This is a genomic window from Halanaeroarchaeum sp. HSR-CO (assembly GCF_024972755.1).
Taxonomy (GTDB): domain Archaea; phylum Halobacteriota; class Halobacteria; order Halobacteriales; family Halobacteriaceae; genus Halanaeroarchaeum.
This window is the reverse complement of sequence record NZ_CP087724.1, coordinates 1-113713: the sequence shown is the minus strand read 5'-3', so window position 1 is coordinate 113713 and position 113713 is coordinate 1. Positions and strand designations below refer to the sequence as shown.

The following is a 113713-nucleotide window of genomic DNA, read 5'->3' as shown; positions in this document are numbered from 1 at the left end:
GGACGGTAACTGGAGCGACCCGAAACTCGGCGAGGAGAACGGCCCCGCATCACGAATCGCCATGGGACCACCTCCCGACGCGGAATCGCTCCCAGAGCCGTTCGTACAGGTAGTAGGTTCCGGTCTTGAGGCCGTTCGTGACGATGCCGATCTGCAGGGAGGCTACGGTGTCGGTCGTGACGGCGAAGGCGACGGCAACGGTCAGCACCACCATGAAGAGGCGATAGACGAGCGCCTTGACCAGCGATTCCCACCAGCAACGGTCCGTCGTCGCGCTACCGACCGCCGACTCCCACGATCGAACGGTCATCGTCGACACCCCTCACGTGTAGTCATCGTCGACACCCCTCACGTGTAGTCATCGTCGACACGCCCCGCGTTTGGTCATCGCGGCCCACTCCAGTCCGTTCACCGTCGCCCCGCCCTGGACCGATCATCGATTCTCAGTCCACCACCCGGTCGTAGTAGCGCGTCTCGAAGATCCGATCGGTATCGATGACGGTGTCCGTCTTCCCGAGTTGCCCGGCGTACCGCGCGAGGACCGCCGTTCCGTCGACGACCGCCCGGGGGTCGCTCACGTACTCCGTTGCGGGCCGTTCGATCGCCTTGCGGGCGATCTGCTCGTCGAGGGCGCTCTCGCCGCCGTAGGCCGACGTCATGTACTCGGCGGCCCGCCCGGCGTTCCCGTGGATGAACTCGGTCGCGGCCACGTGTTCCTCGACGAACGCCTCGACCACGTCGGGGTGGTCCCGGGCGAACTCCTCACGCACGACAGTGACGCCAGCCGGTTCGCCGGGCAGGAACTCCCCCACCCAGTCGATACGCCGGTACGGCGCGTCGGACGCCTCGATCACGGTCGGCGTCGGTTCGGGGATGAGCGCCCCGTCGACTTCGTCCGCGAGCAGCGCCTGCTGGGCCGCATTCGGGCCGCCGAGGTGGACCAGGTCCACGTCCTCGGCGGTGATCCCGTCGGTTTCCTGGATCCAGTACCGGGCCGTGATGTCGGAGACGCTGCCCTTGGGGTACGTTCCGAGTTCGAAGGGGCGACCGGACTCCTCGGCGAACGCGGCGATCGCAGCGCCGCCCCGCTCGTCGTATCGGTCGGCGACCGTCTCGGTGGCCATCACCACGAAGGCGTCCTTCGAACTCGCGGTGATCGCCTGCATCGACTCGTCGGAGTCGATGGCCACGAGCGCCGGGATCATCCCGATCATGCCGAGGTCGGCCTTCCCCGAGACGAGCAACTGGACGATGCTCTTGCAACTGGCCTCGTTCGCTTCCACGCGTGCGGGAATCGATGCCAGTTGCTCCCGTTGCTGCATGACGACGGCCTGGAAGTGTGGTGGTGCCGCGTCGTAGGCCAGATTCAGCCTCGTAGTGCGAGATTCGGTTTCGCCGACGGTCGTACAGCCCGCGGTGGCGGTCAGCGCGGCGGCCGTGACCCCGGCGAGGAATTCGCGGCGGCGTTGCATACCTCGCCATTCCCCGCCGGCCGTAATGAAAGTAACGAGTATCGGCCGCAAAGAACTATGATAGTAACCGATATCGGTATCTGGCACCGCCGTGCCAGCCAGTTGTCCATTCCCAAAAGGCTATTGGTCCGAGCCACCAATCGTCGAATGGACGGGTCCCCGGAACGCGGACCCGACGACGAGCAGATACCCGCCGAGACCAATGACAGCCACCGAGACGCGCTCGACCAGCACGCTCCCGAATCGCAACGCGGGCAACTACCTGCGAACGATCCTGACCGAGTCGCCCGACGAGTCGGCGGAGATCCGACCGGGTCGGCTCAGCGACGCCCTCGACGTGACCCCGCCGAGTGTCTCCCAGATGCTCGAGAACCTGGAGGAGGCGGGGTACGCCAATCACCGCCCCTACGGCGGCATCTCGCTCACCGATGAGGGCGAGGCCATCGCTCGCCACCTCCAGTGGCGTACCTGCGTCTTCGAGACGTACGTCGCCACGGAGTTCGGGGTCGATCTCACGGACACTCAGAGCTATCGCGCGAGTTTCGAACTCCCGAAGGCGGTGCTCGTCGCGATGAGCGATCGAGTGGACATCCCCTGTCGAGACCGGTGTGACGATCGGGTCTGGCCCGGCGACTGCCCGGACTGCGATCCGGCGACCGCCTGACCTACAGTTCTTTGATCGTCGGGATGATCGTGTCCCGAGTCTCCTCGGCGACGGACTTGATCCGGCGGATGTCCTCGGGGGTGAACGGCACGGTGACCTCGTCTTCGAGCAGTTCGACGGAGTCCGACCGCTCGCCACGAAGGTGCAACGTCATGTCGTCCATGCGGGTCAACAGGACCGTGTCGGCGGCCGCCTCTACCGCGGCGATTTCCGACTCGAACGCCGACGTGCTCACCGAGAAGAGCGTGGTGTGTCCGCCGCTGGTGCCCGCGAGATCGACGAATTCGTCGACCATCGCCTCGCCGTACGTGGGCGAGAACAGGAAGAGGTTGAGCGCCGATCCGAAGACCAGCGTCCCGAGGTCGGTCTCCGGGGCGCGCTCGAGTGCCACGTCGAGGGCGCTATTCCAGACGTCGGGAGCCACGAGATTTCCGCGGATGGTCGCCGAGGAGCGGTCCATGGCCTCGACCGTCGGTGCCATCTCCGGGTCGAAATCGACCCAGACCACGCGGTCGCCGTGGGCCTCGAGGTCGGTGTCGTAGAGCGCCCGCACCGTCTCGACGACGAACTCCTTGCCCGAATTGGTCAACAGGACGACGACCGACCCGCCGGCCGCGAGCCACGAGTCGACCACCGAGAACCCGATGAGCGGTTTGCCCGACCCACCGGGCCCGGAGATGAGCGTGGTCTCGCCGACGGCAATCCCCTCCGGGAGCACGGATCGCATCCAGTCCTGTTCGGGACGGAACGTTCGAGGTGCCATATCGAAACGTGGAGTCGTGACGCCAATGAACCTTGCTATTCGTTGGACCAAAAATCACCTGCCTGAGCCGTGCGAGGCGGCCGAATCCGTAGGCTTTAGGTGGGCCTGAAACTAATCTCGATGTGGCGATGACTGATTCGATAGCGACGGCGGACGTCGAGGCGGCGATCGGTGACGTAACACACCCGGAGATCGACGCGACCCTCGTCGATCTCGGGATGATCGATGCGATCACCGTCGAGGGGAGCGAGGTGAGAATCGACGTCGCGATACCGATGCTAGGGATCCCTCAGGCGGTCAAAGAGATCCTCCGAGATCGACTCGCATCGGCCGTCGCGGAGACCGGCGGTGACCTCACCGTGGAGTTCGTCGAGATGACCGACGAACAACGGACGGCTTTCTTCGAGATGGAAGAACAACACTGGTCCGGCGGCCTCGACGAAAGCGGGGACACCGACGCGACGCCCCCGTTCTGAGTGGCCGTCACCGATCCAGGCCCGGTCCACCCCGACTGATCCAGTACCGGTCTATTCCGACCGAGATTTGTACAGTCGTGTCACGGCGATGGGAACGGCGTGAACGTATTTACCGATTCCCGAAAGACGTTCATGTGCCCCGTGTGGGGCCGAGAAGACGGCCGGTGAGTGCTACGTCGGCGCGACGTGGCAGCTACCGTCGGGGCTGGAACGTCACCACTTCTTGCCCCGGTCTCGCTGGTCCAACGACCGGATGCAGTCGGACGGAAACCGATCTCGAGGTGATGGGTCTCCTCGATCGGCCGGTCTATCACGAACAGTCCAGACATATTTTTATTAGTTGTTAACACGCAATATCGAAATAATAACCACGAAAAGGCCCCGGTACGTACACCCGCGTATGGAGCCATCGATCCGGACCTTCGGACACCCGCCGATGTCCCCTCAGCACCTCCTCGAGACGGTCTTCGACCTCTCCGGCGAGGAGGCCGACCTCTACGAGTGGATGGTCACCCTCGACGACCCCATCATCCCGGACGACGTCGTCGAGCAGCTTGGGTGTTCGTCCTCGTCCGCGTACCGGTACCTCGACACTCTCCAGAGCCGCGGACTGATCGTCGAACGGGCCATCTACCGGAAGAAACAGTTGCGGTCGGGATACGTGGCCGCCGACCCGGAGGCGGTCGCCGACGCGCTCGAGGAGTGGGTCGAGCGCCGGTACGAACTCTGTGAGATGGCCATCGAGCAACGAGCGTTCGTAAAGGCCCCGGAGGACGCCGAGGCCACCGCACGACGCCTACAGGAAGTCGAATAGCTGGTCCGCGATCGCCTCCTCAGCGTTGCGCAGTCTCGTCGCGAACGCCGAGCTCGAGACGTCCGTGTCGGCCGCCATCTCCTCGATCGTCGTCTCGCTCGGCGTCTGGTAGTAGCCGTGTTCGACGGCGGTCGCGAGCGCGCCAAGTTGTTTCGATGTGAGTGCCTGGAAGTCGATTCGCGCGCTCGGGACCCCGACCTCATCGACGAGGTCCGCCGAGACGAGTTCGACAGAGGGGGCGACCTCGCGCAGTCGGTCAGCGATCAGATCACCGGTGTCGAAATCCGCGACGTAGGCCGTGATCGACAGCGCCGAGTCCGCCGGGGACACGTGCGGGATCGCGTCCGCCTCGAAGACGACCGAACAGGGACAGCGCCGATCGGCCGAGTGGTCGACGCGTTCGACAGCCGTCCCCTCGCCGTCGCTGTAGACGACGTCGCAGCTGATCGAGGTATCGTTCCGAACGACTGAGACGTCCGTTACGGCCGACCCGAGCCGCCTGACGGGACAGCGCTCCGGCGGCGTCACCCGGTAGGTGACCATGACCGTCGACGGGGACTCGCGTTCCGGCACGCGATCACCCACCCCACGACCGACACCAGCTGGCCATCGATTCGACCGTTGAGTGGTTGTCGATGGCAGTCCCGCCGGAGGACTTACCCGTTCCGCGAGCGGCGGGCTGTGGGAATTCGTCGCCAAAGGCCCCCTCGATCGTGGCGTCGGGATGGCGATGGGAGTGTGTGGTGACGACGATCCCCGAAGCCCGGTTCGTCGTCCGTGCGGGTGGTCGGGAAACGCCCCGGTCGTGTGCCTGGGATGTAGACATGGTGACGTTCCGTTAGAGTCCGGGGACGACCAGGGGGCTCTTGACGGCTGCCATCAACACCACGTAGCGCAACAGGAACCCGCCGACCAGCACCAGCGCGTACTTCGCCGCGTACCCGCCCGTCAGCAGCTCCTCGCCCCACGGCCGCTCCTCGAAGCTCGTGAACTGATGTAACACCGTCACCGTCAGCGACAGGATCACCGGCACGACCGTTCCGAACACCAACACCCCGCCCACGAACAGCAGCTGGTAGCTGTCGAACAGCGCCGTCAGACTCGCCTGCGAACCCATGTTCGGCGTGTTCGCCAGGAACGACAACAGCAGCCCGATCGCCACCAGCTCCGCGACGATGATCGCGTCGTCGGTCAGACAGAACCGGTGGTTCACACGCGAGAGCGCCCCGCCGCTCAGGACCGTTCCCAGCAGCGCCGCCGAGATCCCCGTCGAGACGCCGCTCAACAGGAAGATCACCGGCAGGTACGGCCGCGTCCAGAACTGCACGACCGTGACGTCGCTCAACAGCATCGCCGTGTATCCGATCAACGTCAGCGACAGCACGCCGCCGACGATTCGCAACGCGCCCCACAGCTTTCCTGGCGGTCGGGTCACGTCCGCGATCCTGTCTAACAGCCACGTGATGCCCCGCTCCGTACGCCACGGCATTACCCCGTCGATCCACTGCAGGATCTTCCGTGGGAACAGGCTCAGGCCGGACTGCTCGTCCAGGTCCGCCCCGAAGTGCAACCACAGGGTCTCGAAGACCGCCCAGATCGCGAACAGCACGATTACCCACGTCCCGATCACCAGCCACGAACCGAAGTTCGTGAACAACACCGGGAAAGTCAACGCTCGTAGCGGCGCGCCCAGGTGGGAGAGCAAGGCGATGCCACCCACCGCGATGCCCAGCACGCCGATCAGCGATCCCCACCGCGAGGTCTCCGTACACGCGAACCGGTGTGCCGGGTCGTCGGTACGCGCCAGCAGGATCCGGCCCAGCCAGTTGTCCGCGTCCATCAGGCTCTTCATGAAACTCGCCCACGCCGAGGTGACGTAGGCGCCGCCGCTCACCCCGCCCAGGAACAGGTACATCGCGATGAACTCCGCCCAGTGAGGCGACTCCAACCACAGCCACTCCGTGCCGCCTGGTATCGCACTCATGGCTCAGTCCCCTGCGTTGAACGGCGTGATAACGCTGTTGGCCGCCTGCTCGGCGCTCGCGTCGTCCCGCGGCGGTTCGACGATCACGGAGGTCCGATCGTTGCCGTATCGGTCGGCGGCGGCCTGCGAGGCCAGTTCCATCAGTTCGCTGATCGGGCCGGCGTGGAGGGCGTCGCCCACACACTCGTCGGCACAGGCCGGCTCAAGGGGGTCGCTCTGTTCGTTCTTGGAGGTCGCATCCGCGCCGCTGCCGGGGCCCTTGTCCAGACAGAGGTTGCACTTCTGCATCAGGCCGTCGTCGCCGTACTGGGGAGCGCCGTACGGGCAGGCCCACCCGCAGTACTTGCAACCGATACATTTCTCGCGGTCGATGGTCACGATGCCGTCGGACTCGCGTTTCTGGATGGCGTTGGTCGGACAGACCTTCTCGCAGGGTGCGTCCGCACAGTGCATACACGAGAGCGAGACGTTCTCCTCGTTGTAATCGGGAAACTCGCCCGAGGACACCGTCTCGACGCGGCGCCAGTCGACGCCACCGGCCTCCGTCCCGTGACGGTTCTTGCAGGCGATCGCACAGGCCGAACAGCCCATGCACTTGTTGGTATCGAAGTAAAAGCCCCACTGCTCGCCCATCAGTGCTCACCCCCGGCGGGAGTCACCGAGATAGCGATGTGCCTGTCGATTTCGCCGGAGATCGGATCGATCTGATCTGGCCTGTTCAGTATCATGTTGTTCGCGCCCTCCTCGTCGGGCTGTATCGAGCCGCGGCCGAACCCGTAGGGTTCGACGCTGACGGCGCCGGGACGGATCCCTTCCGTCACGAAGGCCATCAGCTCCGCCTCACCGTGCGAGGAACTGATCGTGACCATATCGCCGTTCTCGATGTCACGCTCGGCGGCGTCGTCGGTGTGCATCACGAGGTAGTTGCCGCGGTAATCCTCGTGTTCGAGATCGAAGGTTTCGGCGAGCTGTTCGAGGGGCTTCGACAGGGCCTGATCGCCGCCGTGAGAGAACTCGACGGTTCGCGCGTCGAGCATCTCGAGGGGGTACTCCTCGGTGAGTTCGTCGCTGATCGTTCCAGGGGGCACCCACTGGGGACCGGTCCCGATCTCGGCGCCAACCTGTTCGCTCAGTTTCTCGTAGGCACCGGTGAGCTTCTTGTCGAGGTCGAACCAGAACGTGTCGGCGCCCTGGGCGAAGCCGCCGTCTTTCCACTTCTCGTAACCGAAGTCTCCGGTGAGAACGTAAGTGTCCTCGGCTTCGAGCTCCTCCAGTGTGAGGTCGATCTCGGAGAGCTGGTCGTTGATGTACTGCTCCTTGTCGTCCCAGACGAAGAACTCGTCGTACCCCATCGCTCGGCCGAGGCCCTGGATGATGTCGAAGCCGGGTTTGGTGTTCCACTGTGGATCGATCGCGGCTCCGGAGCCGGTCACCCAGGTCTTGGTGTTATAGGCACCGTACCCGCCAGAGCCGAGCATCGGTTTCTCCAGCTGTGACGACTCCGGGAAGACCACGTCGGCGTTCCGAGTCGTCTCACTCCAGAAGGCGTCGATGCCAATAACGAGGTCCATCTCCTCGAGCGCACCCGTCTTCTCTTCGGTGCCGAGCCACTCCTGGGTAGCCCCGTCGGTGACCGGATTCCGATAGTAGTAGACCATCCCGTTGATAACGCCATCCTCGACCATCCGCGGGACGTTGTTCTGGACCGGCTTTTTGGTCAGCGAGGCGTACCCGGCGTCGGGATCGGTCAGGTAACACCGGTTCTCCGCAGCGTTGTCCGGCAGTTCGGCCTCACAGCCGACCTTGAAGGGGTTCGAGAGACTAGCGCTCGCGAACCAGCGCTGCCCGCCCGGCCGGTCGATGTTGCCGACGAGACCCGTCAGTGCCACGAGGTTCTGGGCACCCTTCTGGTGGTCGGCGCTCTGTCCGAGGCCGGTCCAGGAGGTGATCCCCGCGTTCGGCGCCGCGCGGCCGAAGCCGAGCGCGATGTCGCGAATGTCCTCGGCGTCGAGGCCCGTCTTCTCCGCGGCCCACTCGGGCGTCTTGCCTTCGACGGCGTCCCGGTAGGCGTCGAAGCCGTGGGTGTAATTCTCGACGAATTCCTCGTCGTAAAGCTCCTCTTCGATGATCACGTTCGCGATTGCCAGCGCCAGTGCGCCGTCGGTCCGGGGCTTGATCGGGAGCCACTTATCGGATTTCTTCGCGGTCTCCGTGTACACCGGATCGATCGTCACGATCGTCGCACCGCGTTCTTTGGCCTGGAGAAGCTGTTTGGCTTCCCACTGGCCGGCGAAGGTGTCTAGCGGGTCCCGACCCCAGACGAGAACGTATTTGGTGTTGGGGTAATCGACCCACCGGATGTTGCCACCGCCGAGCCCCATGAGCGTGCCAGTAACCGCCATCGAGCCGAAACAGGTCGGAGTGGGGTGGGGGACAGAGTTCGGACATCCATAGAGGTTCCCGAAGAGAGTAGAGAAGGTCCCGGTCGTTCCCCAGCCGTGGAATTCGATCAGACTCTCCGCACCGTGTTCGGCCTTGAATTCCGCAAGTCGGTCGGCGGCGTACTGGAAGGCCTCCTCCCACTCGACGGCCTCGAGCTCGCCGTCCTTGCGCACGTATGGCTGTTTGATGCGCTTCGGAGAGTAGGCCTTCTCGAGCTGTGAGAGTCCTTTTGGACACAGTGTCCCTTTCGTCCCCTCACCAGCACTCCCCCTGGGATGGCCGTCGATCCCGTGGATTTCGGTGGCGACCTGTTCGTCGCCATCGTTCTCCAGGGTGACCTCCATGCCACAGAGTTTGTGACACTGCCAGCAGTTCCCGTAGGCTTTCGCCGTGCCCCCAGCCGAGCTATCGGTCTGGCCGGGAGAGGACAGACAGCCACCGAGAGCTGCCGCCCCGGCACTCGCCCCACCAGCTTTCAGCAGCGTCCGACGAGTCAGTCCGAAGTCGTCGGCGGATTCGGAGGCGTCACTCATCGGCGACCTCCTGGCCGGCGAGATGTGCGTCTTCGCCGAACTCCTCGCGCACCGCCTCTTTGTACTTCTCGAAAAACGCCGCTTCCGTCATCTCGCCGTCCGCCACCTTCTGGGCGTCTTCGCCCATCTGTCTCCCGAGCTCCTGGTCGAATTCACGATCCGGTTCCGCCGTCTCGGAGAGGGGGAACCCGTCGGCCTCGTTCGTCACTTCATCAGGCATAGCTGTCACCGTTCATATAAAGAATTGCACCAGAGCAATAAGAGGATTCGACGTGGTCCCAGTAATCGCACAATACTCGACAAGTATTGTGGTGCGTTACCATTGACCTGTGAAGGCGTTTGGAGCCCGAATTCGACGGATAACAGCCGCCTACCGCAGCTGGCGACGTCGATTCCCGAGAAGTGGGCACGACCAGGGAAAGTAAAGTATCTGCACAACCGATCTGTACACTGCATGCCCAACCCACACGTGGTGACGAACGACGATGGCGAACTCGAGTACGTCGAACATCACATCGACTGCAACAACACGGTCGTGCGCCTGTTTCCCGACGAGGACGCCGAGGGTGGCTGGCGCGTCGAAGAAGACGTCGCCGACGAAGACGGTCCCTGGTCGAAGCCCTGACCACGGCCGCGCCGCCTCGCGTCGGGTCACCTGCAGTGCACACTGCCGGCCCGCCCGGTCTTCTCATCCTGCGCCCACCGTTTTCCGGCTCGAGTTCGACCGCGAACCGCTCGCGACAACAATCTGGACGGAGAATACCGCGCCCTGCGGACGCGACGTCTACATGAAGTCCGCTATCCCCGACTGTTTGTTCTTGTCGTTCTGGAAGATGCTCTCGATAGAGCGCTCGAGGATGCGCAACCGCTGTTTCGTGTACTCGCGCGCGCCGTACTCCTCGGCCACCTCCAGGGCCGTGTCCATGTACTTCGTGACCGAGCCCTGGTGGACTGTCAGGTTGACGTCCCCGCCGCACTCACGGCACTCCCCCGTGAGCGGGACCCGGCGGAATTTCTTCCCACAGGACAGACAGCGAGTCTCCTGCCGGGAGAACGCCCGCAAATTCCCGATGAGATCCGGGAGGAAGTGGTACTCGATGACCCGTTCTGCGACGTCCGTCTCGTCGACGGCCCGGAGTTTGCGGGCGAGTTCGAGTTGTGCGTCCATCTTGTCCATCATCGACCCGAGGGTCTTGTACGCCGAGAGGTCCGGCCCGAGCGCGATGTCGGTGGTATCGTGGGTGAACCGGAAGCCCTGGTACTCGTCGTCGGTTCCGACGTACTCCTCCGCGATGGTGATGTCCACCGACTCCGGCGGCGCCATCTCGCGGGTCGCCTCGTAGAACTCGCGGGGGTACTGGTCGACGATGTCCATGTTGTGCGCCTCGTCGTCGATCTCCGCGGGATCGATGCGCGAGGACATGACCAGCGGCGCGTCCATCCGGCCGCCGCGCTTGTCTGGCAGGAAGGACTTCGAGAAGTTCAGCAGGCCGTCCATCAATAACATGACACAATCTTCATCCCCATCGCAGTTACGCCGCTTACTCGCGTGAAAATACGGATGTGCGTATCCGACTGCAGCACTCGTAAATCCGATAACTCTGCCGACCACTGCCGCGCTCGTGTGCGGGGCCATCCCGAACACGAGTTCGCCGACGAGGTCGTCGCGATCCTCGAGTTCGTAGAAAGGCTCGAGGTCGTAGTAGTCGTCGAGCAACTCGTCGACGAAGGCCGCGGTCTTGAGCATGTGTTCGGCGGCACCGTCGGAGAGCACGACGTCCTGGACGCGGAGTTCGACCAGCTGGTCGGGATGTTCGAGCGGATCGCCGTGGATATCGGTCTCGTAGCCGAGTTCGCGGAACTGGCCGACGGTGACGTCGAGTTCTTCGGGGCGAACGGCGGTCACGGGGAGGTCGGTCATGTCGTAGCGGACCGTGCCGTCTTTGAACGTCGTGACGCCGTGTTTCGCCCGGAGCACGCCCTTCTCGATGGGTTCGGGAACCTTCTCCGAGGATGTCAACCCCTTGACTCCCTTCAGGATGTCGAAGGCGTTCTCGCGCTCGCCGACCGCCTTCAGGGCTTCGTGGTACTCGCTGTTGAGGTCGACCGTCTGCGGTTCCAGGTTGTCCACCTCCCGCTCGCAGCGTGGGCACTCGACCCGACCGGATTCGTCCGGCGTGGCCTCGATGCCGCAGTCACGGCACTCGTAGAAGGGGTCGGTGCGAGCGTCACAGTCCGGACAGCGGGCCTTGTACGTGTGTTCGCCGCAGTCGCGGCACTCCCGAACGCCGAGCTGGACCGTAATCCGGCCGGGGCGGTCGTTCATCTCCTCGGTGTGGGTCGCCGCGTCGCTCACGTTGCGCTGGTTACCGCCGGCCTCGCCGATGGGGAAGAGGGTGTGGACCGCCGGGCTGAGGTCTCTCGACTCGGATTTCTCGGGTCGTCCCATCCGGTTCCCAATGCGAGTGGGAGCGCGTTCGCGGACGGTAAAGGGGGCGACCTCGTTCACCGCCTTCATGGCGTTGTCCCAGCCCAGAGCCTCTGCGGATAGGTCCGCCGCCGACCAATCGCGCTCCAGGTCTTCGTCGATGCCGAGCGTAGTGACCAGGGGCACCCAGTCCCCCACAACCAGTACCGCATCCTCCTGGCTGTGCTCCACGAGGAGCACCTCCAGGGCCTCACGGACGGGTTCCTCGCGGGGAATGTGCAGGTCCCCATCTTCGATAGCGCCATCCGCGACGGCCGTGGCGAGGGTCTCGAACCGGTCGACGTCGAGGTCGTGCCAGAGGTAGGTGTAGGCGGGATGCAGCGGGACGTCGTGGTCCAGCGCCCAGTTCAGCGCCTGGTCGGCGTCGGGGTTCGCGAGGTCGACGTAAGGCGAATCGCGGAGGGCTTGTACATTGGCGCCGGCGGCCTCGAGCTCCTGGACCCACCACTCGACCGAGTACGAGGCGGGCGCGAGCGGGTGGTTGTTCTCGACGAACTCCCCGTAGTTCACCAGGTACTCGCCGAGGTCGAGGATGGCCTCGACGCCGTTGCGGATCTCCAGGGCTTCTTCCGGGTCGTCGATCCGCCGGACGTCGCCGTTCGCGAGTTTGACGGTCGGCCCCTCGATGGAGTCCACCGGCACGACGCCGGCTGCCTTGCCTGGTCGTTCGGTCTTGATCTGCGTGCCGGTCGCGAGGAAGTCGTCGACCAGGTGCATCGTGGCCGGATGGACGCCGGCGGTCGCGAAACCGTGGTTTCTGGCACGGCCGTATCGCAGTCGGAATCCGCCCTCGGCACTCGGATGGCCGAAGACCGGACGGCCGGCGATGAGATCGCGGAGGTACTTCCAGGACTCGTCCACGCGCGGAGGGCCACTGGCGGGCGTCTGGGAATCCGCCGGCTCCGTCGCGTCGGCGTTCAGCTCTTCGTCATCGCCGTCGCCGTTCGTCTCCTCGGTGATCGTCCCGTCGATGAGGTCCTGGAGCCACGGCCAGTCGACCTCGTCGAGATTGCGGGTGTACCGCTGGATCTTCGGCGCCTTGAGCGCGATACCCTCGGCGAGCACCAGGCACATCCCGCCACGGGGGCTGTTGGTATCGACGCGCTCGAGGTCGCGGTACCCCGACACCTCCTCCTGGCCCGTGGCCTCTCCGTCCAGGCAGATCGGGGTATTGCTGGCGATGAACTCCGTCTCCGCGTCCTTCGGCGAGTACTGGAGCCCGGTTTCCTGGTCGTAGAGGGCCACCTCCTCGGCGTAGCGTTTGATCTCCGAGTCCCGTGGTTTGTACTCGTCGATGCCCAGCAGCGCTCGGGCGTAGTCGGCAGCGAGGACCGAGAGTGCCTGGGCCGTCCCGCCGGCGGAGCGGATGGGGCCGGCGTAGTAGACCGAGATGTACTCGGTGCCGTCGTCGTTCTGGTTGAGTTCGACGCGGTCGATGCCCTCGATGGGGGCCGCGACGACCCCCTCGGTCAGCAGCGCGACGGCGGTCCGGACGGCACCTTCGACCTTCCCGGCACTCGTATCGTAATCGCCGACGGTTCCCTCGACGAAGTCGTCGACGAGGGCGAGTGCCGCCTCCTCGCGGGACATCTGGCCCTCCAGTTCGCGGACGCGTTCGGCGACCCCATCGATGCCGAGGATGTTCTCGACGCGGTCGGCCATGTCCTTCGCGACCGGGATCTCGACCTCGGGTTTCGGGTCGTCGCCGCGACGTTTGGCCTCGCTGGCCACCTCGAAGGCCTCGTCGAGGCGGGATTCGATGGTCTCGAAGTATGCCTCGTCGTCCGGTCGCATCTACACCGCCCAGCCGTCCCGCCCCGTCGTCTCGCTCCGCTCTCGTTCGAGTGGTTCCTCGAAGGTTCGCAGGTAGCATTCGCCGGCGAATACGGTACCGCGGTCCAGACGGCCGGCGATGGCCTGTCCGGATGGTCGCGAGAGGGTCACGTGTGCGTCCGCGACGGGGTCGCCGTCCTCGAGGGCGACGCTCCCGACGCACGCCGCCACCTCGAGCGGTTCTTCGAACGAGACTGTCTCGTACGCGAACGCGTCCTGGTCGAAGTACTGCAGGTCGGCGTCCTCGAGCGCCCCCGTGCCGACGAACCATGCCGCCTCGACGCTTTTCTCGGCCGCGAAGGCTTCGATCTCCTCGCGCCAGTCCGCACCGTAGGACAGGGTGAGGAGGAACTCGCGCCCCCCGGATACTTCGCGGTAGTCCATGCACGTCCCCACGCTACCGGGGCGGAAAAAGGTGACCGAATCGCGGGTGGTCACGCTATCGGCTGACGAATGTGCGAGCAGGCAGTCGAACGGCAGATCCGGAGCGGGCGACCGCACTCCCGCCGTGTTCGCTCCGGGCGGGGCGTTACAGCATGGCCAGGGTTGGTTCCGTTTCGGTATTTGAACGTTCGCGTGAGAAGGGGTGCTAACAAACTACCATCGAAGCATTCGGCGACCGAGTGGTCCGTCAGGACCCGGTAGGTCGCCGATTCACCGCGAGCTTCGCTCGCGGCCCGACGCCCCGACTACCGTCGCGCGCCAGCGCGACGGCTGGAGGGGCGAAGGTTTTCATGAACGTTTTGCCAGGGCGAGCCTTTGGCTCGCCCGCAGCAAAAGGTTCAGCGCCAAGCTGTGAGCGCCGTGGCGGCGTCGACCGATGCAGATACCCACGCTTCGTCTCGGGAGATGTCCGCGATGACGAACCGGGATTCGCGTCCCTCGTCGTCCACCGAGGCCATGACCTCGGGAGCAGCACTGGCATGTCCCGTCGCGGGCGTGGCATCTGCCGTCATGCTATGTGATAGAAGGACACACCCCATACATAAGTGCACCGAAGCGACACGTCCCGGCAAATGTCGCTCATTAATTTTGGTGAAAACGTCGGTTTTAGGGTCGATAGGTATCGATTTGGTTGCAAGAAACCACCCAATTGCGTTAGGTTTATCACAACACCTCTGAAAAAGTTCTTCGGATGTCATCCGATAACAAATTGTCCCGTCGACGATTCCTCGGCGCCACCGGCGGTGCCGCGGGGGCCGTCGCGCTTGCTGGCTGTTCCGGTAACGGTGACGGTACCGACGATACGACCACCGAAGCAGGGACCACGACCGAAGAAACGACGACCGTCGAACAGGAGGTCTACAAACCAGGTAGTATCGCCGTCGAAGCCGTCGGCGAATACGAACTCGAGATCCAGATCGACGCGCCGTTCCACGCGTCGCTCCAGATGCTGGCGTACTCCTCGTTCTCCGCGGTGCCCGAGGGCGTCGTCGGCGACGTCGAGGGCTACGACGGCGAGATGAGCTACGAGGAGTTCGCGACCTCCTCGCCCATCGGGTCCGGTCCGTTCGAGTTCGATAACTGGACCCAGGGGACCGAAGCCTCGGTCTCTGCCTACGACGACTACTACGGCGAAGCGGCTGCACTCGACAGCATTCACTGGCAGGTCCTCGAGCGGGACTCCGCCCGGTTCAACTACGCGATGAACCGGAACGCGGACCTGTTCACCATCCCGACCAGCCAGTACGACCCGGACCTCGTCTCCGTCGACGAGACGGACGCCGAGGGTCGATCGCTCGGCACGTACGGACCGGTGCGGAACGGGGACACGCTGAACTACGTTGGCGTGCCGACGATCAACACCTTCTACATCGGCTTCAACATGAACGAGGTGCCCAAACCCGTCCGCCAGGCGTTCGCCTACGCGGCGAACCAGGAACTCCTGGTCAACGAGGTCTTCAAGGGCCGTGGCGTGCCGGCGTATCACCTCACGCCGCCGTCGATCTACCCGGGCGGTGCCGGGGAGTACAACAGCCACGCCGAAGAGAACTACCCCTACGGGTACAACGAATCGAGAGTCGCCGAAGCCCGCCAGGTCATGGAGGAGGCGGGATACAGCGCCGACGACCCGTACGAGGTCCAGTGGACCCAGTACCAGTCCGACACCTGGCTCGAGATGGCCCAGATCCTGCGTGACCAGCTCGCCAGCGCCCACATCGACATGCAGATCGAGCAGGCGGATTTCTCGACGCTACTCCAGCGCGGCCGGAACGGCAACCTGGAGGCGTACACGCTCGGGTGGATCGCGGACTACCCGGCACCCGACAACTTCCTGGGGCTCCTCGATCCGCCACAGACCCAGACGAGTATGGATGCCCCGGTGTCGTACATCAACTGGAATTCGGAGAACGGCGACGCTGCCCAGGATGCCGAGGACGCGTACGACGTCATCGACGACAACAAAGCACCGACGGACGACGCCAAAGCCCAGCGTAGCGAGGCAGCCGTCCTCATGGAGGAGGCGAACTGGGAGGACGTCGGCTTCATCAACCTCTACCACCGACTCGACGAGTACTTCTGGTACGATACGATCGAGTACAATCCCTTCGGTGGGATGGGTATTAGTCGCCAGAAGTACAACAAGGTCACGACGACCGACCAGAAAGACGACAACACCCTCAACCGTATCCTGACGGGGACCATCACCACCATCGACCCCATCGCGTCGACGTCGACCGCTGGCGGCGAGATTATCTCGCAGGTCTTCGACGCGCTGACGAATTACCAGGACGGGACGACCACCGTCACCAACCTCGGTGCGGTGGACTACTCCGTCTCCGACGACTTCCTGACCTACACCTTCCAACTGGAGGAGGACGCCACGTTCCACGACGGCAGCGACGTCACCGCCCAGGACTACGTCTACTCCCTGGAGCGGCTCGCGGGCTCGGAGAACTCCCGTCGGTCGTACTTCCTGCTCGACACGCTCGGCGTCAGTCACGAGACCGAAACTGTCACGGTCGAACAGTAACAATACGGCGTCGGAGCCGATACTGTAATTTTCTATTTCGGGCGTATCGGGGTTCTACCTCAAAGATACGGCAGATTCGAACGACCATCATCCATCGGAAGATATAATCCCGTGATTGTGCTAGTTGCCGGTACGTTCCCTGTGTCATCCCCGCACGGAGCCAAACCATGAGTAGGTGGAGTTACTTCGGACGCCGGCTCGCGCTCTCGGTCCCCGTCATCGTCTTCGGGACGACGCTCACGTTCCTGATGATCTATATGGGGCCCATCGACCCGGTGTCAGCGATCCTCGGCCAGCAATACACGCCCGACGCCGCTCGGCGGATCGAGCAGAACCTCGGGTTGAACCAACCGTTCTGGGGCCAGTATATCGACTTCATGATCAACATGTTTACCTTCGACCTCGGCCGCTCCTGGGTCATTTCCCCTGGCACTACCGCGGTCGACATGCTGACCATCTACGCGCCCCGGACCATCTGGCTCGGCTTCTGGGCCGTCCTGATCCCGCTGTTCATCGGAATCCCGCTGGGGTTTTACGCCGGACTCAACCCCAATACCTGGAACGATTACATCGCGTCGTTCGGCGGTATCGTCTGGCGCGCGATGCCCAACTTCTGGCTCGCCGTCATCCTGGTGAGCGTTCTCTCGCAGTCGAAACAACTGTTCGGGTGGGAGTGGGCCTCCTTTATCGTCCAGACGAACATCGTCACCCCGCCGACCCTGGATTTCCTGGCACAGCCACTCGACGCCATTCGGGACCCACACGCCTTCTGGATCGACAACACGGACGGCAACGGGTCGTTCCTCGCGGCGCTCAAACAGACCCTTCCGGCCTCCATCGTCCTCGGGTCGGCGTCGATGGGTAACGAGATGCGGATCGGCAGAACAGCCGTCCTCGAGACCATCAACTCGAACTACGTGGAGACCGCCCGGGCCAAAGGGCTGAAAAACAGCGTCATCGTCTGGAAGCACGTCTTCCGGAACGCGTTGATCCCCCTCGTCCCCATCATCACCGGGGAGGCCTTCTTATTGCTCGGCGGGTCCGTCCTGGTCGAGTACGTCTTCGCGATCAACGGCCTGGGTTACCTGTTCTTCCAGGCCATCATGCAAGGCGACCTCCCACTGGTCGGGACGCTGATGTACATCTTCATCCTCCTGCTGGTCGCGATCAACATCACACAGGACCTGCTCTACACGCTGATCGATCCGAGAGTGGGGTACGAATCGGAGTGAGTATCCATGAGTGAGCTCTCCCCCCGCGACACGGAAGACGAGGAACCGCTCCGAGACAGGATCGCCGCCAACCCCCGCCCTGCCGCAATCTGGGCCGGCGTGATGGGTGCGTTATTGGTCGTCGAAGCCGGTGCCCTCGTCCACATGTTCTTCGAGGGGCTGTCCATCGTGCTCGGTGGCCTCCCCGGCGAACCCGCCGTCGCGCTCGCCGAATCCGCCATGGCGGCGGCGAGCGAGATTCCGACCCTCCTGTCCCGGGAACTGATCCCCAACCAGGGCTATCACAATGGGTCCCAGTGGGTCGGGACGTTCATGGGCCTCTCGCCCGGCGTCTCGTGGGCCATCCGTGCCAGCCTGACAACGGCGTACGGCTTCGTCTTCATCTGGTGGCTCTGGCGTGGCTATCGGGTCTACCGAACCCACTACCGGTACGCCGACTGGACGCCCCGCGACGACCAGTTCGACCGGTTCAGTCGCCACTCCTGGGGCAAGTTCGGCCTCATCGTCGTTATCCTGTTCGTGATCATGGCGGTGTTCGCCCCCACGCTGGGCCCGACGACGCTCGAACAGAACATCACGGACCCGTACAGCAATACCATCGAGACCTGGGACGCCGAGAACCAGGAGGTGGTGGAGATCACCGCCGGGGAGGCCAACATCGGCTCCGGTTCGAAAGGCGGCAGTAGCAACGTCGGGCCACTGACCTACGACGACTTCGAGCGCTTCCATCCGTTCGGAACCTTGCCGTCAGGGAAGGATCTCTTTACGTTCATGATGTACGGCTCGCGGCTCTCGATGTTCATCGCCCTGAGTTCGATCGTGATCTCGGGCTTCATCGCGGCGGGACTGGCACTCGCGACGGCGTACTACAAGGGACTGGCCGATCTCGTGACCGTGGTCGTGAGCGATTCGGTCCAGGCCATCCCGGTCCTGATGCTCGCCATCCTGATCGCCGTGCTGTTCAGCGATCACTGGATCGCCGGGCTCTACAACGGGGGTGTCCTCCTCGTCCTGTTGTTCTCCGTGGTCTACTGGCCGTTTCTCTGGCGGGCGGTCCGTGGGCCGTCCTTCCAGGTCTCCGAGGAGGACTGGGTCGACGCGGCCAAGAGCTTCGGGCAGCGCCCGCGGACGATCATGCAAAAGCACATGCTCCCGTACATCGTCGGCTACCTGCTCATCTACGGGTCGATGAGCCTCGGTGGTATCATCGTCAGTGTCGCGGGACTGTCCTACCTGGGCATCGGCATCACGCCACCCACCCCGGAGTGGGGGCGGGCTATCAATCTCGGACAGCCCTACGTCGCCAGCGCCTCCTGGCACATCGCGCTTATCCCGGGGCTCATGATCACGCTCGTCGTGACCGGGCTCAACGCCCTCGGTGACGGGATCAGAGACGCCATCGATCCGCAGAGCGAGGGTGGAACGGCCGACGAGGCCGCCGTCGGGGGTGGTGCCTGATGGGCGAGGACGTCCTCCTCGAGCTCGCCGACCTCCGGACCACCTTCTACACCGACAAGGAGACCATCCACGCGGTCGACGGCGTGAGTTTCGACATCGACCGTGGCGAGACGGTCGGCATCGTCGGCGAGTCGGGATCCGGGAAGAGCGTCACCGCCCGGTCCATCATGGGCCTCATCAAGTCGCCCGGACGGATCCACCCCTCGAGTAGCATCCGCTACCGCGACGTCGAGACGGTCCGGACGTACGCCGACCAGTTCTCGAGCTATACGGTCGACGTGACGGACGCAGACGAAGTCGTCGGCCGAGAGGACGACATCGAGACCCGCCGAGAGGCGATCCAGTATCTGGCGAATGATGACGACTTCGTCTTCGTCGAGGAACGGGAACCGAGCCGAAACGGATCGGAGGCCATCACGGCGGGCTACATCGACCTCGCGAGGGCGAGCGACGAGGCGCTCCGCCGGATCCGGGGTGGCGGCATCGCGATGATCTTCCAGGACCCGCTCACCAGTCTCAACCCAGTCTACACGGTCGGCAACCAGATCAAGGAGGCGCTCGAACTCCACCAGGGACTTACGGGCAATCCGGCCACCGAAGAGGCCATCTCGCTCCTCGAGGCCGTCGGCATCCCGGACGCCCCCCGACGACTCGAGGAGTATCCCCACCAGTTCTCCGGGGGGATGCGCCAGCGGGCGGTCATCGCGATGGCGCTCGCCTGCGATCCGGAACTCATCATCGCCGACGAACCGACGACGGCCCTCGACGTGACCATCCAGGCCCAGATACTCGACCTCCTCCGCGACCTCCAGGCCGAACGCGACCTGGGAATCATGTTCATTACCCACGACATGGGCGTCATCGCCCAGATCTCCGACCGGGTGAACGTCATGTACGCCGGCGAGATCGTCGAGAGCGGCCCCGTCGTCGAACTCTTCGAGAACCCACGCCACCCGTACACGCGAGGGCTTCTCGACAGCATACCTGGGCGGCAGGTCGGGGCCGAACGGCTCTCGACCATCGAGGGCGACGTGCCGACGCCGACCGAAGAGCCGACGGACTGCCGGTTCGAACCGCGCTGTCCGAAGGCCTTCGACGCGTGCGAATCGGTCCACCCGATGCCGGTCGACGTCTCCGAGAGCGAGGCCGACCACACCGCGGCCTGTTTGCTCTACCCGAGCGACCGGGACCGGTCGGGTGCACTCGAGATGCATCGGGCACGGACCGAGCAGCGACAGCGAGCGCGCCAGTCGCTCGCCGAGAACGGAGGTGATGGTGCGTGAGCTTACAGGACCGGACGGACCAACACAGCGACGCCATCGTCGAGGTCAACGACCTGAAGAAGTACTACGAATCCGGTGGCGTCGGCCCGTTCGCGAAACAGCCCGTCAAGGCCGTCGACGGGGTGAACTTCGACATTCGGCGCGGGGAGACGCTCGGTCTCGTGGGCGAATCCGGCTGTGGGAAGACGACGCTCGGGCGGACCCTCATCCAGCTCGAGACGGCGACCGAGGGCGAGGTGCTTTTCGAGGGGACGGACGTGACCAGGCTCTCGGGCGACGAACTCGTCGACTGGAAGCGCAACGCCCAGATGGTCTTCCAGGACCCACAATCCAGTCTGAACGACCGGATGACGGTCGGCGAGATCGTCCGCGAACCGCTCGACGTCCACGACTGGAAGACACCCTCGGAACGACGAGAACGGGTTCGCGAGTTGCTCTCGACCGTCGGCCTACAGGAAGAGCACTACTACCGCTATCCCCACCAGTTCTCCGGCGGCCAGCGCCAGCGCATCGGCATCGCCCGGGCACTGGCCCTCGAGCCGGAGTTCGTCGTGCTCGACGAACCGGTGAGTGCCCTGGACGTGAGCGTCCAGGCACAGGTTCTCAACCTCCTCGAGGACCTCCAGGACGAGTTCGACCTGACGTACCTGTTCATCGCACACGACCTCTCGGTCGTTCGGCACATCTGCGACCGCGTGGCGGTGATGTACCTGGGCCACATCATGGAGATCGGGCCGACCGAGGAGCTCTTCCGGAACCCGAAGAACCCCTATACGATCTCGTTGCTGTCGGCCATCCCCGAACCCGACCCGACGGTCGACACGCGCGGCATCACGCTCCGAGGAACGCCACCGAGTCCCCGGGACCCACCCGCCGGTTGTCCGTTCACGACCCGGTGTCCGATGAAACTCCGACCGGACCGATACGAGGACGTGGACGACGACGTCTGGGACGCCATCGAGGCCTACCGAGAGATCGTTCGCGAACGGGCGCAAGCGGACCGGTCGCTGCGCGAGATCGCGAAAGAGTACCTCGGCCTCGAGACGAAGCGGACCGGTATCGAGGAGATCCTCGAGGACGTCTTCGGCGCCCTCGAGGTGCCACGGCCGGTCCAGGAGCACGTCGACGAGGCGGCGAGGTACATGGCAGACGACGACGCGGCGGCCGCCAGAGAACTCCTCCGCGAAGAGTTCGGGAGCGTCTGTGACATGGAACGACCGGAGTACCACCGCGTCAGCGAGACGGGGCGCGAGAGCTTCTGTCACCGCCACCGACGCGACGAGGAAGAGCCGGACCAGTTCGTCGGCGACGATATGCTGCCGTCGTTCCGAAGCGGCGAATGAGCGACGCCTCCCCGACCCGGGGCGCCCGCGTCGTCGACGCCATCCAGTACGCCGTGGGACTCACCATCCTCGCCGCTGCGGTGACCCTGCCGATCAGCGTGCTCTTCGGGCTGGGATTCTGGGGCGTGAAATTCGGCCTGTTTCTCGTGGGCATCGTCGCGCTGGGGTACGCGACGCTGTTGGCGTGGCCGAAGTCGCCCGAGGACCTGGAGCGCGAGGGACTCGACCGGGAGGAGACCAGCGTCCAGGCGGTCGTCCGGCGCGTGCCTCCGGCTGCCTGGTATCCGCTCCGGCCCCGGGAGCGATACGCGAACTGGGCACGGCTCTATCTGGCGAGCCTGACGATGTTCGTCGTGTCGTACGCGATGGAGGCCCTCTTCGGCGTGTGAACGGTTCCGAACGGGACACTTTACTGGACACGGACCGTCCATCCAGCGTATGACGAAGATCGGTGACGGAGTCGACCCCGCCGAGCGAGAGGCTGCACACGCCGAGACGTTCAAGGACGCCTGGTCGCGGACGCTCGGCGACGTGGACCGGATGGCCGAGGGCCGGGCGGAAGCCGGCTGGGAGACCCTGGTCCTGCCGGCAGGCGATACCGCACCGGAACCACCTGATGACGGGCCAAGCGGGAGGTACGGGCTCGTGTACGTCGTCCCGGGCGACCGGGCCGATCGCCTGGGCGAGCTACTCACCGAGGCGACGTTCCCCGAATACGACGTCTACCGGACCACCGTGGAGGGTCGCGTGTTCATCGTGACCGAACTCCGCGACCCCGACCACGAGGCCGTGGTGTACGTCGCCGGCAACTACGAGTTACGCACGGCCGATCGCCTCATCGAGACGGTCGCGGACTCGGGGACGATGTACACCCACCTCCAGAAACTGGACGGGACCGAGGTCGCCACGTTCGAACACGAGGACTGGCAGAAGTTCTTCCCGAACGCGGAGACCTTCGTGTAGGATTGCAAGCGGCGCGTCAGCGTCGTAGCCTACAAATGTGAGGGGGTAGTAACCGGATGCAATGAAAGTCGCTGACGTGATGACACCCCGGGAGGACCTGGTTACCGTCTCGATCCCGGGGACTCGCGACGACGTGCTCGAATATCTACAGGAACGGACGTTCTCCTCCGTCCCGGTCGTCAAGGAGACCGAGGAGGGAGAACTGTATCGCGGTCTCGTCTCCCGAGAGGACCTGATCAACAACCCCGACGAGGACCAGCTGGCCATCCTGATGGAGGAGGTCCCGACGACGAATTCCGACGCGGACATCGCCGAGGTCGCCCAGCTCATCGCGGAGACCGGTGCCCGCCGGGTCCCCGTCGTGAACGGTGGGTCGCTGCAGGGTATCATCACCATCACCGACGTGATCCGTGCCATCGCCGACGGGGCCGTCGACGGCGATACGCCCGTCGGCGAACTGGCGCGCCGGGACATCAACACCACCTACCAGAACGCCCCGCTCCAGGTCGTCGAACGCGAACTCGCCTACGGCCGGGTACCGTACGCCGTCGTGCTCGACGACGATGGCGACATGGCGGGCATCATCACCGAGGTCGACATCATCGACGTCGCCGAGGTGGTCGAGGGCGAGGAAGGCACCGGCGACTCCATCGCGAACCAGGACGACGACTGGATGTGGGAGGGAATCAAGGCCGTCGGCAACCGGTACCTCCCGACCCGAAACGTCGAGATCCCCGACGAACCGGTCAAAGGGTACATGTCGGCCAACGTCGTCACCGTCTCCGGCAAGCGGACGGCCCGGGACGCCGCCCAGATGATGCTCAACAACGACATCGAGCAGATCCCCCTGGTGCGGGGTGACGAACTCGCGGGCATGGTCAGGGACATCGACCTGGTGGCCGCTCTATGAGGGCGCTGACGGAACTCGCCAAGCGGCGCGGCTACTTCTTCCAGTCGAGTCGGGTCTACGGCGGGGTCGCCGGTTTCTACACGTACGGTCCGCAGGGCGCCGCGCTCAAGGCGAACATCGAAGAGCAGTGGCGAGAGCGGTTCACGGTCCGCGAGGGCCACACCGAGATCGACGCCCCGACCATCATGCCCGAGGCGGTCTTCGAGGCCTCGGGGCACCTGGACGGCTTCGACGACATGCTCGTGGAGTGTTCCGCCTGCGGGGAGAGCCACCGGGCCGACCACCTCATCGAGGACGAGACGGCCATCGAGGAGGCCGAGAGTCTCCCCATCGACGAGGTCGAATCGCTCATCCGCGAGCACGACCTCGTCTGTCCGAGTTGTGGCGAACCGCTGGCCGGCCAACCGGTCGAGGACTTCAATCTCATGTTCGAGACGAACATCGGCCCGGGATCGACGAACGCCGGCTACCTCCGACCCGAGACGGCCCAGGGCATCTTCGTGGACTTCCCCCGACTGAAGGAGTACGCCCGTGGCGACCTGCCCTTCGGCGTCACCCAGATCGGTCGTGCCTACCGCAACGAGATCAGCCCTCGCAACGCGGTCGTCCGCTCGCGGGAGTTCACACAGGCCGAGCTCGAACTATTCGTCGACCCCGAGGAGGACGAACCGGACCTCGCGTCGGTCGCCGACGTCGAAGCCCCGCTGTACAGCGCCGAGATGCAGGCTGACGACGACGCGAGTCCGGTCACCACGACCATCGGGGATGCGGTCGCCGACGACGTCATCGCCGACCCCTGGATCGCCTACTACCTCGGCGTCGCCAGGGAGTGGTACGACCGCATCGGTGTGGACATGGACCGGTTCCGGTTCCGCCAGCACCTCCCCGGCGAACTGGCCCACTACTCCTCGGACTGCTGGGACGCCGAGGCCGACGTGAGCGCACCCGGCGAGGACCCGGAGTGGATCGAACTGGCCGGGTTCTCCTACCGGAGCGACTACGACCTCTCGAAGCACGCCGAACACTCCGGCGAGCGCTTCACGGTGTTCAAGGAGTACGACGAACCGCAGACGGTCGAACGCGCCACCGTCGACCCGGACATGGCCTACCTCGGACCCGAATTCGGTGGCCAGGCCGGCGACATCGCCGACGCACTCGAGGCACTCGTCGAGCGCGACCGATCGGCCTTCGAGGGCGACGAGGTCGTCGTCGCGGTCGACGGGGAGTCCATCGCGGTACCCACCGAGAAGACCGGATTCAGCGTCGACGAAGTGACCGAGTCAGGCCGACACATCACTCCACACGTGGTCGAACCGTCGTTCGGCGTCGACCGGGCCGTCTACACCGTGCTGGTCCACGCCTACGAGGAAGATACGGTCGACGAGGAGGAACGAACGGTTCTGCGACTGCCGGCGACCGTCGCTCCGACGTCTGTCGGGGTCTTCCCGCTGATGGACAAGGACGGTCTCGGCGAACGGGCCCGAGAGATCGCCGATCGCCTCCGGGTCGCGGGGTTCTCGGTGACCTACGACGACTCCGGGGGTATCGGTCGTCGGTACCGCCGCCAGGACGAGATCGGGACGCCCTTCGGCGTGACGGTGGATTACGACTCGCTGGAGGACGACACGGTCACCCTCCGCGACCGGGACACCACTGCTCAGGTTCGCGTTCCCGCTGATTCGCTCGCGGACGAACTCACGGCGATCCGCGACGGAGACCGGCAGTTCGCCGACCTCCAGGACCACTATCCACCGGCCGAATGACCGAACTCGGTCGTCGACTCGTTCACGTCAGCGGGTCCGCCATCCCGTTGAGCCACCTGCTGGGCATCGACTGGCTGGTGATCCAGTGGGTGGTGCTGGTGGGCGCGGCGACCGCCCTGGTTCTGGAGGTGCTCCGCCTCACCCACACCGTCGAGTGGTGGCTCTTCGACCGTCTCACCCGTGACTACGAGTGGCGATCTATTGCTGGGTATGCCTTCTACGCCTTCGGCTTCGCCATCGTCGCGTGGACTGTCGATCCGCCCATCGCCGTGGCCGCGATGTTGATGCTCGCCATCGGCGATCCGGTCTCGGGCTATCTGGGCAGCGGTGAGCAGACCGTCAAACGAACGCCGGTCCTGCTCGTCACCTTCGCCATCACGCTGTCCATCGCCGTCCTCCTCGGGATCCCGATCCTGGCAGCCGCGGCCGGCGCCCTCGTCGCGACGGTCGCCGACGGCGTGACCCTCAAGATCGGGACCCGGTACATCGACGACAACATCGCCATCCCGGTCGGTGCCGCGACCGCGATGTGGCTGGTGGGCGCGTTCCTCTGAGCGAATCCTTAAACGGGAACGCGACCAATCTGGGCACGAATGCCGAGCAGCGAGACGACCTACGTGACCCACCCGCTCCTCGAAGACGGCGTCATCGAGGAGCGCCGCTACCAGACGCGACTGGTCGACGGCGCCCGGGAGGAACACACGCTCGTATCGCTGCCGACCGGTCTCGGGAAGACGACCGTGAGCCTCCGCATCACCGCGGATCGACTCGTCGACGACGTCGGCGGGAAGTCCCTGTTGCTCGCCCCGACGAAGCCACTGGTCGAACAGCACGCGGGCTTCTACCGGGAGGCACTCGCCATCCCGGACGACGACATCGTCGTCTTCACCGGCGAGACCCGCCCGGACGACCGGGCAGCCCTGTGGACTGACGCCCGGGTCGTCATCGCGACCCCCCAGGTCGTGGAGAACGACCTCGTCGGCGGGCGCATCGATCTCCGCGACGTGGTCCACTGCACCTTCGACGAGTGCCACCGGGCCACCGGCGATTACGCGTACACCTACATCGCCGAGCGGTACCACCAGGACGCGGCCGACCCGCTGGTCACCGGGATGTCGGCCTCCCCGGGAGACGACGAGGAGGCCATTCTGCAGGTGGCGAAGAACCTCGGCCTGACGAACGTCGAGGTGCTCACGGACGAGGACCCCGATGTCGCCGAGTACACCTACGACACTGACGTCGAGTGGAAGCGCATCGAACTCCCCGACGCCGTCATCGAGATCCGCGACGATCTCAACGAGGTCATCGAGGACCGCCTCTCGACGCTCGCCGACCTCGGCGTCACGACCCGGACGAGCCCAGACCTCTCCCAGAAGGACCTCAACGCCATCCGCTCGAAACTCCAGCGACTCATCGACCAGGACGACTCGGCCGGCTACGAAGGGATGTCCATCCACGCGGAGGTGATGAAGCTCAAACGAGCCGTCGAACTGGTCGAGACCCAGAGCGTCGCCGCTCTCGAACGGTACTTCGAGCGCCAGCGCAACGCCGCACGCTCCTCGGGCGCATCGAAGGCCAGCCAGCGATTCGTCTCCGACCCGCGCGTGAAGTCGGCGATGCGCAAGGCCGAGGACTTCGACGACCTCCATCCCAAGTTCCGGCGGGCCCGGATGCTCCTCGCGGAGACGCTGGGCATCGCCGACGGCGAACGCGTCATCGTGTTCACCGAGTCGCGAGACACCGCCGAGGCGCTCACCGACTTCCTCGGCGAGCACTTCGCCACTCGTCGGTTCGTCGGGCAGGGCGACAAGGAGGGCTCCGACGGGATGAGCCAGAAACAGCAGCGCGAGACGCTGGCCGACTTCCGGGCCGGCGAGTTCGAGGTCCTCGTCTCCACCTCGGTGGCCGAGGAGGGCCTCGACGTGCCCGAGGTCGACCTCGTGCTGTTCTTCGAGCCGGTGCCGACCGCCATCCGCTCGGTCCAGCGGAAGGGCCGGACCGGCCGCCAGACCGAGGGCCGCGTCGTCGTCCTCATGGCCGAGGACACCCGTGACGAGGCGTACTACTGGATCTCCCGCCGGCGCGAGAAGGAGATGCAGGCGGAACTCGAGGCCCTCAAAGACGTCGCGAACGAGGTCGAGGGAGCACTGACGAGCGAGCAGGCGTCGATGGAGACCGTCGACGGGAACGGGGAGAACGGCGACGGCGGAGCGGAGACAGAATCCGGACCGCAGGAATCGGATGACCCCGAGGTGGAGGAATCCACTGAGAAGGTAGAATCGCGTCACTCGGCCGCGGATGGCGCGGGGCAGTCGGGCCTCGCGGATTTCGCGGAGCAGGCCGGCGGGAGCGGAGCCGACGAGTCCGATGACGGCGACGCGGGAGCGGGGGCAGAACACGATGGGGCGGGCGAGGACGCGACGATCGAACGGGCCGGTAGCGACGAGGCGGAGACGGTCGAGATCGTCGTCGACCAGCGGGAACTCGACGCCGACATCGCCCGCGACCTCTCGAAGCGCTCCGACGTCGAGACCCGACTCGAGACGCTCGCCGTCGGCGATTACGTCCTGAGCGACCGGGTCGCCGTCGAGCGAAAGACCTTCGAGGACTTCCTCGATACGCTACTCGGGGCCGATCGGTCGCTCTTCGAACAGGTCGGCGACATGACGAGTCACTACGCCCGCCCGGTACTCGTCCTCGAGGGGGACGGCGACCTCTACGCCGAACGCGACGTCCACCCGAACGCCATCAGGGGTGCCCTCGCCAGCCTGGCCGTCGACTTCGGCGTGAGCGTGCTGCGGACCCGCGACGAGGACGACACCGGGGAACTCCTGTTGACCATCGCCCAGCGCGAACAGGAGGTCTCGGATCGCGAGGTGAGCGTCCACGGCGAGAAGACGACGAAGACCCTCGCCGAACAGCAGGAGTACGTCGTCTCGTCAATCGCCGACATCGGGCCGGTGACCGCGCGGACGCTGCTCGCCGCCCTGGGGAGCGTGGAGGGGGTGCTGACCGCCGACAGGGAAACGCTGCTCAACGTCGACGGCGTCGGCCCAGTGACCGCCGACCGGATCCGGGAGGTCGTCGGCATCGACTACGAACCGGACCGACCGGGAAACTGACCGCCGCGACGGGTGGGAACCGCCGTTTCAGGGGACGATAGTCACGGGCACGCGATCCGCTTCGACGACCGTCTCGGCCGCGCTCCCGATGATCGCTCGTTCGAAGGCGCCGGAGCCGTGATGGCCCATGACCACGTGATCGTAGCCCCGATCGGTAACCAGGTGCAGGACCGTCTCCCCGACCTGGTCGGCGGGCCGGAACTCGAGGTCCAGGTCGACGACGACCTCCACGTCGGCGTCCAGTTCGGTCGCGTCGAGGAGGGTCCGGGTCCGGTCCAGAAGGTCGTCGGTGGCCGGCGCGTGCTCGTCGGTCACGTGGAGGGCATCGAGCGTCGCGTCGTACTGGGCCGCCATGCCAGTGGCGAACTCGAGCGCCCGGAAGCTACAGTCCGAGCCGTCGATGGGTGCCAGGATGGCGTCGATGTCGTGTGTCGTCGACGGCATCTCAGCGTGGCAGCGCCCGGAGCGTCTCGGCCGCGCTTCTGGCCGTCTCCAGGTACTCGCGGGCGCGGTGTGGATCCTCGGTCTCGGCCGCCCGCTGGGCGAACCGAGCGAGCGTCCGGGTGAGGGATGCCTGGATCGCTTCGAACGAATCGGCGTCGACCGACGGCCCCGCCTCCGGGCCCTGCTGGGGATCCGCAGAATCCGTCGGTGGCGTCTGTGCTGCGGTGTCTTCCGGCCGTCCGTCGCCCGGTTGGTCCGATGGGGCCTGCTCGGGAGCGCCGGTCTGCACGTCCGCCCCGGAAGCGTCATCGACCTGGCCAGGGGCCTGGTTTTCCTGCCCGGTCCCCGCACTCCCCGGCTCCGAAGCCTGGCCGGCCGCACTCGTCGCCTCGCCGTTCGCCTCGGCCGCCATCTGACAGTTCGGGCAGAACTCCTGGCCCTGATACCGGAAGATGGGGCTCCCACAGGTGTCACAATGCCGATTGGTCATCGTCGCACCCTGCAGGAGGAGTTCGCTCATCCGCTCGGTCGACTCCCGGTCCTCACGGTCCCGTTCGTACTTCTCCCGGAGGCGGCGCCGTTCGGCCTCCTTGTCGAAGTCGTCGCTCATACCGGGTCAAAAGTGTTCGACGGCCTTAACGGTGGCCGACGCCGGGCGAACTGTCGGTTCGACGACCGTGGAATGGTAGCACAATCCGAAGCGTTTAACGCATTTCGCGGGGGTATTTCAAGTGATATGTCGAAGGTCAGCGTCATCGGCGCGGCAGGAACCGTCGGCGCGGCCGCGGGGTACAACCTCGCGTTCCGCGACGTGGTCGACGAACTCGTCTTCGTGGACATCCCCGATAAGGAGGACGAGACCGTCGGGCAGGCAGCCGACGCGAATCACGGCATCGCCTACGATTCGAACACCACCATCGTCCAGGGTGGCTACGAGGCGACCCAGGGCTCCGACGTGGTCATCATCACGGCGGGCCTCCCGCGAAAGCCGGGGCAGACCCGCCTCGACCTCGCCGGCGACAACGCCCCGATCATGGAGGACATCGGCTCGTCGCTGGCCGAGTACAACGACGACTTCGTCTCCATCACGACGTCCAACCCGGTCGACGTCCTCAACCGCCACCTCTACGAAACCGGCGACCGCGAGCGCGGCAAGGTCATCGGCTTCGGGAACCGCCTCGACAGCGCCCGGTTCCGCTACGTGCTCTCCGAGCGCTTCGAGGTCCCCATCAAGAACGTCGACGCGACCATCCTCGGCGAACACGGCGACGCGCAGGTTCCCGTGTTCTCGAAGGTCCGCGTGGACGGTGCAGACCCCGCCTTCTCCGACGACGAGAAGGAGGAGATTCTCGGCGACCTCCAGGAGAGCGCGATGAACGTCATCGAGCGCAAGGGCGCCACCGAATGGGGCCCCGCCACGGGCGTCGCCCACATGGCCGAGGCCGTCCTGCGGGACACCGGCGAGGTCCTCCCGGGCTCCATCGTCCTCGACGGCGAATACGGGCTCGAGGACTCCGCCGTGGGCGTCCCCCTCAAACTCGGTTCGAACGGCGTCGAGGAGGTCATCGAGTGGGACCTCAGCGAGTTCGAGCGCAACCAGCTCGACGAGGCCGCCGAGAAGCTCGCCGATCAGTACGACCAGATCTCCTGAGAACGGACCGCAATCACCCCGGATTGCCGTTTTTTGGATGGTGGTTTCCCGGCGTCAGCAGCGCCGCTGGGCCGCGGTTTGGACCTACGGCCGGTCAGGTGTCGGTGTCCTCGCGACCGCCGTCGGTCTCGACGCCGGACTGCGAGGTCGTCTCGGTCGGGATGGCTCTCGCTTCGCTATCGACGCTGACGCCCTCCCAGTCGTGATCGGCGTGAAACCCCTCCCGTTCCTGGGCGCTCGCGGCGACGCGGATGAACTCCGCGCGCTCCCGGGCGTCGTCGATCGTGTGTCCACCGCAGTACGAGAGCCCGGACCGGATGCCGGCCTGGAACTCCTCGACAACCGTTCCGACCGGTCCCTTGTACGGCGTGAGAGCCTCGACGCCCTCGTCGGCGGTGACGTTGTTTGCTTTGTCGTCGCGGTCCTCTGCTGCAGCCGTGGTCGCCATCCCGCGAGAGCGTTTATAGCGTGTTCCCTGCACCTCCACGATTCTCCCGGGCGCTTCCTCGGTGCCCGCGAAGAGGCTCCCGAGCATCACCGTATCGGCACCCGCCATCAGCGCCTTCACCGCGTCCCCGGAGGTCCGGATACCGCCGTCCGCGCAGATGGTAACGTCGAGGTCCGCGGCGGCCGCCGCACAGTCGTCGATGGCCGTCAACTGGGGGACTCCGGCGCCGGCCACCTTTCGCGTGGTGCAGTGAGAGCCGGGACCGATCCCGACCTTCACGCCGTCGGCCCCGGCAGCCGCCAGGTCCTCGACGCCCGCAGCGGTCGCCACGTTGCCCGCCAGGATGTCCGTGTCCGGGAATTCGTCGGCGAGCGTTTCGACCGCGGCGATCGTTCGCTCCATATGCCCGTGGGCGACGTCGACGACGAGTACGTCGACGCCAGCCTCGATTACCGCCCGACACCGTTCGACGTAATCCTCGTTGATGCCCACTGCCGCCCCGACCTGCTCGCCGGCCTCGATCACCTGCTCGACCTGCTCGGCCTGCTCCTCGACGGTGAGAAAGCGATGGAGCACGCCGATCCCGCCGGCCCGGGACAGTTCGATGGCCAGTTCGGCCTCGGTGACGGTGTCCATCGCCGCGGAGACGAGTGGCGAGTCCAGTTCGACGTTCGGGGTGAGTTGCGTGGAGAGGTCGATATCGCTTCGCGTGTCGACCGGCGACCGTTTCGGAACGAGAAGAACGTCGCCGTAACTCAACCCCGTGCGTAAATCGTTCATGCCCCTTCCTTCTCAGGGCGTCCGACGGTATAAGGTACCCGAACCCATCGTGAGGCCGTAGCGGGCCGTTCAGACGGTCTGTTCGCCGTCCTCGTAGATTTCGATGGCGTCGACGGGGCAGGCGCGGGCGGCGAACTTCGCGTCGAGTTCGGCGTCCTCGGGGACCTCGCGTTCGAAGATCCCGTCCTCGATCTCTTCTGAGTCGAGCAGGTCGACCTTGCCCTCGTCCTGGTCCGCCTCGAATCCCTCGTCCCACTCCGCGACGCACTGAAACATCCCGATACAGGTGTCCCGATCGAGTCGAATCTGCATGGATGGAAAGTCGCACGGGAGGGTGAAAGCGGTGTCGGGGTAGCCCGGCTACATCGATCCAACGCAGATTCTCCAGAGCCAGTCAACCGCCCCGAGCATTCGCCGAGCGAGGGGTTCGAAGAACCCGAGCGAGGCGATTCACCGCGAGCGCTGAGCGCTCGCGGGACGTTTTTGGTCCAGATTTTTGCGAGGAGGGTTCCCGCAGCGAGCGGACGCGAGCGAGGAAACCCGACGAGGAAAAAGGTGGGGCGAAGGGTTAAACCGAAGCACACGCCTACCCTGGTTCGATGAAGGTCACGGACCTGTCGGGACTGCCCGACGGGGTGCCCGCGTTCCTGCAGTCGCAGGGCATCGAGGAGCTCTACCCGCCCCAGGCCGAGGCCGTCGAGGCGGGCGTCACGGACGGGCGAAACCTCGTCGCGAGCGTACCGACCGCCAGCGGCAAGACGCTCGTCGCGAAACTCGCCATGCTCTCCTCGATCGAACGGGGGCGCCAGAACGGAACCGGTGGGACCGCCCTCTACATCGTCCCGCTCCGGGCGCTCGCGAGCGAGAAGGCCGAGGAGTTCGCCGAACTCGAGCAGTTCGGCCTCTCCATCGGCGTCTCGACGGGCAACTATCAGAGCGACGGCGAGTGGCTCGGCGACAACGACGTCGTCGTGGCCACCTCCGAGAAGGTCGACTCGCTCATCCGGAACGGCGCGACGTGGATGCAGAACCTCTCGTGTATCGTGGCCGACGAGGTCCACCTCGTCGACGATGCCAGCCGGGGGCCAACCCTCGAGGTCACACTCGCGAAACTCCGCCAGCGCATCCCCGACCTCCAGGTCGTCGCGCTCTCGGCGACCATCGGGAACGCGGGCGAGATCGCTGACTGGCTCGACGCCGAACTCGTGGACTCGACCTGGCGGCCCATCGACCTCAAGACCGGCGTACACTACGGCAACGCGCTGCACTTCGACGACGGCAGTCAGCGCGAACTCGCGGTCGGATCGAAGAGCCAGACCGCGGCCATCGTCGACGACACCCTGGCGGATGACGGGTCGACGCTCGTGTTCGTCAACTCGCGGCGGAACGCCGAGGCGGCCGCGCGGCGACTCGCGGGGGTCACCGGGAACGGCCTCGACACCGAGGAACGAGCAGCGCTCCGGGAGGTCGCCACCCAGATCCGCGAGGTGAGTGATACGGAGACGAGCGAGAACCTGGCCGACGCCGTCGAGAAGGGCGCCGCCTTTCACCACGCGGGGCTCGCTCGCGAACATCGCAGTCTGGTCGAGGACGCCTTCCGCGACAGGCTGATCCGCGTGGTCAGCGCTACGCCGACGCTGGCCGCGGGGGTCAACACGCCCAGCCGCCGGGTGATCGTCCGCGACTGGCAGCGCTACGACGGCACCGCGGGCGGCATGCAACCGCTGTCCGCACTGGAGGTCCACCAGATGTTCGGCCGCGCGGGGCGACCGGGCCTCGATCCCTACGGCGAGGCCGTCCTGCTGGCGTCCTCGCACGGGGAACTCGAGGAGCTGTTCGACCGGTACATCTACGCCGACCCGGAGCCGGTCCGATCGAAACTGGCCGCCGAACCGGCCCTCCGGACGCACGTCCTCGCAACGGTGGCGACGGGCTTCGCGACGACCCGGACCGCGCTTCTGGAGTTCCTCCAAGAGACGCTGTACGCCTCCCAGACGAGCGAGGTGGGTCGACTCGAAACCGTCACGGAGAGCGTCCTGGCGTACCTCGAGCGAAACGGCTTCCTGGAACGGGAGGGTGACGGGCTGACGGCCACCCCGACCGGCCACCTGGTCTCGCAACTCTACGTCGATCCGATGAGTGCGGCCGAGATCATCCACGGGCTGGAGGACGGCGGACCGGACCCCACGGCGCTCGGGCTGTACCACCTCGTCTCCCGGACGCCGGACATGTACCAGCTGTACCTGCGGTCGGGCGACGACGAAACCTACACCGAAATCGCCTACGAACGCGAAGCGGAGCTGCTCGGTCACGCCCCGACGGAGTTCGAGGAGGCCGAGTGGGAAGACTGGCTTTCCGCGCTCAAGACCGCGAAGCTCCTGGAGGACTGGGCCGAGGAACTGGACGAGGACCGCATCGCCGAGCGGTACGAGGTCGGGCCGGGCGATATCCGCGGGAAGGTCGACACCGCCGAGTGGTTGCTCAACGCCGCCGAACGCCTCGCCGCCGAACTGGACGTCGAGTCGACGACGGCCGTCAGAGAGGCTCGAATCCGCGTGAAACACGGCGTGAGCGAGGAGCTCCTCGACCTGGTCCGGGTGGACAACGTTGGTCGCAAGCGGGCCCGACGCCTATACGACGCCGGTATCGAGTCGCGACCGGAGCTCCGCGAGGCGTCGAAGCCGAGAGTCCTCGGTGCGCTCCGTGGCCGAACGAAGACCGCCGAGACGGTCCTCGAGAGCGTCGGCCACCCCGACCCGTCGATGGACGACGTCGAAGGGGACGAGGACGCCGCCCCCGAGGAACCGGACCGCGACGGCGCCGAAGCCCAGGCCAACCTGGGTGATTTCTGATGCGGGTCGTCGAGGGACGAGTCCACATCGGCGAGGACGCCCCGGCCGAGACGCCAGCCTACGCGTCCGTCGACGCGTTCGTGGCCGAACTCGACGGCGCGAGCCGCCCTGGAACGGCGGTCCAGGCGTTCGACGCCCGGTACGTCGCGGGGCGCCGACACCTCGAGACGGCGGTCGAGCACGCCAATCGGTCCATGGAGCGCGGCGAGAACGTCGCCGACGACCGGGCCGTCGAGATACTCTGTTATGCGGCCGGCCGGCGACAGATCGAACAGGCCCTGGAGATGGGGCTCGAGCCGGGTACGAGTTCGGTCCTCGTCGTCGTCGATGGCCCCGACGAGAAGCGCGTCGCCGAGGAGGTCGAGACCGTCGTCGCCCCCGACGATGCGTTCGGCCAGACCGACCCCAACCTGATTGCAAACTACTTCGACGTCACCGACCCCGAACGAGCCGCGTCGGACGCGTCGCTCCAATCGCTGGTCTGCGAGCGGGTCGCCCTCCTGGACGTCGAGAAGTGAGTTCCAGTGGAAACCAAGGGGTGGAAAGTCGCCGCAGTACTGCGATTATCTCACTTCGACTGCAACCGGGACCCGGGGAGGGGAACCGACGGGTGGCAGTCTCCAGTCGAAACGGCGCCCGCGGATGGCTGACGGGTGTATGACGATCGTCATACGGTACTGGCGCGGTAGCCCCGGACGGATCGCCGATAGGGGTCGCTCGGTGGCGATGGATCGAAGAAACCGATTGCCGTTTCGTCGTTAGTTGAGCGAGCGCTGGATCTGCTCGAGGAACTGTGCCTCGGGCTGGGCGCCGGTGAACTGTCCGTCGTGATCGTTGATGTTCACCTGCGGGACGCCCTGGACGCCGAACTCCTGGGAGAGCTCCATGAACTCCTGGGCCTCCACCATCTCGGAGGTGATGTTCTCGTTCTCGATGGCGAACTTGTGGGCCGTCTCGACCGCCCGCGGGCAGTGCGGGCAGGTCAGCGTGACGAAGACCTTCAGGTTGACTTCCTCGTCGATCTCGGCCAGTTCGGCCTTGATGTCGTCGTCGAGACCCGTCTCGCCGGTGGAGACCGCGACGATGTCACGGACGTAGGCGCCGAACTCCTGGCCCGACGGAATGCCGAAGTACTGGACGCCCTTCAGTTCGCCGTCGGTCAGGACGGTGACCGGACCGCTGCCGTGGCGTGCGGCGTCGTACTCCTCGGCGAGGGCGCTGTCGAGGTCGTGGACCTCGACGGTGAAGTTGTCTGTCAGTTCTTCCAGTTCCTCGTTGAGTTCGACAGTGTCGTCGCAGTATTCGCAGTCGTCGGTGAAGATGTACGCCGTAACTTCCTCGGACATTTCGGCGAAGACCTCCTCGACGTCGCTGCGGTTCTGATCGGAGAGTATTGCCATCTGTATCCAACACTATACCACCCACAGCATAAATGTGTTGGGCTTCTCGATCGATCGAATCGGACGGGAAGTCGCATTTTCGGACGGTTACCTCGATGTAACCCCGATATTGTGGATGGTATTCCACCAATTCGTGCGAGATAGTACCATAGCAACGGCAGACAATATTGTGCGTCCCGTTACGAACCGAATCAGGACGTCAACTCGTCGATGAGCTCCTCGGCACGGTCCTGGCGGACGGCGTCCTCCTCGACCATGCGTTCGGCGACCTCGTCGACGATCTCGCCGGGAGCGCCAGCCTGGATGGCGATGTTCTTCGCGTGGAGGCTCATGTGGCCTTGCTGGATGCCCTCGCTGGTGAGCGCGCGGAGGGCGGCGAGGTTCTGTGCCAGACCCACCGCCGCGAAGACGCCGGCGAGTTCGTCGGCGGAGTCGACGTCGAGGATCTCCATGGCCGCCCCCGCGACCGGCTGGAGCTGGGTCGCACCGCCGACCGTGCCGACCTGGATCGGCAGTTCGATGGCACAGGAGAGGTAGCCGTCCGCGTCCACCTCGTAGGTCGTCAGGGAGTCGTAACCACCCATCGCGGCGTAGGTGTGTGCGCCGGCCTCGATGGCCCGCCAGTCGTTGAACGTCGCGGTCGTCACCGCGTCGATACCGTTCATGATGCCCTTGTTGTGGGTGGCCGCACGATACGGGTCGCCCTCGGCGAACGCCCAGGCGTCGACGATGCGGTCGCGAACCTCTTCGCCCGTGAGGTCGCTGTCGTCGTCGGCCAGCATCTCCGGCGGGACACGACAGGTTGCCCGCGCGAGACGACGGTCGGCGAGGTTCGAGAGGATACGCAGTTCGACGTCACCACCAGTCAGGTCCTCTATCTCGGGGGCGAGCGCCTCGGCCATCGAGTTGACCGCGTTCCCGCCCATCGCATCCTGGACGTTCACGATGAGATGGGAGACGACCATCTCGCCCCGGGGCGTGTCGATGACGCGGACCTCGACTGACTCACAGCCACCGCCGAACTTCACGAGGACCGGGTCCTGTTCGTTGGCGAGTTCGATGAGGTCGTCTTCGGCCTGGAGGATGCGCATCTTCGCCGCGTGGGGGTCGTCGACGTCCACCGCCTGGATCTGCGCGATCATGATGGGGCCGCTGACGTCGGTCCGGAACCCACCCTCCTCGCGAGCCATCCGTGCGGCGTACGACGCCGCTGCCACGACGCTGGTCTCCTCGACGGCCATCGGCACCAGTGTGTCCTCGCCGTCGATGCGGAAGTTGGTCGCGACCGACAACGGGTACTCGAGGGTGCCGATGACGTTCTCGCTCACCGTATCCGCCCGGACGTCGTCCAGTCCGACGCCTCCGAGCGCTTCGACGGCCTCCTCGGAGAGGTCGGCCAGTTCGGCGATTGTCTCGCGTCGGTCCTCGACGGATAGCTTGTAGAACCCGGAGATTCGGGAGTCCATGCTACTCGGCTACAGTGTGCCGGGAAAAAAGCGTTTACACACCGCGGCGTCGGAGCGCCGGTTTACCGTCGACTCGGTCGGCGTCGTCGATCAGCGGGACGAGTTCGCGAACCTGGTACCGAGCCCCCGTGGTGTCTGGGGCTCCTCGCATCGCCGAGATCGGTCACGGTGGCGTTCGCCCTCGTCGAGTCACGACGCGGTGTTCGGACCGAAATCGATCGGGAAGGCGTGGACGGCGTGGGTCCAACCGATCATCGGCATCTCCGCGTGTCGATCCGTGCGTCGTCCGCGCGCCTCGGCCACCGCGGACACATCGCGTTCGGTCACGTCCAGTCTGGAGGTATGCGGTTTATGAAGAGGGGGTCCCAATCGATCGATGATGAAAGACGTTTCCGACCTGCGACAGCGGGAAGTCGAGACGTATTTCGAAGTGATCGCCGAGAAGGGGCAAAACGACCGGTTACGAACAGCCCGGGCCTTCCACAATCTCGGCGAGTGGACCCACGACGATTACGTCCGCCTCGCCGATCGATTAGCCGCCGAGGGTGCCACGAGCAGTTTCTCCTTCCTCGGGCGGGAGGCCGAGCGGTTCGCCGACACCATCGCGTATCTCGACGATGCCGGACACGAGATCGTCCTCCACGGGCACCGACATCTGGCCTGTGAGACCATCGAGTACGACCTCGTCAGAGAGAACCTCACCAGAGGCTACGAGGCGATCGAAGCGGCCGCCGGCGTCACACCCGAGGGGTTTATCGCCCCCCGACAGACGGTGAACGAGGCCACGCTGCGAGTCGTCGACGAACTGGGTCTGAGTTGGGTCCTCGGTCGCACCGATGCCGAAGTTCCCGCGGACCTCGCGTTCCGGGAGCCGGCCCATCCATACGATCTGATCCTGCTGAACGAAGGCGCCGACCCGAAAACGGCGTTCGAACGACTCAGCGAACAGGCCGAAAACGGGGCGATGATGCTCTTCCATCCGAACATGCTCGAATACTACGACGCCCTCGAGGAGTACTGGGCGTGGCTCGCGGAGACGGGTCCATCGACGGTGGGAACGGCGTTCGAATCGGGGGGCGTGGGACTGATTACCGACGCGATGCGGCCGATGCGGATCGAGTGATTCGCGTCCGGACGGGTTAGAAGTCCGCGTCTGGATGGTTCTCGAACCGTTCCGGGGACAGGTCGCCGGGGTCCGATTCGCCGGTCACGATCTCCGCCACCCGACGACCGGCCGCGGTGGCGAGCTGGAGTCCTTCCGAGTGGAAGGCGACGAAATACAACCCGTCCGGACCGGCGGGCCCCACCATCGGGCGTTCGTCCGGGATACGGGATCGGACGCCGGCCCACTCCTCGACGATGTCGGAATCGATGAGCGACGGAACGAGCAACTCGATAACGTCGATCGCGTTCTTCCGGATCTCCGCGGGAACCGAGTTGCTGACCGTCGCCGGGTCGTATTCGGTACCGGCCTCGTAATCGCCCGGAGAGTGGCCGACGAGAACCTCGCCGTTGGCCGATCCGCGGAGGTAATACCCCGTGTCCTCGTGGACGATATTCGGAATCGTGGTGACACGATCGGCGAGCGGTTCCAGCCGGAGGATCGGCGCAAGCGTGTGTCGAATCGGTAGTTCGACACCCGCACTCCGACCCACCTGGAGGTTCCAGGGGCCGGCCGCGCTCACGACGGCACGGGCCTCGATGGTCTCCGAATCGGTCTCGACGCCAGTCACCCGCCCGCCCTCGGTCGAAACGCCCCGGACGGTCGTACCCTCGACGAATGTCGCGCCCCGTTTTTCGGCGCGTTCGACGAATTCGAAGGTCAGCTCAGTGGGTCGGAAGTAGCCAGCATTGGGGAGGAACACGGCGGCTTCGAGTACGTCTGTCGCGAGTTGCGGGAACAGAAGTGTCTCGTCGAGATCGGCTGGATCCACGTGGGCTGCTATGGGTGCGTCGACGGCTCGTACGTCCTCGGCGGCCGCCTCGCTCGTGGCGACCTCCAGGCGCCCGCCCAGTGGTTCGTACTCGGTCATGGCGGCGGCGTCGGCCAGAAACTCGTTGAACGTCTCCAGCGCGTATCGCTTCATCCGGTCGAGGGTCGGTTCCCCGTGGAACCGAAACACGGCGGTCGATTTACCAGTCGTCTCCGCGGCGATCGCCCCCCGCTCGATGACGCGGACCGGTCGATCAGTTCGTCCGGTGAGGTGATACGCAGTACTCGCACCCGCGATCCCTGCACCGATGACGACGATCGGGTCCACCATATGCCACGATTATCCGTGAATTTAGATAAACACTATCCATCCGGGAGGCCCAGCCCGAGGACCTTACGACGTCGACACCGAGGCGACCACGTCGTACAGATCGTCGACGAACCGATCGAAATCGGGATTGTCGCCGTCACGAACCCACCGATACGCGACCGTCCCCCTCTCGTCGAGTACGAAGACGCTCCGTTCAGCAACTTCTATCATGTCGTACATGGCGGGATCGACCACGTCGTACTCGTGGATGACCTCGTGGGTCCAGTCCGAGAGCATGGGGAAGTTGAGGTCGTGCTCCTGAATCCAGACGTTCTGCGCGAACGGCAGATCGACGCTGATCCCGTAGACCGACGCGTTCACGCTGTCGAATTCGTGCATCGAATCGCGGAACGAACACATCTCTGCCGTGCAGCCGTTCGTGAACGCCGCCGGGTAGAACGCCAGGTTGACCGGTCCCGATCCGAGATGGTCGGACAACGTGAACGGTTCGACGTCGTTGTAGGCCGCCCCGTTCGCCCGAGGGACGGTGAAATCTGGGGCCGCGTCACCTTCGGTAACCATGTCCGTGGTACGGCATCTCAGCGGTTAACCATTGGGTCACCGACGTCTGTCCGTGTAGACGCCTCGGGGTCCAGCCTCGAGGCACTCGGCCTGTTCCGCCTGTAGACGTCCCGGGAAAGCGGAGGCCGAATTACGGATCGGTCTCATCCGTTCGCTGCACCGTAGTATCAAAATACACATATAGTAAATTTTCGTATTGTTTTGGTCTCACACCACCGCATATCGATCAGCAACCAGAGGTCTCAGGCGTGCTCGCTGCGCGTGATACCCCCGGTCGTCGAACCGGCGTATCCGTCGCTAGAGCGTGAGGATAGGAACGACGATTTCGGTACAGTCAGGGGCTACCCACGGAGATACATCGTTTCTGCGAGGCCCCAGCAGGAATACGACACCAGCCACCGATGCCAATCGAATCCCACCGGAACTATCCGGACGTGTGACAACACGTCGCCGTGTTCGGGTCGATACCCGCCGATACCCGCTGCATTTCGAGTGGTGAATCAACCGAGATAGACGGGGCGAGTAGTATTACTGGAAACTGGTAGGAGTGTTTTTATATCATAAATAGTATGTTTGCGTGCGGCCTGCATTCAGCGTGGGTCTCGATCGAACACGGGTTCGGAATCGGCGATGGACAGTCCCAAACAGCGCACCCACGAGAACGATTCATCGGGTTCGGCCAGGCGGGACAAAACGGCAACCGTCCCCGATCGGCGATGGCTCGTCGCCGCCGTCGATGCCGTCAGCCAGGACGAACAGTTCGATGGTTACACACGGGGCTTCGAGTCGACGATACGGGTCGCCTTCGGAGCCCGCGAGCACGCGGTGACCGTCGACGAGGAAGCAATCACGACCGGTCACGACGACCCGACGTTCGTCGTGGGATTCATCGACGCGCTGGACCGCGATCGACCCGCCGTCCTCGGGTGTTCGGTAGGCGCTATCGTGTTGGAACCGGGCACGTCCCAATTGTCGAACCCCCACCGATGTACCGTATCTCGAACCGATACTGGACGACATCGCGGAGGCTGACCGTTCGCCCGGCGAGAGGGCCGAGTAGCAGCGAGATATCCGACCGTCGACCAGCCCGGAAAATGCACACCCCCTCTTCCAGATATTCCGTCTGCCTTTACATCCATATTGCTGTAAAGATAGCCACCCCGCTATCGGATCGAGCTATCCGGTTGTCATTCGTTGGAGTTATTCGAACGGCTGATAGCCCGTTTCGGACGCCGTATTACGAGATGATCCGAAATATCGCGGCCGAAAACCGTTTCCAGAGCCGTCTCGCGGGTGCTCCAAATTATTCGAACAAACGCGACAGATAGATGGCGTTACCCGGCGAGAGTCGTCCCGACGCCGCCGCTCGATCAGTCAAGCCAGCTGTACGCGACGTCGAGGTCGTGAGGCGTGTGGCCCGCCTCTTCGCTGGCGTGGTCGAGATAGTCGTTGAGTCGATCGCGATAGTCGGGATGAGCGCATTCGGTGATGATCTCCTGGGCCCGTTCGACCGGGGAGAGTCCACGCAGATCGGCGACCCCGTGTTCAGTGACGATGACTGAGATGTCGTGCTCGGTATGATCCACGTGCGTGACGGCCGGTCGCACCCGCGAGATATCGCCCCCGGCGGCGGTGGAGGGAAGGGCGGTAACAGAGACCACGCCGTTCCGGTTGAAGTCCCCGCTCCCACCGATCCCGTTCAACATGCGAGTTCCGTTCACGTGGGTCGAGTTGACGTTCCCGTAGATGTCGATCTCGACGCCACTGTTGACCGCGACCACCCCGAAGCGGTCGATGAGTTCGGCCCTGTTGGAGATGTCCGCCGGGCGTAACACGATCTCGTCGTCGTACCGTTCGATATTCTCGAACAACCGTGCCTGGCCGTCCTCGGAGAGCGCGAGCGACGTGGCACTCGCGTCACGGAAGGTGCCGTCCTCCAGCAGGTCGAGCATCCCGTCCTGGATCACCTCGCCGTAGTACTCCAGCGGCCGACCACCGGTCTCGAAGGAGCTGAGAGCACCCATGAGGGCATTGCCCATGCTCCCGACGCCGAACTGGAGACGAATCGTCTCCGAGAGGGCCGGATTGCGTTCCATTTCCTGGGCCATGAACGAGGCGAAATTGTCGGCGATCCGCTGATCTGTCTCCGTCGGCTCCCGGAAACTGTAGGGCGTATCCGGATCGTCCGTGAGCACGACACCCCGGAGTTTCGAATCGTCGAATTCGACCCACGGATCGCCGATCCGTTCACCCGGGGCGGAGAGCGGGATCGGGCCGCGGTGGGGCGGCAGACCGGGCCGGAAGACGTCGTGAACCTCGGCGAGTTCGATAGGCTGGCTCTCGTTGACTTCCACGATGACCTCGTCCGCCGCTGCGATGTACGAGGGCGTGTGGCCGATTGAGGTCGACGGGACGAGCCGCCCCGGTTCGACCGCGACGGCCTCGATAATGGCGACGTCCGCGTCGACGAACGTGCCCAGTTCGACGCTCTCGCCGAGGCGGGCGATGTGCGTGTCCTGGAATGCGACCCGACGATCGTTGATCGCCTTCCTGGAGGTCGAGCGTCCCTGAAACGGGTACCGGCGGGCCATCGCGTCGGCCTCGATCAGTTGTGTGTCGATCTGTTCGCCGGTACTCCCGCCCGAGACGATCGAGAGCGAGAGGTCGCGCCCAGATTCGGCAGCCCGGGCGAGCGCCGACGGTACAGCTTTCGGGTTGCCGACGCTTCCGAAGCCGCTGACGGCGACGGTGGCGTCGTCGGGGACTATCTCCGCGGCCGCCTCGGCGTCGACGATGGGAAGGTCGCCCGCCAGTCGTTCGCTCGGAGCCGTCATAGCTCGTCGGGCTGGGCACCGACGCCGTCCGGCCAGCCGGTTGGCTGTTCGGGCGATGGCTGGGCGTACTCGCGTTTCAGTACCATCGGCGTCCGCTCGAGCGAGAGGACCAGCTCGTCGTCCTGGTTGAACGCCCGCAGTTCGGTCGTGACGATACCGACGTGGTCTCTGGACTCGCTCTCGCGTTTCTCGATGACCTCCGACTCGGCGAACAGTGTGTCGCCGTGGAACACCGGCCCGTGGTGGCGGATGTCGTCGTAGCCCAGGTTCGCCGTGGCGTTCGCAGAGACGTCGATGACGCTCATCCCGACGACGAGTGCGATCACGAACGTCCCGTCGACGAGGCGTTCGCCGAACTCCGTCTCGGCCGCGTAGGCCTCGTTGAAGTGCATCGGGTTGAGGTTCATCGTGATATTCGTCATCCACACGTTGTCGGTCTCCGTGACCGTGCGGCCGTAGGGATGTTTGTAGATGTCGCCAACCTCGAAATCTTCGAAGTAGCGGCCTTGCCACCCCGCGACGATGCGTCGGTCCTGGTCCGTGGAATCGGTGTCGTTTGTCATGGTTCCTGTCGGGTGTTGTTCGGAATGTACTTAGAGATTAGTACGAACGGGGAAGCCCCAGCACGGAGTTCCCGAGGTAGTTGAGCACGAGTTCCTGGGTGATCGGGACGAGTCTGGTGAGCCTGGCCTCCCGGAAGTACCGTTCGACGTCGTACTCGCGGGCGACGCCGAAGCCACCGTGGGCCTGCACGGCGATGTCGGCGGCGTCGAAGGCGGCGTCGGCGGAGAGGAACTTCGCCGTGTTGGCGCGGGCGCCCGCCTCGGTCCGTTCGACGTCGTCCAGCACCTCGGCCGCGCTGTAGGTGACCTGTTTCGCTGCCCGGAGGCGGGCGTAGGCTTCCGCCATCGGGTGTTGCATCGCCTGGTTCGACCCGATTGGGCTGTCGAACACCTCTCGCTCGTTGGCGTACTCGACGGCGGAGCGAAGGGCCGTGAAGCCGAGGCCGAGCGCCTCCGCGGCGATTGCGAGGCGTTCCTCGTTGAGTCCGTCGAGGAGCTGATAGAAGCCCTCGCCTTCGACGCCGACCAGATTTCGTTCGGGGACACGAAGGTCCTTGAACCACATCTCGAAGGAGTGGACGGCCGTGCTCGCGGTCTTGGGGATCTGCTGGATTTTCAACGCGTCCTGGTCGTAGGCGTCCTCCAGATCTACCAGAAACATCGAGATCCCGCGGGTTCGCTTCTCGACGTCCGCTTTCGGCGTCGTCCGCGCCATCACGAGCGCGTAGTCGCTGTGATCGACCCGCGAAATCCAGATCTTCTGCCCGTTGATGACGTATTCGTCCCCGTCCTTCTCGGCCTGGGTCTCGATCGAGGTGGAGTCCGAGCCAGCGTTCGGTTCGGTGAGACCCAGCGACTGTAATCGGGACTCGCCACTCGCGAGTTCCGGAAGAATCTCGTCTTTGAGGTCCTCGCTCGCGTGGCGGACGAGGGGAACACTGTTGTAAATCCCACCGTGGATCGACTGGGGCGCCGTGAATCCGCCGCCCTCGGCCGCGAGTTCCTCCATCATCACGACGACCTCTTTGGTCCCCATCCCGACCCCGCCGTACTCCTCCGGGATCAAGATGCCGAGCCAGTCGTGATCGGCCAAGGTATCGACGAAGTCGCTCGGGTACTCCCCGGAGATGTCCCGGTCCCGCCAGTATTCGTCGGCGTACTCCGCCGATATCTCCCGAATGCTGTCGCGGACGAGCCGCTGCTGACCGTCGAGGGTGACGGTATCACGCCACTCACTAGTCATACAGGGTACTGGTCAACACCCGACAGAATAAAATAACCGATAATCCGTGAAGAATTCGGCGGAGAGGCGATACCGGGCGGGGAGCGCTGGCCGGTTCGAGGGGGCCGAGCTATCGACGTGGAAACGGCAACGCGAACACCGTCGCTGACAGCACCGCAAGATCGTCCCCACGCCGGGGAACGGCTCTTCCACGGCAGTAATCCGTTCGCGGTTGCTGCAGTAGACCGGGCGTCGATCAGACCCCGATCGTCGGCCCCGCTGACCGTGCTACTGAACGCCGGGGCGATAGACCTCGCCCCGTGGCTCGTACTCCATCCGATCGGCGACCCGATCGGCGATGTCGTCGCCGAACTCCCGTCGCACGAAGTGAAAGGCGAGGTCGATACCGGCGGTCACCCCGCCGGACGTCACGAGGTCCCCGTCGTCGACGACGCGTGCGTCGACCACGTCTGCCCCCGAATCTTCGAGGTCGTCGATGGCCCCGGAGTGGGTGATCGCCGGGCGTCCGTCGGTTACGTGCGCGCGTGAGAGGAGCATGCTGCCAGTGCAGACACCCAGCATGGTCGCCCCTTCATCGTACATCGCCGCGACGGCCTCCGGGATGACGCCACGTTCGGCCTCGGCCCAGGCCCCGGTTGTACCTTTCGCGCCCCACTGCCCACCGGGTACCAGCACGACGTCGGGGTCGCAGTCCTCGAGCCTGGCGTCGACACCGATTCGAAGCCCGTGACTGGCGGTCACCGTGGAGGCGTCGTCGACCGAACAGAGCGTCACCGCCAGATCCGCCCCGGCTTCCCGGGCGTTCTCGAGGACCTCGAACGGGCCGATCACGTCCAGTTCGTCGAATCCCTCGAAGACGATAATGGCGATATCCATGCCACACTTTCACGATGAACAGTAAAAACGTTTGCCGGAGAGCGAAACGGCCTACTTCGGGTCCGCTTCGACCGCGTCGGGTTCTTTCTGTTTCTTCTTCGGGAATATCGTCGGCCCTGGCAGCGAGGAGAGCGGCTGCGGTTTCCCGACGAACGCCTGCAGGACGTACAGCACGACGATGAGGACGAGCGCCCCAAGCTGCCAGGTTCGCGTGGGATGGACCATGGTGATCAGTCCCAGTACCGAGAAGACGATTCTCGCTGGAACGTTGATCACCATGCCGAATCCCATCGGGTAGTTGATCCCGTGGATGATCGCGATCCCGCCCGCGAGGGCCAGCGCCCCGGAGAGCAACACCGGGCCGGTGAACGTCGCCGAGACGATCTCCGGGTGGTAGACGAAGGCGAACGGGAGGACGAACAGCGGCGCGGATATCTTGATCCCTTCGACCGCGGAGCCCCAGAAGTCACCTCCCGATATGCCTGCGGCGACCGCGATCGTAGTAGCAATTGGTGGCGTCAACCCCGCGAGAATCGCGGCGTAGAACACGAAGAAGTGTCCCGCCAGCTCCGGCAGCAGGAACTGGTTGATCATCGTCGGCGCGATGAGCAACGCGACGATGGTGTACGCCGCCGTCGTCGGCATTCCCAGTCCGAGGAGGATCGAGATGATCACGGCGAGCAGGGAGGCGAGCCAGAGCCGACCGCCGGAGAGCTCCATGAGGGTCAACGCGATGTAACCCGGCACGCCGGTCGCCGTGAGGATGTCGACGACGCCGTTGATCGCGGCGAGGATGATGGCGACCGGCGCCAGGACGATGACGCCGACGCGGGCACCGTTGAGCGTCTCCCAGACGCCGCGTTTGCCGGCTTCGACGACCGTCTCGTCGCTGAGTCCGGCACCGGCCTGGAGCAGCGGGATGCCTGTCGCGGTGAGCATCATCGACAGCGAGGTGTGCAACGCCGCGGTCATGACCGTGACCTGGGCGATCCCGAGCTGATAGATCAGGACCCCCATCGGAATCCCGTACTTGACGACTTCCGTGTAGAACTCGGACCTCGGCATCGGCTCCTGGATGAGCTCGTCCAGGTCCACCTTGCCGAGTTGCGGAACGGAGACGTAGTGGACGCCCATGAAGATCGTCACGACGAGGACCGCGGCCGGAATCAGACCCGCCATGATGACGTCGACGTAGGTGATCCCCGTGATGAGGTTGGCCATGATGAACGCGCCAGCGCCCATGACCGGCGGCAGAACCTGTCCGGAGGTCGACGCCACCGCTTCGATGCCAGCCGACGTCTCTGATTTGATCCCGTACCGGTTCATCAACGGGATGGTGAACGAACCGGTCATGCTGGCGTTAGCGGTCTGGCTCCCGTTCACCGATCCGATGACGGCCGAGGAGAGGACGGCGGTCTGGGCGATCCCGGAGTCGATGTAGCCGGCGGCCCGGAACGCGAGGCGCATGATGAGATCGAACGCCCCATAGGACCTGAGGAAGCCGGCGAACAGTAAGAACAGGGCGATCCACGCGGCCACCAGACGGGTCAGGAACCCGAAGAACCCGTCGACGCTGACCACGAGAATGCGCATCAACCGGCCCCAGCCGATACCACCGTGCTGGAACGCGCCGGGGAAGTACATCCCGTAGCGGCCGTAGACGATCCCGAGTAACACGATGGCCAGGAACGTGAACCCGAACGACCGGTAGGTCAGGTAGATGATGACCAGCGTGAACACCGCTGCCCCGTAGAGTTCGAACTCGAGCGCACGACCCGACCGAGTGACGTACAGCGCGTGAAAGTTCGTCGCCATGTAGATGGTCGTCGCGAGCACGTCGATGGCCGAGAGCGTCAACAAGGTCGCGGTGAGACGATTGCCCGGTGCGTACGCTGCTTTCAGATCCGCGAGAAGGGACCCGTTCCCGCCGCCGGACATTTCCATCAACTGGTGCCAGATATAGAGGAGGAGAATACCCCCCAAAAAGAGGACCCCATACTGTGCGCGAGGCATCATCTGGGAGTACGCATAGTAGATAACGATCCCCCAGAACACGACGGAGAGGGCAATGAGGACGTTGCGCATCGAGACGAATTCGGCGTCCCACGGACCTTCCCTGTCGAAGCCTTGCGTGACGTCCGGGACGTCTTCCTTCGAGGCCGGCGGTTCGCCGTGGCTCACGTTAGATCACCGTCCTCGGTCCGGCGGTACTCTCACTCGCTGCACGAATTATCGGTCGTCCATCGGTCGGATTGCGCCACATGATATTACTTGGTTATTTTCGGACGAACAAATATGTTAATCGGATCGGCGGGTCAGGACTAGTTGGTTTCGCCGACCATCCACTCGTCGTTCCAGGCGTCGTTCTCCTTCCAGTAGTTGGCGATACCCGGGTGAATCTCGAGGTCGGGGATCACGGCCTGCGTCATCGACTCGACGCCCGAATGGTCGAGGGCCGTCGGGTCGGCTTCACGAAGCGCCTCGTGATGCTCCGAGGCGATGCGGGCCACTTCATGAGTGGCGTCCGCCGGAATTCCGGGGCCGAACACCCACTGTCCGGCCAGCACCCATGCAGTGGTGGTATCGGTGACGTCCGTCACGTCCTGTTCCCATTCGTAGGGGTACTCGTCGTAGTCCTTCCGGGTCGCGCCGGCGACGTTCTCGATGGCCTCCAGCAGGTTGTCGCCGGGTTCGAGGAGGTACAGTTTGCCATCGCTGCGCACGTCGACTTCCTGGACCCAGCCACTGAGGTTGACCCCGTTGGCACCGTACACAGCCAGGGCGTCGGCGCGACCTTCCGCGACGGCACCCGAGATGTCGCCAGTGTCAACGTTGAGTATGTCGTTGCCCTCCCAGTAGCCTGCTTCTTTGAGGACCTCTTCGGTCAGCAGACGGGTCCCGTAGCCCGGCTGAATCGGGTAGATCGTGTAGCCGCCGTCCAGGAGGTCATCCGTCGATTCGAGTCCCGATCCGTCCATGGCGATCATGTGGATCTCGAGACTCGTGAAGATGAAGCCCTGCATCGGGAGCTCGTCGACCGGCTCCTCGTCGAACGGTGGCCGATCGGCCATCGCTTTCGCGAGAGAGTTGTTGTCGACGCCGAGGAACTGGAAGTTTCCGGCGTCGTACTCGTAGAGGTTCGCGGTCCAGCCGTCGGTGTTCTGCACACTGATCGACACCTTGTCGCTGTGCTGGCTCGCAGCCCGGGCCATCGCCTGTGCAGCCTGCTGAGTCGATGAACCGCTGCCAGTCGCCGCGATATTCAGGTCGTACGTTTGCGATCCGCCATCGCCACCATCGCCACCATCGCCACCATCGCCACCATCGCCGCCATCTCCGCCGTCGCCGCCATCTCCGCCATCTCCGCCATCTCCGTTACTCGAACAGCCAGCGAGTGAAATCACACCGAGAGTCGACGCCCCTTTCAGGATATCCCGACGCGTGGTATCTCTTGCCATTACGTTCCCATTAAATCAATCGTGTACAATAAACCTATCGAATATCACCGGTAGCCGACACATACCGTCGATATCGGGGGATAACAGCCCTGAAACGACATCGCACCGAAATAATCGACGTGTTTATCTGTCACCTCGATAGGTCGAACGGGGAACGTCCGAAGCGGCGGTATCGTCGAGAGATTCCCAGCGGTCGAGTGGAGCCGGTAACGAGGGGGCCCCTGGCACTCCCGGCCCGGTCGAAGGGTTCCGTCTCCACCAGCAGTGCAAGTGCAGCCGGACATCCCCAAATGCCGACTTTCGTGCAGTGATTGGCCGTTCTCCACCTGAAACGTAGGGGTGTGCGCCCAGCCGAAAACCGTACTCGAATGAGGAGGGTCGACTACGGCGCGAGGTCATGCAACGTTTATGTGATTTCGGCTACGACAGGTACTCATGTACCGAGTTCTAATCCCGGTCGACGACAACGAAGAGCGTGCCGAGAAACAGATCGATACCATCGGGAATATCCCGTCGGTCGACGAGCCGATCGAGGCACACGTCGTATACGTCTACGAGGAGATCGAGACCCCCGGAGAGGGCGGTGGGTTCGCCACGGGATACCTCGATGATATCAACGAGTCGCTCGACGAACTCCGCGACCCACCCGAGACAGTCAACGACGTCGCCGAGGCCCTGTCGGACCGGGGCATCGACACGGAGATCCACGAGTTAGTCGGCGATCCCGCCGAGGCCATCCTCACGGCGTCACGTGAACTCGACGTCAACATGCTGCTCATGGGAGTCCGCGATCGGTCCCCGATCGGCAAGGTCGTCTTCGGCAGTGTCAGTCAGAAAGTCATCCTCGGGAGCGAGGTCCCCGTCCTCGTCGCACGGTAACCGGACCGATCCCGTCGTCTCTGCGTGGTCGATCTCCAGGGATAGCGCCGGCGCTCGAAGCCGCCCCCCCCCCGACCCGACCGGCCTTGCTGGGAGCGGGCGCGTAACTGAAACTTTCCAGGGCGGCGAGGAGGCCGGCCTGGATCGGGGCACCATTCATCAGTACCACGGTCGCAATCGAATTGTCGGTGAGAAACCGATCCACACGATAGTTGGGGGTTCCTCGGTCGAACACCATCGCCACTGCACGTCGATGGGACACGACACACTCGAATCGGCAATCTGCCCGGGTGCGGTGAGGTACAACCATTATATATACAGGCGCGAAACGAAGGGGTATGACACCCCCGCACGACGATAGCGCAGCGACAGCATCGGGGACGCTCGCCGAATTCGTCACCGAAACGACGGTATCGGACCTACCGGACCGGGGACGTAACGCGGTCGTTCGGGCCATTACGGACGGTGTTGGTGTGACGCTCGCGGGATTGGCCCACGAAAGCTCCGAGATCACCGGCGGATTCACGGGTCGAGTTCCCCGGACGGGCATCCCTCTCGACGGAGCGACCGGTGGCGAACGAGCCGAGCTGGCCCTCCACCTCGGAACCGCAGCACACGCACTGGATTACGACGACCTCACGTGGGCGATGGACGGCCACCCGACGGTGGTCTTGCTTCCGCCCATTCTCGCGTTGACCGAACACGTCGACCCGACCGGTGAGGACGTCATCGAAGCCTACGCCGTCGGTTTCGAGACAGCCAGCTACGTCGCAGAGCCGGTGAGCCCCGATCACTACGAGGCGGGCTGGCACGCGACTTCGACGTTCGGGGCGATCGGCGCCACGGCGACGGCCGCCTCCTTGCTCGACCTCGACGTCGACGCCACCAGGCGCGCACTCACCGTCGCCGCGTCGACCCCCTCGGGCCTGAAGGAGAACTTCGGGACGATGACCAAGCCGCTCCACGCCGGACTGGCTGCGCGGTCCGGCGTGACGAGTGCGCTGCTCGCGGCCGATGGGTTCACCGCCGGCGACCGGGCGATCGAAGGGGACAAGGGGTTCTGGTCGCTCTACAGCGGAGCAACGGACGCCGCCAGTGAACTGCCGCCCGCCCCGACGAGCGAGGGGTGGACCCTCGTCGATCCTGGCATCCACATCAAGAAATATCCGGCCTGTTACTTCTCGCACACGACAATCGCCGCGACTCGTTCGTTACTCGATGCAAACGATATCGATCCGGAAACCGTCGAAGCGGTGCACGTGCGAGCGGCGGGTGGCGCACGCGATGCGATCGCCTACACCGAGCCGGAGACGGCACTACAGTCGAAGTTCTCGATGCCCCACATCGTGGCGGTGGCGATGACCGCAGACCGGGTGAGCGTCGAGTACTTCGAACCGTCGGCCCTCGACGACGAAACCCTCGCCGAGCGGCGAAATCTCGTCGAATTCACGGTCGACGAGACACTCCCCTACGACTCCCACGCCGCCACCGTCACCATCGAGACGGCAACCGACACCTACGAGACGGCCACCGACCATCCTCCCTGGACCCACGAGCAGCCGCCGAGCCGTGACGCGTTGGAAGCGAAGTTCGTCGAGGCCGGCACGCAAACCGTCGACGAGGCGGCTGCACGGGAGGCGTTCGATAGGCTACAGGCGCTGGACGAGCGACGGTTTGCCGAAATCCTGGCCCCGATCCGGGCGTGATCAGGAGTACCGGAGGTTGAGTTCGATCTCGTTCGCAATACCTCGCAACAGGTCGGGGAGCTCCGTCTCGAACCACTCGCCTTTCATCCTGTTGAGTGGGCCCGAGACGCTAAACGCCCCGATGACGTCCCCCTCCTGCCCCGACACGGGGACTCCCATGGCTCGTAGTCCATCGATGTTCTCCTGGGTGTTCACCGAATAGCCTTGCTCCCGGATCTTTCGGACCTCGTCCATGAGGACCTCGGGATCGGTGATCGTCTGCTCGGTCCGCGCCGGAAGGCCGCCTCGCTCACAGAACCGCTCGACGGCGTCGTCTGGCCATTCGGCCATGATCGCCTTCCCCGCGGCCGTCGAATGGAGGTCGATACGCTTGCCGATTCCCGGATCGGTCTGGACCGCGTTGCTCCCGGTCTCGCGGTAGAGGTAGACTGCACTCCCGTGTTCCTCGACGATGAACTGCGCACGTTCGTCGGTTTCGACGGCCAGATCGCTGACTTTCCGACTGATAAGGTGTGAGCCTTGCACCCGATTGCGGGCGTGTTCACCGAGGTCGAGAAATCGCAGACCGATGTGATAGCGATGGCCGTTCGTCACGAGATACTCCAGGTCGACGAGCGTCTGAAGATACCGATGGAGGGTACTTTTCGCGACGTCCAGTTCCGATGCGAGTTCCGAGAGGCGCATCCCGTCGTTGTCCCGAATCGTTTCGAGGATCTCGAACGTCTTCGCCGCAGTTTTCACCGACCGTCGGGAGTCCGGTGCGTCCATACCTCACCGTCCGTCGGCGGATCCTTTTACGTTCCCATTTCTCAAACGATAGTTTCGCATGTGGGTAAGTGGCGGGAGTCGCCCCGTCGACCGACATTGGGAACGTATAACACAGTGAGATGCGTACGCGGGGATATGGCCCGATATCGGACGCGCACGACCCCGATGGCCTCGCAGACGTCCTGCCGCCGGGAGGCGATTTCTCGCTCAGCGGACCCGCCCGAGTGGCCACCAGGAGGGAGGACCTCGTAATGGACCTCGAGCTCGAGGACCGGCGAGCGCTAGTATTCGCGGCGAGTAAAGGATTGGGTCGGGCCGCCGCGACGGAACTGTCCCGGAACGGGGCAGAAGTTACCATCGCGTCCCGTGATCCGGAGAACCTCGCTACCGCGAGAGATCACATCGTCACGGAGGCCGGCGTCGAACCCACCCGGGTCCACACACTGCAGTGTGATCTCGCAGTTCCCGCCGACATCGAGACGACCATCGCCGCTGCCGTGGACGCGATGGGGGGACTCGACGTGCTGGTTACCAATCACGGCGGACCGCCGGTCCAGTCGATCGCGGAGACCGACCTGGAGACCCTGGACCGGACCTACGAACAGGTGCTCCGGAGCACGGTGCTCGCGCTCAAGAACGCCCTCCCGGAACTCGTTCGTGGTTCTGCCGACGCGGCCGTCGTCAATATCGTCTCCGCGACGGCGGCCGAACCGATGGCCGAAGACGTACTCCAGGCGGCGTTCCGGCCAGGAATCTACGCCCTCTCGAAGAGTCTCGCCGAAGAGTACGGGCCGAAGGGAGTTCGGGTTAACGCGGTCTGTCCCAGGGGGATCGTCACCGACCGACTCGAGGACAAGATCGAATTGCTTGCCGAGCGAGAAGACATCTCGACCGACGCAGCGAGGAAACGACGTGCGGCGGAGTTGCCGATTCGTCGACTGGGTGACCCCCCGTCGTTCGGGAAGGCGGTCGCGTTTCTTTCGTCCCCGGCTGCCGACTTCGTCACGGGCGAGACACTGGCCCTGGACGGCGGATGGCTCGACGGAATGTCTCCGTAAACGGAACAGATTTGACGAGACGTTTCGATGTGATGCTGTGGACGACAACGATCGCTCGATAATCGGCTTCCTGATGGTCGGCCACGGGATGGTCCACACGTACGAGTTGTCGATTCCAATCCTCCTGACGGCCTGGCTTCAGGAGTTCTCGACCAGCGTCGCCATCCTGGGCGGGGCGGCGACGGTCGGTTACGGGCTATTCGGCGTGGGAGCGCTCCCGGGCGGTATCCTCGTCGATCGGTACGGCTCGAAGCGTCTCGTCATTGCGGGAATCGCCGGGATGGGCGCCTCATTCGTGCTCCTCAGCGTCGCACCAGGGGTCGTCGCCATCACGGCCGCCCTGGCCCTCTGGGGAGCCGCCGCGAGCGTGTATCACCCAGCGGGACTGACGCTCATCAGCAACGGCGTCCAGGACCGGGGACGAGGGTTCGCCTACCACGGAATGGGAGGCAACGTCGGTATCGCGGCTGGTCCCCTGGTGACCGCTCTCGTGTTGCTCGCCTTCGACTGGCGCATCGTGACCGTTCTCCTCGCGGTACCGGCACTGGTGGCCACGCTCTATGGACTGACCGTCTCGTTCGATCCCACGGCCGCCGTGGAGTTCGACACCGAAGCGGACCGGAGTCCGCCACCCACACTCGAAACGTTCACGAGTGAAACGCGGCGACTCTTTACCCTCGGCTTTCTCGTCGTGTTCGTCATCGTCTCGCTGAATGGACTGTACTATCGGGGAATCCTCACCTTCCTGCCCGACCTGCTCGGGGACTTTCTCACGACGTCGGTCGGCGACGTGAGTCCCGGGATATTCGGACCAGACAGTCAGTTTGCAGGCGAGTTCGACATGTCCCGGTACCTCTACGCAGGGCTGCTCACGGTGGGTATCGCGGGGCAGTACCTCGGCGGTCGATTGTCTGACGCGCTCGAACCCGATCGAGGCCTGGTCTTCGTTCTCGTGGGTCTGACGGTGTTGGCACTGGCATTCGTGCCGGTCGCGGGGATGGGGCTCGGCGGCTTGCTCGTGGCGAGTTTCGTGCTCGGACTGATCCTGTTCGCCGTGCAACCCCTCAACCAGGCGACGATCGCCAAATACTCGATGCCCGAGGCCCGCGGCCTGTCCTTCGGCTATACCTACCTCGCCATATTCGGCATCGGGGCACTCGGCGCGTCGATCGTGGGACTCGTACTGACCTACGCGACCGTCGACGTGATGTTCGTCGTCCTCGCACTATTCTCCTTCGCGTCGACAGTGCTGGCGCTCTTCCTCGTTTCACGATAACGACTTCGCGACGGTGAACGGTGGAAAAACGTCGAGCAACAGACCAGGGCCATCCCCCGTCTTCGAGACGAGGTCGTCCGGCGACCGGAGGACTCGATCGGCGATCCACGACCCGAACGTCGAGAGGCTATCGTAGGAGGCCAGGATGTTCGGATGGAACAACAACAGCGAGGAGTCACTCGCCTCGTCCGCAATCGCGTCGAATACTCGCTCCGGATCCGTTCCCCGCTCGAGTCGGTGGAGGTCGTACGGGCGCAGCGGCGTCACGATGGCCGGAGACCCCTGCGAAACGGCTGTTTCGTCGTCCGAGAGGTCGCCGACGATCCACTCGACGCCGAGATCCGCTGCCGCACGCACGGTCTCCGAACTCACGCGACTATAGGGGACGTGAAAGCCCACCGGTCGCTCACCGATTTCCGCCTGGATCGTATCGATGGCCGCCGATAATTCGTCGTGTGCCGTCTCGTACGACGTCTCCATGTACGAGGTATGGAGCTGACCGTGGAGCACGATCGAATGCCCATCGGCGGCGAGGTCGCTGATGGCGTCACGTACCCACGCACGCTGGAGGTGCACCGTCGGAACCGAGACACCGGCCTGGACGTCGGCCGCCCCCAGATGATCGGCAAGTTCCTCGAATTCCGATTCGGTGAATTCGTCCAGGATGTGTGCGACCCGGGTATCGAGCGGGACGTCGTCTTCGATCAAACGGACGAATTTGAGGTACGGTTCGACAGCGCGTCGTCGCTGGTCCGGAAGATCCATGGGGCCAGTTGCGATGCACGGACCATAATAGTGCGGAGGGCTCCGAGAATGCGGCGTACCCGCGAGAAGAGACGGCGTCGGTACTGTCTGCACGTCGATCCGAGATATCGGGTTTTCCGACGCCGAACGGCGGTCCCCCGTGACGACCCGACGCCGAACGGCGGTCCCCTTTGACAACACGACACCTGCCGCGAAGACCTCGAATCCGCATTCCCATGTCGACGGTCGTCTACGACACACAGAGTGTATCAATCATATGTGTAATATCCTGTTTTGATAGTTGTGTGAGTCGACTGGCCATCTCATCGGCTGTGCGACGGGTGCACAGAAGGTGCCGAGCGCCGGAGACCATCACCCGGTACAATTGCACTGGCGGGGTAACGGCGTCCACAGGTACCGTATATTTCGATGATTGCACCCACTGGGCCAGTCCATCCGACTCTCAGCCCACCTATCAGAGACGTGCTGGCATCACGCGATACGTCTCCGACGTCCGTCCGTGCGATCCGAAAGATCGGGTCCCGGAGATCTATCGATATGTATAGGATTCCGTCGAATAGTCACAATTTCATTATGTCAGTCTGGCCGATCGGCGATCGTTCGGTCCGGACCCGTCTACGGGGACTGGCCACCAGTAGTGTCAGTGACCGAGACTTCGGCGCGGCGCCAACGTTTATTCGTCGAACCGTCGTACACGTAGTCAATGCACGAGCGGGGCTCGGACAGGCCAGTGCTGGTCGGTGCCAGTAACCCGTCGGTCGTCCAGCAACTGGTCCGGACCGCCGGCGACCTCGCTCGTCTCGGTTCGGGACGGGTACGGATCGTGACCGTGGCCGTAAAGCCACCCGACTCGCCGTTCGGCGTCTTCACCGACGAGACCATCGTCCGCGAGTTCGCCACGGAGAGCCACGAACTCCTCGCGGAGGTACAGGCACCGCCCGAAATCACCGTGGAGCGTGACGTGATCGCCGCACGAACGGCCGCGAAGGGGCTCCTCGAGGCAGTCGAATCAGTCGATCCCGTCGCACTGGTCATCGGCTGGCAGGGCCCCACGAGTCGCTCCGACGCGGTCCTCGGGACGACCGTCGATACGCTCGTCGAACGCGCCCGGTGTGATCTCTACGTCGAACGGGTGGGACGGGAAGCGGATGGCGTCGATTCGATTTTGCTGCCGGTCGCCGGTGGCCCGCACGTCGGTGCGGCAGCAACGATCGCAGCCGCCATCGCTGTTCGGAACGATGCGCGCGTGACGGTGTTTACAGTTGCCGACCAGGCGGCCGACGGAGACCAGGCGAGCCGATTCGTCGAGGAGGGGAAAACAGCGATCGAGGCTACCCCGGGCGCGACGCCACTCGTCGAATCGGGCGTTGTCAGGGCGACGGACGTGGGTGACGCCATCGTCGACGAATCGAGTGGGCACGATATCGTGGTCATGGGTGCGACACGGAAGGGATCGTTGCGGCGGAAGATCGCCGGATCGGTTCCCCGGAGGATCGTCGAACGAATCGACGGCACCGTCGTCCTCGCCCGGGATAGCGACACCGTCGACCACGCGCACGGACTTCGTTCGTCACTTCGGCGATGATCGGTACGGTCTTCTGGGTGTTGGTCGTCCTCGCGACGGTCACCAGTCTGGCCACGGCGTGGACACTCGGGGCGAACAGCAACTCCCCTCCGTTCGCTCCGGCGATCGGCGCCAATGCGATCTCGACGATGCGTGCCGCGTTCCTCATCGGCATCCTGGCATTCCTCGGCGCGCTCACTCAGGGCGGCAGCATTTCCGAGACGGTCGGTGCGGGCCTCATCGACGGCGTCGCCATCACCTCGCTAGCGGCGACGGCGGGGCTGTTGACCGCGACGGCGTTCATGGCCTTCGGCATCTACTCTGGCTATCCGGTGCCGGCGGCGTTCGCCACCACCGGCGCGATGGTCGGTGTCGGACTCTCGCTGGGCGGGACGCCCGTCTTCGATACCTACCGACGGATCGCCACGTTCTGGGCCCTCGTCCCGCCGGTCTCGGGCACGTTAGCGTACCTCACAGCCACCCTGTTGCGTCGGGACGACATCCCCGAGACGGTAAGTATCCCACTGCTGGCGGGACTGGTGGGCGGGATCGTCGCGAACGTCCAGTTGAGCATCATCCCCGCCGCGGGCGACGCCACTCAGAACTCGATCGCCGGGTTCGCCGGCGACCTCGTGTCGGTCCCTGCGATCGGCGGCGTCGACCCCGTGGTCGTCGCGGTGACGGTCGCCATCGCCGCCGGAAGCTTCCAGTATATCCGCGTTCAGACGCAGGCGTCCGTCGACCGTGGGATCAAGATGTTCCTCGTGGTCCTCGGGAGCGTCGTCGCGTTCTCGAGCGGCGGGAGTCAGGTCGGACTGGCGACCGGCCCGCTCGAAAATCTCTATCGGGCCGAACTCGGCCTCCCTGGCATCGTTTTGCTGTTGCTCGGTGCGATCGGTATCCTCGGTGGTGCCTGGATGGGTGCGCCCCGGCTACTCCAGGCCACCTCACGGGAGTACGCCCAGCTCGGCATCCGTCGATCGATCGCCGCGCTGGTCCCGGGCTTCGTGATCGCCCAGCTCGCGATCGCCCTGGGCATCCCCATCTCGTTCAACAACATCATCATCTCCGGGGTGATCGGCGGCGGCCTCGCCGGCGGGTCGGCCGGCGTCTCCCGCCGAAAGATCGGCGTCACCGTCACGTTCTGGCTGCTCACCCTCTTCTCCTCGGTGGTCGTCGGGTTCGGTGTCTACCGGCTCTTCGCGTGGCTCCTCGGCGTGTAGCTCACCTGACGACGGTCACGGTCACCGGTGTCTCCCCGACCACGCGCGTCGCGACCGTCCCCAGGAGTCGCCGGGCGAGGCCGCTTTCCGGCCCCCCGTGGCCACCCATCACGACGTGATCGACGTCGTATTCTTCGACGAATTCGAGGATAGTGTTGGCGGGATCCCCCGTTTCGATCTCGGTCTCGACGGCGCGTCCCGCTTCCTGGGCCCGGCCTTTTGCCTGCTCGATCAGGCGGTCGGCACGTTTCCGGGCCGCCTCCTGGCGTTCGTCGGCGTCGAGGACGCCACCCTCGCTCATCGGTCGGTCCAGTGGCGTCACGACGTTCAGCACCGTCGTCCGACACTCGAAGGTCTCCAGGGCGAACGCGAGCGCGTCCGCCGCGAGCGGCGAGCCGTCGAGCGGGACCAGAACGTGAGCCGGTGCCATACCCCATCATGGACTTCGAGGACCAAATACCCCGGCCGCCGACAGTGGAGGGCCGGTGAAACGACGGGACGGTGACCCGATCGCCCGGAGCGACGGCCCCGTGACCGATACCTCGCTCGACCAGGGACCACCGCATCGGTGCTGCAGCCAACGTTTATGGTCCATCGGGCCCCTGAAGGGGTACGATGACCGAAACAGACGACGAGGAGACGCGGGACGCGGTGCCGGCCGGAGAGATTCGCGAACTCGCCGCGGAATTCCGCGAGCGAGCCGACGAGGCGATGGGGCTGGGCATGATCGAGGCCTCCGATTACCTCGAACAGTGTGCCAAGGACCTGGAGGGACTACTCGAGGGCTGATCGACTGCCCCTCGTTTCGAGGGGGCGACCAGTTCGGTCGCTCGCTCAGCGAACGGTCGGCGGGCGCGACCCCGAATAGGCCGTCACCCGGCCACCGGACGCGCCGAGAACGCACAGCCGGGGCTCGAACGGTTCCAGGCCCACCCCCTGATTTATACCGATAATTCACGATAGTTTACGGACGATGTCCGGAGACGACTACACCGTCGACTACGAACTGAGCGACGCCGACGAGAACGTCCACCACGTCTGGGACAACGGTCTCGACCCCGTGCTCACGGTCGCACCGGGCGAGGTCGTCCGCTTCGAGTGCCGGGACGCCCTCGACGGGCAGGTCGGCCCCGATTCGACCGCCGAGGACCTCGCGAACGCGAGTTTCGACCCGGTACACCCGTTGACGGGGCCCGTCGCCGTCGAGGGGGCAGAACCCGGCGACGTCCTCGTCGTCGAGCTCCTCGAGTTCGAGCACAAGGGCTGGGGCTTCACCGGCTACATGCCCGGCGACATGGGGCTGGGGCTCCTGCCCGAGGAGTTCCCCGAAGCCGGACTCCACGTCTGGGAGCTGGACGACGACGTCGCCCACTTCGTGAACGATATCGAGGTGCCCCTGGGGATGTTCCCGGGAATCGCCGGCGTCGCGCCGGCCGAGGACGGCGAGCACGATACGCTCCCGCCGCGGGACGTCGGCGGGAACATGGACGTCAAACACATGACCGAGGGGTCGACCGTCTACTTCCCCGTGAAAAACGAGGGTGCGCTGTTCTCCACCGGGGACTGCCACGCCGCACAGGGCGACGGCGAGGTGTGCGTGACGGGGATCGAGGCGCCGATGTTCGTCACCGCGCGCTTCGAGCTCAGAAAAGACGTGTCGATCGAACAGCCCCAACTGGAGACCACCGGGCCGTTCACCCCGACGGGGGAGGACGAGCCGATGTACGCGACGACCGGCATCGCCGACGACCTGATGGAAGCGACGAAGAAGGCCACGCGTCACATGATCGACCACCTTCACGAGCAACACGGGTTGACTCGTGGCGAGGCGTACATCCTCTGTTCGGCCGCGATGGACCTGAAGATCAGCGAGGTCGTCGACGTCCCCAACTGGACGGTGACCGCGTACATGCCCGAGAGCATCGTCGGGTGATCGGGTCCTCGGCTGCCAGTCATCCCATCGTCACGTGCTGACAGTCGGCTTCGAACCGCACGCCGGGGTCCCCGGCCTCGTCGTTCTCGATCCACACCTCGATTCCAGCCCAGTTCGGGTCTTCACAGGGGAGGTTGGGGTTCTCGAAGCCCGGCCAGTCCCGTTCGAACCGAGTGTCGTCCACGATCACGACGATCGTCTCTGGCTCGGTCGATGCTGGAAACGGTGCGTGTTCGTCGGCCTCGTTGCTATCCGAGAGGTGGTATTCTTGCTCGAATAGTGTCTCAGCAGTTCCGTTCGTGACGGTTACGGTGACGTCGTGCGTCTCGTCCCGTTCGGCAAGATAGACGGTCACCCAATGGGCGGGGGTGGGCGCTGACCGTGGCGCGGAACAGCCGCTCGTCGCAAAGAGTATCGTACTCGAACCGGCGAGGAACGCGCGTCGACCGAGGGAGGGCATTCAGATCACCGAGTTGGAATGGAACGGAATGAATCTTGCTAATAGTGATATATAGAAGGCGTCACGACACGATAGCATCGCCCTATCGATATCTGCGTGGATTCAGTCTCGCAACGTACCGATCCGGCCGTGAGACGATGACTGGCTGCAGATAAACGTGCACTGGTGGCGATTCGGTAAACGAACAGACGGATATTCGCCTCAGACGTCGAGTTCGTCGAACATCGCACGCACGCGAGACTGGATATCGTCGCGGATCGCAGCGACCGCGTCGGGCGACTTCCCGTCCGGGTCGTCGAGGTTCCAGTCCCGATTGTCGCCGCCCCAGCCGGCCGGACAGACGTCGTCTGCCGAACAGCCCATCGTGATGACGTAATCGCTCTCGCTCGTCTCCTCGATGGTGATTTCCCGTGGCGTCCGATCGGCGATGTCGATGCCGACCGCTGCCATCGCCTCGACGGCCTCCTCGTGGACGTGGTCGGCCGGCCGCGTCCCCCCGGTGAGCAGTTCGATATCGCTCCCGATCCCTCGTTCGCTGACCTCTCGTTGGGCGAACGCGTAGGCCATCTGTGAACGGCCCGCGTTCTGCACGCAGACGAAGGCGACGGTCGTGTCGGCCATCAGTCGCCCCCCTTCGGTGGGTCGCCAGCCGGGGATCCGAGACGACCGGTCGTGTAGCCTCGCCAGTCGTAGGTCCGCTGGAAGTAGAGGGCGACGTTGACGAGTCCGAGGAGCACTGGCACCTCGATGAGCGGTCCGACGACGGTCGTGAAGGCCACGCCGGAACCGACGCCGAAGACAGCGACGGCCACGGCGATGGCGAGTTCGAAGTTGTTCGAGGCGGCCGTGAATCCGATGGCGGTCGTCGTCGAGTAGTCCGCGCCGATGCCCCGCCCCATCGCGAAACTCACGAAGAACATCACGACGAAGTAGATGGTCAGTGGCACGGCGATAAGAAGGACGTCGCTCGGCTGGCCCACGATCCGCTCGCCCTGCATCGCGAACATGACGATGACGGTGAACAGCAAGGCGACGAGCGTCACGGGGCTGATCGTCGGAACGAACGTCTCCTCGTACCAGGCGACGCCCTTTGTGCGAGTGCCGACGATCCGCGAGAGGATGCCGCCAGCGAAGGGAATACCGAGGAAGATGGCGATGGCCTGGAACACCTGCATGGGAGTGATGTCGAACGCGTCGATCCCTGCGGCGAGTCCCTCGAGGCCGAGCAGTTCGGGCACGAACAGGGCAAAAAACCAGACGTAGACCCCGTACGTGAAGATCTGAAAGACGCTGTTGAAGGCGACCAGGCCGGCGGCGTACTCGCTTGAACCGTCCGCGAGGTCGTTCCAGACGAGCACCATCGCGATACACCGGGCCATCCCGATGAACACCAGTCCGAGGAAGAACCCTGGTCTGGCCGGCAACCCTGGAACCACGCCGCCGAAGAAGACGATGGCGAGTGCGAACATCACCGTCGGGCCGATGAGCCAGTTTTGTACGAGGCTCAACCCGAGGATCCTCGTACTCCGGAAGACGGTGGGTAATTTCCCGTAGTCGACCTTCGCCAGCGGCGGATACATCATCAAGATGAGTCCGATCTCGACGAGGTGATACCCCTGGATCGGTCGGGTCACCGACGGGGCGACGGTCCCGAGGCCCACTCCCACGGCCATCGCCGCGAAGATCCAGATCGTGAGATACCGATCCAGAAACGACAGCCGGCCGACGACGTCGTCGCTCATATCGTCACCGCTACGGAGGAATCCTCGACGACCACGTCGAGGAGGTCGGATGCGCGCTGAGAGACGTCGTAATATCGCCAGCGGCCGTCCTTGCGTCTCGTGACGAGACCGGCACTGACCAGCACCGACAGCGCGTGACTCACGGCACTCTCGCTCACGTCGAGCAACGGCGCGAGTTCACAGACACAGCATTCGTCGTCGATCGCCGCGAGATATCGGAGGATGCGATACCGCGTCTCGCTCGACAGGGCGCCGAACACGTCCGTGTGGGCGGTTACCTCGGTCTGATCGATGGAATCAGCGACCGATGTGAGGTCTGCTGCCCGTGTTTCGGCATCGACCCTGCACTGTTCGACCGATGCTACCAGGTCCCGCTCGTCGTCCATATGAATATCTGTACAGGTATTCATATTAACTGTTTGGGTCCATCGGCCCAGTCACAATCGCGCTCCGCTCGATCCGCCGGCGGACAGTCGCACTACCAGTTCTGGACGATTGCATCGAGGATCCGATCGGCCGTCGATTCCAGTTTGCGCCCCACGTCGGTGCCGAGATACAGCACTGGATAGCGTGGTTCGTACGATTCGTAGAGGTATTCGAAGAAGCCGTCCGGGGTATCCCCGATGGAGTAGACGTCGCTATGGTCGTGGATCGTCGACTGGCGGGAGTCGATTATCCGCTCGGATTTTTCGGATAAGAGCTCAATACGAACCCGATAGGCGTCGAGTGCACCGAACCGTTCGTCCTCGAAATCGATGCTCGCGATAGTTCGACGTTCGTCTTCGATATCCCGGAGGTTGTCGGACGTGGTCTCCAGGGATCGATATTCCCTGTCCAGAGCGGTCTCGAGCGGTTCCCGTTCGGCGATGGCCTGCTCGATCTTCCCGACGAGTGCCTGTACCGTGACCGTCGAGAACCAGCCTGGCCGAGTCAGTGCTGCGCCAATTTCCCGCCCGAATTCGGCGTGAACGCTCGTCGCGTAGGTGTCGTCGTATTCGGCGTCGTAGTGTGCAACGCTCATGACCGTCTCCTCGTACGCAGTTCGGACGTCCGCCACCGTATTCGAGGTGGCTCGCCGCTCGGTCTGGAACGGGTCGATCGCTGCGGAAACACTGGTCCCGCCATCGCCAACGACGGTGCTCGAGGTCGGCTGCTCTACTGCCCCGGCGAGTCGTCGAACCCGTCGACCGAACGCTTCGAAGGCCTGCCGTTCAGCAGTGGTTCGTTTCTGTTCGACGCGGACCGTGTGTTGGAGCTCCTCGAAGGCCGACCCCAGCCGCCCGTTCTCTATCGCCTCCACGAGGGACATCGCTCGATTGGGGCTGGTCGTCGCTGTGTAATAACCGATTATAATTGCCCAACGTGGGAGTACAACCGTCTACCACGATCTCTATAGACGACCCTCGGGCTACAACGTTTTCTCGCGGGCCGCCGCCTGGAGTGCGGTTTCCGCGATGTTCGCCCCGTATTCCGCCGTCCGCGTCACGCTGTCGATGGTCGGTGCCAGGAGGTGGCTTTCCGGGACGTCCCGATCGTGAAGCGAGCGTCCGAGGGCCTCGAGTGAATCGGTCACCTCGTCGCGTTCTTCGAGCGCGTCGTGGGCGGCGTCGATACCGGCGTTGCCGAAGACGGTGTTGACGGCCCGTTCGACAATGTTCCGCGCCGACGCCGAGTGTTCGCGAATCGGTTCGGCGAATGCCGGATCCGGCGGGGTTTCGAATCGCCGTCCGAGGCCCGCAATTTTCTCGGCGTGATCACCGACCCGCTCCAGTTGCCGAGCAGTCGTCTGATAGTCGTAGAGCGTCGATTGATCGAGGGAGAGTTCTTCGGTCTCCTGGAGGTCCACCAGCGACCGTTGGAAGTGCCGGGTGATCATCGCGTACAGTCGGTCGACCTGATCGTCTCGTTCCGCGACGAGGTCGGCGAGTTCGTCGTCTCCATGCAGGAGTGCCTCGATCGCGTCCGCGTGCATCGCCAGCGCGACCTGGGTGAGTTGTACCGTGGACTGTTCGACCGAAACGGTCGCCGAATCGAGTAGACTCTGCAGCGTCACCGTCTGGTCCGTCGATTCGATCGTCTCCAATCCGATGAACTTCCGCGCGACGGCCCGAATCGTTCGCGCCTCCTCGCCGATTCCGCGCGCCGACGACAGCGTCATCGAATTGAACCCGGTCGTGTACAGGGCCTGTACCGTTCGCTGGATCTCCGCCGGCGACCGGTCACCGACGTCGACCTCGATCGCCCATCTGTCGGTCACGTCCTCGGCGGGTTGGATGATCAAGGTCCGATCGCGTGGGAAGAGACGAATCGTATCGCCCGTCTCCAGGTCGATATCCGTCGCCCATTGTTTGGGAAGCGAGACCGTAAACGTCGAACCGCCCGTGAGCTGTGCTTTGCGTGTTTCCATGTGGTGGTTACCGAGAGCCGCCTGCGTCTGCTACCGGTACAGTGTCCGACCGCTGCCGGTTCCAGTGTGAATAGTGCTCTCCAGCGGAGGTAATTGCTGCTATGATGGGTATGTACGCCACTGAGAGATATATAGGACTACGTACCCCAACTGGGGCTGGGTGAGACGTCCCCCACGATCGACACGGGTCGCCTGCCCGGCCCCGTTATCGACACGTCGAGAGATCGGCCACGAGGGACATGTCGACCGATATCCACGTTTCCATTCGCTCGAGCCCGGTCAGGCCTGACGGATGGATCGTTCCCCGATCGGGCCGGTCGTCGTACCTGACGACGGCCAGACGGAGGTCGGGCACCGGCGTTCCACCCCCCCCCCCCTGTCCAGGTAACGCCGACCGATCGAGGGGCTGGTCGTCCTGGAGGCCAGTACCGATATGGGATGGATGGGGTGGTGACGTCATCGTCGGCTCCAGTTGGCCGTTTCGCACGGACCGACATAGCAGCTGCTAGGTTTCACCCGTAGTCCCCTAGTCGGCTACGATCCGAACGGTCCCCTCGGTCGGTCGCCCGTGATCGACGACCCGCTATCGAGGCACCGGCTGGGATATATAGTACTCCGTATCCCACGGTAGTGCTTTGACCCCGACCGTATCGGCCCATATCCCTCAGAGCCACCCATAGGCCTATTATAAACCGCTTTAGTAGTGTGTCGCTCGGCTTCAGGTGATGACGCAAGATGCGGCGCGTCTGTCGGACGTGGTATCGCGGCGAAAATTCCTGGTGTCCTCCGGTGTTGCAGGCACGCTGGCACTCGCAGGCTGTACGTCGAATACTGACGGGGACGACGGTGGAGATGGCAACGACGGTAGCGGTGGAGACGGCAACGACGGTAGCGGTGGAGATGGCAACGGCGGTAGCGGTGGAGACGACAACGGGAACGGCGGGGCCGACACCCTTTCAGGGAGCGTCGTCATCTCGGGCAGCAGTACCGTCTTTCCCGTCTCGGACGCGATGGCCGAGCAGTTCATGGAGCAACACCCCGAAGTCAACGTGACCGTCGACTCGACCGGTAGCGGTGGCGGGTTCGAGAACCACTTCTGCCCCGGCGACGCCGACATCAACGGTGCCTCGCGTCCCGTCAAAGAGGGAGAGATCGACCACTGTGGAGAGAATGGCGTCGAAGCGGTCGAGTTCCACATCGCGAGCGACGCGCTGACGATGGCCGTCAACAACGACGCCGACTGGGTCGACAGCATGACGTTCGACGAGATGTCCCAGATATGGCGCGAGGACGGCGCAGAGAAATGGTCGGACATCCGCGACGAGTGGCCCGACGAACCGTTCGAGCTCTACGGACCGGCCTCCACGTCCGGTACCTACGACTGGTTCAACGAGAACGTGATCGGGCCGGACCACGCCCACACCGCCCAGCACGAGCCGACGGAGGAGGACAACCTCATCGTGCAGGGCATCAAGGATTCCGAGTACGCGATGGGGTACTTCGGCTACGCGTATTACAACGAGAACGCCGACGCGGTCAAGGCCATCAGCGTGGCCGCAGAGGAAGGCGACGAGCCGGGTGCACCCAGCCTCCAAGCCGCCAAAGAAGGCACGTACCCGATGGCCCGCCCGCTGTTTATCTACGGCAGCGAGCAGTCGATACAGGAGAAGGCGCAGGTCTACGAGTTCCTCGACTTCTACCTCGAGAAGGCCGAGACCGACATGGTTCGTGAGATCGGCTACGTCCCGTCCAGCGTCGAGATGCGCGACGAGAACCTCGCCACCCTCGAGGACGTCGCGGGGAACTGAGCGGATAGCGATTCGGATCGATCACACAATTTCCCTTACCAATGAGTAACGAGTCGACGCGGTTGCAACTGTCCGGCGGCCAGAAGCGCCGTGCGGCCCGGGAGCGGCTCTATCGGTGGATCCTGTTCCTGAGTGCCGCGCTGTCGGTGGTCATCACTGTCAGTATCGTCGCCGCGCTCGCTGTCGACGCAGTGGCCTTTTTCCGCATGGTCGAACCAGTTGCCTTTTTCACCGGCACCGAGTGGATCACCAGTCGCGAGCAGTTCGGCGTCCTCCCGCTGGTCACGGGAACGTTACTCGTAACCATCGTCGCCGGTCTGGTCGCCATTCCGGTCGGCGTGGGCGCGGCCGTCTACCTCAGCGAGTACGCGACGCCCCGTGCCAAGTCCGTTCTCAAACCCGGCCTGGAGATACTCGCCGGCATCCCGACGGTCGTCTACGGCTATCTCGCACTCATCTACCTCACGCCATTCCTCCGCACGTTCGGACTCGACCTCGGGACGTTCAACGTGCTCAGCGCCGCGATCATGGTCGGTGTGATGATCATTCCGATGGTGTCGAGTCTGAGCGAAGACGCGATGAGTGCCGTGCCTGACTCGCTACGGCAGGCCGGCTATGCGCTCGGAGCGACCAAGTACGAGGTGTCGACGGGAGTCGTCATCCCGGCGGCCGTCTCCGGTATCTTCGCCTCGTTCATCCTCGCGCTCTCGCGAGCCATCGGCGAGACCATGATCGTCGTGATGGCCATGGGGCTCCGGCCACGCCTGTTCGACCTCACCAGTCCACTCGAGAGCCTCTCGGAATCGGGACAGACGATGACCTCCGCCATGGTGCAAGCGGTCACCAGCGACGTCGGCGCGGCGTCGCCGACCTACAAGAGCATGTTCGCGCTCGGGTTGACGCTGTTCGCGATAACATTTCTCATGAACTTCCTGAGCAACGTCGTTGCCAGACACTACCGGGAGGAGTATCAATGACGGCCGAACTGCCCGCGACACCGCTCGGAACCGTCGCATCTGTTCCGGCGGTGATCCGCCCATGAAAAACGAAACCTCCACACGAACGTCCAGTGCTGGCACATTCGACGGAACCCAATCAGTCGGCCGACTCCGTGGCCGACTGTTCGAGCTGCTTACGCTCGGGTCGACGGTGTTCGGCCTCCTCATGGTCGCGTTTCTGCTCGTGTACGTGTTCAACGACGCTCTCCGACCCTTCTCCGCCGACACCGGCTGGCACCTGGTCGTGTTCGCCACCGTCGTGGCCCCATCGTTGGGGCTCGCGGCGTACTACTACGCCAGGGACCCGCCCGCAGGCGAAGTCGCAGTCGCCAGCGTCGGGATTCCACTCGTGGGGCTGGTCACCGGGGCCGGTATCGCCGTGCTGTTCATCGAAATCGTCACACCGGCGGAGTGGACCGGACTGCTCCTCGGACTGGGCGCGGGTGTCGGCACGATATCCGCCCACCGTCGACTGCGACCCGACGCGGCTCTCGAGCGACTGTTCGTCGTCCTGATCGCCCCCGCCGTCGCCACCGTCGGCGTTCCACAGCTCTCGGTCGATGCCACCGTGCGAACGCCGCTGACCGGGACAGAACTGTTCGACGTGGCGTTCTCGACGCCGAAACTCCTGCCCGGCGTTCCCGAACTGTTCGGGTCGCTCCCGATACTTCCGGTGGAGTGGGTGCTGCTGATTGGGTCAGTGACCGTTCCTGTCGCGGTGCTCTTTGGTCGCAGTATTTCTGTCCGGCGAGACGACGGCCGCGGATTCGTCGAATGTGTAGTCGCCTCGGTCGCCGTCGTCACTGCCGGCGTGTTTCTCGCGCCCCAGATGGGCCTCGACGCCGAGAACTGGGTTGTCCTCGCGACCGCGACGCTCATTCCGACGGGAACGTATCTGGAGAGCGTAATCCGACGACGTGTGGGGATCAGCGGCCTCGCGTTCCCGGTCGTGCTCGTCGCAGGCGTCGTCATCGCGGCCCTGCTGGTCCGCACGTTCGGTTTCGCCGGCCCGAACCCCTGGCTGGACTGGGGCTTTCTCACCAGCCCGACGTCCCGAACACCAGAGAAAGCGGGCATCTATCCGCCCCTCGTGGGCTCCGTGATGATGCTCGTCGTCATCATCGTCGCGGTGTTCCCCGTCGGCGTGGGCGCAGCGATTTACCTCGAAGAATACGCCCCGGACACGGGAGTTGCCGGCCGAGTCGTCGACCTCATCGAGATCAACATCGGCAACCTCGCCGGCGTTCCGTCGGTCGTCTATGGCCTGCTCGGGCTCTCGCTTTTCATCAAAGGAATGGGCCTGCGCTCCGGTATCGTCATCGTCGGGGGGCTCACCGTCGGGTTGCTCATTCTCCCGATCGTCATCATCTCCGCCCAGGAGGCGATTCGCGCCGTCCCGGATTCCCTGCGAAAGGCGTCGTACGGTATGGGTGCCACGCGATGGCAGACCACCCGGAACGTCGTCCTTCCACGAGCGCTCCCAGGAATCCTCACGGGAACGATCCTCGCGCTCGGACGGGCCATCGGCGAGACCGCACCGCTTTTGATGATCGGGGCGGCCTCGAGCGTCCGACTGGCGCCGAACGGCTTCTTCGATAAGTTCAGCGCGATGCCACGACAGATCTTCGCCTGGTCCTCGGAGTTCGACGCGGACTTCCGGTTCGGCGTGCTGGCAGCCGGCGTCGTCACCCTGCTCGTCGTCCTGTTGTTGATGAACGGGACGGCAATCATCATCCGCAACAAATACCAGAGAGGTGATTAACATGACAAACGGAATTTCCAGTACTGACGGCGAAGCCGGCGGTATCGTTCACGAACCCGAGAGCAGTGGGCCGTCGACGGACGAAGCGACCGTCGGAGGCGGCGAACAAACGCCCAATACCGACCCGGGTCCGGCCGTGATCGAATCCCGCAACCTCACCGTCTCCTACGGCGACAAAACGGCACTCGATGCGGTCGATATCTCGATCCCGTCACACCAGGTGACGGCCATCATCGGGCCGTCGGGCTGTGGGAAATCGACGTTTCTCCGGTCGCTCAACCGGATGAACGACCTGATCGACGCCGCGCGTATCGAAGGAGAGCTTTCGTTCGACGGGACCGATATTTACGGAGAAGACGTCGACCCGGTAGCGCTCCGACGACGGATCGGGATGGTATTTCAGCACCCCAATCCCTTCCCCAAGAGCATCTACGACAACGTCGCCTACGGATTGCGCGTCCAGGGCGACACCGAAAATATGGACGAGCGCGTCGAACAGGCGCTCAAGCGAGCGGCGCTCTGGGAGGAAGTCGAGGACAAACTCGACAAGAGTGCCCTCGACCTCTCGGGCGGTCAGCAACAGCGACTGTGCATCGCTCGAGCGATCGCCGTCGATCCGAAAGTGCTCCTGATGGACGAACCCGCCTCGGCGCTCGATCCGGTTGCCACGGCGAAAATTGAGGATCTCATCGAGGAACTCGCTAGTGAGTTCACCGTCGTCATCGTCACCCACAACATGCAACAGGCCGCCCGGATCTCCGATACGACGGCCGTATTCCTCACCGGTGGAAAGCTCGTCGAGTACGACGACACGGATCAAATCTTCGAGAATCCCCAGAACCAGCGCGTCGAGGACTACATCACCGGGAAATTCGGGTGATCGAATGCCCCGACGCGAATACCAGGAGTCCCTCGAAGAACTCCGGTCTGACATCCAGCAGCTCGGCGAACTGGTGGTGGAGCGCTTCGATCGAAGCCTTGCCGCCCTCGAAGACACCGATGTAAAGGCCGCGAAAAGCGTCATCGAGGGCGACGACCAGATCAATCAACGCTATCTGGAGCTGGAGTCGCGATGCATCGACCTCTTCGCCCTCCAGCAACCGGTCGCGGGCGACCTTCGGTTTATCGCCGCCTCCTTCAAGATCCTGACCGACATCGAACGGATCGGTGACCTCGCGAGAAATTTGGCGCAGTACGCACTGCGTGTAGAACGGCAGCCCAACTCGGAGGTCGCCATCAGGGAGATTGGCACGGCGGCGCGGGAGCTGGTTGCCGATGCCCTCGATGCGTTCGGAACGGAGGATGCTGCAACCTGCCACCGTATCGCCGACCGGGATGACCACATCGACGCGCTTTGCCACAGCGCGAGCGAACGCGTCGTCCGCGATCTCATCGAACGAGAAGCCACGGCTGACGATCCCTGGAGTGTCGAACAGGTTCTGGACGACGTTTCGGTCGTCCTGCTAACTATCCGTGATCTCGAACGAGTCGCCGACCACGGCGTCAATATCGCCGCGCGAACCCTGTATCTCGTCGAGAATGACCCGGAGTTGATATACTGAAACATGGAAACCAGAAAGATCCAACAGGTCGGTGGAGGGACCTACACCGTCTCGATACCGGTTCACTGGGCGGAAGACCACGGCATTCGGGCTGGAGCGACGGCGTATCTCTACACACATCGGGACGGCTCACTCGTCGTTCGGTGGAACGAAAAGGAACGCAGCGAGCTCTCCTCGACGGAGATCGAACTGGAGAACGTGGACGCGACCGTCGTCGAACGAATCGTCCGCTCGGCGTACACGGCGGGATTCACCCAGATACAGTTTCACAATGCGTCCGGCATCACGTCCCCACAACGACGGACGATCGATGGCTGCACTCGTGATCTCGCGGGTCTCGAGATCACCGACGAGTCGGATCACCAGGTCACCGTTCGCGGCCTCCTGAACGCCGACGACGTGTCGATTCGACAATCCACCGACCAACTGAAATACATCACACTGTCGATGTACGAAGCGGCCGTAACGCTCCTCGCGGATGGGGCGAGCGAGTCCGAGCACATCAGTCATCGAACCGACGAGGTCGAACGGCATCGTCGCCTGATCAGACGGCATTTCAATCGGTCCCTGCTGGATATGACGGAACTCGACGAACTCGGCGTGACACGCGCTCGGCTCTCCGAGTTCGACGCGCTCGCCGGGCAGTTGGCCAGCGTGGCTGCTCGTGCGGTCACGATTGCACGGACGACCACGCGAAGCGAGTATCCCATCCCAGAAGCGCTATCGGAAGAGCTGACGACGATCGGTGCGGATGCTGGCCAGGTCGTGGATACGGCGGCCTCGGCAGTACTGGAGGATGCGTCCGCCGAACTGGCGCATTCGGCGCTCGATGCGAGCACCGAGATCGTGCGGTCGGCGAGAGACGTACAGCCGGCGGGGCCTGACCGACCGCCCGAAGTGGTCCACGCTACGACACGCATTATCGATACTGTCGAACAAACTGTGGGCCACGGACAGCGTATCGCGGAGCTAGCCCTCCAGAGCGAATTCCGACCGTAGTGGGAGGCGTCGAGAGATGACCGAGCTCGAGTGGAAGTCCACCGCCGAGCAGCTCAGGGGAGGGAATACAGCCGAGAGCCCCAGATACTGCTGGAATCGCCACTCCTTTTCAAAGGAATCGACCGTCGACCGACCCAGGCCCCGAACCGTGTTCACTGGTGTCATCGCTCGTGGGAGGATTCGATGGACGAAGCATGGGGTTGGGGAGATGACGGCGAGAACGCAGTCGAGACGCCGCTGCAATACTATCAGAATACGATTACTAGTCCTGAATTGCCAAATTAGCGGTGCAAATAATTACTCATACCCGATGGTGCGGTCCGGTCGGCCAGAAGACAGTGCGGTGAAGTTCACACTTGGCCCCGGATTCAACCCGTGCGATGCTGGCCAGTTGCAGGGTCGAATTCGAAGCCGCCCCCACCGTGCCTTCGACCAGGACGTACCCGGAGCCAACTAGAGGCAACAGACGGCGTGTGACGGAGGTACCAGATCCCGATCGGCTGGATCGGCGGGTGCGCCACGAGCGAACTAACACTCCTCTCGCGAACGGATAAAAATGCATACGTGTGTGCGCATGTGCGGAGATATAGTAAAAATATGGCAATATATCTACGTGACCAGCCCATATTCGTGCGGAATTTTAGGCGTTGCACGACAGTGTTACAAATTTCCCTAAACCTGTATCCGTACGGGAATCGAACCCGTCTGGCGACAGTTAGACGAGTAAATAATTATGACGATAGTTGTGATCGCCATCACATCATAATATAGATAATATTGGACACATAACTTGCGAACGACGTGGACCAAACCGATATCCAGCGTGGCAGTGGCCGAACGATTCGCGCCGTCAGTCCCGCTACACCCAGAATCAATTCACCAACTGGTCCCCAGATCGGTAGAGCATCAGTCCGAGGGCCGCTCCGATCACGGGGAAGACGCCGATGAGGACGAAGGTCCGGTGAACGGAGAATGCAGAGAGCAACGAGCCTGCGATTGCGGCGCCGAGGGCCCCGATACCGAACGATGCCAGGTACGTGTACCCGTAGGAGAGCCCACGACCACCGGGGGGACTATAGATGGCGATCGTCGCCTGATACATCGGCTGGAGTGCGAACAGGAAGAATCCAAAGGTGGCGCTGATAGCGATCAGCGCCCAGATGCCCGCCGCCGCGACCGGCACGAACGAAACTGCGATGATCGCCAGGACGGCGAAGATCACGGTGAGTCCGATCTCCGTCGGGATGCGGTCGGTCAACTTCCCACCGACGTACTGTCCGGCCATGCCGACGGTCAACAGGCCAGCGTACAGATAGGAGGCGGGCTTGAACTCCTCGGCGAGCGTGCTACCGGGTTCGAACAACGAGTACTGCTCGACGACGGGGGGCAACAGTCCGGTCAGGACGTCTGGCAAGAACGTCAGGGTTCCGCGGTAGAACAATCCATTCATCATGACGATGAACATCGCCAGCAAGAAGCCAAGCGTGAACAACGACCGGCTACTCGCGACGAACTCGGCGAACGAGGCGGGCCCACCGTCGTCGGGGTCGATGTCGGCACTGTCCACGGCAGCAGTCTGGTCGAAACTGGCGGAGAAAGCATAGAGGATGGCGACACCGGCTGGAACCGCCAGCAGGACGGTTACCAGTCTCCAGTCGAATACGAGCAAGAGGATCGCGGTGAGCAGGGGCCCGAACGCGATGCCGAAGTTTCCGGCCATCCCGTGGTAGGCGAACCCGGTCCCCTGTTCTTCGACGCCGGTCGAGATCAGCGCGAGTGCTGCCGGATGGTGGATGCTGGCGGCGATTCCCCAGAGCGCGAGGGCGATAACGATGGTCACGATCCCCCGGGCCATACTCAGGACGACGAAGGACACGCCCATCCCGCCGAGACCGACCATGACGAGGTCACGGGACCCGAATCTATCGACCAGGATGCCGGAGGGGAGAGAGCCCAGCCCGAACAACCCATACCCGACGGCGACGCCAGCGCCGAGAACGGTCGTGGAGAGGCCGAATTCGGATAGCCAGATCACCATCAAGATCGGTATCGAGAGTTCGTACGTGTGGACGACCGCGTGGGAGACCATGACGAATAGTGATATCGACCGATCATTCTGGTTCATGCTATACATTCTATTCACTACTTCAGACTCAGCGACTTGAAACTGACTAAAATCGGTTCACAGAGACGGCGGTGGCATCCGCATTCGCTGACGGTGCCCGGATACTGCGAGTGGACCTCGATTCACGGTATCACAGCGTCGCGTGACTCGCTCCACCATCGACCGGGATCGAGGCGCCGGTGACGAAACTCGACCGCTCCGAACAGAGGAACGCGACCACGTCGCCGAACTCTCCCGGCTCACCAACCCGGTCGAGGGGGACGGGCTGTCGTTTTCGCTCCCAGCTCTCGGGATCGTTTCTGCTGGTCTTGAACGGCCCTGGTCGAACCGTATTGATCCGGATTTCCGGGGCGAGATCGCGACTCAGCGCTTTCATCAGTCCCGGTATCGCCATCCTGACCGAACTCGAGAGGACGTTCGACGGCGTCGCCTCTTTCGTCCGGCGCGAGGTGATGTTGACGATCGTGCCACTGCTCTCGCGGAGATGCGGGAGACTCGCCCGGATCGACCTGACGACGCTCATCACCAGAAGATCGTACGCCGCGTACCACTCCTCGTCGGTTACCGATTCGAATCCCTGTCTGGGCGGGCCGCCAGCACTCGTCACGAGATGATCGATGCCACCGAACTCCGCGACGGTGGTCTCGACCAGGGTCTCGATCGCAGCCAGGTCGGTGATATCCCCCGTCACCCCGACGACGTCGCCACGCGCGGTCTCCCGGAGTTCGGCGACGGTGGTTGCGAGCGTATCTTCGTCCCGTCCGTTGACGACGACGTTCACGCCCTCGTTCGCGAGCGCCGTCGCCGAGGCCTTCCCCAGGCCCCGGCTCGAGGCGAGAACTAACCCCGCATTTCCTTCGAGTCCGTAATCCATACGATGGATAGCTCTGGACCGGATATAAATGTGTGTATAGACAACACGGAACAACATCGATCGGGAGGGTGTTCGAACTGGAATGGCGACACTATCGTCTGGGGAGGCAGTCGCACAGTTCGTGATCGTATCGAGAAGGGCGCCGCCGATACGTTGAATACTGTACGTACGGTATGCTACCGTATCCCACATGGTAGAACCCGTTTCACCGGCAGGTGTCCGAAACACCATCGATTCAGCCACTCCAGTCGCCGTGATCGATATTCGACCATCACTCGACTACGTCGAGGGGAATATCAAAGAGAGTACCTGGGTACCACGAGCAGTTATCGAAGATCGACTGCCAGACGTCGTCCCCAATCCACAGACACCGGTCATCCTCTGTGACGATCACGGCGAGCGTGCCGACGACGACGCGAGATGGCTCGAACGGCTTGGGTATGCCACGGTCGACTATCTCGACGGAGGGCTGGCCGCATATCGTGCGGCAGGATACGACCTCGTCGAAGCCGAAGACGGCGTTCACGCGACGGCGTTTCATTATGAGAGCAAGGAGTTCGGGGAGGTCGTGGCGAACGCCGAATCCCTGCCCAAGATCGGGCCCAAAGAGCTTGCATCGATCGCCGAGGACGTCACGATCGTGGACGTCCGTAATCCGCCGGAGTACGATCGGTACGGGTCGATTCCAGGTTCGATCAACGTCGAAGGCGTCGATCTCGCGTTGTTCGCGGAGGCGGTACGAGACGCCGAGGAACCGTTGGTCGTCCATTGCGCGGGGAGAACTCGGAGTATCATCGGAACCGCGACGCTTCGGGCACTGGGGTTCGACGAGGTCTACGAACTCGAAAACGGTACCATGGGGTGGGAACTCGAGGGGTACGAACTCGCGGCGGGGAGCGAACGGGTCCGGGACAGAAAAATCCCCGCCGACCGGTATCGAGACCTCCAGGAGAAGACGACAGCGCTACTCCAAAATACGTCGGTCGAGTGGCTCTCCCCGGCTGAACTGGATCGGATCGAGGATACCGTCGAGTCCACCCAATCGGTGTACGTCTTCGACGTCAGAACCGACGACGAGTACAGTGCAGAACACCATCCTGAGGCGATATCGGTCGCCGGTGGGCAACTCATCCAGACGGCGGGAAGTCACATCGGCGTGCGAACGGGGGAGATCGTGCTCATCTCGAATTCCCACGTCCGGTCCGCGATCACCGCTTACTGGCTTGACAGAATGGGGTATCCGAACGTAAGCGTCGTTCGTGGCGGGCTATCGGCGTGGAAAGAACACGGCGGAGCTGTCGCCACGGGGCGGCCGAAGACGTCGCTTGGTGACGAAATCGTAGAGCAGGCGGCAGCGACCATTTCACCAGCCGAACTGATCGAGTGGCGAGCGACCGACGAGGTGGAGATCATCGACGTCCGCGACCGAGCGGCGTACGACGACGGCCATATCGCCGGGGCGGGATGGGCATCTCGCTACGAACTCGAAGCGGTACTCGCGGGGGCTGAGCACACTGGCCGCATCGTGATAACCTGTGCCGATGGCGACGTCTCCCGTCGGGCAATAGCCCAATCGTCGATCCAGGGAACCGCGGGGGACCCAGCTGTCGAACTGGTGGCTGTCCGGGGTGGAGTGGCCGCGTGGGTCGAAGACGGCCACCCACTCGAAACGGACGTCCCCCGATATCTCTCGGACGACAGGGAGGCCGTCCCAAAACCGTATTCGCAGGGGAGAGAGGCGATGAAACGGTATCTCGAGTGGGAAGAGAATCTCGTCGAGGGCTGAGTTCGGATCGCTCGATCAGCGACGCCGCCCATTCCGTTCTCGTCCCACGGTCAAAAGAGGGCCGAAGTCCCGATTGCATGGACAGTGACAATGGTGTGAACCAATGGACATTTGAATTGGTCTGTGGGGGAGGGGGACCTCGGCCGGTGACGGTGCCGTCAATCGATGGTCATTGGCACCAATTAACATAACACGGTGGGGAGCAATAAACGTATCATATTATTTCGGCCATCGGCCGGATGCGCTCAATTGCCACGGGCCCTCATGAGATCGCCACGAGAACGCTGCGACGAACGTGTTGCCCCCTGGCGGGTGCCGGCCGTATTCGAATCGGGGTTGCCGGCAGCTATATTACGGTAATCCCCTAGAGGAAGCCATGGTGAGAGTATCGGTACCATCCCTCAAAGACTTCACCGAAACGCTCCTCCGCGAACTGGGCACCCACCCGGACATTGCACCGAAAGTCGCAGCGATCCTCGTGAATGCCGACACGAGCGGGCACAGTTCCCACGGGGTGCGCCAGATCGTCTCGAAATACGCGACCGAGATAACGACGGGGCGGATCGACCCTGGATCGGTCCCGACAGTCGCGGACGAGGACGACGCGTGGGCAACTATCGACGGGAACCTGGCCTTTGGGCAAGCCGTCGGAGCATTGGCGGTGGAGATTGGCGTGGAGAAGGCTCGAAACCGCGGTGTCGGTCTCGTCGGACTGAAGAGGACCTCTCACATCGGTCGGGTGGGAGAGTTCGCAGAACAGGCCTGCGAAGCGGGAATGGGGTTCGTCGCGTTCGTCAGCAATCCCGGGAGTGCGTACGTCGCGCCGCCGGGAAGCGCCCAGCGGCGGTTCTCGACGAATCCGATCTCGATCGGTATCCCGACGTTTTCGGCACTGGAGTTTCCCCTGACCGCAGACCTCTCCACCGGGCAGGTCGCCCACGGGAAGATCAAAGAACGAGCGGTCAACGACGATCGGCTTCCGGAGGACTGGGTCGTCGATTCGTCGGGAGAGTCCCTGCGTGATGGGGCGGCGTTCGAGCGTGAAGGTGTCGGCGCGATCAGGCCGCTCGGTGGCGAGACAGCGGGTCACAAGGGGTTTGCGCTCGGTGTACTGTCGGAGTTGCTCGCGGCCAGCGTCTCGGACGGTTCGGTGTCGGGGATGGCCGACGTGCTATGGGGCAACCACGCCGCGTTTTTCGTCGTCGACGTGACTGAATTTTCCACTCGATCCCGTATCGAAGAGCGCGCGAGCGCGATGGCCGCGTACGTCCGTGAGACGGACTACGATCCCGAAATCGGTGTCGGTACTGCTGCGCGAGGCGAGACGACGCTCCTCCCCGGTGAGGCGGAGTTCCGTTCGACACGGCGGAGTCTCGAACGCGGCGTCTCCGTTTCTCCCGCGGATGCGAGGGACCTCGCCGCGCTGGCGGATTCACTCGGTATCGATTCCTCGACTGTGCCAGACTCGTTCGTGGATGGCTGACGTCGGAGAACACCGGTCCCACAAATCGGGGTCCCTGGGCGCGTCAGGCGGAAGAACTGTTCCGTTGACTGAGCACGGATTTGATGACTGGTCCCAGGAGGATGATCAGAATCGACGCCGCGAGTCCGATAGATAATGGATCGGAGACGAAGATACCGAACGAGCCACCAGAGACGGAGAGAGATCGATACATGTTCGACTCGGCTATCGGTCCGAGGATGGCACCGAGGACGAAGGCGATCACCGAGTAGTCGTGCTTTTTCATGTAGAAGCCGACGAATCCGAGGACGACGATGGTCGCGACGTCGACCCAGTTGTTCCGGAGAGCCAACGATCCCAGAAACGAGAGGACGATGATCGACGGAATGATCAGGTGGGTGTCGATCCTGGTGAGGTACCCGGCTCTTGGCACCAGCGTGAGGCCGACGAGAACGATGATGAAATTACCGACCAACAATGCCAGGAGGACGCTGTAGGTCACGTTGAGCTGAGTGGTGAAGAGGTCCGGACCTGGACGTAATCCGTGCATGATCAGCCCCCCGAGGAGGACGGCCGTCGAACCACTCCCCGGGATGCCGAAGGCGAAGGTCGGCACGAGAGACCCACCAACGGTGCCGTTGTTTGCACTCTCGGAGGCAATGACACCCTCGCCGATTCCGGTGCCGAAGTCCTCCGGATGCTTGGAAGATCGAACGGCCTCACCGTACGAGAGGAAGTTCGACACCGAGGCGCCCGAGCCCGGAACTGCGCCGACCAGCATCCCGATGATCGCCGACTTCGCGACGAGGAGTGGGTGATAGATCGTATTCTTCACCCCGGAGAGTCGACTTCCCTGCAACTCGACACTTTCTTTGGATATCTTCTCCTCGGAGGCGAGACGGATCATCTCCGCAATCGCGAACAGGGCGATTAGGATCGCAATGTAGGATAGCCCGCTGTACAGCATCGTCGAGCCGAAGGTAAACCGCTGTACGGGAACGGTTGGAGCGATGCCGACCGTCATCAACATCAGCCCGAATGCCCCGGCCACGAGCCCTTTGACGACCGAGCCTTTCGTGATGACGGATATCATCGCCAATCCGAGGATGGCCAGCAGGAAGTAATGCGGAGAGCCAAACAGGAGGACGAGTTCGATCATCAGCGGGGAGATGAGGATGAGAACGAAGATCGTTAGCAGCCCCCCCAGCGCGGAACTCGTCGCAGACGTCGTCAGGGCGGTGATAGCCTGACCCTTCTTCGACATCGGGTACCCGTCGAAGGTCGTGGCTGCAGCACCAGCAGTCCCCGGCACGTTGATGAGGATGGCAGAGATCGACCCTCCGTACATCGCACCGCTGTAGATGCTTATCAGGAGGATGATCGCGTCCGTTCCGTCGAGCGGTATCGTGAGCGGGAGGATGATGGCCATCCCGAGCGTCGCACCGATCCCGGGGAGCGCCCCGAAGAGGATGCCGAGGAGAAGTCCGGCAATGATCCAGAGCGGGGTCTGACCGGTGAAGATGAATTGCAACGACTCGGCGAGGACGGGGACGATAGCAGCCATTCAGATCCCCCACAGACCGATCTCGGGTTCGAGCAGAATGCCGCCCGAGATGGGGAGATTTAGCACTGACTGGAAGGCGTACGCGAGGACGAACGCGATCACGGACAGCCCGATCCTGAGAGACCAACTGTGTCTCGACCACGTCGAATAGACGAATGCGAACACCGGCGACATCCACAACATCCCGAATAACAGTGACGATACGAAGTAGCCGACGATGGACACACCCGTGAATACCGGGGGTGACATTCCCCACCGGCCCTCCGCTGCGTGGGATTCGTCCGTTTTTTCGTCCGTCTCCACCTTGCCGATGTCTTCTTTTACGTCTTTCTCGAAATCCTCCTGGGAGCCGAGTAGCTCCGCGGATTCGGAGACGTATTCTCGAAGTTGCTTCGGGAGGTTATTCTCGAAGATCAACAACAACGAGCCCACGATCACGACACCACTGGTCATTTTCGGAAAGAGCCCAGCTGTCGAGCCGAACGAAAACGACCGCACGAAGACGAACGCACCGACCAGAAACAGCAACAGCGGAAGCAGGCGCTCGGAGTCGAGGACTCGATCCACGATGGTATTGGTATCTGTCATAGTGTGTCGGCGGGGCTGATCAGTGGTCACCAGGACCGGGGTTCTTCCAGGAGAGTTCATCCATCGATCGGACCACCCACCCGTTCATCCGCTGGAAACCAGATACAGTGCCGAAGAGTCTCTGGCTGTCCCATGGTATGTCAGCACTCATCAGGTGAAAGGAATGCACTGCCACTATTTAACATTTTGTCGTGATGGTTGATAGATGTTGCTGGCAGTACTGGTCGGGAACCATCCGAACCGATGGCAGCATAGCCCGCTGTGCCGCAGACGATTAGCCACCGGTATCGGTGGCCACGATGATCACCGTCGCGAGCAGGATAGCGACGAGCAAGCCGGCGAACGCAAATCGATACGTCGTAATCGACGCCGTGTATCCGACGAGGGCGGGCCCGATACTCCCGATTCCGATGTACGTGGTACGTGAGAGACCGAGATCGCCACCCATACTCCCGACGGGAAATCCGTCCATCAGATAGGCTTGCATCACGGGCGGGAACGCCTTCTGTCCGATAGCGAACAACGTAACGCCACCCACCACGACGGGCAGTGACGGGGAACTCACGATCACGACGATACCCATACCAGCCACCGCCAACCCCGCCGTAGCGACCACTGGTCTGGCGACGGTATCACTGATTCGGCCAGCAATCGGCCGAACCACGAGGCCGACTGCGTAGACGAGGCCGAACAATTGCGTCGCCAGGGCCAGCGAATAGCCGTATTCGACGTGGAGAAGCGTCGGGAGAAATCCAATGACGCCCTGGACGACGATATTGAAGAGGGCATACGCCGCGATCACGTTTCGGACCGCCGACGTTCCATAGATTCGTGTCGCGGTGCCGCGGATCGGAAAACCGATAGTTCCTGCCCGGAGCGGGTGCCGAATGAGAGCGACGAGGAGCACCGCGATGAGAACGGCGCCGATAACGACCGGTCCGTAGGCGAGTCGCCACGCCCCATAGCCGATGGCGCCGGTCGCGATGACGGTCGCTGCCACGCCACCGATGTCCGTTGCGGACGTGTTGAAGCCGAATGCGAGACCACGTCTCTCGGTGAACAGTTCGGTCACCTGGGCCCTGTCGGCCGGCCCGTAGATACCGACCCCAGCACCGAGTATCGCAGCACCGACCACGAAACCCAGGAGTGTGTTCGTCGTGAGAAACGTCACGCCACCCACGGCCACCACACCCAGTCCCGCCACCAGAATCGTCTTCCGGCTGAGGGTGTCCGAGAGATGACCACCAGGGTACTGGTGGAGGGCGTAGAATATCGCGGAGAGGGAGAGCGCGATGCCGGCCATCGTCGAGCTAATCTGTAGGTCCGTGACGATCGCGGGAAGGAGTGGTGGTAACAAACTGCGGCCCGTCTTCGTTATCGCCAGACCGAGCGTGACCCAGAAGAAGACGTGTTCCCGATGCCCCAGTTTGTGCCAGACGCGAGTGATATCACGAATAGTGGTCACGAAGAACGCTCCTCACGACGCCACCACGCCGAATCGAGGGGAGCCAACAGGGTAGCGGGTGGATACATCGTCGGTGACGGTGATTCACTACTCCTCGGACTTGTCGTGGAGGACCGTCACGACCGGGCAGGTGCAATTGAGGAGGATTTGTTGGGTGACGTCGCTGAACACTACCTTGCCGATGGGCGTTCGTTTTCGACCGTCGATGACCACGTAATCCGCCTCGATATCCGTGGCGTAGTCACAGACACGCGCTGGCACGTCGCCCACGAGTCCGACCGATTCGAACGCCATATCGGTCACGTCACCAACTCGTTCGGCGATATCGGCCGCGTGCTGTTTCATCTCGTCCATCTGAATCGGTTCGTCTCGCTCCTCCATACTCTGTAACTCCGTCGCGACGAAATCGTCGCGATTGATCACGTGAAGGACGACGAGATCGGTCTCGAGCGCACGGGCTAACCGTTTGGCCTCCTGGACGACTCCCGAGTCCGCGTCGTCTCTGTCGACTGCTGCGAGTACGGTCATGATTGCTGTTCGGTTGGTCGGGGAGATAAACGTTCGGGCTGCATTTTGTACCGGTTCACTCACAGAAACGCATCGGCGGTCTTCTTATCGATCCGATAGATCCGGGCCGAGCACTCGTCGTTCGAACAGGCGAACGAATAGTCATCGGTCCCCTCACAGCCACACTGACACCCACCCGTTTGCAGGGTGACGCCCGACCCACAGATGGGACACGAGGGGACGTAAATCCGCAACGTCGAGAGGATATGGCCTCGCGTTGCTGGGGCGAACGCGTCCCACTGGTCGTCGGTTTCCGCGAGCACCGCCGAGGCAGTGACGTCGGCGAGGAGGGCCGCCAGCGAGACCCATTGCCCGACGAGGACCCCATCCTGCAGCACGGAGACCCTTTCACTCTCCTCGACCGGTGTCACCTCGACGGCTTCGGCTGTCGTCTCGAGGAGCGACGCCAGTGCCTGGTGTAATCGGTCCGAATCCATGGTGGCCCCCTGGAAGGCCGCGAGTTTTCGCTCCCAGCGGTGTCGGACCGGGGTCGACACTGCCGGGTCCGCTCCGTCCTCGACCAGCGTCCCACTGTCCAGTAAATGTGTTCCAGGATCGAATCGTTCGGTGGATCGGTGTGTTTCGCTCATGTCAGGTGGTGGCCGGGGTCGGTCGGTCCACGATCGAGACCGGAGGTTCGTCTGGCCGCCGATACCGACGTCGCTCACGGGACTCCAGTCGACGCAGATTCACGGGTCAGCGGAAACCAGAGTGGGTCGATTACTCCTGGGCAAGTTCCCTGATCTGCTCGATGTCGACTTGCTGGGGAATCTGTTCGATGGAATCCTGAACCAGTGCATCCGCGTTCTCGGGGGGGCCGTACGAGAGTCCATTCCCGGACTCCTCGGACCACTGCTGTAGCTCGTCCGACTGAATTGCCTCCTCGATCGCCGAGGACAGGGTCTGGATCTTCTCGTCGTCAACTCCCGGGGGCATGTACATCCCGCGATTGAGTCCGCCGATGTAGTCGATGTTGTCGAAGCCCTGGTCCGTGAGTGACTCCGCGTCGGGAAAGACCGTACTCCCCTGACTCATCATGACCGCGACGACCTCGGCCCGACCGGATTCGACGACGCCTTCGATGGCGAGGTCGGAGCCGATCGTGGCCGGAATCTCGCCCGAAGCGACGGCCTGGCCAGCAGGTGCGCAGCCATCGTAACCGACGTAGTTCTCCCATTCGAGTCCCATCTGATTCCGCATTACCAGCGATCCGACGTGGTTGAGACCACCCTGGGCCTGGCACCCGCCGATCGCACTGAACTCGCCATCCTGGTACCGATCCACCAAGTCACCGAATCCGTCGACCTCCAGATCCGTGTTCGCGATGATGACGTACGGCGTCGTCGCGTACGTGCAGACCCCCTTCACCTCGGTGAGATCGAAGTCCGGTTCGAACACGAGGTACGACAACGGTGTGGAGGGTGGATTGAATCCACCCATCTCGTAGCCGTCCGGGTTCCCATTCACGATCTGTTCAGTTCCACGGAGGGACGCTCCCCCCGGCACGTTGTTGACCTGCAGATTGAGGCCAAGCATCTCGGTCGTCTTGCCCATGATCTGTCGGGCATACGTGTCCGTGCCCCCGCCCTCACTGAACGGAACGATGTACTCGATCGACCGGCCCTCTTCGGGGTAGACGTCTCCGCCGTCTCCGCCGTCTCCGCCACCACCATCGCCACCGTCTCCACCATCGGCACCATCGCCGCCATCACCACCGTCGCCATTCCCCGAACAACCGGCCAATCCCATCGTTGTTGCTACCGAGACTGTGCCTGCCAGCTTTACGAAATCACGCCTGTTGGGCATGTGCGAATGGTACACTATGTCGTATTATAATAAACCTTTGGGATAGATCCCTCTATATTTACGGACCGGCTGCTCCAGACACGAACGATTGGAGGTGAACCGAGCGAGCGAAGACCGTGCTGAACGGAGAACGGGAACCGGTGTCGCTCAGACGTTGGACGACATCGCACCGCCGTCGATGGCTATCGCGGTCCCGTTGACGTAACTCGCGACTGGCGAGGACAGCATGACGACGAACTCGCCGAACTCGTCTGGCTTCCCGAGTCGTCCAAGGGGAATCCCCTGTGATTTGGATTCGACAGCGGCCTCGTATGAGTCGTACTCGCCCCGGTCGATGGCAGCGTTGATCAGATCGACCTGCCGTTGTGTCTCCGTTGGACCGGGCATCACGACGTTCGTCCGGACGTCGGGGGCGAATTCGATCGAGAGCGTCTTCGCGAGTCCAGCCACCCCGGATCGAACGGCGTTCGAGAGGACGAGGCCATCGATTGCCTCTTTGACGCTCCGCGACGTCGAATTCACGATGGTTCCGCCACCGTCTTCTTTGAGGTGGGGATAGGCTTCTCGGCACAGTCGTACCACACTCATGACAAGTAGTTCGTACGCGAACTGCCAATCGTCGTCGTCCATCTCGAGGAACGGCCCGGACGGGGGACCACCGGCACTCGTCACGAGGTGGTCGATACCACCGAATTCGTCCACGGTGACGGCGACCAGTTCCTGAATGTCCGCCGCGCTGGTCAAGTCGCCTTGCACCGCGAGGACCTCGGCACCCGATTCGCTGACGGCCGATATCTCCGCTGTTGCTTCGTCCAGGGCCTCCTGGCTGATGTCGTTGATGACGACGTTGGCCCCTTCTCGGGCGAATTCCATCGCCGTTGCTTTTCCGAGTCCGTTACCGCCTGCGGTCACGATTGCCGTGTTACCGGCGATTCCGAGTTCCATTGTGCTAATACCCACCAAACAAGGGTTCGGGTTATTCAATAAGTGTTTCCATCGTTTCAGTGCGGTGGCGCTCGTACCCAGACGACATCAAGCGCCAGCGACTGCCAGATATCGGTCCGGGACGTCTCGGCCGGCGAGTATCGCGTTCACGTTCTGCGCCAATCTCTCGATCGTGGCTTCGGCGGCCTCGGCCGTCCGTGCCCCACTGTGGGGGGTGAGAACGACCGAATCTAGCTCGTGAAGTGGAGACGCTGGTGAGAGCGGTTCCGTTTCGAAGACGTCGAGTCCGGCCCCCGCGATCTCGCCGGTGGTAAGGGCCTCCGCGAGCGCATCTTCGCGGACGATTGGACCCCTGGCCGTGTTGACGAGCACGGCGGAGTCCCGCATCCGAGAGAGTTCGTCGGCACCGATCATTCCTCGTGTTTCGTCGGTCAGTGATGCATTGACGCTGACGACGTCGGCCGACTGGAGCAACCGGTCGAGGTCCACGCGAGTCCCACCGAGAATCTGGGTGTCCTCGGGTTGGATGTAGGGGTCGTAGATCAGTAACTGGACGTTGAATCCCTGTAGGAGGCCGGCGAGTCGGCTGCCGATATTTCCGAATCCGATGATCCCGACGGTCTTTTCCGCCAATTCGGTCCCGATCGGCGTCTCGTCCCGCCATCCACCACCTTCGAGGATCTCCTGCAGCCGCGGTGTCCGTCTGAGGACGGCGAGCGTCAACCCGAGGGCGTGTTCCGCGACGGACAGGGCGTTGATCCCAGGCGTGTATGTCACGGGGATGCCGAGGTCCTCGGCAGCACGAAGGTCGACGTTGTCGATACCGGTCCCGAGTTTGCCGACGACTTCGAGGTCGGTCTCCGTCAACACCCGACGAGTAACGGGGAGTCGCGACGTGGTGAAAAGAACATCCGTCTCCTTCAACGACTGGATCAGCGCCGCCGCATCGGGATCGCCGCCAACCGTCGTCTCGATTCCGGCATCGAGCGTTTCGATGAGGAGGTCAGTCGGCTGGATATCCTGGTCAATGAGTGCTGTTGTCATCGCACACTCTCCGGTACGGGGGAGAGGAGATAAGTGTTCGGAGGGGGGCGACCGAAGTAGTAATCATCCCCCGTTACGATTGTGCGGTAGATGCAACGGATAGGACGTCTCGGGCGATTATTGACGGTCTGGGCGGTCCGGCCAGCAGTCGGTGCCCTACTCGCCCTCGCCGTCCTCCTCACCGGGATATTCCTCGAGACATCACTCTCCGTGACCGCCCAGCGGTCCCTGACCATCTTCGTCTTTGCCGCCGTTCTGTGGGTGACCAAACCGGTTCCACTGGGCGTCTCGAGCCTGTTGAGTGTGGTCTTACTACCGTTGCTCGGGGTCACCGACACCTTCGATGCGGCTGCAACCGGGTTCGCCTCTCGACTCGTCTTCTTTCTCCTCCTGCTTTTCCTCCTCGGTGAGGCGATTACGAAGGTCGGGCTCGACGAGCACGTCGCTCGACAGCTCCTGACCGCCTCGAGCACACCGAAAGGGTCGCTTCATCGGCTCTCGGGATACCTGTTGACGACGGCGTTGTTCATGCCCTCGGGGATCGCCAGGACGGTCACCTTCGTCCCGATCGTCGATCGTCTCAACGACCTGTACGAGTTGAGCGAGCGAAACGATTTCCTCCGGTCCGCCTACCTCCTGGTCGGGCAGATCAACCCGATAGCGTCGTTGGCTCTCATGACCGGCGGCGGAATGGCGATTCTCTCCTCGGAGATCATCCGGATCGACATCCGGGCGATCACCTGGCTCGAATGGCTGGTGTACATGCTGCCACCGATCGTCGTCATCTATGGAGTGAGCGCCCTCGTCCTCGCCGAGGTGTTCTCGGTGAACGATACGGTAACCGTCTCACACACAGCGGCGTCGACAGTCGATATCACCCACGACCAGAAGGTCGTCGCCGTCGTCATTACCGCGACGATCGCCCTCTGGGTTATTGGTTCCCTAACTGGACTATCGACGATCGTACCGCCGATGTTGGCCGTCGTGGTATTGACTGCACCCGGCGTTCGTGTCCTCACCGAACAGGATCTTCGGACCGTCAACTGGGGGATTCTTCTGCTCTTCGGTGCGATCCTCTCCTTGATCGCGTCGCTGAAGCAGACGGGGGCGATGGCGTTCTTGATCGAGTGGCTACTGGGGCTCGTTCCGTTGACGACCTACCCCGTCTGGCTGGCCATTGCCATCGTTCTCTTCGGCGTCGTCCTGCTCAGACTCCTGTTCTCGACGGCCTCGGCCTGTCTGGCCATTACCCTCCCAGTCATCATCACGCTCGCGGAGACGCTCTCGATCGAACCGCTGTTTTTCGCCTTCTCGACCGTCATCATCGTCGGTTCGACGACGCTCCTGCCGTTTCATCTGCCGACGGTCCTCATCGTCAACGAACATTACAGTGGGTTGCACAATCGAGACGTGTTCTTCGTCGGGCTGTTGTCGCTGGTCGTCGCCTCGGTCGTGACCGCGCTCAGTTGGTGGCTCTACTGGCCGATGCTCTGAGCGGGAGCGTCAGGAGACCGTGTGTGTCTCGTCGGTGACCTCCTCGAGCGCCGACCGATCGACATCGACACCGTGGCCGCTCCCGGTCGGCAGTTCGGCATACCCATTCTCGATCGTGAGTCCCGCGAACGGTTCGGCGGCCATCTTGAGCGGGCCCACACTCTCCACGGCGCCGAACACGGCGTCGTGTGTCGCGGTCATGGTCACTTCGGCCGCCGTTGCCGGGGAGAGGCCGAACCCGTGGCCGACCACGACCGTCGTGTCCGCGAGGGCGGCCGCTTCGAGCACTCGACGGGTCCCCAGGACGCCACCCATCCTGAGGATCTTGACCTTGATCCGGTCGGCCGCGCCCCGGGCGAGAATGTCGAACGCGTCCGCCGCGGTCTGGATGGCCTCGTCGGCCATGATGACCGTCGAGGTGGAATCGGTCACCCTGGCGAGACCGTCGACGTCACCTTTCGGGACGGGCTGTTCGAGGTGTGTCAGCGGGTAATCCTCCAGGCGCTTTGCGACCTCGATGGCCGTCTCGACGTCGTAGCCCTGATTCACGTCGGCCCGCACGTCCATCCCCTCCTCGCAGACTGCATCGCACACCGCTGCGACTCGCTCGACGTCGGTGTCGGCGTCCCCGGAGAGTTTGATCTTGATCGACCGATAGCCGTCAGCGAGCCATTCTCTTGCCTCCTCAGCCATCGTCTCGGGCGTATCGATGCCGACCCAGCCGTTGAGCGGGACCCGGTCGCGTCGCGCGCCCCAGAGGAGTTCGGATAGTGGCTGGTCGTGGACCGTGCCATACCAGTCGAGGAAGGCGACTTCGAGTGCACATTTCGCGTTCGGGATCTGATCGACCGCGGCGAATACTTCGAGGAGGGCGTTCGGCGTCCTCGGGTCGGCCTCGAGTACCGCCGGGCCGAGTCGGTCTCGGAGACTGGCGACGATCTCGTCGTGTGTCTGGATGGAGTATCCCGGTGTCGCATCGGCGGTCCCGATGCCGTACTCTCCCTCTCCGGTGATCTCGACGAGAGTCGATTCCATCTCGTCGAAATCCCGGTGGTGAGCACTGCCGTAGGACTGGTGCATGGGCACCGAGAGGCGACGGATGGTGATTGAATCGATGGACATGGCTGCGTTGATCTCCCGCTAGTCGTCGAGCAGTTCCGTCCGCAGTCGGCCGTCCTCCACCACGACCGTCTCGTCGAGTGTGATCGTCGGGTGGCGGAGCACACCGTCGAGGTGGATCTCGCTCTTCGTCGTCCCGCCCAGCGATTCGTTGTCGCCGATGGCGAAATGCATCGTCCCCGCCCGCTTTTTGTCCTCGGCCAGGTTCCCGATAAGTTTCGCCTTGGGGTTCGTTCCGATGGCGAATTCGGCGAGGTTCCCCGCGTTCTCGTCGCTCTCGTCGAGGATTCGCTGGAGTTCGGTTGCCTCCTCGCCGCCACTGACGTCGGTGACGAACCCGTCCTCGAACGCCACCTCGATGGGCGTCTCGAGTTGACCGATGTTGTCCATCGAGACGTCGAAGACGACCGTCCCATTCGCCGTTCCCTCCACGGGGTGGGTTGGCGACTCTCCCGGCGGCAAGGTCGCAAAGCCATACTCCTCGTGGAAGAAGCCATCGAGCGAGAATGCCTGTGTCCCCTCGATGCTGAACCGGATGTCAGTCCCCTCTTTGCTTTCAACGTGGGCACTGTCCGCCGCGGTCATGATCTCCGCGAGCGCCTCGGTCCGCTGTTTAAGTTCGTCGAAGTCGACCGTCATCGCCCCCTCGACCATCATATCCTCCGTGACGCTTCGAAGGATCCCCGTCCGAGTGCCGGTATCGGCAGCCTCTAACCGGGCTCGCGTGTGCGTTATCGCTTTCGTGGTACAGGTGAAGACGACGTCGGCCTCGGCCATCCCCGTGGCGATGGTCGACGGGGGTTCGTTCCCGTGACTCTCGAGCAGTGGCATGATCGCGGTGATCGTCTCGGCCTCGGCCGCGTTACAGGCTCTTGCAATGCTTTTCGCGACGCCGACCTTACGGGGGTCGGTGACGACGAAGACCTCCTCACCGGGTTCGACGGCGAGACATTTCTCGACGATGTCCGCCGAGGTTTTGCTCATCTCCAGATCTAACATCTCTTCGGGCATAACGTATGTTCTGGACACTGGCTCGTGCATAAGTGTTCCGGGGGTCGCGGGATCTATGGCCCTTCAGGGGCCAGTACGGGCGTCTGCGGCGCTCGATGTTCCTCATCCGACAGACCGGGAACCGGCGTGGAAATATCCCAAAACCATAAATACAAGTCCACAAGTTAGAAGGCTGTACTATGACCGCGGACTCTGCGGAGGAGCAGTCGTACTGGGGAGCGTCTCGCTCGCTCACGAATCACTGGACCCGACTCGATAGGGGGTGGAAGGCAACGGTGGTCGGGGCAGGATTTCTGCTAGTGGCACTGGCAAACGTACAGATTCCATGGTGAGCCAGCTGCGCGAGGCGGCCCTCCACGTGCTCCCGGGCCTCCTCTTGCTCTTCGTCGTCGGCATCGCGGCCAGGATCGGCGCCGGATACGTTCCGGTCGTCAACTATCTGATCCTCGCCGTCGTGCTCGGCGCTGTGCTGGTGAACCTGTTCGGGCTTCCAGCGTGGGCCAGCGCAGGTGTTTCATCGCACAAGCTCCTCCTCGAGGCGGGAATCGTTCTGATGGGGGCGCGGATCTCACTGGCAGCCGTTTCGGATGCGGGACCCAAGATAGTGGTCCTGGTGGTGGCGACCGTGGCGTTCACGGCCATCCTCACGGAGCTACTGTCACGGAACGTCTTCGGCCTGGCCAACAAGATGGGGTCGCTGATGGCCAGCGGGGCAGCCATCTGTGGCGTCTCGGCAATCGTCGCAGTCGCCGGAGGAATCGACGCGAAAAAAGACCAGATCGCGTTCGCCGTCGCGACGATACTGCTCTTCGACGCCGTCACGTTGTTCGTGTACCCGATTCTGGGTACCATACTGAACTTACAGGACGTCGTCTTCGGGGTCTGGGCTGGCCTCAGTATGTTCAGCACCGGCCCGGTCGCTGCTGCTGGGTTCGCCTACTCGGACACGGCGGGGCAGTGGGCGACGATGACGAAACTGACGCGTAACCTGTTCATCGGCCTCGCGGTCATCGCGTATGCCGGGTACTACGCTCGGGCGGAGTCGAAGACGGGAACGGTCGACCGGCCACTCGGCCTCTTCTGGCAGAACTTCCCGAAATTCGTACTGGGATTTGTGGCCATGATGGTGATCGCCAACGTCGGCATCCTCTCCGACGGACAACTGGCCACACTGGAGAACTCGTACAAGTGGCTCTTCCTCTTCGCGTTTGCGGGCCTCGGAATGGGCATCAACGTCGATGAGATGCGGGCGACGGGGTTCAGGCCGGTGCTGTTGACCCTGACCGCACTCACGATCGTCAGTATCACGACGCTCGTCGTCGTCTCGGCGCTATTCGGTGTGTAGTCGAGCGGCTGGCCGCGCTCTCGAGTTCGCACCGGCGAAAAATATGAACGTGATTCGGGGAGTGTGCTTGTGACCGACTCACAGCCTCGCTCGGCCCGTCTTGACTATCAGTCGACGTGCTCGATCGGATTCGTCAACTCGCCGATTTTCTCCACTTTGCACGTGACTTCTTCGGCGTCATCCAGGTAGCCAGTCGGTTGCGACGGGTCACCCAGTGAGATGACGTCGTTCTCTTGCAAGTTGATGATCTTGCTCACGTGGGCGATCAGTTCGACCACGGTGAAGTCCATCGTGTCGGTGGAACCCGATACCACCGTTTCCCCGTCGATGAATGCCTCGACCATCGTATCGTTATCGATGGCATCGGCTTCGAGCGGTTCGTACCCGGCGAGTGTCGGGCTGAACGTCGGGAAGCTCTTGTAGCCTCGCCCGAGCGACCCTTCCTGCTCCGGGTAGGGGTAGGCGGGGAATTTCCCTTTCGCCGTGACGTCGTTCGAGATGGTGAACCCCTTCACCGCCGCTGCGGCTTCTTCTTCGGTCGCCTGCCAGAGCCCGTCACCGACGTCGTCGATGATGACTGCCGGTTCTGGGCCCGGGACCACGTCTTCGACGTAGGAGGGGATCTCGATCGCTTCGCCCTCCGGGATGATTCCCTGGTGGGGAACCGTCCACATGATCGGCCACTCCGGTTCGGCGTCCTGTCTTCGGTGGGTCGAAAAGCTGCCACCGAGTGCGATAAACGTCCCAATGCTGTCGAGGTCGAATTGTTCCATAGGGTGTGACCCTCACCCACACCATATTCAGTCGAGGCTATAAAACTATGCGTTGTGGAGCGCGTGGGCGGCGCGTAGATTTATTGTCCTGTACCCTCCAGGGAGGTGTATGGTTACGTCTGGCAACCTCGACCGTTTCAACTCTCGTCGTTCTACCGCGTACCATCCGAACGGGATTGTCGCCACGAGCCAACCACTCGCCGCCAGCGTCGGCAGAGATATTCTCAAAGATGGTGGAAATGCATTCGATGCAGCGGTGGCGACTGCGGCGGTGTTGAACGTCGTCGAACCAACCAGTACCGGAATCGGCGGCGACGTGTTCGCCCTGTATCGGACGGCGGACGGGGACGTCGGTGCCCTGCAAAGTAGCGGGCATGCACCGAAGGCGGCGACGATCGATCGGGTCAGAGAGCGGGCGGCAGCGGAACAGGGTGTGGACGAAGCGGACGCCACGATGCCGCTGACCGGGGGATTGACCGTGACAGTTCCCGGAACCGCTCGGGGCTGGGAATCGATCGCCGATCGGTACGGACGACTCCCGTTGGATACCCTCCTCGAACCGGCGATCGAGTACGCTCGAGATGGCTACCCGGTCACCGAATTCATCGCGGAGAAATGGAAACACGCGGACGAGCTATTCACCGACGACTACGCACGAGACACCTTCCTCCCCAGCGGACGACCGCCGACGCCCGGCGAACATATCGAACTCCCCGACCTCGCGGCAACGTTCTCGACCATCGCCGCCGACGGGGCGGATGGGTTGTACGATGGTCCCCTGGGCGAACGGATCGTCGAAACCGTCCAGGAAGCGGGGGGACTCCTCACGATGGCCGATCTGCGGGAGTTCGCCGTCGAGTACCCCGAACCGATATCCACCACGTACCGCGGCGTGGAGGTCTTCGAACTGCCACCCAACAATCAGGGCCTGGTCGTCCTCGAGGCCCTCAACATCGCCGATGAACTGGCTGCCGATGGCGTGGACCCGAGCGACCCCGAACGAATCCACCAGCTCGTCGAATCGATGAAAGCCGCCTTCACCGACGGGCACCATTACATCACTGATCCCGAGTACGAATCGGTTCCCCCACTCCACGAGAAGGACTACGCTCGCAAGCGGGCGTCCGACATCGGTCCGGCCGCAACGGAGGACGTCGATATCGGCGTGCCCAATGGCCGATCCGAAGACGCAGACACGGTGTTGCTCACCGTCGCAGATGCCGCGGGCAACGTCGTCTCGTTCATCAATTCGCTGTTCAAGGGATTCGGGAGCGGACTGGTCGTCCCCGGGACCGGTATCGCCCTCCAGAACCGGGGTCGGTCGTTCTCCCTGGACCCCGACCACCCGAACCACATCGCGCCAGGCAAACGACCGTTCCATACCCTGATTCCAGGTCTCGCACGATTCGACGCCGACGACTGGATGGCGTTCGGCGTGATGGGCGGGTTCATGCAACCGCAAGGCCACCTGCAGGTGATAACGAACCTCGTCGACAGGGGCATGACCGAACAGGCGGCACTCGACGAACCGCGGTGGCGGTACCGTGCCGATGGACGGGTCGCCGTCGAGGCACGCATGGACACCCAGACGGTCTCCACGTTGGTCAGGAAGGGACACGACCTCACGGTGATGTCTCCGGAGAGCTTCGGTGGGGGACAGATCGCCCGCTATGCGGATGGTACGCTCATCGGGGGCACCGATCCCCGTAAGGACGGCATCGTTTCCGGTTACTGACCGAATCGTTCGAAGCACTTCGGCAGCGTGTTCAGACCTGGTGAACAGCCTTATGCATGAGGACTGTGTACGAATGCCACATGAGCCACCAAGACAATCTCGTCGGGTCGGTCGGAACGTCGTTCGCGATCATCGAGTATCTCAAAGAGAACGACGACGCCGGAATTACGGATATCTCACGAGGGATCGGGGTGACGAAAAGTACCGTGTTCAATCACGTGCGGACCCTGGAGGACAACGACGTCCTCATTCGTCATGGAGACCAGTACCGACTCAGCCTCAAGTTCCTCGACTACGGCGAGCACGTCCGTCGGAACGTCGACCTCTTTAGAGTGGGCAAATCACTCATCGACGATCTCTCCGAAGGGACCGGGGAGGTGGCCAACATCATGGTTCCCGAAAACGGGCGTGGGGTCTATCTGTACAAATCGATGGGTGAGAAGGCCGTCAAACACGATACGCGCGCAGGGAAGCGAATCTGTCTGCACTGCACTGCTCTGGGCAAATCGATCCTCTCTCAGATGAGCGAAAGCGAGGTCGATGCGGTCATCGAACAGCACGGACTCGCGAAGATGACCGAGAGCACGATCACGAGCAGGGACGAACTCTTCGAGGAACTCGAGCAGATCAGAGAACGAGGCTATGCGATCAACACCGGCGAACGGAACGAACGGGTCCGCTGTGTCGGCGCACCCATCCAGGCACACGGTGAGGTGCGGGGAGCGATCAGCGTCTCTGGGCCGGAAACACGGATGAAAAACGACGAGTTCATCGAGGGCATCGCCACCCAGGTCCAGGAGACCGCGAACGTGATCGAGATCAACCTCGAGCACGGATGAATACCGTCAAGTGATCGCCGGATCCTGTCGGTAAATTTCCCATAACGTGAATCGATTCCGAGTTCGGTTGTTCAGTAGTGCCGAACGGCCCTGTTCGCCTCGATGGCAGGAATATTGGGGACAACGTAGTCCAGTCCGTATTCTGTGCCAAATTCCACAGAACTACCGATTGGAACCAGTACTACCTGGCGTTCATCCCTACTGAACGGTGGGTTGGCGATAGAATACAGCCAGGCGCGACACGACCCACCCCTCCTCGACACCTTTCCATCATAATGGCGGAAAGACGGTCTCGTTCAGCGCCACAGCGGGCGTTCCCGGTCCGCCCGTTTCGATTCGCGAGCGACGGACATTTACATAATTAGCGTGTAAAGGGAACCGAATCCGAATCATTATATGAGATGCACATGAATAGCCGCCAATGAATCGGAGCGAACAGTCGGCGTCTCACGTCGAAATCTCCAATCTCGGAGGCATCGATCGGCTCGAAATGACCGTGCCCCCTGGCGTCAATATCCTCGCCGGAGAGAATGCAACGAACAGGTCGTCGTTTCTCAAATCGGTCGCCGCCGCCCTCGGCGGTGACGAGTCCGCCGTCTCGCTCAAATCGGACGCCGACGAGGGTTCGGTTCGGGTCGAAATCGGCGAGATGACCGGGGATAGAGAATACCGTCGAAACGGTGGAACGGTCCAGCGCATGGGCAGTCCCATCACCACGGAGTCGGAACTCGTCGACACGTACGTCTCGATCTTCGCGACGAATCCCGCCCGCTCTGCGATCCGACACGGTGGCGAGGGGCTACGAGATATCCTCATGCGCGGTGTCGATACGTCCGCTATCTCGGAGCGGATCCGATCGCTCAAACGGGAACGTGACGACCTGGAGAGGGAATTGGCCGACATCGAACAGACAAAGAGCGATCTGCCGGCCCTTCGGGAACGGGAACATTCCCTGGAAAACGACCTCGAGACGGTCGAAGCGGAAATCGAGACGATCGAGGCCGAGATCGAGACGTACGAGAGCACGACCGAGGAGATAGAAGCAGCGAAGGCGCATCTAGAGGAATTGGAACGCCTTCGAGACAAACTCGGTCGAGTGGAGCGGGAGATAACCACTACCGAGGAATCACTCGCGGAGTACGAGGACGAGAAGGCCGACCTCACCGAAGCGCTGGACGACGTATCGATTCCAGTGAATCGGCGAACCGAACTCGAGGACGAACTGAATAGAATCGAGACCGATATCGCCGACACACGATCGACGGTGAGAGAGCTCAGCGACATCATCGCCAACAACCAGTCCATCATCGAGGGAGAGGAGGCGATAGCCGAGTTCAACACGAGCGAGGACGTCGCCGCAAAGTTGAACCCAAAACAGGCGACCGTGGAGTGTTGGACCTGTGGGACCGAAGTGAATCGATCGAAGATCGAGACGCGTATCGAAACACTGGAATCGATCCGCCAGGAGAAAAACGACGAGTTGCAGGAGCGCAAACGGCGGAAATCGGAGATCGAATCGGAGATCGCCGACATCCAGACCAGAGAATCCGAACGATCGCAGTTGAAAACGGAACTTCGGGAGGTAGAACGGACGATCGAGTCCGAACGTGACGCACTCGAGGAGTTGAACGAAGAAGCCGAACGGCTCGAAGCGGAAATCTCACAGGTGGAAACGCGCGTCGAAGAGACGGAAGAGCTCCGGGAGAGCGATCTACCAGCGGCGTACCAGCGATTGAGCAAGAAAGAACACGAGCGAGGAACGATCGAATCGAAACTTCAGTCAGTTAGATCGACGATCGACGAAAAAGAAGCGCAAATCGGTGAGACGGCGACGATCGAAGAACAGCTAGACGAGTGTAGAGACGAACTGGAGAAAACACGTGGTGAGATCGATAGAATAGAGCGGGATCTCGTCGACCAGTTCAACACGCAGATGGAAGACCTCATCGACCTGCTCGATTACGAGAACATCAGCCGGGTCTGGCTCGAACGTCTCTCGACGGATGAGGGGTCGGTCTCAGCATTCGATATCCACGTGGTGAGGGAGTCCGCCGATGGGACGGTATACGAAGACTCACTCGAGAACCTCTCCGAATCGGAGCGAGAGATCATCGGTATCGTCGTCGCGCTGTCCGGCTATCTGGTTCACGATCTAGCGGAAGCCGTGCCGATGGTCCTCTTCGACTCCATCGAATCGATCGACGCCACTCGCCTCGAGAACCTCTTTCGGTACATCAACGAATACGCACCGACCATCGTCGCTGCTCTCCTCCCGGAGGACGCTGCAGCGGTATCCGAGCACACGATCGAACAGCCGTTCGCGAACTGAATCATGACCGAAAGATCATCGAGACGAAAGGTGGCACAGATGCGGCGAAAGTACGAACTGGAGGGGATCGACGACCAATTACGGTCGAGATACGTCGACGGCGACGCATCGTTACGTGAACTAGAACGATTCGTCAACATCGAGATCGCGAGGTCGTTCCTCGATGGAGAGCCCTTCTCCCCGGTCACCGTCTATCGAACCCTCCGAGACCCGGATGGGGACGTCTCGACCAGTGAGAAGACGGATCTTCGTCGCCGTCTCCGCCTCGAGAACATCGACGTCGAACGGCTCGAATCCGACTGGGTCAGCCACATGTCGGTTCGAACGTACCTCACGAAGGATCTCGGGATCGATACCACACGGGAGGCGAGATCGTCGATCACGCCCGAGACGGCGATCGACCAGATCAGGGGGCTGCTCTCCCGCGACGAGAGCATCATCTGGAATAATGTATCATCCGTGGAGGGGTTCGACGAATCCCGATGGGACCTCCACGCCGAGGTCCATCTTCTCGATCAGGAGACCGGCGAGACGAAACTGTTGACCGAACATCTCCGAGATCTCGAGGCAGACGAATAGTCGCAACGGCCATCTTTCCGGCAGTTCGTTTTCGTCGATTGTCGAGGGCGATGGAGCATTTTCCCGTCCGCAGGAATCCCCCGTGAAGTGGCGGATACGATCAGTAATCGTTAGAATTATTTACTCATACATAGTCGTCACGATATGGAAACACTCGCAGCGATTTCGCAATCCGATCTTCGTGATGCCCTGGACGATATCGACGGAGGACGGGCAGCGACGCGACTTTTCGCCGCACTCGCCTACGAGAACGGCGTGACCCAATCCGAGTTGGCTAACTGGTTCGACGTCGAGCGCAAAACCGTATACAACTGGCTCACACGCCTCGACGCCGAGAACTTGGTCGAATCGGCGACAGATAGCGACCGTCCCGGCCGCAATCGCCGATTGACCGATTCGCAGTTCGCGGAATTCACCGAAGCCCTCCACGAACCACCCGAAAATGTTGGATTCGACGCTGCCGGCTGGACGCCGACGCTCGCCCAGCGCTTCCTCCGAGAAGCGTACGGGGTCGAGTATTCGATTCCAAGCTGTCGTCGGTTGATGAAAGAGGCAGGCCTGACATATAGGCCAACGGATGCCATAGAGAGAGACGACGTTTCAAAAGATCGTGGAGAGTTATCCGTCGATCGTTCAAAATACTGGGTTCCCGAGTGATCCGTATCCGTTCGGCGGTATCCGTGAGCGATATTGCTGGGGAAACTGTTTCGCGTCGAAGGGTGGATGCGGGGCATCGAATTTCTTTGATATATCAGTTGAAAAGAGAGGTGCGCAAAATATTCTAACGTACGGTTCGGTATTTTCGCCTCACGGACAGCTAAGCGCGATAGCACCGCTCATCTCCATCCGAGAGCTATCGTGATTAGTGGTACCGTCCCGATAGAAGAAGGAGTAGAGAGAAGGTATGTCGTCGTCACGGTGCTGAGCGTCGCTCAGTCGTCAGCCCGCTCCGTCGGTAATTCGACGACGAACACGGCGCCCTCCGGGTCGTTCTCCTCGACCCAGACGTCCCCGCCGTACCCCTCCACGAGCGTCTTCACGAGATAGAGACCCAGGCCCGTCCCACTGCTATCGAGTCCCTTCTCGCCCCGCCCGAAGATAACGCCCCGCTGCTCGGCCGGCACGCCCGGGCCGTTATCAGCGATTCGTACGCGGACGGTATCCTCGCGTTCCGCTGTCGCCACCGTCACCTCCGGAATGTCTTTGTCGTTGTGTCGCACCGCGTTCTGGAGGATGTTGTGAAACACCGATCCCAGCATCTCGTCGGCGAGGACCGGCGTCTCCGGCACGGTCCCGGTAACGGTAATGACGGCGTCGTCGTGTACCGATCGTGCCTCGTCGAGTTCCGTTTCGAGCGTGGACTGCAGTGACACTCGAGTGCGCTCCTCGCGATCCGACAGCCAGACGTCCGCCATATCCCGGGCCGTGGTCGTAAGTTCGACCGCGTGTCTGGCGTTCTCCCGGATCGTCTCGACGTACTCCTGCTGGTCGTCGACGCGCTCTTCGAGGATGTCGGCGTAGGCGGTGACCAGCTGGAGGTCGTTGCGGATGTCGTGTCGCAGTACCTGATTGAGCACTTCGAGGTTGTCCCGTTGCTCCTCCAGTTGCCGTTCGTACTCGGTCCGGGACGTAATGTCGATGAGACTCTCCACCATCTGCACGACGTTCCCGTCCTCGTCGAAGATCGGGGCTGCATGAACTTCGTGGACGTACTCCTCCCCGTCGTCCCCGTAGTGCGTGTGTTCGACGGTCGTCGGTTCGCCCGTTTCGAGGACTGTTTTCAGCGGACAGGGGAACGACTCGTCCCCCTCGTGACACGGTTTGTCCCGCTGATGTGAGAGGTCATAGCAAGTCTTCCCGTCCAGATTCGGTACCTTCTCGTTGGTCCGTTCGATCTCGTAATTCTCAGTATCGAGGACGTACAGCGGGTACGGCAGCGCCTCGAAGATATCGTCGAGGAAGTCCCGTATCGACGCCATCTCGCGGTTCTTTTCCGTGCGTTCCGTGACGTCGCGATAGAGCCAGAGGTTGGCTGGCCCGCCAACCAGCGTGAAGGGAATGTAATCACGTTCGAGAATCCGACCGTCCACGAGTTCGAGTTCCTCGTTGTGTGCCGGCTCTCGTCGGTCGATTCGGCGTTCGATCCCGTCGACGAACGAGGACGGATCGGCGAACCGCTCTTTGAGGTTCTGGGCTGCTGCGGTGCAATCCCGGCCGATCAATTCGTCGGCGGGTATCGAGGCGCCCAGAACCCGGGGCAGTTCCTCGTTCGTCACCAGGATATCGCGATCGGCGTCCTCGACCAGCACCCCCATCGGCATGTTCTCGACGATCGTGCGGAGAAGGGTGTTCGTTTCGTCGAGTTCCTCCTCGTAGGCCTTCCGTTCCGTGATGTCGATGCCCGAGGAGAGAATCCCCGTCACCGCCCCCGACGTATCGTGTAACGCGGTGTTGTGCCACTTGACGAAGCGTTTTTCGCCCGTCTTGGTCTCGATATAATGCGTATGCGTTTCGATCGCCGGTGACTCCGCGGTCCAGAACGCTTCGAAGATATCTTCGATTTCAGGTTCGATTTCGCCCGGAACGACCGTCTCGAACCAGTCCGCTCCGAGGAGCTCCGAGCGCTCGTAGCCGAGGAGGTCGCTGCCCCGTTCGTTGATGCGCTCGACGGTCCGGTCACGGTCGAGGACCAGCATGACGTTTCCGGCCGTCTCGAAGTACTCCTCGGCCCGATGTTTCTGGCGTTCGAGTTCCGCCTCGCGAGCGTTCCGTTCGGAGATGTCACGCGCGACGACCAGGACGTACTCCTCGCCATTGGCCTGCACTCGGGAGACGGACGCCTCGACGGGAATCGGGTCGCCGTCCGCCGGATAGAGGTCGTTTTCGCCCAGATGCTGTTCCTCCGCGCGCGAGGGGAGGTGGTCCCGCCAGTGCGCTTCGCTCGCGAACCCCGTGATATCGGTGACCGACCGATCGAGTAGTCCCGACTCCTCGTAGCCGAGAAACTCACATGCCATCTCGTTGACGTCGGCGATCCGTGCCGTCTCGATATCGATCACGAGGAGGATTTCTCCCGACTGATCGAGGAGGCTCGACCAGGTCTCCGTCGAGAACCGGGACGTGTCCCGCATATCCGACGTTTGTCGCCCGCATTGATAACGGTGATGAGACGTTAGCACGGCGTCGTGGCAATTAGAGTCGAAAGAACGATTCGGGAGTAGTTATCGTTTCATCCGGACTACTCCTACATCGTTCGTAGTCCCGGGTCTCGTTCTCCGCAGTCTAGCAGATGTGACGGACCCCCAGTGATACGGGAGGGAGTTCCAGAACCAGCCGAGGCAGGTTCGAGAGGGCGACATCCCGGACGAAGACCGGAACGCCATTCTCGAGGCCCTTCGATACTGGGACGGCACCGACGACGTGAACCAGGGGACGCTCGCCTCCCGGCGGCAGACGACCAGCTGCGAATTCATCCTCGCCGGTCTCTACGGGCCGCTGATTGCGCATTTTCGTCTCGTGAATCCGTCTCCGGCGAATCGTACTTGCGCAGGACATCCCGCCAGTCCAGATTCTCCAGCACCACGTCCCGGAACCGCTCGGCGAACTCCTCGAGGCGGTCGGTCTCGTTCGCGTACGTCTGTGCCTTGCTCTGGACCTTGTTGGTCGCAAAGCCGTTCACCGTCCCGTATCCGGCTCCCCACTGCGAGTAGCGGAGGAAGAAAAAGCGCCCAGCCCTCGGGATGTCATCCTTCGGCCGATAGCCATCGTAGTAGTACCGCGCCCACCGACTGTGGACCGCTCGAGAGAAGGGGACCTGCTCGACCCATTCGACGAGTTCCTCGGTGTCCTCGCGCAGCACCTCGAAGAAGTGGACCAGATCACCGTCCTTGTCGTTGTAGATCTCGACGTTCGAGGCGTCGGGGTCTTTGTCGACCAGGACTCCCGCAGCGCCGCCGAACACCTCGACAAACGTCCGGTGTTCGGGAACGAACTCGAGAATCCGAGACGCGAATCGGCTCTTGCCACCCGGATACGGAAAGACAATTTCGGGCATACTCGACCCGGGGCGGTGTCCCTACTAGAGCGCTGCAGGGTGCATGCCAGGCATGCCAATCCTCCCGGATCGTAGAAACAGAGCGGATGTCTCGTATCGGTCAGTACTCGTCCAGCGCAACACGGTCCAAACCGACCGTGTCGTACACCGTCTCGCTCGAGAGCACGGACTCACCGCGCGTCGTGATGACGCCGGCGTGGAGAGCGTCGAAGGGAGTGAGATCGTACTCTTCGAGGAGTGCTGCCGCAGCCAAAATGGCGTCTTCGTGTTGTGCAGGCTCGACGGGGACGAGCTCGAGAAGATTGGAGATTGCCCGGGGAACGTCGATCTCGTACTCGGCCTGCTCCCGGCTGTAGAACAGCACGAGCACCTCCGCGTATGCCAGAATCGACGTGTGGATGTTCGATTCGTCTTCGATGGCTTTCAGCGTAGCCTCCTGGAGCCAGTCGTCGTTCGTCACCAGGGCCACCAGGAAGTCGGATTCGACATACATTGCTGAGTTACGGCCTCTCCTCGCTCTCGTTGGCGACCTCGTCGTCGATTTTCTCGCGAATCTCTGCCGTTAGGTCCCCCACGTCAGTCCCCGCGAAAGCGTCCCCAACGGCTTCTCGAAGCCCTTCGACCGGATCGTCGTCGACCGGGAAGAGCGCGACGTGCCCAGGAAGTTCGACGATACGGTACTGGTCCCCGAATCGCTCCCGGACGTCCTTCGGAAGGTAGATTCGACCTCGATCGTCGGTCGATTTGGACATGGTCGTCAGTAGTGAGGGAAAATACAAAGTTCTTCCCACTAACGCGCCAAATCTCACGTTTGTCTCACAACCAGTCGACGTTCTCTGCTTCCCGCGACTGCACGCCTTCGTGGTGTTTCGCAACGTAGTGGCGTTGAAACGTCTGATCGTCCTCCCAGCCGCCCCACTGCATCACCACACTCGGTAGCACCTCGGCCTCGCGGGTGAAATCTGAGGAGTTACGCACCTATCTACTGGCCTCCACGGGTGATTCGTTCGAGTGGGCTGTTGATAATCTCGAAGACCTCGTTCGCACGGAAGAAACGATTCCTCGATTGACCCGTGAGTTCCTCGAGGACACCGTCCGTTTCGAGTTGGTCCACCAACCGATTTGCCGTACTGTACTCGACGTCCACCCACTCTGCCGCGGTGTTCACATCCAGAGACGGATCTTCGAATAATTTCATCACCAGCTCCAGGATATTTCCGGAGCGTGCGCTCTGATACCGTTGTTGATACTGTTCCCGAAGATCGACCGACAGATTTGCTCGCTGGTGAGCTTCGTCCGCCTGAGCGTGTACGCCCCGGAAGAAGAAGAGACGATGCGTTCTACGGTCACAACTCTCCGATTTGCGCTCTGATTCGAATCCACCACGATTCTCCTCACGAACTGTTCGTCGAGAATAGTCCCACCAGGATTCGAACCTGGGTCGTTGCCCCCAGAAGGCAACAGGATTGGCCACTACCCCATGGGACTCGTTTCACTCGTCCCACGTGCATCGCAAACCTGGCGGTTTGCTCAACCCCATGGGACGTCGTTCAAAATCGAGTATGCCACCGCCGCTTGTAAACGTTCCGCGTTGCCCCCACCGTGCCAGGCGAAGACAATCCCCGAACGTGCGCAAATCGGCACGCTTTTTGCTCTATTCTATCCACGAACGAGTATGTACATCGGACGCTTCATCGTCGTCGGACCGGACGTGGCCGCCTACCGTGTCTCCTCGCGCTCGTTCCCGCACCGACAGATCGTCGAACGCGACGAGGTCTTGACCGTGGTTCCAACCGAGGACGCCGACCCGACCGACAACCCGTACGTGTCCTACAACTGCGTCCGGCCCGGCGGCGACGCGATGGTGGTCGGCAACGGCTCGCACGTCGACCCGATCGCCGAGAAACTCGACCTCGGGTACCCCGCCCGGGACGCGCTCGTGTCCGCGCTGCTCGCGATGGACTTCGAGAAGGACGACTACGACACTCCCCGGATCGCCGGCGTCGTTGGGGAAGAAGAGGCCTACATCGGGATCGTGCGCCGCGATGCGCTCCTCGTTCGAGCGGTCGACGAACCGACGCTGGTGGCCACCTACGAACACGATACACCCACCGACTACGATCTCGCGGTCGATTCGGCAGCGGCGGCGGCACGAGCGGTCTACGACGCCGACTTCGACCACGCGGTCTGCGCCGCCGGCGTCACCGTGGACGGGGCGACCGTCGACTGGGCGATCGTCAACGACTGAGCGGTCTCGACACGAAATAGAGGGGTATTCTTAGGAGTGTTCAGCCGGTACCGGGCAGTATGCGAATCGGGCTGCTCTCCGACGTCCACGCGAACCGGGTCGCCCTGGAGGCGGTACTAGAAGACATGCCACCAGTGGACCGCCTCGTCCACGCCGGGGACGTGGTCGGGTACAATCCCTGGCCGGCGGACTGTGTCGAGACGCTTCGAGAACGGAACGTGTCGTCGGTGATGGGCAATCACGACCGCCAGGTCGCGAACCGGACGAACTTCCCCGCGAACCGAATGGCGCAAGCCGGAATTCGCCGGGCGACGATCACGCTCACGGCCGATCAGCTGGAATGGATAGAAGGGCTCCCAGCAGTCAGACGCTGCTGTGACGACCGGGTGAAAATCGTCCACGGTCATCCCGAGGACCCCGACCGCTACACTTACCCCGACGAATTCGGCCCCCATCTCCTCGAGGACGAGGACGTCCTCGTCATGGGTCACACCCACGTCCAGCACGCCGAGCAGTTCGAGGAGGGGTTCGTGGTGAACCCGGGCAGTGTCGGTCAACCCCGTGACCACGACCCCCGGGCAGCGTACGCGGTGGTGGATCTAGGTGCGCTTCAGGTGGAGACCCATCGGGTCGAGTACGACGTCGAGGCCGTCGTCGACGCGGTCGAGGAAGTCGGCCTGCCCCACCAGTCCGGCGAGCGATTGAAGCGCGGCGAGTGAGACCGCGTCGGTAGTCAGTCTGCGGGTTCGAGTCGGGCCGAGAAGTGTCTGAGTTCTTCCATCGGCGGCTCCGCCACGATATCGTAGCCGACCGCCCGATCGGCGCGTTCGGCGACCGCGGCGGCGGTCTCGCCGACGTGTTCCAGGTGTTCGCGGTGGTAGGTTCGCCGCGGGACGGCCAGCCGAACGAACTCCGGGCGGTCCGTATCGGGGAAGGCGAAACTCCCGAGTTCGACGCCTCTGACGGCGCCCTCCCGGTACAGGTCGACGGCCAGCGCCTGACCGGGGAACCTGTCGTCCGGAACGTGAGCGTAGGCGCTACCGGCGTCGACGTAGACCGCGTGACCACCGACGGGCCGGTAGACCGGGAGGCCGGCCGCCTCGATCAGATCGGCGAGTTCGCGCACCTGATCCACCCGCGACTCGAGGTAGGACTCCTGGACGGCCTCGCGTAGGCCGACGGCGAAGGCCTCGAGGTCGCGACCGGCCATCCCACCGTAGGTGAGAAAGCCCTCGTAGAGGATGGCGCGCTGTTCGACCGCATCGAGGAGTGATTCGTCTCGGAGACCGACGAAGCCGCCGATGTTGACGAGGCCGTCTTTTTTCCCGCTCATGACGACCGCGTCCGCGTACGATAGCTGTTCGCGGGCGATGTCGGCGACCGAGGTGCCGGCGAACGCGGGCTCTCGACGCTGGACGAAGTGGGCGTTCTCGGCGAACCGGCAGGCATCGACGACCATCGTGGCGTCTATCTCGTCGGCGAACCCGCGCACCTCCCGGAGATTTTCGACGCTCACTGGTTGCCCGGCCGCGGAGTTGTTGGTGATGGTGACGACGACAGCGGGCACGCGGTCTTCGCCCATCTCCTCGACGGCCGCCCTACCGCATTCGACGTCGAAGTTCCCGAGGAAGTCACCTGTCGATGCGGGGTCGAGCGCCCCGTCGACCGGGCAGTCGATCGGCCGACCGCCGTTCTCCACCACGTGGGCACGCGTGGTGTCGAAGTGGGTGTTGTTCAAAACGACGTCTCCCTCCTCGACGAGCGCCCCGTAGAGGACGTTCTCCGCGCCGCGCCCCTGGTGGGCGGGGACGACGTGTTCGATGCCCATGACCTCCCGGACCGCCGCCTCGAGGTTCGCGAAACTCTCGCTTCCGGCGTAGGCCTCGTCGCCGCGAACCATCGCCGCCCACTGGTCGTCGCTCATGGTTCCCGTCCCGGAGTCGGTGAGCAGGTCGACGGCCACGGCCTCGGAGGGGATATTGAACAGGTTGTAGCCGGCCTCGCGGAGACGTGTCTCGCGTTCGTCACGTGGCGGAACGGTCGCGGTGCCCGCCATCTTCGACGTGAAATGCATGGTCGGTACCAGGGGTGCTAGCGTGAAAACGACTGTCGAGGAACGCTGTACTGGACGGTGCGACCCTGGCCTGCGGTGTTCGAACGTGTACACCGCGGGGCTTAGCCCTCGAAGTGCTCCTGGATGATCTCCAGGGTCTCCTCGCGGTCCGACCAGTCGACGAAGACGGCGACCGACGTCGCCGAGGTGATGATGTCGACCACGTTGATGTGTGCGTCGGCGATGGGGTCGACGATCTCGCGCATGATTCCGGGCTGGTTCGGCAGTTCCGCCCCGAGCACCCGGATGACGGCGATGTCGTCGATGACCGTGACCGACGAGAGCGTCTGGTCGCCGATGATCTGGTCGTGGAGGATGGTCTCGGCGTCCTCGGCCCGCTCGTTGTCGACGTAGTACGTGACCGAGTCCATCCCGCTCGCGACGGCGTCGACGTTGATCTCGGATTCGTAGAGCGCGGTCGAGAGTTTGGCGAGGATCCCCGGCTGGTTCCGGATGGCCCGACCGGCGACGGTCAGACAGGAAAGCGGCTCCTCGCGCATGTCCACCATGTACTCGAACTGTCCCTCGATGTTCGTCCCACCGGCGAGCAGGTCGCCGTGCTGGTAGTGGATGACCCGGACGTCGAGGTCCTCGTCCTTGTAGGAGAGCGCGCTGGGTGCCACGACCTCCGCACCGCGGAAGGAGAGGTTTCGTAACTCGTCGACGGTGATCTCGCCGACGTTCCTGGCGCCCTCGACCACGTTCGGATCGCCAGTCATCACGCCCTCGACGTCGGTCACGATGACGACTTCGTCCGCGCTCATGTAGCGGCCGAGCATCACGGCGGTCGTGTCGCTTCCGCCCCGTCCCAGGGTCGTAATCTTGCCCTCGTGGTCCTCCGCCAGGAAACCGGTGATGACCGGGACGGTGTCGTCGAGTTTCTCGGCGAGTTCCCTGGCGCGCCGTTCGCTCTCCTCGACGTCCACCTCACCGCGATCGTTCGCCACGACCGGCCAGTCGGGATCACCGGGTTCGAGAAACACAGCGTTGATGCCGCGAGCAGTGAGCGCTGCCTTGAGCAGACGAACACTGGTTCGCTCGCCCATACTGACGATCTCGGCCCGATCCTGTTCGTCGGCCTCGAAGGTGATGTTGTCGAGCAGTTCGTCGGTCGTATTGCCCATCGCGCTGGCCACGACCGCGATCTCGTTGCCCTCCGAGACCGCCTTCGCGATGGAGTCGGCCGCCCGCTCGATCCGGTCTCCGGATCCGAGACTCGTTCCGCCGAACTTCGCCACTACGCGCATCGAGATCTCACCCAGTGCGTGCGAAATACTTGCATAGGCATCGGTATTGCGGGGTCGCAGATAACGGTGTCTATTATGAGCAAATTTCCCGGACCTCGTCCGTCGAATGCAAAGGATTACCGACCACCCCCTCCACTCGGCGATATGAACATCCGAGAGGCGACCGACGACGACGTCGACGCACTCGCCGCGCTAGTCGACGCGGACCTCGACGCCGAACGGCTCGTCCACGAACGGACGGTCCTCGTGGCGGTGGCCGAAACCGACGAGGGGGTCGAAGCGGACGGTACCGGGGACGTAACCGACAGTGAGGAGGACACCGAGAACCTCCTCGGGTTCGTCTCCTACGACACGTGGAGCGAGACCATCCATCTGAGCACGTTGGTCGGCGAACCACCAGTGGTCGACGCGCTCCTCGACGAACCGCGGCGGTTGGCCGATGCTGCGGACATGCCGGTCGAGATCGTGGTGCCGGAACACGACGAGCAACTCGAATCGGTCGTGACGGAAGCGGGTTTCGAACGGGTCGGAAAGGGCCCCCTCTTCGACGGGAGACCGTCGCACCGATACCGCTACAACGACGAGTGAGTCGAGCGCTCAGGTGAATTTACGCACGGTGACCTCGAGAGTCTGGAGGTCGACGATCGGTGCGGTCGCGGTATCCGGGACGATGTTGACGCTCTTCTGGAACTCCGTCTGTGCCTGCCAGCACCCCGAGTTGACCAGTCGGACGTTGTGGTACTGTCCGACGCCGAGCTTGTGGACGTGGCCCGTGTGAAAGATGTCCGGGACGTCGTCGATGACCAGATAGTCCGACGCCTCGGGCGAGATGCGCATGTGCCCGCCGAAGGGCGGTGCGAGGTGGCGTTTCCGCAGGAGCTGGGCCATCGCGTTCTGCGGGTCCTCGTAGGTCGCCAGTTCGTCCGGCAGTTCGGCGACGAGTTCGTCGATGGAGACACCGTGGTACATGAGGACGGAGACGCCCTCGATGGTCACCACCGACGGGTTCCCCGTGATCCGGGCGTCGTGAACGCCCATTATGTCCCGGAGTTCCTCGTCGAAGCCGGGTTGGGGCTCGGCCAGTCGTACCGCGTCGTGATTCCCGGGGATCATCACGATGTCCATGTCCCCCGGAACCTCCTTTAAGTACTCCGCGAACCGCTCGTACTGGTCGAAGATGTCGACGATGTCGAGTTCCTCGTCCTGGTCCGGGTAGACGCCGACACCTTCCACCATGTCGCCGGCGATGAGCAGGTATTCGACCCGTTCGGCGTCGGGTGTGTGAAGCCAGTCCGCGAACGCCGACCACTCCTCGGCCATGAACTCCTGGCTGCCGACGTGCACGTCGGAGATGAGCGCCGCCTCGACCGGTCTATCGGCCGTGGATGGCCGATAGGTTCGGGGAACGTCCGGGAAGTGGATCGAATCGACGAAGAGGATCCCGCCGTCGTCCGAGAGCGTGCCCTCGACGCCGATGACCTCGTCGTGGAGCAACGCCTGAACGTCGTCCGCGATGGCCCGGTCCTTCATCACCAGCACGGGGAATGTCCCGTTCGTGTCCTCGAGTTCCACCAGCCAGTGACCGCTGGCCGTCGACCGGATGTCGTTGACCATTCCGACGATGCCGGCCTCGCTGCCGCCAGCCATCTTCTCGAGCGCGTCGGTGGGCCGGTGATTGACCCGGGAACGGAGTTGCCTCGCCAGCCGGTCGTACCGGTCGCGGAAGACCGTCACGAAGTCCTCGTAGGTTCCCGTACCGGTGCTCTCCCCGGTGATGTCCTTCGCGATGTCGATCGGGGCCCGATCCGCCGTTCCTGTACGTTCCGCTGTCACCCCCTTCGTTTCAGTTGGAGACCTTCCTGCTTGCATTGATTGTTCTACTATCTTCGTTCCATCCGAACCGGTGGTGTTCTGGCCGCCATTGCCGGAGGCCGATGTGGATCGACCGGCCTCCGGACGATCGACAGTTCCCCCGCTCGAATCGGTCGACCCGTGGGACGTCGACGTCGCCGCTCTCGCCCGCGAGACGGCGGTCTCGGCATCGGATTTGGTGATCGTCAGCGCCTCGTCGTCCACGCCGTCGATCGCGGCATCGACCGCAGCGAGTGGGTCGGCTGCGTTCGCGAGCACCGTGACGGCCTCGCGGTCGGCGTTGTAGCCGTTGCTGGTCAGTCGTCTGACCACGCGGACGTGCGACGGGCGCGGCACGTTCCAGTGCAGGACGGTCAGTCCCAAAAGCGTAGCGAACGGGCCGCAGGCATCAGAACATTGAAACACCAATCGGGCGAATGGGCGTCCATGGGCGACGATCCGTCGGATCGCGAGGAGACGGCCGGTTCGGAGACGCCCGATCCACCCCGTTCCCCGCCCGCCATCGACGGCGACCGCGAACCACCCACGGTCAGGAGCGGCGACGCCGGGCGACTCGACTCGGTAACTGGCGACGAGCCGGATCCCCGAGCGGGACCGATCGAAGCGTTGCGGTGGGTTCGGTCATCGGACAACGGGTTCGTGGTGGTATCCCGCGAGATACTCACGAGCGTCCTGGCTGTGATGGCCATCGGCCTGTTGCTGTTCGCCGTCAGTGGGGTGTGGCCGCCGATGGTCGCCGTCGAGAGCGGGAGCATGGAACCACACCTGCAGAAGGGCGATCTGGTGTTCGTGATGGACGAACAGCGCCTCCCGCCGGACGCCGCGACCGGTGAGACGGGGGTCGTGACGTACCAGGACGGCGTCGAGCACGACTATCGATCGCTTGGATCGTATGGCGACGTCATCATCTACCATCCCGATGGCGATCCGAACCGGAAACCAGTCATCCACAGAGCGCACTTCTGGGTCGACGAGGGGGAGAACTGGGTGGGAACGGCCGACCCAGCGTACGTCTCCGACGACGATTGTGAGTCGGTGCCAAACTGCCCCGCCCCGCACGCGGGGTTCATCACCAAGGGCGACAACGAACTGACGAACGATTACTACGACCAGACGCGAGGCATCAGCGGCCCGGTCAAGCCCGAGTGGATCGCCGGGTCCGCAGAGGTTCGAGTCCCGTGGCTGGGCTGGATCAGGTTGACCTTCTCCGAGGTCAGTTCAGGGTACCTCCCGGCCGCGTATGGACCACCTGCCGCTACGGCGTAACCGACCGAGACGACGTCCGCAGAAAGACACCGTCCTCAGAACCGATATCCGACTCGCACAGCGATTGGGTCGTGAAGTCTCCAACGCGGCGATTGGGTCGTGAAGGGAGCCGAGACGGCGGCTGGCTCCCCCCCCCCCCTGCGGTGGTCACTCAGTCACTCGGCGTACAACGAGTAGACGATGATCGCGAATCCCACGACCGTGAGTGCACTCTCGATGGTCAACGCGATGTCCCGGGAGAGGACCAGGGCCTGATCCACGACGCCCGCGAGCATCGACCCGAGCGTGACCACGCCGAACCCGACGGCGAGCAGTTGGAGCGACCGCGACCCGGTCCGGCGATACGCCTTGAACGCGAAGTACGTGATGACTCCGCCGAGGATGAACGTCGTCGTTTTCAGCGCTACGATGACCGATGTCAGTTGCGTCATGTTTCCTTTCGAACCTCCGCCCACAGCGTTTCGAGTCGTTCGTCGGTCGATTCCGGCCGGCGCTGGATCGCGACGGTCACGTTGTGATCGTCGTCCAGCTCGATCTCGACCCGTTCGAAGGCGATCTCGTACTGGGTCGTGTGGTGCCCGTCAGACTGGATGACGGTCCGTTCGGAGAGCAGCGACGCCTCGGTGAGGAGGTCGAGTTTTCGGTAGGTCGTCGAGAGCGGCATATCACACCCCTCGGATATCTCCTTTGCCGTCATCGGTTCGGTGAGCACCTCGACGATGCGGCGACAGTCCTTGTCGTCCAGTGCGTCGAGGACGGACTGGACGTCGGGGAGGTCTCCGCCACCACTCAGCGGGCCGGCCACCATTATCAATGGGAATTGCGGACGCCACTATTAATTCGTTCGGCTGGCGGATTACGGCCACGAGACCGGTTCGAACGGCCACGAGACTGTCCGTTACTGGCCGATCGTCCGTTCCACTCGAAACGACAGGTCGCTATCGATGGGGCAATCGATCTCCGCTTGTGCGCGCTCGACTGGTGCATCAATTATCGAAGCGGGCCTGGACGAAGGGCGTGATGTCCTCGATGTCCCCGATGCGAGAGTCGGCGCGGAGGACGGCCTCGGTCTCCTCGATGGGAACCGAGAGGCTGATCTCCTTCGTCCGGCCGTAGCGTCCCTTGCTCACGACGACTGCGTTGACGATACCCAGCATGTCGAGTTCGCTGATGAGGTCGGTCACTCGTCGCTGGGTGAGTACGTCGGCGTCGAGTTCCTCGCAGAGCCGTTTGTAGATGTTGTAGACCTCGCCGGTGTTGATGCTGTGGACCCCGTTCTTTTCGAGGACCATGATGGAGTACAACACCAGTTTCGACTGCGTCGGGAGCGTGCGTACCACCTCGACCACGCGATCGAGTTCGATCTTGTCCTGGGCCCGTCGGACGTGCGCCTCGGTGACCAGGTCCTCCTGGTCGCGTTCGGCCAGTTCACCGGCCGTGCGGAGGAGGTCCAGTGCCCGTCTGGCGTCCCCGTGTTCCTGGGCGGCGAACGCTGCACAGAGCGGAATCACGTCGTCGGAGAGGACGTCGGGTTTGAACGCCACCTCCGACCGGTGCTGGAGGATGTCCCGCAACTGATTCGCGTCGTAGGGCGGGAAGACGATCTCCTCCTCGCCGAGACTCGACTTGACGCGGGGATCCAGGAAGTCGGTGAACTTGAGGTCGTTCGAGATACCGATGATGGAGACCCGGGAGTTGCCCAGTTCGGAGTTCATCCTGGAGAGGTTATAGAGCGTATCGTCGCCACTCTTCTCGACGAGTTTGTCGATCTCGTCGAGCATGATGACGGCCACCCGTTCGACGTAGTCGACGGCGTCGAAGAACTCGCTGTACACCCGATCCGTGGGCCAGCCGGTCATGGGCACGTCGTCCATCTCCTCGCGATCGGCCTCGAGCGAATCGAGGCGTGCCTGGACGGCTTGCAGGTCCTCGAACTCCGTCTCGAGCAGCGCGGTCGGGTCGTCACGTGCGCGCTCGCGCAACGCAGCGAGTTCGTCGGTACGCTGGTCGATCCAGTCACGATTCTGCTGGATGAAGGTGTTCGCGAGCTGGGCGAGGACCCGGTACTGCGTGTCGGTGACCTCGCAGTTGATATACTGGACCTCGCTCGGCACGTCGTAGCGCTGAGAGGTCTTCTGTAGCTCCTGGCTCACGAACTTCGCACTCGCCGTCTTTCCCGTTCCCGTTTTCCCGTAGATCAGGATGTTCGACGGCGTCTCCCCACGAAGGGCGGCGACGAGGATCGTCGCCATATTGTTTATCTGGTCTGTACGATGCGGTAACTCGTCCGGCGTGTACGAGGGACGCAGTACCTCCTTGTTCTCGAAGATCGGTTCCCCGCTGAGGAGATTGTCGAAGAGTCCCTCCCCTTCGTCGTCCTCTTCGAGCACGTCATCGAGGTCGACCTCGAAGTCACGGCCGGCAGTCCGTCGGTCGCGTGGTGTTCGTTCGTCAGACATTCGTCATCCCATGTTCCCCCTGGCGTTGCTCCGATCCATCCACGACCGGGCCCGACAGCCACGATTGCCAGATTGGCGTCGGTCGGAACCCGTCGGAACGTCCAGTTGATCCAGATGAAGCACAGGATGGGGGAGCATCAAATAGGTTTCGATGGAGGGTATTCGGTCGATCGATCCCGCGATTGCAACGGATTCCAGACGACCGAGAGACGGAACCTCGATACCGCCCATCGAACGAAGTAGGCAGTTGTTACCAGATGGTGGCCACGAAGAATGTCGTGGATTCCGGCTATAGAAGCGGTCTCCGTTGTGTTTCGGAGGAACGGTCCGGTGTCGGATATCCCTCGGGAGCTCGACCCAGACGCTGCGGACATTTCCGGTGAAGAGATATTCTCAGCTGTGGGAACGCCGAAGGTGGCAGTTACCCTACCACGATTTCGGCTAGTGCAAGTCGAGATGCCGGACCCTCCCACCCCTTGATTTCGACTGGAACGCCACGACGCCCCGTCCGCCGGAGAGAGCATCTTAGAACGGATAGTTTTAAGTAATGGCCACAAAAACCAGACCCGTACTGCAATTAATCTATATTATTTCGTTGTCGGTTGTTAGTAACGCTAGACACGTTACTAGCTTAGGAAAATCTACTCCACGCTAGCTGTTGATTCCAGTCGAAACGGAGGGGTTGGGGGCTAGGGGAGGGTTGATAGTGCGGTTTGCTACGGCCTATGGAGTAGAAG

At 63.2% G+C, this 113713-nt stretch carries 108 protein-coding genes and 1 tRNA gene (1 of these 109 cut by a window edge); 47 read left to right on the top strand and 62 right to left on the bottom strand.

What is annotated here, in order from left to right:
- From HSRCO_RS00555 to HSRCO_RS00545, 3 genes are all read right to left on the bottom strand, one after another.
- Positions 1–63: the start of an ABC transporter permease gene (locus tag HSRCO_RS00555; RefSeq protein ID WP_259518433.1), read on the bottom strand. Its footprint begins 783 nt before the window's first position; 63 of the gene's 846 nt are visible here — the first part of the coding sequence; the start codon lies at positions 61–63; its stop codon lies beyond the left edge, outside the window.
- Positions 50–310, bottom strand: a complete 261-nt coding sequence (locus HSRCO_RS00550; protein ID WP_259518432.1) for a DUF2061 domain-containing protein — start codon at positions 308–310, stop codon at positions 50–52. Before HSRCO_RS00550 ends, HSRCO_RS00555 begins: the two co-directional genes overlap by 14 nt.
- A 133-nt stretch (positions 311–443) precedes the next feature.
- On the bottom strand, positions 444–1472 hold the full coding sequence (locus HSRCO_RS00545) for an ABC transporter substrate-binding protein (protein ID WP_259518431.1): 1029 nt from the start codon (positions 1470–1472) through the stop codon (positions 444–446).
- 202 nt (positions 1473–1674) lie between these two features.
- Here HSRCO_RS00545 and HSRCO_RS00540 point away from each other — a divergent pair, with 202 nt between their 5' ends.
- On the top strand, positions 1675–2136 hold the full coding sequence (locus HSRCO_RS00540; RefSeq protein WP_259518430.1) for a metal-dependent transcriptional regulator: 462 nt from the start codon (positions 1675–1677) through the stop codon (positions 2134–2136).
- A gap of 1 nt (position 2137) precedes the next feature.
- Here HSRCO_RS00540 and HSRCO_RS00535 read toward each other — a convergent pair whose 3' ends face one another.
- Positions 2138–2899: a hypothetical protein gene (locus HSRCO_RS00535; RefSeq protein ID WP_259518429.1), complete on the bottom strand. Its 762-nt coding sequence runs from the start codon at positions 2897–2899 to the stop codon at positions 2138–2140.
- Between the two features lie 128 nt (positions 2900–3027).
- On the opposite strand from HSRCO_RS00535, the gene HSRCO_RS00530 reads away from it, so the two are divergent.
- A complete protein-coding gene (locus HSRCO_RS00530; protein WP_259518428.1) occupies positions 3028–3375 on the top strand; it encodes an iron-sulfur cluster assembly protein in 348 nt (115 codons plus the stop codon).
- A gap of 400 nt (positions 3376–3775) precedes the next feature.
- Positions 3776–4189: a helix-turn-helix domain-containing protein gene (locus HSRCO_RS00525; RefSeq protein ID WP_259518427.1), complete on the top strand. Its 414-nt coding sequence runs from the start codon at positions 3776–3778 to the stop codon at positions 4187–4189.
- Here HSRCO_RS00525 and HSRCO_RS00520 read toward each other — a convergent pair.
- The 5 genes from HSRCO_RS00520 to HSRCO_RS00495 form a co-directional block, all read right to left on the bottom strand.
- Positions 4172–4762, bottom strand: coding sequence for a helix-turn-helix domain-containing protein (locus HSRCO_RS00520; protein WP_259518426.1), 591 nt, complete (start codon positions 4760–4762; stop codon positions 4172–4174). The two genes, HSRCO_RS00525 and HSRCO_RS00520, sit on opposite strands and share 18 nt — an antisense overlap.
- Positions 4763–5027: 265 nt before the next feature.
- On the bottom strand, positions 5028–6173 hold the full coding sequence (gene nrfD, locus HSRCO_RS00515) for an NrfD/PsrC family molybdoenzyme membrane anchor subunit (RefSeq protein WP_259518425.1): 1146 nt from the start codon (positions 6171–6173) through the stop codon (positions 5028–5030).
- A 3-nt stretch (positions 6174–6176) separates the two neighbouring features.
- Positions 6177–6806 carry a 4Fe-4S dicluster domain-containing protein gene (locus HSRCO_RS00510; protein WP_310795441.1) on the bottom strand — a complete coding sequence of 210 codons (630 nt, stop codon included), beginning with the start codon at positions 6804–6806 and terminating at the stop codon, positions 6177–6179.
- On the bottom strand, positions 6806–9148 hold the full coding sequence (locus HSRCO_RS00500) for a molybdopterin-dependent oxidoreductase (protein ID WP_259518424.1): 2343 nt from the start codon (positions 9146–9148) through the stop codon (positions 6806–6808). Before HSRCO_RS00500 ends, HSRCO_RS00510 begins: the two co-directional genes overlap by 1 nt.
- Entirely contained in the window at positions 9141–9368 is a 228-nt protein-coding gene (locus tag HSRCO_RS00495; RefSeq protein ID WP_259518423.1) for a 4Fe-4S ferredoxin N-terminal domain-containing protein, read from the bottom strand. Before HSRCO_RS00495 ends, HSRCO_RS00500 begins: the two co-directional genes overlap by 8 nt.
- Positions 9369–9602: 234 nt before the next feature.
- Here HSRCO_RS00495 and HSRCO_RS00490 point away from each other — a divergent pair, with 234 nt between their 5' ends.
- Positions 9603–9773, top strand: a complete 171-nt coding sequence (locus tag HSRCO_RS00490; RefSeq protein WP_259518422.1) for a hypothetical protein — start codon at positions 9603–9605, stop codon at positions 9771–9773.
- Between the two features lie 159 nt (positions 9774–9932).
- Here HSRCO_RS00490 and HSRCO_RS00485 read toward each other — a convergent pair whose 3' ends face one another.
- From HSRCO_RS00485 to HSRCO_RS00475, 3 genes are all read right to left on the bottom strand, one after another.
- On the bottom strand, positions 9933–13430 hold the full coding sequence (locus HSRCO_RS00485; RefSeq protein ID WP_259518421.1) for a DNA polymerase II large subunit: 3498 nt from the start codon (positions 13428–13430) through the stop codon (positions 9933–9935).
- Positions 13431–13853, bottom strand: coding sequence for a PPC domain-containing DNA-binding protein (locus HSRCO_RS00480; RefSeq protein WP_259518420.1), 423 nt, complete (start codon positions 13851–13853; stop codon positions 13431–13433).
- 398 nt (positions 13854–14251) lie between these two features.
- Complete coding sequence (locus HSRCO_RS00475; RefSeq protein ID WP_259518419.1) at positions 14252–14425, bottom strand: hypothetical protein; 174 nt, start codon at positions 14423–14425, stop codon at positions 14252–14254.
- 179 nt (positions 14426–14604) lie between these two features.
- Between HSRCO_RS00475 and HSRCO_RS00470 the strand changes: the two genes are divergently transcribed.
- The 11 genes from HSRCO_RS00470 (at position 14605) to HSRCO_RS00415 (ending at position 28517) form a co-directional block, all read left to right on the top strand.
- The gene (locus HSRCO_RS00470) at positions 14605–16443 is read left to right on the top strand and encodes an ABC transporter substrate-binding protein (RefSeq protein ID WP_310795440.1); all 1839 of its coding nucleotides are present in this window, start codon (positions 14605–14607) and stop codon (positions 16441–16443) included.
- 167 nt (positions 16444–16610) lie between these two features.
- The gene (locus HSRCO_RS00460) at positions 16611–17675 is read left to right on the top strand and encodes an ABC transporter permease (protein WP_259518418.1); all 1065 of its coding nucleotides are present in this window, start codon (positions 16611–16613) and stop codon (positions 17673–17675) included.
- A 6-nt stretch (positions 17676–17681) separates the two neighbouring features.
- The gene (locus HSRCO_RS00455) at positions 17682–19133 is read left to right on the top strand and encodes an ABC transporter permease (RefSeq protein ID WP_259518417.1); all 1452 of its coding nucleotides are present in this window, start codon (positions 17682–17684) and stop codon (positions 19131–19133) included.
- Positions 19133–20416, top strand: coding sequence for an oligopeptide/dipeptide ABC transporter ATP-binding protein (locus HSRCO_RS00450; protein ID WP_259518416.1), 1284 nt, complete (start codon positions 19133–19135; stop codon positions 20414–20416). Before HSRCO_RS00455 ends, HSRCO_RS00450 begins: the two co-directional genes overlap by 1 nt.
- Entirely contained in the window at positions 20413–21759 is a 1347-nt protein-coding gene (locus HSRCO_RS00445; protein ID WP_259518415.1) for an ABC transporter ATP-binding protein, read from the top strand. The genes HSRCO_RS00450 and HSRCO_RS00445 overlap by 4 nt, the downstream gene beginning before the upstream one ends.
- The gene (locus tag HSRCO_RS00440; RefSeq protein ID WP_259518414.1) at positions 21756–22148 is read left to right on the top strand and encodes a hypothetical protein; all 393 of its coding nucleotides are present in this window, start codon (positions 21756–21758) and stop codon (positions 22146–22148) included. Before HSRCO_RS00445 ends, HSRCO_RS00440 begins: the two co-directional genes overlap by 4 nt.
- Before the next feature lie 49 nt (positions 22149–22197).
- Complete coding sequence (locus tag HSRCO_RS00435) at positions 22198–22722, top strand: hypothetical protein (protein ID WP_259518413.1); 525 nt, start codon at positions 22198–22200, stop codon at positions 22720–22722.
- Positions 22723–22783: 61 nt separating this feature from the next.
- On the top strand, positions 22784–23632 hold the full coding sequence (locus tag HSRCO_RS00430; RefSeq protein WP_259518412.1) for a CBS domain-containing protein: 849 nt from the start codon (positions 22784–22786) through the stop codon (positions 23630–23632).
- The gene (gene glyS / locus HSRCO_RS00425) at positions 23629–25395 is read left to right on the top strand and encodes a glycine--tRNA ligase (RefSeq protein WP_259518411.1); all 1767 of its coding nucleotides are present in this window, start codon (positions 23629–23631) and stop codon (positions 25393–25395) included. Before HSRCO_RS00430 ends, glyS begins: the two co-directional genes overlap by 4 nt.
- Positions 25392–25949, top strand: a complete 558-nt coding sequence (locus HSRCO_RS00420) for a dolichol kinase (RefSeq protein ID WP_259518410.1) — start codon at positions 25392–25394, stop codon at positions 25947–25949. The genes glyS and HSRCO_RS00420 overlap by 4 nt, the downstream gene beginning before the upstream one ends.
- 39 nt (positions 25950–25988) lie before the next feature.
- On the top strand, positions 25989–28517 hold the full coding sequence (locus HSRCO_RS00415) for a DEAD/DEAH box helicase (RefSeq protein WP_259518409.1): 2529 nt from the start codon (positions 25989–25991) through the stop codon (positions 28515–28517).
- 27 nt (positions 28518–28544) lie between these two features.
- Here HSRCO_RS00415 and HSRCO_RS00410 read toward each other — a convergent pair whose 3' ends face one another.
- Together HSRCO_RS00410 and HSRCO_RS00405 are read right to left on the bottom strand one after the other, a co-directional pair.
- On the bottom strand, positions 28545–28961 hold the full coding sequence (locus HSRCO_RS00410) for a universal stress protein (protein WP_259518408.1): 417 nt from the start codon (positions 28959–28961) through the stop codon (positions 28545–28547).
- Position 28962: 1 nt separating this feature from the next.
- On the bottom strand, positions 28963–29571 hold the full coding sequence (locus HSRCO_RS00405; RefSeq protein WP_259518407.1) for an Sjogren's syndrome/scleroderma autoantigen 1 family protein: 609 nt from the start codon (positions 29569–29571) through the stop codon (positions 28963–28965).
- Between the two features lie 126 nt (positions 29572–29697).
- Here HSRCO_RS00405 and mdh point away from each other — a divergent pair, with 126 nt between their 5' ends.
- Positions 29698–30612, top strand: coding sequence for a malate dehydrogenase (gene mdh, locus HSRCO_RS00400; RefSeq protein WP_259518406.1), 915 nt, complete (start codon positions 29698–29700; stop codon positions 30610–30612).
- Between the two features lie 94 nt (positions 30613–30706).
- Here the strand turns inward: mdh and HSRCO_RS00395 are convergent, their stop codons facing one another.
- Together HSRCO_RS00395 and HSRCO_RS00390 are read right to left on the bottom strand one after the other, a co-directional pair.
- The gene (locus HSRCO_RS00395; RefSeq protein ID WP_259518405.1) at positions 30707–31840 is read right to left on the bottom strand and encodes a guanosine monophosphate reductase; all 1134 of its coding nucleotides are present in this window, start codon (positions 31838–31840) and stop codon (positions 30707–30709) included.
- Positions 31841–31909: 69 nt separating this feature from the next.
- The gene (locus tag HSRCO_RS00390; RefSeq protein ID WP_259518404.1) at positions 31910–32152 is read right to left on the bottom strand and encodes a ferredoxin; all 243 of its coding nucleotides are present in this window, start codon (positions 32150–32152) and stop codon (positions 31910–31912) included.
- Positions 32153–32439: 287 nt separating this feature from the next.
- Between HSRCO_RS00390 and HSRCO_RS00385 the strand changes: the two genes are divergently transcribed.
- Together HSRCO_RS00385 and cgi121 are read left to right on the top strand one after the other, a co-directional pair.
- Positions 32440–34692 carry an ATP-dependent DNA helicase gene (locus HSRCO_RS00385; protein ID WP_259518403.1) on the top strand — a complete coding sequence of 751 codons (2253 nt, stop codon included), beginning with the start codon at positions 32440–32442 and terminating at the stop codon, positions 34690–34692.
- Positions 34692–35210 (top strand): KEOPS complex subunit Cgi121, encoded by a 519-nt coding sequence (gene cgi121, locus HSRCO_RS00380; RefSeq protein WP_259518402.1) that lies wholly within the window; start codon positions 34692–34694, stop codon positions 35208–35210. Before HSRCO_RS00385 ends, cgi121 begins: the two co-directional genes overlap by 1 nt.
- Before the next feature lie 240 nt (positions 35211–35450).
- Here the strand turns inward: cgi121 and HSRCO_RS00375 are convergent, their stop codons facing one another.
- Both HSRCO_RS00375 and HSRCO_RS00370 read right to left on the bottom strand, forming a co-directional pair.
- Complete coding sequence (locus HSRCO_RS00375; protein WP_259518401.1) at positions 35451–36092, bottom strand: protein disulfide oxidoreductase; 642 nt, start codon at positions 36090–36092, stop codon at positions 35451–35453.
- Positions 36093–36283: 191 nt separating this feature from the next.
- Positions 36284–37558, bottom strand: coding sequence for a hydroxymethylglutaryl-CoA reductase, degradative (locus HSRCO_RS00370; protein ID WP_259518400.1), 1275 nt, complete (start codon positions 37556–37558; stop codon positions 36284–36286).
- A 376-nt stretch (positions 37559–37934) separates the two neighbouring features.
- Here HSRCO_RS00370 and HSRCO_RS00365 point away from each other — a divergent pair, with 376 nt between their 5' ends.
- A complete protein-coding gene (locus HSRCO_RS00365; protein WP_259518399.1) occupies positions 37935–38681 on the top strand; it encodes a polysaccharide deacetylase family protein in 747 nt (248 codons plus the stop codon).
- 16 nt (positions 38682–38697) lie between these two features.
- Here the strand turns inward: HSRCO_RS00365 and HSRCO_RS00360 are convergent, their stop codons facing one another.
- Positions 38698–39822 (bottom strand): FAD-binding oxidoreductase, encoded by a 1125-nt coding sequence (locus HSRCO_RS00360; RefSeq protein WP_259518398.1) that lies wholly within the window; start codon positions 39820–39822, stop codon positions 38698–38700.
- Positions 39823–39885: 63 nt separating this feature from the next.
- Entirely contained in the window at positions 39886–40383 is a 498-nt protein-coding gene (locus HSRCO_RS00355; protein ID WP_259518397.1) for a redoxin domain-containing protein, read from the bottom strand.
- 630 nt (positions 40384–41013) lie between these two features.
- Between HSRCO_RS00355 and HSRCO_RS00350 the strand changes: the two genes are divergently transcribed.
- Complete coding sequence (locus tag HSRCO_RS00350; protein WP_259518396.1) at positions 41014–41415, top strand: hypothetical protein; 402 nt, start codon at positions 41014–41016, stop codon at positions 41413–41415.
- Positions 41416–41753: 338 nt separating this feature from the next.
- On the opposite strand, the gene HSRCO_RS00345 is transcribed toward HSRCO_RS00350, so the two are convergent.
- The 6 genes from HSRCO_RS00345 to HSRCO_RS00320 all read right to left on the bottom strand — a co-directional run bounded on the left by HSRCO_RS00345 (position 41754) and on the right by HSRCO_RS00320 (position 49357).
- Positions 41754–43217 carry an acetyl-CoA hydrolase/transferase C-terminal domain-containing protein gene (locus HSRCO_RS00345; protein WP_259518395.1) on the bottom strand — a complete coding sequence of 488 codons (1464 nt, stop codon included), beginning with the start codon at positions 43215–43217 and terminating at the stop codon, positions 41754–41756.
- On the bottom strand, positions 43214–43780 hold the full coding sequence (locus tag HSRCO_RS00340) for a MaoC family dehydratase (RefSeq protein WP_259518394.1): 567 nt from the start codon (positions 43778–43780) through the stop codon (positions 43214–43216). Before HSRCO_RS00340 ends, HSRCO_RS00345 begins: the two co-directional genes overlap by 4 nt.
- 37 nt (positions 43781–43817) lie before the next feature.
- A complete protein-coding gene (locus HSRCO_RS00335) occupies positions 43818–45023 on the bottom strand; it encodes an acyl-CoA dehydrogenase family protein (RefSeq protein ID WP_259518393.1) in 1206 nt (401 codons plus the stop codon).
- Positions 45024–45290: 267 nt separating this feature from the next.
- On the bottom strand, positions 45291–45899 hold the full coding sequence (locus HSRCO_RS00330; RefSeq protein ID WP_259518392.1) for a DJ-1/PfpI family protein: 609 nt from the start codon (positions 45897–45899) through the stop codon (positions 45291–45293).
- 51 nt (positions 45900–45950) lie between these two features.
- Positions 45951–47984: a TRAP transporter permease gene (locus tag HSRCO_RS00325; RefSeq protein WP_396266435.1), complete on the bottom strand. Its 2034-nt coding sequence runs from the start codon at positions 47982–47984 to the stop codon at positions 45951–45953.
- A 236-nt stretch (positions 47985–48220) separates the two neighbouring features.
- Positions 48221–49357 carry a TAXI family TRAP transporter solute-binding subunit gene (locus HSRCO_RS00320; protein WP_259518390.1) on the bottom strand — a complete coding sequence of 379 codons (1137 nt, stop codon included), beginning with the start codon at positions 49355–49357 and terminating at the stop codon, positions 48221–48223.
- 435 nt (positions 49358–49792) lie between these two features.
- Here HSRCO_RS00320 and HSRCO_RS00315 point away from each other — a divergent pair, with 435 nt between their 5' ends.
- Positions 49793–50236, top strand: coding sequence for a universal stress protein (locus tag HSRCO_RS00315; RefSeq protein WP_259518389.1), 444 nt, complete (start codon positions 49793–49795; stop codon positions 50234–50236).
- A gap of 338 nt (positions 50237–50574) precedes the next feature.
- Positions 50575–51942: an MmgE/PrpD family protein gene (locus HSRCO_RS00310; protein ID WP_259518388.1), complete on the top strand. Its 1368-nt coding sequence runs from the start codon at positions 50575–50577 to the stop codon at positions 51940–51942.
- Here the strand turns inward: HSRCO_RS00310 and HSRCO_RS00305 are convergent, their stop codons facing one another.
- Positions 51943–52710 (bottom strand): IclR family transcriptional regulator, encoded by a 768-nt coding sequence (locus tag HSRCO_RS00305; protein WP_259518387.1) that lies wholly within the window; start codon positions 52708–52710, stop codon positions 51943–51945.
- Positions 52711–52961: 251 nt separating this feature from the next.
- On the opposite strand from HSRCO_RS00305, the gene HSRCO_RS00300 reads away from it, so the two are divergent.
- Together HSRCO_RS00300 and HSRCO_RS00295 are read left to right on the top strand one after the other, a co-directional pair.
- Positions 52962–53768 (top strand): SDR family oxidoreductase, encoded by an 807-nt coding sequence (locus HSRCO_RS00300; protein ID WP_259518386.1) that lies wholly within the window; start codon positions 52962–52964, stop codon positions 53766–53768.
- A gap of 37 nt (positions 53769–53805) precedes the next feature.
- Positions 53806–55044 carry an MFS transporter gene (locus HSRCO_RS00295; RefSeq protein WP_259518385.1) on the top strand — a complete coding sequence of 413 codons (1239 nt, stop codon included), beginning with the start codon at positions 53806–53808 and terminating at the stop codon, positions 55042–55044.
- On the opposite strand, the gene HSRCO_RS00290 is transcribed toward HSRCO_RS00295, so the two are convergent.
- On the bottom strand, positions 55036–55809 hold the full coding sequence (locus HSRCO_RS00290; protein WP_259518384.1) for a polysaccharide deacetylase family protein: 774 nt from the start codon (positions 55807–55809) through the stop codon (positions 55036–55038). The two genes, HSRCO_RS00295 and HSRCO_RS00290, sit on opposite strands and share 9 nt — an antisense overlap.
- Positions 55810–56512: 703 nt before the next feature.
- Here HSRCO_RS00290 and HSRCO_RS00285 point away from each other — a divergent pair.
- Together HSRCO_RS00285 and HSRCO_RS00280 are read left to right on the top strand one after the other, a co-directional pair.
- Positions 56513–57394, top strand: a complete 882-nt coding sequence (locus HSRCO_RS00285; RefSeq protein ID WP_259518383.1) for a universal stress protein — start codon at positions 56513–56515, stop codon at positions 57392–57394.
- Entirely contained in the window at positions 57391–58596 is a 1206-nt protein-coding gene (locus tag HSRCO_RS00280) for an inorganic phosphate transporter (protein ID WP_259518382.1), read from the top strand. Before HSRCO_RS00285 ends, HSRCO_RS00280 begins: the two co-directional genes overlap by 4 nt.
- A gap of 1 nt (position 58597) precedes the next feature.
- On the opposite strand, the gene HSRCO_RS00275 is transcribed toward HSRCO_RS00280, so the two are convergent.
- On the bottom strand, positions 58598–59026 hold the full coding sequence (locus HSRCO_RS00275) for a universal stress protein (RefSeq protein ID WP_259518381.1): 429 nt from the start codon (positions 59024–59026) through the stop codon (positions 58598–58600).
- 185 nt (positions 59027–59211) lie between these two features.
- On the opposite strand from HSRCO_RS00275, the gene HSRCO_RS00270 reads away from it, so the two are divergent.
- Together HSRCO_RS00270 and HSRCO_RS00265 are read left to right on the top strand one after the other, a co-directional pair.
- A complete protein-coding gene (locus HSRCO_RS00270) occupies positions 59212–59385 on the top strand; it encodes a hypothetical protein (protein WP_259518380.1) in 174 nt (57 codons plus the stop codon).
- A gap of 184 nt (positions 59386–59569) precedes the next feature.
- Positions 59570–60529, top strand: coding sequence for an acetamidase/formamidase family protein (locus tag HSRCO_RS00265; protein ID WP_259518379.1), 960 nt, complete (start codon positions 59570–59572; stop codon positions 60527–60529).
- A gap of 19 nt (positions 60530–60548) precedes the next feature.
- Here the strand turns inward: HSRCO_RS00265 and HSRCO_RS00260 are convergent, their stop codons facing one another.
- The 7 genes from HSRCO_RS00260 to HSRCO_RS00230 all read right to left on the bottom strand — a co-directional run bounded on the left by HSRCO_RS00260 (position 60549) and on the right by HSRCO_RS00230 (position 65493).
- Complete coding sequence (locus HSRCO_RS00260) at positions 60549–60989, bottom strand: hypothetical protein (protein WP_259518378.1); 441 nt, start codon at positions 60987–60989, stop codon at positions 60549–60551.
- Between the two features lie 201 nt (positions 60990–61190).
- Entirely contained in the window at positions 61191–61610 is a 420-nt protein-coding gene (locus HSRCO_RS00255; RefSeq protein ID WP_259518377.1) for a low molecular weight phosphatase family protein, read from the bottom strand.
- Entirely contained in the window at positions 61610–62731 is a 1122-nt protein-coding gene (gene arsB / locus HSRCO_RS00250) for an ACR3 family arsenite efflux transporter (protein WP_259518376.1), read from the bottom strand. The genes HSRCO_RS00255 and arsB overlap by 1 nt, the downstream gene beginning before the upstream one ends.
- Complete coding sequence (locus HSRCO_RS00245; RefSeq protein ID WP_259518375.1) at positions 62728–63117, bottom strand: metalloregulator ArsR/SmtB family transcription factor; 390 nt, start codon at positions 63115–63117, stop codon at positions 62728–62730. The genes arsB and HSRCO_RS00245 overlap by 4 nt, the downstream gene beginning before the upstream one ends.
- Positions 63118–63209: 92 nt before the next feature.
- The gene (locus tag HSRCO_RS00240) at positions 63210–64040 is read right to left on the bottom strand and encodes a hypothetical protein (protein WP_259518374.1); all 831 of its coding nucleotides are present in this window, start codon (positions 64038–64040) and stop codon (positions 63210–63212) included.
- Positions 64041–64139: 99 nt separating this feature from the next.
- A complete protein-coding gene (locus HSRCO_RS00235; RefSeq protein ID WP_259518373.1) occupies positions 64140–65138 on the bottom strand; it encodes a phosphate uptake regulator PhoU in 999 nt (332 codons plus the stop codon).
- Between the two features lie 205 nt (positions 65139–65343).
- Complete coding sequence (locus tag HSRCO_RS00230) at positions 65344–65493, bottom strand: hypothetical protein (RefSeq protein ID WP_259518372.1); 150 nt, start codon at positions 65491–65493, stop codon at positions 65344–65346.
- A gap of 370 nt (positions 65494–65863) precedes the next feature.
- Between HSRCO_RS00230 and HSRCO_RS00225 the strand changes: the two genes are divergently transcribed.
- From HSRCO_RS00225 to HSRCO_RS00200, 6 genes are all read left to right on the top strand, one after another.
- Positions 65864–66946, top strand: coding sequence for a PstS family phosphate ABC transporter substrate-binding protein (locus tag HSRCO_RS00225; RefSeq protein ID WP_259518371.1), 1083 nt, complete (start codon positions 65864–65866; stop codon positions 66944–66946).
- A gap of 41 nt (positions 66947–66987) precedes the next feature.
- Positions 66988–67923, top strand: a complete 936-nt coding sequence (gene pstC, locus HSRCO_RS00220) for a phosphate ABC transporter permease subunit PstC (protein ID WP_259518370.1) — start codon at positions 66988–66990, stop codon at positions 67921–67923.
- A gap of 61 nt (positions 67924–67984) precedes the next feature.
- Entirely contained in the window at positions 67985–69706 is a 1722-nt protein-coding gene (gene pstA, locus HSRCO_RS00215; protein ID WP_259518369.1) for a phosphate ABC transporter permease PstA, read from the top strand.
- A 1-nt stretch (position 69707) separates the two neighbouring features.
- Positions 69708–70586, top strand: coding sequence for a phosphate ABC transporter ATP-binding protein PstB (gene pstB / locus HSRCO_RS00210; RefSeq protein WP_396266403.1), 879 nt, complete (start codon positions 69708–69710; stop codon positions 70584–70586).
- 4 nt (positions 70587–70590) lie between these two features.
- Positions 70591–71268: a phosphate signaling complex protein PhoU gene (phoU, locus tag HSRCO_RS00205; protein WP_259518368.1), complete on the top strand. Its 678-nt coding sequence runs from the start codon at positions 70591–70593 to the stop codon at positions 71266–71268.
- Between the two features lie 3 nt (positions 71269–71271).
- Positions 71272–72267 carry an AbrB/MazE/SpoVT family DNA-binding domain-containing protein gene (locus tag HSRCO_RS00200; protein ID WP_259518367.1) on the top strand — a complete coding sequence of 332 codons (996 nt, stop codon included), beginning with the start codon at positions 71272–71274 and terminating at the stop codon, positions 72265–72267.
- Positions 72268–73138: 871 nt separating this feature from the next.
- Here the strand turns inward: HSRCO_RS00200 and HSRCO_RS00195 are convergent.
- Both HSRCO_RS00195 and HSRCO_RS00190 read right to left on the bottom strand, forming a co-directional pair.
- The gene (locus tag HSRCO_RS00195; protein WP_259518366.1) at positions 73139–74392 is read right to left on the bottom strand and encodes an MFS transporter; all 1254 of its coding nucleotides are present in this window, start codon (positions 74390–74392) and stop codon (positions 73139–73141) included.
- 130 nt (positions 74393–74522) lie between these two features.
- Complete coding sequence (locus HSRCO_RS00190; protein WP_259518365.1) at positions 74523–75266, bottom strand: SDR family NAD(P)-dependent oxidoreductase; 744 nt, start codon at positions 75264–75266, stop codon at positions 74523–74525.
- A 190-nt stretch (positions 75267–75456) separates the two neighbouring features.
- Between HSRCO_RS00190 and HSRCO_RS00185 the strand changes: the two genes are divergently transcribed.
- Both HSRCO_RS00185 and HSRCO_RS00180 read left to right on the top strand, forming a co-directional pair.
- Entirely contained in the window at positions 75457–77052 is a 1596-nt protein-coding gene (locus HSRCO_RS00185; protein WP_259518364.1) for a rhodanese-like domain-containing protein, read from the top strand.
- A gap of 376 nt (positions 77053–77428) precedes the next feature.
- Positions 77429–78535 carry an Ldh family oxidoreductase gene (locus tag HSRCO_RS00180; protein WP_259518363.1) on the top strand — a complete coding sequence of 369 codons (1107 nt, stop codon included), beginning with the start codon at positions 77429–77431 and terminating at the stop codon, positions 78533–78535.
- 43 nt (positions 78536–78578) lie between these two features.
- On the opposite strand, the gene HSRCO_RS00175 is transcribed toward HSRCO_RS00180, so the two are convergent.
- The 8 genes from HSRCO_RS00175 to HSRCO_RS00140 form a co-directional block, all read right to left on the bottom strand.
- On the bottom strand, positions 78579–80078 hold the full coding sequence (locus HSRCO_RS00175) for a tripartite tricarboxylate transporter permease (RefSeq protein ID WP_259518362.1): 1500 nt from the start codon (positions 80076–80078) through the stop codon (positions 78579–78581).
- Positions 80079–80666, bottom strand: a complete 588-nt coding sequence (locus HSRCO_RS00170) for a tripartite tricarboxylate transporter TctB family protein (protein WP_259518361.1) — start codon at positions 80664–80666, stop codon at positions 80079–80081. It abuts the gene before it with no gap.
- 274 nt (positions 80667–80940) lie between these two features.
- Positions 80941–82131 (bottom strand): MFS transporter, encoded by a 1191-nt coding sequence (locus HSRCO_RS00165; protein ID WP_259518360.1) that lies wholly within the window; start codon positions 82129–82131, stop codon positions 80941–80943.
- Between the two features lie 87 nt (positions 82132–82218).
- Positions 82219–82659, bottom strand: coding sequence for a universal stress protein (locus HSRCO_RS00160; RefSeq protein WP_259518359.1), 441 nt, complete (start codon positions 82657–82659; stop codon positions 82219–82221).
- Between the two features lie 59 nt (positions 82660–82718).
- Complete coding sequence (locus HSRCO_RS00155) at positions 82719–83288, bottom strand: hypothetical protein (protein ID WP_259518358.1); 570 nt, start codon at positions 83286–83288, stop codon at positions 82719–82721.
- A 130-nt stretch (positions 83289–83418) separates the two neighbouring features.
- A complete protein-coding gene (locus HSRCO_RS00150) occupies positions 83419–84504 on the bottom strand; it encodes a tripartite tricarboxylate transporter substrate binding protein (protein WP_259518357.1) in 1086 nt (361 codons plus the stop codon).
- A gap of 147 nt (positions 84505–84651) precedes the next feature.
- A complete protein-coding gene (locus tag HSRCO_RS00145) occupies positions 84652–85449 on the bottom strand; it encodes an SDR family oxidoreductase (RefSeq protein WP_259518356.1) in 798 nt (265 codons plus the stop codon).
- 87 nt (positions 85450–85536) lie between these two features.
- Positions 85537–86493 (bottom strand): hydroxyacid dehydrogenase, encoded by a 957-nt coding sequence (locus HSRCO_RS00140; RefSeq protein ID WP_259518355.1) that lies wholly within the window; start codon positions 86491–86493, stop codon positions 85537–85539.
- Positions 86494–86583: 90 nt separating this feature from the next.
- On the opposite strand from HSRCO_RS00140, the gene HSRCO_RS00135 reads away from it, so the two are divergent.
- Positions 86584–87987 (top strand): SLC13 family permease, encoded by a 1404-nt coding sequence (locus HSRCO_RS00135; protein WP_259518354.1) that lies wholly within the window; start codon positions 86584–86586, stop codon positions 87985–87987.
- A 9-nt stretch (positions 87988–87996) separates the two neighbouring features.
- On the opposite strand, the gene HSRCO_RS00130 is transcribed toward HSRCO_RS00135, so the two are convergent.
- Positions 87997–89109, bottom strand: a complete 1113-nt coding sequence (locus HSRCO_RS00130) for a mandelate racemase/muconate lactonizing enzyme family protein (RefSeq protein ID WP_259518353.1) — start codon at positions 89107–89109, stop codon at positions 87997–87999.
- Between the two features lie 18 nt (positions 89110–89127).
- Positions 89128–90090 (bottom strand): aminopeptidase, encoded by a 963-nt coding sequence (locus HSRCO_RS00125; RefSeq protein WP_259518352.1) that lies wholly within the window; start codon positions 90088–90090, stop codon positions 89128–89130.
- Positions 90091–90442: 352 nt separating this feature from the next.
- Here HSRCO_RS00125 and HSRCO_RS00120 point away from each other — a divergent pair, with 352 nt between their 5' ends.
- Positions 90443–91462, top strand: a complete 1020-nt coding sequence (locus HSRCO_RS00120; RefSeq protein WP_259518351.1) for a YeiH family protein — start codon at positions 90443–90445, stop codon at positions 91460–91462.
- Positions 91463–91569: 107 nt separating this feature from the next.
- Here HSRCO_RS00120 and HSRCO_RS00115 read toward each other — a convergent pair whose 3' ends face one another.
- A complete protein-coding gene (locus HSRCO_RS00115; protein ID WP_259518350.1) occupies positions 91570–92235 on the bottom strand; it encodes a fumarylacetoacetate hydrolase family protein in 666 nt (221 codons plus the stop codon).
- Positions 92236–92344: 109 nt separating this feature from the next.
- Between HSRCO_RS00115 and ggt the strand changes: the two genes are divergently transcribed.
- The 5 genes from ggt (at position 92345) to HSRCO_RS00090 (ending at position 98374) form a co-directional block, all read left to right on the top strand.
- The gene (ggt, locus tag HSRCO_RS00110) at positions 92345–93970 is read left to right on the top strand and encodes a gamma-glutamyltransferase (protein ID WP_259518349.1); all 1626 of its coding nucleotides are present in this window, start codon (positions 92345–92347) and stop codon (positions 93968–93970) included.
- A gap of 80 nt (positions 93971–94050) precedes the next feature.
- Positions 94051–94809, top strand: coding sequence for an IclR family transcriptional regulator (locus tag HSRCO_RS00105; protein WP_259518348.1), 759 nt, complete (start codon positions 94051–94053; stop codon positions 94807–94809).
- 421 nt (positions 94810–95230) lie between these two features.
- Positions 95231–97138, top strand: coding sequence for an archaea-specific SMC-related protein (locus tag HSRCO_RS00100; RefSeq protein WP_259518347.1), 1908 nt, complete (start codon positions 95231–95233; stop codon positions 97136–97138).
- A 39-nt stretch (positions 97139–97177) separates the two neighbouring features.
- Complete coding sequence (gene rdfA / locus HSRCO_RS00095) at positions 97178–97717, top strand: rod-determining factor RdfA (RefSeq protein ID WP_259518346.1); 540 nt, start codon at positions 97178–97180, stop codon at positions 97715–97717.
- Positions 97718–97861: 144 nt separating this feature from the next.
- On the top strand, positions 97862–98374 hold the full coding sequence (locus tag HSRCO_RS00090) for a helix-turn-helix domain-containing protein (RefSeq protein WP_259518345.1): 513 nt from the start codon (positions 97862–97864) through the stop codon (positions 98372–98374).
- Between the two features lie 275 nt (positions 98375–98649).
- On the opposite strand, the gene HSRCO_RS00085 is transcribed toward HSRCO_RS00090, so the two are convergent.
- The 7 genes from HSRCO_RS00085 to HSRCO_RS00055 form a co-directional block, all read right to left on the bottom strand.
- The gene (locus HSRCO_RS00085) at positions 98650–100848 is read right to left on the bottom strand and encodes a PAS domain S-box protein (protein ID WP_259518344.1); all 2199 of its coding nucleotides are present in this window, start codon (positions 100846–100848) and stop codon (positions 98650–98652) included.
- A 338-nt stretch (positions 100849–101186) separates the two neighbouring features.
- Positions 101187–101771 carry a DNA adenine methylase gene (locus HSRCO_RS00080; RefSeq protein ID WP_259518343.1) on the bottom strand — a complete coding sequence of 195 codons (585 nt, stop codon included), beginning with the start codon at positions 101769–101771 and terminating at the stop codon, positions 101187–101189.
- A gap of 100 nt (positions 101772–101871) precedes the next feature.
- A complete protein-coding gene (locus HSRCO_RS00075) occupies positions 101872–102264 on the bottom strand; it encodes a PIN domain-containing protein (protein WP_259518342.1) in 393 nt (130 codons plus the stop codon).
- Between the two features lie 7 nt (positions 102265–102271).
- Complete coding sequence (locus HSRCO_RS00070) at positions 102272–102523, bottom strand: AbrB/MazE/SpoVT family DNA-binding domain-containing protein (RefSeq protein WP_259518341.1); 252 nt, start codon at positions 102521–102523, stop codon at positions 102272–102274.
- A 64-nt stretch (positions 102524–102587) separates the two neighbouring features.
- Entirely contained in the window at positions 102588–102749 is a 162-nt protein-coding gene (locus HSRCO_RS00065) for a hypothetical protein (RefSeq protein WP_259518340.1), read from the bottom strand.
- 4 nt (positions 102750–102753) lie between these two features.
- Positions 102754–102969, bottom strand: a complete 216-nt coding sequence (locus tag HSRCO_RS00060; protein WP_259518339.1) for a hypothetical protein — start codon at positions 102967–102969, stop codon at positions 102754–102756.
- A 217-nt stretch (positions 102970–103186) separates the two neighbouring features.
- Positions 103187–103259 (bottom strand) — tRNA-Gln (locus HSRCO_RS00055).
- Between the two features lie 187 nt (positions 103260–103446).
- Here HSRCO_RS00055 and HSRCO_RS00050 point away from each other — a divergent pair.
- Positions 103447–104019 (top strand): IMP cyclohydrolase, encoded by a 573-nt coding sequence (locus tag HSRCO_RS00050; protein WP_259518338.1) that lies wholly within the window; start codon positions 103447–103449, stop codon positions 104017–104019.
- A 59-nt stretch (positions 104020–104078) separates the two neighbouring features.
- Positions 104079–104738 carry a metallophosphoesterase gene (locus tag HSRCO_RS00045; RefSeq protein ID WP_259518337.1) on the top strand — a complete coding sequence of 220 codons (660 nt, stop codon included), beginning with the start codon at positions 104079–104081 and terminating at the stop codon, positions 104736–104738.
- Between the two features lie 14 nt (positions 104739–104752).
- Here HSRCO_RS00045 and HSRCO_RS00040 read toward each other — a convergent pair whose 3' ends face one another.
- Together HSRCO_RS00040 and HSRCO_RS00035 are read right to left on the bottom strand one after the other, a co-directional pair.
- Positions 104753–106093, bottom strand: a complete 1341-nt coding sequence (locus tag HSRCO_RS00040; protein WP_259518336.1) for a tryptophanase — start codon at positions 106091–106093, stop codon at positions 104753–104755.
- 101 nt (positions 106094–106194) lie between these two features.
- Entirely contained in the window at positions 106195–107379 is a 1185-nt protein-coding gene (locus HSRCO_RS00035) for an aspartate kinase (RefSeq protein ID WP_259518335.1), read from the bottom strand.
- 144 nt (positions 107380–107523) lie between these two features.
- On the opposite strand from HSRCO_RS00035, the gene HSRCO_RS00030 reads away from it, so the two are divergent.
- The gene (locus tag HSRCO_RS00030; protein WP_259518334.1) at positions 107524–107967 is read left to right on the top strand and encodes a hypothetical protein; all 444 of its coding nucleotides are present in this window, start codon (positions 107524–107526) and stop codon (positions 107965–107967) included.
- Between the two features lie 9 nt (positions 107968–107976).
- Here the strand turns inward: HSRCO_RS00030 and HSRCO_RS00025 are convergent, their stop codons facing one another.
- Entirely contained in the window at positions 107977–109587 is a 1611-nt protein-coding gene (locus tag HSRCO_RS00025; RefSeq protein ID WP_259518333.1) for a DNA-directed DNA polymerase II small subunit, read from the bottom strand.
- Positions 109588–109677: 90 nt separating this feature from the next.
- On the opposite strand from HSRCO_RS00025, the gene HSRCO_RS00020 reads away from it, so the two are divergent.
- On the top strand, positions 109678–110517 hold the full coding sequence (locus HSRCO_RS00020; RefSeq protein ID WP_259518332.1) for a S26 family signal peptidase: 840 nt from the start codon (positions 109678–109680) through the stop codon (positions 110515–110517).
- A 155-nt stretch (positions 110518–110672) separates the two neighbouring features.
- On the opposite strand, the gene HSRCO_RS00015 is transcribed toward HSRCO_RS00020, so the two are convergent.
- The 3 genes from HSRCO_RS00015 to HSRCO_RS00005 all read right to left on the bottom strand — a co-directional run bounded on the left by HSRCO_RS00015 (position 110673) and on the right by HSRCO_RS00005 (position 112976).
- The gene (locus HSRCO_RS00015; RefSeq protein ID WP_259518331.1) at positions 110673–110948 is read right to left on the bottom strand and encodes a hypothetical protein; all 276 of its coding nucleotides are present in this window, start codon (positions 110946–110948) and stop codon (positions 110673–110675) included.
- On the bottom strand, positions 110945–111325 hold the full coding sequence (locus tag HSRCO_RS00010; RefSeq protein ID WP_259518330.1) for a helix-turn-helix domain-containing protein: 381 nt from the start codon (positions 111323–111325) through the stop codon (positions 110945–110947). The genes HSRCO_RS00015 and HSRCO_RS00010 overlap by 4 nt, the downstream gene beginning before the upstream one ends.
- A 178-nt stretch (positions 111326–111503) precedes the next feature.
- Positions 111504–112976 carry a Cdc6/Cdc18 family protein gene (locus tag HSRCO_RS00005; RefSeq protein ID WP_259518329.1) on the bottom strand — a complete coding sequence of 491 codons (1473 nt, stop codon included), beginning with the start codon at positions 112974–112976 and terminating at the stop codon, positions 111504–111506.
- Positions 112977–113713: the final 737 nt, after the last annotated feature.

What these genes read in the sequence shown, in the direction of transcription:
- HSRCO_RS00550 (WP_259518432.1), bottom strand. Translation starts at nt 310, where the DNA reads ATGACCGTTCGATCGTGGGAGTCGGCGGTCGGTAGCGCGACGACGGAC.
- HSRCO_RS00545 (WP_259518431.1), bottom strand. Translation starts at nt 1,472, where the DNA reads ATGCAACGCCGCCGCGAATTCCTCGCCGGGGTCACGGCCGCCGCGCTG.
- HSRCO_RS00540 (WP_259518430.1), top strand. Translation starts at nt 1,675, where the DNA reads ATGACAGCCACCGAGACGCGCTCGACCAGCACGCTCCCGAATCGCAAC.
- HSRCO_RS00535 (WP_259518429.1), bottom strand. Translation starts at nt 2,899, where the DNA reads ATGGCACCTCGAACGTTCCGTCCCGAACAGGACTGGATGCGATCCGTG.
- HSRCO_RS00530 (WP_259518428.1), top strand. Translation starts at nt 3,028, where the DNA reads ATGACTGATTCGATAGCGACGGCGGACGTCGAGGCGGCGATCGGTGAC.
- HSRCO_RS00525 (WP_259518427.1), top strand. Translation starts at nt 3,776, where the DNA reads ATGGAGCCATCGATCCGGACCTTCGGACACCCGCCGATGTCCCCTCAG.
- nrfD (WP_259518425.1), bottom strand. Translation starts at nt 6,173, where the DNA reads ATGAGTGCGATACCAGGCGGCACGGAGTGGCTGTGGTTGGAGTCGCCT.
- HSRCO_RS00510 (WP_310795441.1), bottom strand. Translation starts at nt 6,806, where the DNA reads ATGGGCGAGCAGTGGGGCTTTTACTTCGATACCAACAAGTGCATGGGC.
- HSRCO_RS00500 (WP_259518424.1), bottom strand. Translation starts at nt 9,148, where the DNA reads ATGAGTGACGCCTCCGAATCCGCCGACGACTTCGGACTGACTCGTCGG.
- HSRCO_RS00495 (WP_259518423.1), bottom strand. Translation starts at nt 9,368, where the DNA reads ATGCCTGATGAAGTGACGAACGAGGCCGACGGGTTCCCCCTCTCCGAG.
- HSRCO_RS00490 (WP_259518422.1), top strand. Translation starts at nt 9,603, where the DNA reads ATGCCCAACCCACACGTGGTGACGAACGACGATGGCGAACTCGAGTAC.
- HSRCO_RS00485 (WP_259518421.1), bottom strand. Translation starts at nt 13,430, where the DNA reads ATGCGACCGGACGACGAGGCATACTTCGAGACCATCGAATCCCGCCTC.
- HSRCO_RS00480 (WP_259518420.1), bottom strand. Translation starts at nt 13,853, where the DNA reads ATGGACTACCGCGAAGTATCCGGGGGGCGCGAGTTCCTCCTCACCCTG.
- HSRCO_RS00475 (WP_259518419.1), bottom strand. Translation starts at nt 14,425, where the DNA reads ATGACGGCAGATGCCACGCCCGCGACGGGACATGCCAGTGCTGCTCCC.
- HSRCO_RS00470 (WP_310795440.1), top strand. Translation starts at nt 14,605, where the DNA reads ATGTCATCCGATAACAAATTGTCCCGTCGACGATTCCTCGGCGCCACC.
- HSRCO_RS00460 (WP_259518418.1), top strand. Translation starts at nt 16,611, where the DNA reads ATGAGTAGGTGGAGTTACTTCGGACGCCGGCTCGCGCTCTCGGTCCCC.
- HSRCO_RS00455 (WP_259518417.1), top strand. Translation starts at nt 17,682, where the DNA reads ATGAGTGAGCTCTCCCCCCGCGACACGGAAGACGAGGAACCGCTCCGA.
- HSRCO_RS00450 (WP_259518416.1), top strand. Translation starts at nt 19,133, where the DNA reads ATGGGCGAGGACGTCCTCCTCGAGCTCGCCGACCTCCGGACCACCTTC.
- HSRCO_RS00440 (WP_259518414.1), top strand. Translation starts at nt 21,756, where the DNA reads ATGAGCGACGCCTCCCCGACCCGGGGCGCCCGCGTCGTCGACGCCATC.
- HSRCO_RS00435 (WP_259518413.1), top strand. Translation starts at nt 22,198, where the DNA reads ATGACGAAGATCGGTGACGGAGTCGACCCCGCCGAGCGAGAGGCTGCA.
- HSRCO_RS00430 (WP_259518412.1), top strand. Translation starts at nt 22,784, where the DNA reads ATGAAAGTCGCTGACGTGATGACACCCCGGGAGGACCTGGTTACCGTC.
- glyS (WP_259518411.1), top strand. Translation starts at nt 23,629, where the DNA reads ATGAGGGCGCTGACGGAACTCGCCAAGCGGCGCGGCTACTTCTTCCAG.
- HSRCO_RS00420 (WP_259518410.1), top strand. Translation starts at nt 25,392, where the DNA reads ATGACCGAACTCGGTCGTCGACTCGTTCACGTCAGCGGGTCCGCCATC.
- HSRCO_RS00415 (WP_259518409.1), top strand. Translation starts at nt 25,989, where the DNA reads ATGCCGAGCAGCGAGACGACCTACGTGACCCACCCGCTCCTCGAAGAC.
- HSRCO_RS00410 (WP_259518408.1), bottom strand. Translation starts at nt 28,961, where the DNA reads ATGCCGTCGACGACACACGACATCGACGCCATCCTGGCACCCATCGAC.
- HSRCO_RS00405 (WP_259518407.1), bottom strand. Translation starts at nt 29,571, where the DNA reads ATGAGCGACGACTTCGACAAGGAGGCCGAACGGCGCCGCCTCCGGGAG.
- mdh (WP_259518406.1), top strand. Translation starts at nt 29,698, where the DNA reads ATGTCGAAGGTCAGCGTCATCGGCGCGGCAGGAACCGTCGGCGCGGCC.
- HSRCO_RS00395 (WP_259518405.1), bottom strand. Translation starts at nt 31,840, where the DNA reads ATGAACGATTTACGCACGGGGTTGAGTTACGGCGACGTTCTTCTCGTT.
- HSRCO_RS00390 (WP_259518404.1), bottom strand. Translation starts at nt 32,152, where the DNA reads ATGCAGATTCGACTCGATCGGGACACCTGTATCGGGATGTTTCAGTGC.
- HSRCO_RS00385 (WP_259518403.1), top strand. Translation starts at nt 32,440, where the DNA reads ATGAAGGTCACGGACCTGTCGGGACTGCCCGACGGGGTGCCCGCGTTC.
- cgi121 (WP_259518402.1), top strand. Translation starts at nt 34,692, where the DNA reads ATGCGGGTCGTCGAGGGACGAGTCCACATCGGCGAGGACGCCCCGGCC.
- HSRCO_RS00375 (WP_259518401.1), bottom strand. Translation starts at nt 36,092, where the DNA reads ATGGCAATACTCTCCGATCAGAACCGCAGCGACGTCGAGGAGGTCTTC.
- HSRCO_RS00370 (WP_259518400.1), bottom strand. Translation starts at nt 37,558, where the DNA reads ATGGACTCCCGAATCTCCGGGTTCTACAAGCTATCCGTCGAGGACCGA.
- HSRCO_RS00365 (WP_259518399.1), top strand. Translation starts at nt 37,935, where the DNA reads ATGATGAAAGACGTTTCCGACCTGCGACAGCGGGAAGTCGAGACGTAT.
- HSRCO_RS00360 (WP_259518398.1), bottom strand. Translation starts at nt 39,822, where the DNA reads ATGGTGGACCCGATCGTCGTCATCGGTGCAGGGATCGCGGGTGCGAGT.
- HSRCO_RS00355 (WP_259518397.1), bottom strand. Translation starts at nt 40,383, where the DNA reads ATGGTTACCGAAGGTGACGCGGCCCCAGATTTCACCGTCCCTCGGGCG.
- HSRCO_RS00350 (WP_259518396.1), top strand. Translation starts at nt 41,014, where the DNA reads ATGGACAGTCCCAAACAGCGCACCCACGAGAACGATTCATCGGGTTCG.
- HSRCO_RS00345 (WP_259518395.1), bottom strand. Translation starts at nt 43,217, where the DNA reads ATGACGGCTCCGAGCGAACGACTGGCGGGCGACCTTCCCATCGTCGAC.
- HSRCO_RS00340 (WP_259518394.1), bottom strand. Translation starts at nt 43,780, where the DNA reads ATGACAAACGACACCGATTCCACGGACCAGGACCGACGCATCGTCGCG.
- HSRCO_RS00335 (WP_259518393.1), bottom strand. Translation starts at nt 45,023, where the DNA reads ATGACTAGTGAGTGGCGTGATACCGTCACCCTCGACGGTCAGCAGCGG.
- HSRCO_RS00330 (WP_259518392.1), bottom strand. Translation starts at nt 45,899, where the DNA reads ATGGATATCGCCATTATCGTCTTCGAGGGATTCGACGAACTGGACGTG.
- HSRCO_RS00325 (WP_396266435.1), bottom strand. Translation starts at nt 47,984, where the DNA reads ATGCGCAACGTCCTCATTGCCCTCTCCGTCGTGTTCTGGGGGATCGTT.
- HSRCO_RS00320 (WP_259518390.1), bottom strand. Translation starts at nt 49,357, where the DNA reads ATGGCAAGAGATACCACGCGTCGGGATATCCTGAAAGGGGCGTCGACT.
- HSRCO_RS00315 (WP_259518389.1), top strand. Translation starts at nt 49,793, where the DNA reads ATGTACCGAGTTCTAATCCCGGTCGACGACAACGAAGAGCGTGCCGAG.
- HSRCO_RS00310 (WP_259518388.1), top strand. Translation starts at nt 50,575, where the DNA reads ATGACACCCCCGCACGACGATAGCGCAGCGACAGCATCGGGGACGCTC.
- HSRCO_RS00305 (WP_259518387.1), bottom strand. Translation starts at nt 52,710, where the DNA reads ATGGACGCACCGGACTCCCGACGGTCGGTGAAAACTGCGGCGAAGACG.
- HSRCO_RS00300 (WP_259518386.1), top strand. Translation starts at nt 52,962, where the DNA reads ATGGACCTCGAGCTCGAGGACCGGCGAGCGCTAGTATTCGCGGCGAGT.
- HSRCO_RS00290 (WP_259518384.1), bottom strand. Translation starts at nt 55,809, where the DNA reads ATGGATCTTCCGGACCAGCGACGACGCGCTGTCGAACCGTACCTCAAA.
- HSRCO_RS00285 (WP_259518383.1), top strand. Translation starts at nt 56,513, where the DNA reads ATGCACGAGCGGGGCTCGGACAGGCCAGTGCTGGTCGGTGCCAGTAAC.
- HSRCO_RS00280 (WP_259518382.1), top strand. Translation starts at nt 57,391, where the DNA reads ATGATCGGTACGGTCTTCTGGGTGTTGGTCGTCCTCGCGACGGTCACC.
- HSRCO_RS00275 (WP_259518381.1), bottom strand. Translation starts at nt 59,026, where the DNA reads ATGGCACCGGCTCACGTTCTGGTCCCGCTCGACGGCTCGCCGCTCGCG.
- HSRCO_RS00270 (WP_259518380.1), top strand. Translation starts at nt 59,212, where the DNA reads ATGACCGAAACAGACGACGAGGAGACGCGGGACGCGGTGCCGGCCGGA.
- HSRCO_RS00265 (WP_259518379.1), top strand. Translation starts at nt 59,570, where the DNA reads ATGTCCGGAGACGACTACACCGTCGACTACGAACTGAGCGACGCCGAC.
- HSRCO_RS00260 (WP_259518378.1), bottom strand. Translation starts at nt 60,989, where the DNA reads ATGCCCTCCCTCGGTCGACGCGCGTTCCTCGCCGGTTCGAGTACGATA.
- HSRCO_RS00255 (WP_259518377.1), bottom strand. Translation starts at nt 61,610, where the DNA reads ATGGCCGACACGACCGTCGCCTTCGTCTGCGTGCAGAACGCGGGCCGT.
- arsB (WP_259518376.1), bottom strand. Translation starts at nt 62,731, where the DNA reads ATGAGCGACGACGTCGTCGGCCGGCTGTCGTTTCTGGATCGGTATCTC.
- HSRCO_RS00245 (WP_259518375.1), bottom strand. Translation starts at nt 63,117, where the DNA reads ATGGACGACGAGCGGGACCTGGTAGCATCGGTCGAACAGTGCAGGGTC.
- HSRCO_RS00240 (WP_259518374.1), bottom strand. Translation starts at nt 64,040, where the DNA reads ATGTCCCTCGTGGAGGCGATAGAGAACGGGCGGCTGGGGTCGGCCTTC.
- HSRCO_RS00235 (WP_259518373.1), bottom strand. Translation starts at nt 65,138, where the DNA reads ATGGAAACACGCAAAGCACAGCTCACGGGCGGTTCGACGTTTACGGTC.
- HSRCO_RS00225 (WP_259518371.1), top strand. Translation starts at nt 65,864, where the DNA reads ATGACGCAAGATGCGGCGCGTCTGTCGGACGTGGTATCGCGGCGAAAA.
- pstC (WP_259518370.1), top strand. Translation starts at nt 66,988, where the DNA reads ATGAGTAACGAGTCGACGCGGTTGCAACTGTCCGGCGGCCAGAAGCGC.
- pstA (WP_259518369.1), top strand. Translation starts at nt 67,985, where the DNA reads ATGAAAAACGAAACCTCCACACGAACGTCCAGTGCTGGCACATTCGAC.
- pstB (WP_396266403.1), top strand. Translation starts at nt 69,708, where the DNA reads ATGACAAACGGAATTTCCAGTACTGACGGCGAAGCCGGCGGTATCGTT.
- phoU (WP_259518368.1), top strand. Translation starts at nt 70,591, where the DNA reads ATGCCCCGACGCGAATACCAGGAGTCCCTCGAAGAACTCCGGTCTGAC.
- HSRCO_RS00200 (WP_259518367.1), top strand. Translation starts at nt 71,272, where the DNA reads ATGGAAACCAGAAAGATCCAACAGGTCGGTGGAGGGACCTACACCGTC.
- HSRCO_RS00195 (WP_259518366.1), bottom strand. Translation starts at nt 74,392, where the DNA reads ATGAACCAGAATGATCGGTCGATATCACTATTCGTCATGGTCTCCCAC.
- HSRCO_RS00190 (WP_259518365.1), bottom strand. Translation starts at nt 75,266, where the DNA reads ATGGATTACGGACTCGAAGGAAATGCGGGGTTAGTTCTCGCCTCGAGC.
- HSRCO_RS00185 (WP_259518364.1), top strand. Translation starts at nt 75,457, where the DNA reads ATGGTAGAACCCGTTTCACCGGCAGGTGTCCGAAACACCATCGATTCA.
- HSRCO_RS00180 (WP_259518363.1), top strand. Translation starts at nt 77,429, where the DNA reads ATGGTGAGAGTATCGGTACCATCCCTCAAAGACTTCACCGAAACGCTC.
- HSRCO_RS00175 (WP_259518362.1), bottom strand. Translation starts at nt 80,078, where the DNA reads ATGGCTGCTATCGTCCCCGTCCTCGCCGAGTCGTTGCAATTCATCTTC.
- HSRCO_RS00170 (WP_259518361.1), bottom strand. Translation starts at nt 80,666, where the DNA reads ATGACAGATACCAATACCATCGTGGATCGAGTCCTCGACTCCGAGCGC.
- HSRCO_RS00160 (WP_259518359.1), bottom strand. Translation starts at nt 82,659, where the DNA reads ATGACCGTACTCGCAGCAGTCGACAGAGACGACGCGGACTCGGGAGTC.
- HSRCO_RS00155 (WP_259518358.1), bottom strand. Translation starts at nt 83,288, where the DNA reads ATGAGCGAAACACACCGATCCACCGAACGATTCGATCCTGGAACACAT.
- HSRCO_RS00150 (WP_259518357.1), bottom strand. Translation starts at nt 84,504, where the DNA reads ATGCCCAACAGGCGTGATTTCGTAAAGCTGGCAGGCACAGTCTCGGTA.
- HSRCO_RS00145 (WP_259518356.1), bottom strand. Translation starts at nt 85,449, where the DNA reads ATGGAACTCGGAATCGCCGGTAACACGGCAATCGTGACCGCAGGCGGT.
- HSRCO_RS00140 (WP_259518355.1), bottom strand. Translation starts at nt 86,493, where the DNA reads ATGACAACAGCACTCATTGACCAGGATATCCAGCCGACTGACCTCCTC.
- HSRCO_RS00135 (WP_259518354.1), top strand. Translation starts at nt 86,584, where the DNA reads ATGCAACGGATAGGACGTCTCGGGCGATTATTGACGGTCTGGGCGGTC.
- HSRCO_RS00130 (WP_259518353.1), bottom strand. Translation starts at nt 89,109, where the DNA reads ATGTCCATCGATTCAATCACCATCCGTCGCCTCTCGGTGCCCATGCAC.
- HSRCO_RS00125 (WP_259518352.1), bottom strand. Translation starts at nt 90,090, where the DNA reads ATGAGCAAAACCTCGGCGGACATCGTCGAGAAATGTCTCGCCGTCGAA.
- HSRCO_RS00120 (WP_259518351.1), top strand. Translation starts at nt 90,443, where the DNA reads ATGGTGAGCCAGCTGCGCGAGGCGGCCCTCCACGTGCTCCCGGGCCTC.
- HSRCO_RS00115 (WP_259518350.1), bottom strand. Translation starts at nt 92,235, where the DNA reads ATGGAACAATTCGACCTCGACAGCATTGGGACGTTTATCGCACTCGGT.
- ggt (WP_259518349.1), top strand. Translation starts at nt 92,345, where the DNA reads ATGGTTACGTCTGGCAACCTCGACCGTTTCAACTCTCGTCGTTCTACC.
- HSRCO_RS00105 (WP_259518348.1), top strand. Translation starts at nt 94,051, where the DNA reads ATGAGCCACCAAGACAATCTCGTCGGGTCGGTCGGAACGTCGTTCGCG.
- HSRCO_RS00100 (WP_259518347.1), top strand. Translation starts at nt 95,231, where the DNA reads ATGAATCGGAGCGAACAGTCGGCGTCTCACGTCGAAATCTCCAATCTC.
- rdfA (WP_259518346.1), top strand. Translation starts at nt 97,178, where the DNA reads ATGCGGCGAAAGTACGAACTGGAGGGGATCGACGACCAATTACGGTCG.
- HSRCO_RS00090 (WP_259518345.1), top strand. Translation starts at nt 97,862, where the DNA reads ATGGAAACACTCGCAGCGATTTCGCAATCCGATCTTCGTGATGCCCTG.
- HSRCO_RS00085 (WP_259518344.1), bottom strand. Translation starts at nt 100,848, where the DNA reads ATGCGGGACACGTCCCGGTTCTCGACGGAGACCTGGTCGAGCCTCCTC.
- HSRCO_RS00080 (WP_259518343.1), bottom strand. Translation starts at nt 101,771, where the DNA reads ATGCCCGAAATTGTCTTTCCGTATCCGGGTGGCAAGAGCCGATTCGCG.
- HSRCO_RS00075 (WP_259518342.1), bottom strand. Translation starts at nt 102,264, where the DNA reads ATGTATGTCGAATCCGACTTCCTGGTGGCCCTGGTGACGAACGACGAC.
- HSRCO_RS00070 (WP_259518341.1), bottom strand. Translation starts at nt 102,523, where the DNA reads ATGTCCAAATCGACCGACGATCGAGGTCGAATCTACCTTCCGAAGGAC.
- HSRCO_RS00060 (WP_259518339.1), bottom strand. Translation starts at nt 102,969, where the DNA reads ATGAAATTATTCGAAGATCCGTCTCTGGATGTGAACACCGCGGCAGAG.
- HSRCO_RS00050 (WP_259518338.1), top strand. Translation starts at nt 103,447, where the DNA reads ATGTACATCGGACGCTTCATCGTCGTCGGACCGGACGTGGCCGCCTAC.
- HSRCO_RS00045 (WP_259518337.1), top strand. Translation starts at nt 104,079, where the DNA reads ATGCGAATCGGGCTGCTCTCCGACGTCCACGCGAACCGGGTCGCCCTG.
- HSRCO_RS00040 (WP_259518336.1), bottom strand. Translation starts at nt 106,093, where the DNA reads ATGCATTTCACGTCGAAGATGGCGGGCACCGCGACCGTTCCGCCACGT.
- HSRCO_RS00035 (WP_259518335.1), bottom strand. Translation starts at nt 107,379, where the DNA reads ATGCGCGTAGTGGCGAAGTTCGGCGGAACGAGTCTCGGATCCGGAGAC.
- HSRCO_RS00030 (WP_259518334.1), top strand. Translation starts at nt 107,524, where the DNA reads ATGAACATCCGAGAGGCGACCGACGACGACGTCGACGCACTCGCCGCG.
- HSRCO_RS00020 (WP_259518332.1), top strand. Translation starts at nt 109,678, where the DNA reads ATGGGCGACGATCCGTCGGATCGCGAGGAGACGGCCGGTTCGGAGACG.
- HSRCO_RS00015 (WP_259518331.1), bottom strand. Translation starts at nt 110,948, where the DNA reads ATGACGCAACTGACATCGGTCATCGTAGCGCTGAAAACGACGACGTTC.
- HSRCO_RS00010 (WP_259518330.1), bottom strand. Translation starts at nt 111,325, where the DNA reads ATGGTGGCCGGCCCGCTGAGTGGTGGCGGAGACCTCCCCGACGTCCAG.
- HSRCO_RS00005 (WP_259518329.1), bottom strand. Translation starts at nt 112,976, where the DNA reads ATGTCTGACGAACGAACACCACGCGACCGACGGACTGCCGGCCGTGAC.